Source organism: Massilia sp. SYSU DXS3249 (assembly GCF_053668055.1).
In genome coordinates this window covers 1-112,458 of the sequence record NZ_JBSIPX010000011.1, presented here as the reverse complement: position 1 = coordinate 112,458, position 112,458 = coordinate 1, and the positions used below count along the sequence as shown (strand labels likewise).

Genomic DNA, 112,458 nt, shown 5'->3' with positions numbered 1-112,458 from the left:
TCATGCGCGCCCTCGAAGGCTGCACCAAGCCGGTGGTGGCCGCAGTGGCCGGTGCCGCCGTCGGCATCGGCACCACGATGCTGATGCACTGCGACCTGGTCTATGCCGCCGACAACGCGAAATTCTCGATGCCCTTCACCCAGCTCGGCCTGTGCCCGGAATTCGCCTCCTCGCTGCTGGTGCAGCAGGCAGCCGGCTACACCCGCGCCGCCGAAAAGCTGATGCTGGGCGAAGCCTTCCTGGCCCAGGAAGCGCTGGAGATGGGGATCGTGGCGAAGGTGCTGCCGGCCGCCGAACTGCTGGCCTTCGCGCAAGGCCAGGCCGCCAAGCTGGTGGCGCTGCCGGCCGCCTCGGTGCGCGCCACCAAGGCCCTCATGAAGCGCCCGCGCGCCGCACTGGTGGCGGAGACCATCGCCGTCGAGAACAAACAGTTCAGCGCCATGCTGACCGGCCCCGAGGCGAAGGAAGCGTTTACGGCTTTCTTCCAGAAGAGGAAGCCGGACTTCTCGAAGTTCGACTGAGTCGTTCGCTTGAGCCGGGGTCAGTAGTCCTCGGCACGAGCAGCCAGGCGCTCCGCCACGACTGCGGTCACCACGGCCTGCAGCACGTGGATGGCCCAGCGCTCGCCGGCCTTGCGCGGGCCGGCCTGGATCTCGCCTTTCGTGATCCCGAGCACCGGTGCGATGGCGCCGATGTTGACGGCGTACAGCACCGTGCCGTACAGCGTGCCGAGTGCGGCGGGCGGCAGCGAAGGGGCGAGGTCCCTGATCTTGGCGTATCCCGCGCCGAAGGCTGCGGACGCGCCGAGGTGATTGACGAACTCGACGACGCTGGTGCCGGTGTCGCCGATGACCGCGCGCGAACCCGTCTTCTCGTCGATCCAGTCCACCGCATCCCGGTCCAGCGTCTTGGTCATGACGCCGCTCTTGCGGCCTGCAAACATGACTGCGCTCGTCACCACTCCCGCGATGACTCCGCCCACCATGGCGGCTGTCTGTCGTTCCATGAAAGCTCCCTTGAGAAAATGAATCGCCGGCGCAGCTATCTACTGCCGGGGTCGTCTTGCGACCTTACCCCTGCGGGAAGCGTGTTTCGGTTCGATATCGTACGGAGTGTGCGACAGGAGCGGGACAGACGCTGCCGTCCGCTGAGGAAACTGGTGCCGGTATGTTTCCCGACCGCCGGCGCCGGTAGGACAGCGAAGCTGCCGTGTTCTTGCGAACAGGCCTTATCTTCGCTCCCGAATGTGACAGGCGCTTGACCGCTGCGTGACAGCGGTTTGACCTTTACACGCGTTTTGGCGGCGCAGCGGCCGTATCCGCCGGCTTGTCGAGCAGGCTGTCGCACAGCGTCAGCACCGTGCGCACCAGTTCGCTCGGGGCGACGGGTTTCGCCAGGTATTCGTCGAAACCGGCTTCCAGCGAGCGCACCCGGTCCTCGCGGCGCGAGAAGGCGGTCAGGGCGAGGGCGCGCACGCCGGCTACTCTCGGGTTGCTCGAGGCCCGTATGCGGCGCATCAGTTCCAGGCCGTCCATTTTAGGCATGCCGATGTCGCTGATGATCAGGTCCGGCTTGAGCTGGTCGATCGTCTGCAGGGCCTCGTAGGCGGTGGATGCCGTGACGACGGTGGCGGCCATGTCAGCCAGCACGTAATGGACGATGTCGAGCGAATCGCGCTCGTCGTCCACCACCAGGATCGTCAGGCCGGCCAGCGCGCCGCTGCTGGCGCGCACCGCGTCCAGGTCGTGCGGCTTGAGCAGGCAATCCGGTGCCGGGACTGCATCGCCCTGCGCACCCTGCAAGGGCATGCTCAAGGTGAAAGTGGCGCCCTTGTCCTCGCCGGCGCTGGCGGCGCGCAATTGCCCGCCCTGCAGTTCGACCAGTTGCTGCGCGATCGACAGGCCCAGCCCGAGGCCGCCGTGCTGCCGGGTGGACGAGGCGTCGGCTTGGCGGAAACGGTCGAATACGTAGGGTAAAAATTCGGGCTTGATGCCGATGCCGGTGTCCGTCACCTCGATCACGATGGCATCCTTCTGCCGTTTCGAGCTGATCCGCACCAGGCCGCCGCCGGGCGTAAACTTGATGGCGTTCGAGAGCAGGTTGGTCATCACCTGCTGCAGGCGGCCGGCGTCGGCCGCGAGCGGGCCGGCATGGCTTTCGATCTGCGTTTCCAGGCGCACGCCCTTGGCAAGCGCGGTCGGGCGCACGGTCTCGACCGCGGCGGAAATGAAGTCCGAAGGCCAGGTGCGGTCGACTTCGATGCGGATTTTGCCGGCGATCAGGCGGCTCATGTCGAGCATGTCCTCGATCAGCTGGGCTTGCGCGCGCGCGTTGCGTTCGATCGTCTGCAGGCCGCGGCGCAGCATTTTTTCGTCCTTGCCGCCGTCCATCAGCAGCTGGGCCCAGCCGAGCATGGCGTTGAGCGGCGTCCTTAGCTCGTGCGACAGGGTAGAAAGGAATTCGTCCTTCATCTCGGACAGGCGCTCGGCTTCCACGCGCGCCTTTTGCTCGTGCAGGTAGAGAGTCTCGCGTTCGGCCGAGGTGGCCAGCGAGGCGGCCAGGATGCGCGAGCGGTCTTCCAGGCGCGAATCGTAGACGGCGACCAGGGTGGCGATCGTCAGCAGCAGCAGGGCGGTTACCGTCACCATGGCGGCCAGCAAATCCTGGCTGATGCCGACGTCGGCCTCGAGGCAGATGGCGCCCGCCTGGAAATGTGCCGCTTCCATGCCGGTGTAGTGCATGCCGACGATGGCGAAGCCCATGACCATGGCAGCCGCAAGCTGCGCGAGCCGGCCGCGGAGCAGCCGTTCGCGCAGGTGGAAGGCGATCCACAGCGCGCCGGCCGAGGCGCCGATGGCAATCGCGACCGAGGCGGCGAACAGCAGCGGGTCGTATTCGATGCCGGGGCGCATGCGCATGGCCGCCATCCCGGTGTAGTGCATGGCGTTGATGCCCATGCCCATCAGGACGGAACTGATCGCGAAATGGCTGGCGGTGGGCGCCGGGCGGCTGATCAGCGACATGGCGAGCAGCGAGGCCAGCACCGGCAGCAGCCAGGAAATGAAGGTGATGCCGCCGTCATAGCCGACCGCAAAGGGCAGGCGGAAGGCCTGCATGCCGATGAAGTGCATGGCCCAGATGCCGGTGCCCATGGCAAAGGCGCCGCCGCCCATCCACCAATAGGTTGCTTTGCCGTGCGAATGGCGCACGCGTTCAGCCAGGCTCAGCGCGGTATAGGATGCGTAGATCGCAACCAGGATCGACACCACGACGAGCGTTGGTTCGTAATGTCCAAGTGACATGGGTTCAAATACGCCGGGAACGCCGGCGGACGGAAGAAAGGGCAGGAGGCCCAGTCTACACGGGCCGGGGCTCGCTCGCAGTAAATTTCCCCTGCGCAACATCCGAGTGGCGCGCCCATGCAACAGACTGGTCAGACTGTTGAGCGCGATCAAGACAGGGGCGCCTAATTCGCGGCAGGGAACCGGCGAAAACCGCCGATGCGACGGATCAGCGCTTCAGGATCACTGCCGCCATTGCCGCGACGAATCCCGCCGCGGCCACTGCCCAGGGGCCGATGCGCAGCTCGCCCGATTGCCCAGGCTGCACCGCCATCGCTCCCGATACCGGACGCCAACTGCCGCGCTGCGCGGCGGCGGCGCGCACGGCGGCGGCTTCCGTCTCGTAAAAGCTCGAAAAACGTTCGAGGTCGACCGGGTTGAGGGTTGCCATGAAAGCCACGATCTGGTCGTGCTGGTCGAGCCGCACCTGGTAGTGGTTGCGTCCGGCCTCGACGGCGCTGCGCAGGTGCGCGGCTTCGTTCTCGACCAGTTCGCGTACGCTCTCCCGCGTAATGACGGGAAGAACGATCTTTGGTCGCTCGACACTGCGTCTGTCGGTTTGCACGTGCTGTCTCTCTTGGTAAGGCGATCTGAATGGGGAGTCTACGTCTTCGCCTGTATCGTTGCCAACACACTTGGCCGCAAATTGTGTCAGAACGCAGCCATAAAGGTGTCATCGTCCTGGAAATACGGCTAGAATTTCCTTCCGGGAACTAATATTGCGCAATGTTATTGCTTTGCCATGTAGTTCGCGGATAGGCAGCCGTCCTCCTTTTTTATCCTGACCCGTTCCCTCCGCAGGCGACGCACACACGAGCATTCCATTGAACGAGATCGCCAACGCGGCACGCCTGACCCAGCTTGCCGAAGAAAACACTGCCCTGATCGAGAATTCGCTCGACCTGATCGCCCTGATCGATGCCGAGGGCCGTTTCCTGCGCGTGAACAGCGCGGCGCTGGAAATCCTCGGCTATCGCCCGGAAGAACTGGTCGGACGCAATTATGTGGAGCTGCTGAGCAATGAAGCGCGGGAAGCCTTCCGGGTATTGCGCGGCGAACTGCGCTCGGGCGTGTCCACCCGGAGCGGCCTCGAGCATTGCTGGCTACGCAAGGACGGTAGCCCGGTCATCATGTCGGTCTCGGTGCGCTGGTGCACCCTCAACCAGGTCACCTATGCCACGGCGCGCGACGTCACCGCCGAGCACCAGGCCCGCGAACAGCTGCGCAAGTCGCAGCAGCAGCAGCACGTCATGCTCGAGAGCATAGGCGATGCCTTCTTCGCGGTGGACCGGGAGTGGCGCGTCACCTACGCCAACCGCAAGGCCGGCGCCTTCGTCAACCTGGATGTGGATCCCAGCATCGGCAAGAACCTGCTCGAGCTGGTGCCCGACCTGCACCATTCCGATTCGCTCGGTTTCTACATCCAGGCCATGGAAACCGGAGTCGCCTGCACCTTCGAAACGTTCTGGGAGCCGTCCGGCACCTGGATCGAGGTACGCGCCTATCCGAGCGAGGAGGGGCTGTCGGTCTACTTCCACGACATCACCTTCAAGTACCAGGCCGAGCAGGCGATGCGCAAGAGCGAGCAGCGTTTCCGCAACCTGTTCCAGCATGCCGCCGACAGCATCATCATTACCGACAGCGAACTGCGCATCATCGCCGCCAACAGCCGCGCCTGCAGCAACTTCGGCTATACCGAGGAAGAATTCCGCACGCTGCACGTGCGCGACATCGACAGCGGCTATGCCTACGACGCCGAGCTCGGGCTCGCCCTCGAGGAAGGCCATACCCAGCTGCTGCGGATCGAGAAACGGCGCCGCGACGGCAGCACCTTCCCGGCCGACGTCCACATCTCGCGCTTCGAGGACGGTGGCAAGGAATTTTTCCAGGCCATCATCCGCGACGTGACCGAGCGGGAAGAGGCGCAGGACCGGCTGCGCACGCTGGCCACGCACGATACGCTCACCGGCCTGCCGAACCGGGCGCTGCTCAACGAGCGCGTGCAGCACATGTTCGACGCCTGTCCGCGCAATGCCTCGGTGGCGGCCATCTTCCTCGACCTCGACCGATTCAAGGAAGTCAACGATTCCTTCGGCCACGAATTCGGCGACGTCCTGCTGTGCGAAGTGGCCGCGCGCCTGCGCCGCGTGATCCGCCCGACCGACGTCATTGCCCGCCTGGGCGGGGACGAATTCGTGATCGCCGCCCATTGCGCGAGCGGGCGCGACGCCGCCGCGCGCATCAGCGACAAGCTGCTCGACGTGCTCACCACGCCGATCAGCATTGCCGGCCAGGACGTGATCATCGGCGCCTCGATCGGCATCAGCCTGTTCCCCTGCGACGCGCCCACCAAGGAGCAATTGTTCCAGGCGGCCGATACCGCCATGTACCGGGCCAAGGCGGCCGGGCGCAACCGCTTCCGCTTCTTCGAGCCGGAAATGGCGGTCGCCACGCGCGAACGGATGGCGCTGGAAACCTCGCTGCGCCCGGCCCTGGCGCGCGGCGAATTCGAGCTGCACTACCAGCCGCGCATCGACCTGCGCGACATGTCGGTGCTGGGCATGGAGGCGCTGATCCGGTGGAACCACCCGGAGCGCGGCCGCGTGTCGCCGCAACAATTTATCCCGATCGCAGAGGAAACCGGCCTGATCGTCCAGATCGGGCGCTGGGTGTTGCAGGAAGCCTGCCTGCAGACGCGCCACCTGATGCTGGAGCTGGGGCGCCCGATCTGCGTCTCGGTGAACGTCTCGGCGCGCCAGCTGGCGCATCAGACATTTGTGGACGAGGTGCGGCAAGTGTTGCGCGAGACCGGCATCCCGCCCGCCTGCCTCGAGCTGGAACTGACGGAGAGCGCCCTGATCGACGACATCGGGCGCACCGCCGGCATGCTGCGCGAACTGCACGCGCTCGGCGTCAAGCTGGCGGTCGACGATTTCGGCACCGGCTATTCGGGCCTGGCCTACCTGCGCAGCTTCCCGATCGACGTGCTCAAGCTCGACCGTTCCTTCGTGCTGCAGCACGACGAGCGCATCAGCGCCTTCGACTTCGTCAAGGCCTTCGTCGACATGGCCCACGCGCTCAACATGTCGGTGGTGGCCGAAGGCGTGGAAACGCACGACGTGGTCGAGTTCCTGCGCTCGGCCGCCTGCGACGAGGCGCAAGGCTATTACTTTGCGCGGCCGATGCCGCTGGCCGAGCTGCGCGCGCTGCTGGCGGGCAGTACGGGAAGCCAGGGCGGGCAGGGCGGGCCGCTGACCACGATTGCTCCCGAAGAATGCTGAACCTGGCGCGGCCCTCCCTCATCGATATTGCTAAAAGGCTACCGCGCGCTAGCTTCCTGAACGCGGCGATAGACTCCGGCTTGGCTCGAGATTGCGTGGCCGGCGTGACCGCAAGGAAGTGGCGCCCCGCCGCGCAGAGATTGCCGATGTCAATTTGAACAGGAGCGGCGCATCGGAGACATGATGCCGGCTCCTTCCCCAACCCCAGGAGAGCATCATGCAAAAAAACAAAGCTTTGAAAGGACTGCTCGCCGTATCGGCAGCAGCCGCCATGTTCAGCGCCTTCGGCGTCCAGGCACAAACCACCACCTCCAGCCAGAGCGCGGCCGAGATGCAGAAGCAGACCGACCAGGGCACGGCCAACATGACCGGCAAGACCGCCCGTGACGGCACGGTCAACAACACCAGCAGCCAGGGCATGGAAGACCGCAGCGGCCAGGTCGGCTCCAGCACCGCCGGCCAGAGCACCGGCAGCTCCGCAGCTTCCGGCACCGCCGGCCACGCAGGCCATGGCGGCCAGAGCGGCAGCACTGCCGGCAGCGCCGGCATGAGCGGCAGCACCGGCACCGGCGCCACCGGCATGTCGAGCGAGACCTCGGGCCAGTCCGGCACCGCGGGCGCGACCGCCGCCGGCACCGCGAAAATGAGCAAGGCCGACAGCAAGGGCATCATGGACATGGCGATGGTGAACATGGCCGAGATCGAAATGGGCAAGCTGGCGCAGAGCAAGAGCCAGAATCCGGAGGTGAAAACCTACGCCCAGCAAATGATCGACGACCACACCAAGGGCCTGGCTGAAGTGCAGGCCGTGGCCCAGTCCAAGGGCGTGACCCTGCCGACCGAACTCGACACCAAGCACAAGGCGATGTCGGCCCGGCTGGCCAAGCTGAGCGGCGAGAAGTTCGACCGTGAATATATGAAGGTCGGCGGCGTGGCTTCGCACAAGGAAGCACACGCTTTGCTGAAAAAGAATGAAAAGGCCGCCAAGGATGCCGACGTCAAGGCGCTGACGACCAAGATGATGCCGGTCGTGGAACAGCACCTGAAGTCTGCCCAGCAGATGCCGATGGCCAAGTCGGGTACGACGTCGGGCAAGTAAGTTTAATAGGACAGGGGCGCTGCGGCGCCCTTGGGAGCAGTGGGACGCGGAACGTCCGGCGCGCTTTTGCTTTTTTGGCGAAAGGGGCGATTAGCGGAGGACGCTGACGCGTGGAGTCGGGACGCCGGTGAAGCCGTGGAGGAGGCCACTGGCCTCCACCACCCCTACGTCTTGCGCCTGATCGGACCCGCTCAACTCTGCTTGTTCTTGCCCTCTAACCGCTCGATCACGATCTCGATCCCGACGATCGCCTGCAGCAGCTTGCCGATGTAATCCGCCGGCGCGTCGTCGGGCGACCAGGGCTTCGCCTCAAGCGCTTCATGCACGGCGCTCTGGCGGCGCAGCAGCGCCATGATCCAGTCCGGGTCCTCGACCGTGCGCAGGCGCCCGTGGGCGTGCACGACGCTGTAGTTCCAGGTCGGCACCACGCGGGTGTCGCCGGGATGGCGCTGGCTGGCTGAGGGCGGCACATAGGCGTCCTCGCCGCGAAACACCACCATCACCGCACCGCCGTCGTTGCGCCACAGCGGATTGGCGCGCGCCACATGGGCCCGCAGCACCCCGAGAGAACCCTCATCCGGCACGATCTCGAACGGGATGTGGTCGGCGTCCAGGCCGTGCGCGCCGTGCGAGACGAGCATGCCCAGCGGGTGCGCCGCCATCAGCGCATGCAGCACGGCGGGCCGCGTCTCGCGGGTCGAAGCGGGGATGTACATCGGTGCGGTTCCTCGGGATGAAAGATGCGTTATCGTACGGCACAAATGCCCGGCTTGAAACCGCCATCATCCCGATGCGGCCCGGCAGGCGCTGGCTTATACTGTGCGCCCATGACGACCCCACGCTGCAGCTGGGCCAACCCGGCCAATCCCCGCTACCTCGACTACCACGACCACGAGTGGGGCGTGCCCTGCCACGACGAGAACCGCCTGTTCGAGATGCTCAACCTCGAGGGCGCGCAGGCCGGCCTGTCCTGGGAAACCATCCTCAACAAGCGCGACAACTACCGCGCCGCCTTCGACGGCTGGGATGCCGAGCGCATCGCCCGCTACGACGAGGCGAAAGTCGCCGAACTGCTGGCCAACCCCGGCATCGTGCGCAACCGTTTGAAGGTGGCGGCGGCGATCGCCAATGCGCGCGCCTACCTGGCGCTACGCGCCGAAGGGCTCACCCTCGACAGTTATCTGTGGGCGTTTGTGGACGGCAAGCCTGTCGTCATGGACTGGCCGGATGGCGCACGGCCGACCAAAACGGCGCTCTCCGACCGCATCTCGAAAGACTTGAGTCAACGCGGCTTCAAGTTCGTCGGCTCGACCATCGTCTATGCCTACATGCAAGGCATCGGCATGGTCGACGACCACGATCCCACGTGTTTCCGCCACGCGGGAGCGAAGTGAACCCCGCACGCTTCTGGCAGGGCCGCGAACGCTACACGGTGTTCGCCACGCAGGCCGGCGCCCACATCGACGCGCTGATCGACGCCTGGCGGCACGACCCGGCGCGGCCCGCGCGCCTGCACATCGTGGCCCTGACAGATGGCCTGCTGCCGGGCTTCCACCGCATTCCGCAGGAAGATAACAAGCTCACGCTCGACCTGCTGGCCGCGCCCCTCGACAGCGCGCTGGCCCAGCTCTCGGCGCGCATCGATTTCGCCTGCCTGCGCGGACTGCAGGGGCAGGGCGCCGGCTTTGCCCGCGGCCTCGCGCGCCTGGTTGCGAGCGACGCGCAGCTGGCCTACGACGCCCTCGACAATGAACAGCTGGCCGCACTGGCGTCGCAGGGCTTCGTGTTCGATGCGACCCAGCCGGCAGCGCGCTTCGCCAGCCGCAAGCCGCGCCTGCCGCAGGTCCCAGTCCCGCCGCGCCAGGCCGTCGTGATCGGCGCCGGCCTGGCCGGCTGCGCGGCCGCCGAGCGCCTGTGCGCGCGTGGCTGGCAGGTGACCCTGGTCGATCGCCACGAGGGGCCCGCGCGCGAAGCCTCGGGCAACCTGGCCGGCATCTTCATGCCGCTGCTCTCGCAGGACGACAACATCCCGACCCGCCTGACGCGCGCCGCCTACCTGTACGCGCTGCGCCACTGGGAAACCCTGGGCGGCATCGGGCAGAAGATCGAAGGCGCGGCCTGCGGCGTGATGCAGCTGGCGCGCGACGCCGGCCACGCGCAGGCTTCGCGCGCCATCGCAGCAAGCGGCCACTACCCGCCGGAATTCGCCGAATGGCTGGAGTCGCCCCAGGCCGAGCAGCTGCTCGGTCTGCCGGCGCCGGACGGTGCCTGGCTGTTCCGCCAGGGCGGCTGGGCCCGTCCCGGCAGCGTCTGCGAGGCGATGCTCGCGGCCTGCGGCGCGCGGCTGACGACCCGGTTCGGGGCCGGCAGCGTCAGCCTGGCGCGCGCCGGCGACGCATGGGAAGTGCTGGGGGAAGACGGTGCGGCGCTTGCCCGCGCGGCGACCGTGGTGCTGGCTGGCGGCGCCGGCTCGATCCAGCTGGCCCAGGCCGCGCGCCTGCCGCTGGCGGCGCTGCGCGGGCAGGTCACCCACCTCGACGCGGCCACGCTGCCGGCACTGCCGTTCGTGCTATGCCGCGAGGCTTACCTGACGCCGGCGGCGGGCGGCATCGCCTGCGCCGGCGCCACCTACGACCTCGATGCCGACCCGCTGTTGCGCCCGGCCAGCCAGCGGGAGAACATCGACAGGCTGCGCGCCCTGGTCTCCGACCCGGCGGCGGCAACCGATGCCCCTCTCGATGGGCGCGTCGGTTTTCGCAGCGTGGCGCCCGACCGGCTGCCGCTGGTGGGCGCGCTGCCCGATTTCGACGCCGCCGGCAGCACCGAGCGCCTGCGCGACGTGCCGCGCCATCCGGGTTTATATGGCCTGCTCGGCTACGCCTCGCGCGGCCTGATCTGGGCGCCGCTGTGCGCCGAACTGCTCGCCGCGCGCCTGGAAAACGAACCGCTGCCGTTGGAAGCGAACCTGATCGATGCCCTCGATCCGGCCCGCTTCGTGTTGCGCGCACGCCGCACGAATCGCGCCCCGGCACCCTTGGCGCATGAATAGCGCCGCCTGCGCCGGCGCGCAGCGTGCATCGTTCACGATCTGCGTATAATTAACGAGAGGAAACTTTTTGCGCCAGGGAGGGCGCGTCGCATGGACGACACCCGGCACGCGCCGCAACTGCTGATGTTCCTGGCCTCGACCGCCCACGACATGAAGAATTCGATCAGCGTCCTCTCCGGCACGCTGGAGCGCCTGCTGGGCGAGGACGCGGCGCAGGCCCGGCCCGAGCATGCGCACATGGCGCAGATGCTCTACCAGACGCGCCGCCTGAACGACAGCCTGATGCAGCTGCTGGCCCTGTACAAGCAGGTCGGCACGCCCGAGTATCCCTTCGACGTGCAGCCGATCGAGGCCGGCGAGCTTGCCGCCCAGGTCGTGGCCCTGGGCCGGGTGCTGGTCGAGGCGCGCGGCATCGCGCTCGAAGTCGATGTCGAACCTCGACTCGTCTGGCACCTCGACGAAGACCTGGTCGTCGGCGTCGTCTCGCATGCCCTCAACAACGCCGTCCACTACACGCGCGACCGCATTCGCCTGTCGCTGCGCAGGCAGGGCGAGCTGCTCGAAATCCGCGTCGAGGACAATGGAGAAGGCTACCCGCAGCCGCTGCTCGCGGCCGGCGCCGCCGCGCTCGACACGGCTTCCGGCAGCGTCGACTTCGCCACCAACAGCGCGGGCCTCGGCCTGTATTTTTCGCGCGAAGTGGCGCGCATGCACCGCCACCGCGGCCGCGAGGGCAGCGTGCGCCTGGAAAACGGCGGCCTGCTCGGCGGCGGCTGCTTCATCCTGGGCCTGCCATGAGCCTGCCCGATCCGCAATCTGCCAGCACCGGCGCCGGCGCCGGGCCGGTCGACTGGGCCGGCATGCACTACCTGGTCGTGGACGACTTCGTCGGCGTGCGCCAGCTGCTGCGCGAGAGCCTGCGCAGCCTGGGCGCGCGCAACATCGACCAGGCCGCGAGCGGCGGCGAAGCGATCGCCCTGCTGGCCAGGACGCGCTACGACGTGGTGCTGTGCGATTTCAATCTCGGTGAAGGCAAGAACGGCCAGCAGGTGCTGGAGGAAGCGCGCCTGCGCAACCTGCTGCTGCCCTCGAGCGTGTGGATGATGGTGTCGGCCGAAAAGAGCGTCGAATCGGTGATGGGCGCGGCCGAGCACCAGCCCGACGCCTACCTCGTGAAACCGATCACCGAAGGCGTGCTGCTCACGCGGCTGAACCGCGCCTGGCATCGCAAGCAGGTGTTCAGGCCGATCGACCAGGCCTACGCCGAGAAGGATTACCTGCGCGCGGCGCGCCTGTGCGACGAGCAGATCGCCGCCAGTGCCGTGCACGAGATCGAACTGCTGCGCATGAAGGCGCGCCTGATGGAAAAGAGCGGCGAGCCGGAGCGGGCGCGCGAGACCTACGAGCGCGTGCTGGCCCAGCGCGAATACCAGTGGGCGCGCGCCGGGCTGGCCAGGATCCGCCTGGCGAACGGCGACTTCGAAGGGGCGCGGCAGGTCTTCCAGGGCGTGATCGCCGAGAACCGCTACTACATCGACGCCTACGACGGCCTGGCGCTGGCCTGGCAGGGCATGGGCAAGCTGGACGAAGCCTGCTCCATCCTCGAGCGCGCCGCGAAACTGTCGCCGAACTCGGTGCCGCGCCAGAACAGCCTGGGGCAGGTCTGCCTCAAGCTGGGCAATGTGGGCATGGCCGAGAAGGCCTTCCGCAAGTGCATCGCCATCGGCGAGTACTCCGTGCGGCGCACGCCCGACGCCTATTTCGGGCTAGCGCGCGTATGCGGCATCAAGAACGACCCGAAGGAGGCGCAGGCGCTGCTGGCGGCGGCCCAGCGCACCTTTGGAGAGCTGGGCGAGGACGCGCATCCCGACATCGACCTGCGCGCGAAGATCACCGAAGGCCTGGTCTATCACGAGAGCGGCGACTACCGCCGCGCGCGCAAGGCCGGCGACGAGCTGGAAGCCTTATTGGCCACGCGTGCCGAGCGGCCCGACGTGCCGACCTGCCTCGAGATGGCGACATTGCTGTTCGCCGTCGGCGTCAAGGATGCGCCCGTGGACCTGCTGTGCTACGTCGCGCGCAACAACCACGACAACCCGGTGCTGCTCGATGAAGTCCAGGCGATCTTCGGGAAGGCGCGCATGCTGGAAGAGGGCGCGGACCTGATCCGCGCCTCGAAGAAGGAAGCCTCGGACCTGATGAACCAGGGCGTCTTGCTGTGGAAGACCGGCAAGCTGGTCGAAGCCGTCGACTGGATGCGCGGCGCCCGCGAGAAGCTGCCGAACAACCAGCGCATCCTGTTCAACGCGGCCCAGGTGCTGGTCTCGACCATGCGCGAGCAGGGCTACGACGCGGCGCTGGCCGCCGAGGCCCACGACGTGCTGGCCCACGTCGACCGCCTGCAGCCGGGGCAGCAGCGCTTTGCGCAGTTGATGGAGCAGCTGGCGGCGCTGGCCCCGAAGGAAGAAGCGGTGGTGGTGGATACGACGGCGTAAGTGGCTCCGGAAATAGGTAATACTCCGTGAGCCGACGTAGGGTGGGCGGGTTTCCCGCCCACGCGTTCAAATCTCGCGTCCCGGCCTGCTCCGTGGCTTGCAAATGTCGGTTGAACGCGTGGGCAAGAAACTTGCCCACCCTACGTCCCTCCGCTACACATTGCGGATATTTACCGGAACTGGTCGCGCACGTCTGCGCTCCTGCGCGATGGCCGCGCCGGCGCCAACCCATGCTGCCGCATCAAATGCGCGCACAAGCTGGCGATGTCATGCCCGCCCCCCGGCTTGGCGGACGCCGCCGCCGCCTCTCCCAGCGCCGCCTTCGTGATGTGGTAGCCGAGCGCCCGGTAGCTTTCGAACTGCGCCTCGTCGAACCACTGGTCGGCCGTGCTCTGGTGCGGGTAGGCGGGATTGGCCTTGCGGTAGTTGAGCACGTCCGCGTTTTCCGAGCCGACGATGGCCGGCTTGATATACAGGAGGGTGCCGTCCTGGCCGTCCGGGTCGACGTGGCTGTAGCGGATCGTGCCGACCGCGCAGCTGGCGCCGCACAGGCCGGTCTGCTTGACCAGGTCCATCTTCGACACGTCCACATCGATGCTCACGTGGAGGTCGGTGGCGCACTTGCGGATCGCGTTGCCCAGGTCTTCGAAGGCCATCTCCTTGTCGCTGGCGACGTCGACCGCGACGATCAGACGGCAGCGGCGCCGCACCAGCTCGTAGATGCCGAGGTTCTCGAAATGCCCGCCGTCGGACAGGTAGACGTAGTTGGCGTCGGCGTTGGTCATGCCGAACAGTTCGGCGATGAGGCTGAACAGGCCAATGCCGGGCGAGGAACGGGTCCAGCCGGCCTTGAGCGGATTCGGGCACCAGCGTCCCAGGCGCACGTTAAACATCGTCATCAGGAAGTTCAGCGGGGGTGACGAGTGGGTGCCCATGTTCGGGCTGGCGGCCGCGCCGGACAGGGCCACCGCCATCCCGAGTCCGACCCTGGCGTCGTCGTCGCCGGCGCCCGAGCGCGACGCGTAATCGCGGGTCGGCCGGTAGATGCCGCGCTGGGCGTCGCGCAGGCCTTCGTTGGCACCGTGCGCCGGCATCAGCGGCATCTCGAAGCCGCAGAAGCGCGGCGTGAAGGCGAAGGAAGCGGCCTTCCTGGTCTGCCAGGCCAGTTCCTCGCCGCTGACCAGGTTCAACGAGGTGTTGACGATGTGGTAGGGGCGCTGGTCGGCGAAGTCGGCCAGTTGCGGGTCGTCCTTGGGGTCGAAGCCGGTGAAGGGATGCGGTTCGCGCCGCGCGCTGCTGGCCCCGAAATAGGCGCGCACCAGGCGGTTCCGGTAGAGCATGTAGAGCGAGAACTTGTTGATGTCGACGCGCCAGCCGAGCAGCAGCGCCGCGCCCAGGAAGCAGCAGAAGGCGACGGCGAGCGTGTGGCCATCGGTGGCCAGCGTGGCATTGGCGTGCGCCGCGTAGACGCAGGGCAGCGACACCGGCTGCGGGCAGCGCACGCTGGGCGCCGCCACCACCGCCTGCACCAGGCTCGAGAGCATCGCGAAGATGCCGACCGTGAAGAAATAGGGCGCCAGGCGGGCCGCGAGCTCGCGCTTGGCGCAGTTCTTGTCGGGCTTGCCGGTGGCGCTGCCGCTGCCGGCTTTCAGGCCGATCCAGGTCATCACCAGCCAGCCGATCGCGGTGCCGGCGTTGGCGATCGGGTCGTAGGTCAGCCAGGCCCAGTGCAGCAGCGGCGCGAAGAAGAAGGCCACGCCGAACATGATCAGCCAGGCCAGCGAAAAGATCGACGACCAGGCGCCCTGCCGGCTCCACCATTCGCGGCTGGCGTCGCTGTACAGGGACCCGATCAGGCCGATCATCAGCGTCATCGTCACCGAAAACAGCGTCATCATCAGCGGCATGCCGAAGGTGCCGAGCGCGATGGCGTTGTTCAGGATCGGGTGTTCGCGCGGATCGGGCAGCAGCGCCAGGCCGACGAGCAGCAGCAGGGTGCCGGCGGCCAGCGCACCGATCGCGCACAGGAAGTGGCCGGCGCCCTCCATCAGTTCGGCGCGCGAGATGTCCGGCCGCGGCCGGTGGCGGCGCAGCCGCTGTTCCAGCGCCAGGCTGATGGCGTAGACGAGCAGCACGGCGAAGGCGGTCGGAACGATCCACAGGACGAGCAGCCGCGCGGCCTCGAGCGTCATGAAGTGGGCCAGCGCCCCCGGTGCGAATTCCAGCGCCGCCGCCAGCGACATCCCCGCCACTGCGACCCAGCCGGCCCCGCAAATGACGTAACCGGCGCCGCGGTAGGGACTGATGCGGTCGTGGGCGAGATACCAGCCGCTGGCCCAGACGATGAAATACACGAGGCCTGGCACCAGCAGCCAGCCCACGCCCCAGCCCTCGAAACGCGCCGGCAGCCCGACTTCCCAGATCGGCGGCACCGCGCCGCCATGGCGCCACAGGCCGATGCTGACCAGGAAACCGGCCAGCAGCAGGGGCAGGTTGACGCAGAGGATGACCGCGCCCTGCTGCAGCGGGAAGCGGCGCACCCCGCGCGAATGCTGCGGCTTGCTGGAGATGCTGAGCGCGATGCAGAACACGGCGAGCAGGAACAGGCCGGTGCCCGCGAGCCAGATGGCGTCCGCATAGCGCGCCCAGGCGCCGCCCGGCTGGACGACGCGGTTGACGGCCCAGACCGCGAAGCGCGGCAGCACCAGCAGGGCGCACAGCCAGGCCACCAGCATCGCCAGGTTGAGGCAGGTGTTGCGCACATAGGTGCCGATCAGGGTCCAGGTGTCGGCGCTGAAGGTGCCGCTTTTGGGCGACAGGTAGTTGCTGTACTGGCGCAGGAACTGGACTTCGACGGGTTCGGCGGCGACCGCCTGGCTGGCCGCGCCGGGTGTCAGCAGCGCCTCGACCGCGCGTACGTCGCCGCGGCGTTCGCGGATGCATTTCGACAGCCAGCCGCCGATGAAGCCGCCGCCCGAGACGGTGGACAGGTAATCGACGTCGCGCAGCAGGCGCGCTTCGGCCAGCGCCTGCAGGGCGCCGAGGTTGAAGGTGGCGCTGCGCACGCCGCCGCCGGACAGGGCCAGCCCGGCCAGTTGGGCTTCGTGGGCGCGCGAGAGCAGGGTGCAGGTGGAAGCAGGCCGGATGTCTTGCGGGGAAGGTGGGCCGCCGTCCAGCGCGCGCAGCAGGTCGAGTTCGTTCTGGAACACCTCGCCGAAGACGCTGCCGCTGTGCTCGTTGAGACGGTGCCAGGTGGTCGCGTCCAGCGGGCCCGTCGCCGGCAGCCCTTGCGCCTTGCGGAAGGCGGCGATCGCGCCGGCCAGTTCCTCGAGGCGGTGCGCGTGCGGCGGCACGACGCAGCCCGCGCTCTCGAGCTTGCGGCGCACGTCGGCGACCTGCTCGGCCGTGAGCGTGGAAAAATCGGTGCTGGAAAAATCGATGGTGGACATGCCGGCCTCCTACAGAAACACGGCAGCCGGGATGGCCCGGGCCGTGCTGTCGAGTTCAGCACGACCGGGGCAGATGTGATGCCCGTCAAATCAAATGACGGGCGGGACAGGCGCGAAATCCTGTCAAAAGATTACGCTTTGTCGGATTTCGAACGCACAGGTTTTGGCGAACTGGTGCCCGGCGTGCCGCCGACGTCGCCGCCGGTTGCTACACCGGCAGATGCGCTCGGGGCTTTCGCGGCGCCGTTGTCCGACGCAGCCGCCGGGGTATTTTTGGTGGCAGGCGCCGCGGCGGCGGTGGATGCACCCGCGCCATCAGCCGGCATCGCGCTCGCTACCGCCTGGCGAAACTGGTCCTGCAGCAAATTCCACCAAGCCACCGCCGGGGCCATGGTCGCATCGAGCGCCTTGCCGTCGGCGCCGGCCGCCCCGGTGCCGCCCGCTGCCGTCCCGGTGCCCCCCTGCGGCGTCCCGGCGGCGTTGAAGAAGGCGGCGAAGGGCGGAAGCGAGGCGGTCTGGTCGCCGGCCTTGCCCATCGCCTGCGCCATGCTGTCGGTCATCGATTTCAGGGCGGTCAGGGTGCCGCGCTGCACTTCGAGCGCCTGGATCGAGCTGCGCAGCATCGTCAGGTTCAGGTTGAGCCAGTTTTCGACGGTCTTCAGGTCGGTGATGCGCTTGTCGAGGTCTTCGATCGAGGTCTGGGGAGCGCCGAGTCCAGGCATGGCGACACCGGGCACGCCCATGCCGCCCCACAGGTTTTTTACGAACTCGAGTGTATCCGTCATGCCAGGGACATTCTGCGAGGGTGGTTTGAGCATGTTGGTCTCCGTAAGTTGGCGTCAGGTACTTGTTTGGAAAAAGGGCGCGATCGGCGTCCAAAAATGCATGTATGAATAAGCAAGCGTAGCAGATAAATAACAGGCGTACAAAAGCCGGGCGCAGACTGCCGGGCAGCAAGCGGCCACGTGGGAAGGTACACTAGGGGCATGGGTATTTTTTCCATCATTCGCCGACAGCGCCGCGCCGTGGTGCTGGGCGCACTGATCGTCCTGCTGCATGCCGCGCTGTTCTCCCTTATCGGAAGCAACATCGGACTGCCGCGCCTGCCTGGCGGACTGAGCACTCCCAGCTTCGTGCAGGCCGAGATCCTGCCCGATCCGCCGGCCGAACTGGCGCCGCCCGATCCGCCGCCCGCGCCCGTATTGCGTCCCCCTCCGCCGCCTCGGCTGCCGGAGCTGCCGCCGGACGCGTTCGAGCCGGCGCCGGTGCTGGCGCAGGACGCAGTCGGCCCCGAGATCGAGCCCGGCACCGGCGGCGTCGGCGAAGCACCTGCCTCCGCACCGGCGCCCGAGCTGGCCGCAGCCGCGCCCGCGCCCGAGCTGGCGGCGCCGGAACCCGTGCCGCCGCCCGTGCCGGAAGCACGCGCCTACAAAGCCAGCCTGCCGCCGCCCAGCGCCATGACGATGGACGTCGCCCGTGTCGACGCCGACGGCACGCGCTGGAGTGGAGAAGCGCAATTGTCCTGGCAGCAGGGCGGCGACAGCTACCGGATCGCCTTCGAGGCGGGCATCCGCATCGTGTTTACCCGCGTGAACCTGGCCGTGCTGACCAGCGAAGGATTGGTATCCGCCAGCGGTTTCGCGCCCGTCAAGATGACGGAAAAGCGCCGCGGCCGCGCGCTGACGGCGACCCACTTCGACTGGGAGAACAAAAAGATCAGTTTCTCCGCCTCGCAAAAGACGGCCGACCTGGCGGCGGGCGCGCAAGACAAGGCCAGCGTGCCGCTGCAACTGACGGCGATCGCGCGCGGCGACCCGGCCCAGCTCACCGGCGACATCGACATCCAGGTCGGGGAAGAACGCGACGCCACCGTCTACCGCTTCATCGTGGTGGGCCAGGAGGACATCGAGACGAAACTCGGCAAGCTGCAGACCGTGCACCTGTCGCGCCCGCCGAAAGCGGGCTCCTACCGCTCGCGCCTGGACATCTGGCTGGCGCCGTCACGCGGCTGGTACCCGGTGCAGATCCGCAGTACCGAAGCCAACGGTGCAGTCACCACCCAAACCGTGAATAATATAGCCCTTACCGCGACAGGAAAATGATATGCGAAGCACTTTACTGAAGACCGGTGTATTGGCGGCCCTGATGGCCATCAGCGTGGCCGCGCAGGCTGCCGCGCCGGCCAAACATGCGGTCGACCTGGCCCCATCGGCCGACCTGGCCTACGAGCTGGCCGCCCAGCAGCGCGGCTTCGGCCTGAAGGGCGAGGCCACCATGACCTGGCGCGCCGGCGACGGCAAATACGAGGTCGCCGTCGAAGCGCGCGTGCCCCTGATCGGCAAGCTTACCGAATACCGCAGCGAGGGAACGGTCGACAGCTACGGGCTGGCGCCGAACGAGTATTACGAAAAGCGCTACCGCAAGGACGCCACCACCACCGTCTTCGACCGCAAGGCGAAAACCATCACGCTGCCGGAAGCGAAGGAGCCGCTGGCCTTGAAGGGCGGGGAGCAGGACCGGGCCTCGGTGACCTGGCAGCTGGCCTCGATCGCGCGCGCGGCCGGAGAAGCGCGCTTCAAGCCGGGCAGCGAATGGACCTTCGTCGTCGCCGGCCGGCGCGACGCCGAGCCCTGGACCTTCAAGGTGGTCAAGCGCGAAAAGATCCAGACCGCCATGGGCGAACTCGACACCCTCCTGGTGACGCGCGAACCGCGTGCCGGCGGCAGGAGCGAGGGCGTCGACATCTGGCTGGCGCCGGGGCAGGAGTGGTATCCGGTCAAGCTGCGTTTCCGCGACGACGAGCGCGAGACGATTGAGCAGACGGTGACGAAGATTACGCGCAAGTGAGCATCGGCGCGTGGACGGGGAACCCGTCCACCCTACGGCGTAGGCTAACGTAGGGTGGACGGCTTCGCCGTCCACGCGTCGATACGCGCAACTCGCACGTCGAAACCGCATCGCCAGCAATTGCAAGCCCCGGCCGCGCACTGTGTCATTCCTGCCAAGCGCGGCCCTTTCCCCTCCTAGTTGCCGGTTCTTAACTGTTATACTGGCGCCCCCGCGGAACGAGCAGGCTGTAACAAGCCCTCACATTCCGCGCTCGCAAACTGGTATCCCACATGATCGACATACAGGCAGGCGCGGCCCTCGCCGCCGAACCCCATGGCATGGCGCTCGAGGACGATCCGCTCGCCGCGCATTTCCAGCAAGGCGTCGCACCGGACGAAATCGAGCAGGTCTTCCACCTCAAGCGCGCGCAGCCGATGCTGTCCGCTTTCACGGCCCTGTTCCACGGCAGCCAGGACGGCGTCCTCGTGCGCCTGCTGGTGCTGCGCGAGCTGGCGGCCGACACCGCCAGCTCGGCCTTCTCGCGCGCCGACATCAACACCAAACTCGCCTACCTGATCCCGGAGAGCCTGGAAACGGTGCTGAACCGCCTGCGTACCCACGGCCTGCTGGCCTGGGACGCGCCGGGCGCCGTCTACCGCATCACGCCGCTGGCGCGCAACGTGCTCTCGGCGCTGGAGGCGCTGCTGGTGCTCGGCAAGCCCGAGGAAGACGATGCCGAGATGGGCTACCTGCTGTCGCAGGTGGCGGGCGCCCAGGCGGTCGGCGGCGTCACCGTCGAGCAGCTGAAGCATCTGCTGGGCCGCCTGGTCGAACTGACCGAGGAGTTCCGCGACGCGATCGCTTCCGGTTCCGAATTCAGGCTGCGCACCTCGCAGGCGAAGTGGCACATGGCCTGCGACTGGGTCGAGAAGGGCTCCGTGATCCTGCGCGCGATCACCTCCGACGAGCGGGCCGACGCGGCCACCCACAAGGCGGCGCAGGCGATCGGCCGTGCGCAAAGCGCCTTGCTCAACATGCAGGGCATGTTCTCGCGCGCCCTGAATCAAATTGAACGCCAGCGCGTGCACCTGGGCCAGTCCGGCCTGTCGACGACCGACGTGAAGCGCTGGTTGCTGGCGCACGAGGACCTGGCCAGCCTGGCCGAAAACGCGATCGACCGCCCGGTGGTGCCGCTGTTCGGCACGCCGGCCGAGATGATCGACGTGGCCGAAACCGAACTCCTGGCCGAGCGCGTGACGACCGGCGGCCCGAAAGGCTTGCCGTCGGGCGAAGACGCGCCCCTGACCCTGAACGACAACCCGGCGATGCAGGCGGAGCTGAACGACTGGATCAACAAGCTGGCCGACTTCGCCAACCTCGGCAACTTCCCGGAGTTCTCGGACACGGGACCGAAGAAGGTGCAGCTGCACGAATCGCTGCTGCCCGCCGGCTTTGCCGTGGCCTCCTACCGCGCCTCGCTGCTGCCGCTGCTGGGCGACACCGCCGAGGCGAGCCTGCAGGGCGCGACCGCGGAACTGGCACGCCTGCCGATCCGCTTCGAGCCGACCGACGACATGGTCCAGCTGGACGACCCGGAAGTGGCGGCCATGTCGTTTGCCACTCTCTCACTGAATTTGGAAGCTGGACCGGAAGATGAATGACGATGCACAAATCCTGATTGCGCGCCTGCTGACGCACCAGACCCTGCGCCGCGACGACAAGATGGTCAAGCGCGCGCTGTCGGACGAGCAGTTCCGCATCGAAGTCGACAAGCGCCTGCTCGAGGCCGGCCTGAAACTGCTCGACAACGTGTATGCGGACCACGTGACGATCGCCCTGCACCGCAATGTCGAGCCGAAGATCTTCGGCGCCAAGGACATCTGGCAGAACAATAACTTCGGCCTCACGCGCGACGGCGTGGCGCTGCTGGTGGTGCTGTGGGCGCAGATCATCCTGCCCAAGCGCGAGCGCCAGGAGACCCACGTCACGGTGGCGGACGACCAGAACGACCTGTTCGACAAGGACAACCCGATTCCGCGCGCCGAAGACACCTCGATCGGCATCTCGTACACGGCGCTGCTGTCCGACTTCGGCGACAAGCTGGGCAAGAAGACGCGCATGGACATGAACCTCGGCGTCCTGTCGAAACTCGGCTTCATCGAACGGCGCGGCGACGTGATCCTGGAAGGCCCGCTGCTCGACCTGATGATGGACACCGACGTGCTCAAGGAACGCATCATCAACGGCGCATTGTCCGACGTGTTCAAGCGCGCGCCGCTGGCCGTCGTGCCGCGCCGCGCAGCCGTCGCCGGCGATGCCGCCAACGATGCAGACGCCGTCGACACCACCGAGCCATCGAACTAAGTATTGCGAACTGAGACAGCATGTTCCACATTAAATCACTCGAACTGGTCCACTGGGATTACTGGCAGCGGATCAAGAACATCCCGCTCGACGCCAAGATCATCACGATCGCCGGCCAGAACGGCTCCGGCAAGACGACCCTGCTCGACGCGCTGCGCACGCTGTTCGGCCTCGATTGCTCGATGGGCCGCACCTATAAACACTACGCACGCCACTCGGGCCAGCAAAGCGCCTGGATCCGCGCGGTGGTCGACAACAAGCCGGTCGGGCGCCAGCTCTCGAACCGGCCGTTCCGCCATTCCGGCTTCTTCAGCGACGACGAAGTGACGCTGTTCTGCCAGGTGCAGAAGAACGGCGGCGACTGGAAGCGCCAGTACCTGATGCGTCCGGGGAACGTCGACATCGAGGAAGTGACCGAGGCGACCGACTGGATGGGCGTCGAGAACTACAGAAAACGACTCGCTTCAGCAGGATTGTCGCCGGCGATGTCGAAGGTGCTGGCACTGGAGCAGGGCGAGACCGATAAACTGTGCGAATACGCGCCGCGCCAGTTGCTGGACCTGGTGTTCCAGGTCTTCGGCGACAAGGAAGTGCTGGACGCCTACGACGAAGCCAAGCGCCACCAGCGCGACACCGAAACGGAACTGAAACGCTTCGAGGCGGAGCTGGAGACCTCGCGCATCAACCTCGAGGGCCTGCGCCTGCGCGTGGCCAACTTCCACCAGTGGGAAGACCTGCACAAGGAACGGCGTACCTTGCGTGAAGAAGTGCTGCCCAGCCTCGAATACCATGAGGCGCGCGAAAAGGCGGCGGCCATCAGCCGCAACCTGCACGAGCAACGCAAACCGCTGGCGCAAGTCGACAGCATCCTCACCGAGAAGCGCCAGGCGCTCGCGGCCCAGCAGCGCGCGCTGACCGAAGCGCAGCAGCAGGAAACCCTGCTGGAGCAGGAAGGCACGGTCCTGGCCAGCCGCCTCACGCAGATCAACAGCCGCATCAAGCCGATCGAGAACCTGCTCGAGCAGAAGGAGCGCCTGCAGAAGCTGGCGGCGGAAGCGGGCGCCGACATGGCGGAAGTGGCGAACCAGTTAGAGGAGAAGGAAGCCGAGCTGGCGCGCCAGCGCGCCGCGCGCGAATCGATCGCCGCGAAAATCGCCGGCGAAATGGCGACCATCTCCGCGCTGCAGGGCAAGAGCGCGATGCCGGAACCGGAAGCCCAGCGCCAGATGCGCCGCGCGCTGCGCGACGAGGGTATTCCGCACGCGATGCTGTCGGATATCGTCGAAGTGACGGACCCGAAGTGGCAGGGGGCGGTCGAGGGTGTGCTCGGTGGTTACGCCTCGGTGGTGCTGCTCGAACGCGCCAAGGATGCGCCGGCCGCGTATCGCCTGGCTGAAAAAGAACGCTATCGCCACTTCATCGTCCCGGACTGCATCGAAGCCCCGAAGATGAAGGACGACAGCCTGCTGTCCGTGGTGCACTTCTCGGCGCCGGCGCCGGGCTGGCTGATCGACCAGCTGGCGCGCATCGACCGCGTCGACTCGGTCGATGCCGGTTTCAAGTCGGGCACCGAGGAATGGATCACGCCGGACGCCTACCACCGCGAACGCCGCGGCGGGCGCTCGCTGTATGTCGAACCTTCGCGCTACCGTTTCGGCGCCGCGGGCAAGACCCAGCGCCTGGAAGCGATCCAGAAGTCGCTCCCGGCACTCGAGGCCAAGGAAGACGCGCTCACGCTCACGATCAGCAAGCTCGCCGCCGAGGTGGGAGGCCTGAAGGCGCGCATCGCCGGCGTCGACGCGGCCAAGGAACTGGCCGCGCGCCAGGCCGAGTTCGAGGAAGCGGCGCGTTCGATCGCCCCGATCAAGGCCGAGCGCCTGGAAGTCGGCGCGCGCCTGGGCGAACTGCAAACGCTCACCAAGAACGCGACGGTGGCGCGCACCCGTGCCGACACCGTCTGGCAGAACGCGCGCATGGCGCTGTCGGAAGCGGAAGCGGGCCTGCGCCTGAACCACCGCCGCCAGATCGAGCAGCGCGCCGAACATGCCAAGGCATTGCTCGAACTGCGCCGCAGCTGGCGCGCGATTCCCGCGGCGTGGAAGCGTCCGGCGCGCCGCGCGGCCCTCGTGTCCCAGCACCAGAACGCGCACCAGGTGAACCTGCGCCTGTCCTCGCTGGAGCACGCGCTGGCACGCGACGACTGGGAACTCGACGCCACCGTGATCGACCAGTACGCGCGCCTGAACGACCAGCTGCAGGGCCGCCAGGTCGAGACCGAGGAGCGCCGCTACCAGAACAACCGCGCGATCGAAGCGACGGGGAATGCGCGCGGCGCCTACATCGAGCGCCTGCGCTACACGATCAAGGCCTACTCGAAGAACATCAAGGAGCTCGGCTCGCTGGCCGGCATCGACGTCCAGGCCGACCCGGTGCGCCTCGAAAACGACGACGTGCAACTGGCGCAGGCCGGCCTGCACGTGCGTTTCAAGTTCGACGGCAAGGACCAGATCGGGATGAACGACGGCGAGGCGTCCGGCGGCCAGCAGGTGATGAAGTCGCTGGTGCTCCTGATCGGTCTGCTGAAGTCGGAAGAGGGCTCCGGCGGCTTCGTCTTCATCGACGAACCCTTCGCCCACCTCGACATCCGCAACATCCAGCTGGTCGGCGAATTCCTCAAGAATACCGACGCCCAGTACCTGATGACGACCCCGCTGACGCACAACACCGACGTCTACGACCCTTCGGAACTGACGCTCATCACGAGCAAGAAGAAGAAGGACACCCAGTGGGCGCAGCCGATTTTCGTGCTGCAGCGACGCAAGGAAGAGGCGAAAGCCGCGTAAAAGCAGAAGGGGCCCGATGGGCCCCTTTTTTCAATGGTGCGGCTCGCGCCGCAAACGTAGGGTGGACGGGTTCCCCGTCCACGCGTTCAAATCACGTATGAAAAGCCTGCGCGGTTGAGCGTGCGCTGGTTGAACGCGTGGACGGGAGACCCGTCCACCCTACGAATCCACAGCTTACGCCTTCCCGATCGCCTGGCGCAGCTTGCGGCGCCACAGCAGCAGTCCGACCGAATAGGTGAGGAAGTAGCCGGCCGTCAGCCCCACGCACAGCATGGTCAGGGGGCTGTCGGTGAAGCGGGGCGCGCGCAGGCCGCTGCCCTGGTTGGCGTAGATCTCGATGCCGATGTAGAGGATGCGGGCGATGAGGATCATCGCGATCAGGATGCCGAGGCGCATCGGCGGGGTGAAGTAGTAGCCGGTCTCGTGGTCTTCGTACACGGTGCGGCGCAGGGCGAAAACGCCCCAGGACACGCCCAGCGCGGTGCCCACCGCCAGCGCGCCCAGTTCGTAGGGACGGGCCAGGACTTCCGACAGCGAGACCAGGATCATCGTGCCGAAGACCAGCACGCCCGTGTAGTGGCGCGAGGTGATCGAGCGCTGGCGCGCCATCTGCGTTTTCAGGCGCGAATAGATGCGCCAGACGAGGATCGGGGTCAGGAGGAGAAGGGCGACGGTGGTGATGTTCATTGCGGTTCTGGTACGTGGTTGAGCCGAAGCGGCAAGCCGGAGCCGGCATTGTAATCGACGGCCGGCATGCGGGCGTCGAGGCCGGGGCGGTCATGATAAGGTGTTAACTCATTCGAATCAGGAGAGCCAGAACATGATCCCAGCCATTCCCGTGCCGCTGCGCTTGCACCGCGCGCCGGACCCTGTCGTACCGGCCGAGGAGCCGATGCCGGAGCCCTTCGATGCCCCTCACCCGCACCACACGCCGGTGCACACTCCGCAGAACGAGGATCCGGTTCCGGATCCCAAACCTAGTCTGCACTAGGGGTATCGAGAAACCGTAGCGAGCGGAAGGAGTTTTGGTCGAGAAGCGCAGCTGTACGGTAGTACAGCGAGCATCGCAGGCCAAAACTCCGACGCGCAGTAGGTTTATCGATACTCCTAGTCGAACGCCCAGGCGTACAGCACATCCAAGGCCGTATTCGTCCCCGTCTGGAACTGCAGCGTAAACCGCGGCGTCAGTTTATAGCGCAGGCGCACCAGGCTCGACGCGGTCGTCGCGCCCTGCTCGAAGCTGATGTAGGCACGCGAGGAAATGCGCTTGCCGACTGTGACCACCGTGTTCGCCAGGCCCTCGGCGTCGCCGTTGCGTCCCTGGGCAATGCCGAACTCGTCCACGCCGAGCGCATTCGCCATCTTGCTCTGGAAGCCGCCGGTGCCGCCTTTGCCGCCCAACAGGGCAGCGGCGGCCGCGCTCAGGACATCCTTCTCGTTGCCGCTCGTGCCTTCCATGCCGTGCCCGAGCACCAGCCAGGACAGCTTCTCGCTGTCGGGCACGTTCGGCGTCGACACCAGCCGCGCCTGCGGCGAGCGCGCCGTGCCGCGCACCTGCACGCCGGCTTCGACGTTGGTCTCGCTGAGCTGCTCGCCTTCCGGACGCTTGCGCACCGCCAGCACGTCCAGCGCGGGGTTGTCCATCGCGCCGTTGAAGGTGATCACGCCGCGCTCGATGCTCAGCTTCTGGCCGTAGGCGGCGTAACGGCCGCTGGCCACGCGGATGGTGCCGTTCACGCGCGGCGGATTGTTGCCGACCATGCGCACGCGCGCGCTGCCTTCGAGCATGGCGTCCAGGCCCATGGCCCGCAGGTGGAAGTTGTCGCCCAGGTCCGCGACCAGGTTGACCGACAGCGGAACTTCGGCTTCCTTCTTCGGCGGCGGCACCGGCTTGCCGCGGCCGAGCACGATGACGTCGTCCGAGATGGTCGGGCGGCCCGCCGGCGCAAATTCGATCAGTGCGCGGTCGGCGCGGAAGCGGCCGTCGAGCGTGAAGCGGGTGGCGTCGCGCACCAGCGCGGCGTTGCCGGAGACGATCACCGTGCGGTCCGGGCGCGACAGGGCTTCGAGCTTGTTCGCCACCACGTTCAGCTGCATGGCCGGGTCGCCGGCGCCGAAGCGGATCGAGCCGTCGGCGGTGGCGTTGCCGGTCACGCCTTCCAGGTAGAGACGCTGCAGCACCAGGCGGTCGCCCGCCAGCTGCGCGCGCAGCTGGCCGTTACGCAGGCGCACGCCCTGTTCGGGCCAGCGCACCGCCATGGCGTCGCCATTGATATTGCCGTTGAGCGAAGGCGTGCCGATGGTGCCGCCGGCGGTGAGGGCCAGCTTCACGGCGCCGTCGAGTTCCAGGTCGCGCTGGCCGGCGAACGGGGCGATCCAGGCAATAGACGGCATGTCGGCATTGGCCGTCATGCGCAGCGGGCTGTCGCGGTCGATGCGCCCGCCGATCATCTGCACGGTGCCGTCGACGCGGGCGTTGCCGGTGCGCGCGCCGTCGAGCGTCAGTTGGGTGCGCAGCGAGCTGCCTTGCACGTCGGCGCGCATCTCGAAGGTGCGCAGGCCGAGTGCCACCGGCACGGCGCCGTCGATGATGACGTCGCCGCCCTCGCGGAACACGCGCACGTTGCCCGCCAGGGCAGGGGCGCCGCCGGTGGCGGTGGCCGTACGCAAGTCGAGCGCCCAGTTGGCGCCGAGGGTCAGGTTGCCGGTGATGTTTTCGCGCAGGGCCGGCGAGAACTGGGCCAGGTAGTTGAGCGGCACGCCGGCCGCGGCGCCGCTGCTGTTCCAGCGCGAGCCGGCCTTGGTCAGCGTGTCGACCCGCACGGTGCCGGCCGGCAGGCGGATCACGGCGCCGTTGAAGGCGAGCGACTGCGGCTTGGCGAGGCCCGCGACGCCGGCGCCGGGCGCCACGCCGATGCGCAGCGGGACCGGTTGTGCCAGCGTCATCGCGAAGCGGCCCTTGTTCTGCAGCGCGGCCAGGGTGCCGGCCCAGGCGTTGCCGCTCCAGCCGCCGCGCACCTCGGTGAGGGCGTCGAAGTCTTCGCCGCGGGCGGCGGCGCGCAGGGTGTGCGCGGCGCGGGTGCCGTTGGTCTGCAGGCTGGCGGCGGCGATGCGCGTTTCGCCGCTCACGTATTCCGTGATCTGGATGTCGCTCACCAGCGGGTCGGCGCCGCCGCGGCCGGAGCCGAGGTTGGCGCTCGCGCGCAGCGACTTGAGGTTGTGGGTGCCGAGCAGGCGCAGGTTCTGGCCTTCCAGGCTGGCGGTCAGCGAAGGCGTGTCCATGGTGCCGCTCACGCTGCCGGCGCCGCGCAGGACGCCGCCGAAATCGGGACCGAGGGCGGCCAGCTGGGGCGCATCGAGGCGCCAGTCGAGGCGGTCCCCGGCGGCGCCGAAGCTGCCCTTGGCCGCGAGGACGTTGGCGCCGACATGCAGGTCGACGTCGGCGCCCGACACGTGGCGCGCATCCGCCGCGAGGCGCGCATGGCCCCAGAGCGGCGACTTCGACAGGGTCGATTCTTCCAGTTTCAGGTTCAGCGCGCCGCGCCAGTCGGCGCCGGAACGGCCGCTGGCGTCAAAATTGCCGTTGATGCTGCCCGGGAGCGGGCTGCCAAAGGCGGCCGGATTGAAGCGCGCCATATTGCCGCTGGCCTTGCCCTCGACGAAACGCACGCCTTCCTTGCCGGCCAGCCAGGCCTCGCCGCTGACGTGCAAATTGCTGGTGTTGGCCTTGCGCTGGGCCGCGACCCAACCGAGGCCGTTCGCGTCGGCGACAAAGGTCGTGCGCGGGTTGGCCATGGTGCCGGTGACGACGCCGCTCGCGACTACCGCGCCGTACAGGTCGCTGCGTAGGGCGGCCAGCTGGCGGCCATCGACGCGCCAGTTCATGCGTTCGCCCGGCGCGCCGAAGCTGCCGTTCAGGTTGACCGTGTTCTGGCCGAGGGAGACGGTCGCATCCACGCCGCTCACGTGCCTGGCGTCGGCGGTGAGCTTGCCGCGGCCCGACAGGGGCTGGTCGAACAGGCGGCTTGGGCGCAGCGCGAAATCGGACGTGACTTTCCAGGCCGGCGCCATGACGCCGGAGGCATTGATGACGGCGTTGAGGTCGGCCTGCGGGTAGTCGCCGAGGTCCGCCGGGTTGAAGCGGCTGGCGTTTGCCGTGACCTTGAACGCTTTGTCCTCGAGCAGGTTGGCGCGGCCGCTCAGCGCGATGGTGCCCTTGCCGGCGCTCAGGCGTGCTTCCGGCACCTCGACCACGTTGTTCTCGAGTTTGGCGCGCGCGGCCAGGCGCAGGCCGCGTTCGGACAGGTTGATGTCGAGCGTCTGCACCTGGCCAACGTTTGCCACCGCGATGTCGCCGGCGATCCTGGTCGGCTTCATGCTGCCGTGGATGCCGCGCAGGTCGAAGCGGTCGGTGTGCAGCGCGAACTTGGCCGTGCCCAGGCCCTCTTCGTCTTCGCCGCGCTGGACGCTGCCGCTGCCGGTGAAGCGGCCGGCCGTGCCGAAGTCGATCAGCACGTCCTGGAGGCGCATGCTGGTGAGGTCGCCGCCCAGCTGGCCGCGGAAGGCGCGCAGGGGCAGCCGCTGCTGGTCGATGGTGCCGGCCGGGCCGTCGTTGACCAGGTTGACGCTGCCCGAAATGGCGCGCTTGTCGTCGAGTTTGGCGGCGATCGACAGCGTCAGGTCGGCGGTCGGCAGCGCCGGGTTGAAGAAGCCGGGGTCGATGTTGCGCGCGTTCAGGGTCATCGTGCGCAGCGGGATCTCGGCAAACGGCGAAATGCCCATGCGCGCTTCGCCGCCGGCGCGCCCGGCCTGGCCGGTGATGTCGACGGTGGTGAGGTTCAGGTCGCCGCCGGCGCGCACCTTCAGCTGGGCCGGGATTTGTTTGGAGCCTGCCGGCACCTGCGCCTGCGACAGGCTGGCATCGGCATCGAGCTTGAAGGGACGGGAGGCCCCGATGCTGCCGTTGGCCGCGAGCTGGCCCCAGGGCGTGCTGGCCTGGGCGTCGCGCAGCTGCCACCGCACCTTGTCGCCGGACAGGCGCGCGCGGATGTTGGTGATTTCGGTGCTGGCGCCCTTGCTCACGAAAGTGGCCTTCGCCAGGCGCGCGTCGTCGAGCGTGATGTTGAAGGGGGCGGCGAGCGAGGCCGGCATCTTCGCGGGTTCGTCGGTTTCCTTCAGGGTCTCCATGCGCAGGTCGGCCGCATGCAGCTTGTTGATCTCGATACCGCGCGAGAGCAGCTGGCGCGGCGACCATTGCAGGTCGATGTTGGTGGCGATCGCCAGCTGCTCGTCGGTACGCCAGACGATGCGGTCGATGTGCATCGCTCCGTAGAGTGAGCCGCGCACGCCGCTCAATGTGAGCTTGCCGCCGGTGGAACGGGCGACGCGCTCGGCGATCATCTGCAGCGTCGTCTCGCGCCCGAGGTACCAGACGGCGCCGCCGACGACGACGCCGGTTGCGACCAGGCCGATGGCGACGCGGCGCGGCCAGCGCCGCTGTTTTGCCGCCGCCTTCGGTTCGGAAGGCGAGGCAGGTGGGGTAGGGGTGTGGTCGTCCATCAGAACGTGAATCCGAGTGAGAAGTGCAGGCGGGCTTTTTTCACCGCCTCGCCATAGGCGAGATCGACATTGATCGGGCCGACCGGGCTGCGCCAGCGCGCACCGATGCCGACCCCGACTTCGGGCTTGAGGTCCTTGAACTTGTCGGCGGCGTTACCCGCATCGACGAAGAAGGCCACGCCCCATGGTGGACGGAACCAGTACTGGTATTCGGCGCCCGCGGTGAGCAGGTAGCGGCCGCCGACGATGGCGTCGCCTTCGCGCACGCCGAGTTCCTGGTAGCCGTAGCCGCGCACCGACTGGTCGCCGCCGGCGCGGAACAGCAGGGTGCTCGGCACGCCCAGTTTTTCTTTCGAGGCCACCGCACCGGCTTCGCCGCGCAGGATCAGGGTGCCGGAATCGCCCACCGGCTTGTAGTAGACGCCGCGCGTGTAGCCGCGCACGAATTTTTCGTCGGTGAACAGCGGCAGCGGCGCCACGCTGAGCTGCCAGTTGAGGGCGTAGCCGGTGGTCGGCGACAGCAGGTTGTCGAGCTTGCGGCGGGTGACGGCGTAGGTGAGAGGAATGCTCTTGCTGCGCGTCGTTTCCAGGCCCGCCACCTCGCGCTGTTCGAGCAGCGCCTCGAGGGTGATGCTGCGTTCGAGTTCGGGCGTGCCCCAGGCGCGGCGCCCGGCGACGGTGGCAACGGTCAGCAGTTCGCCGCGCACGTCGGTGCGTTCGATGCCGCCGCCGACGCTGTCGTTGTAGCCGTCGGCCGTGGTCGGCCAATAGAAGTCGACGCGCGCCGTCTGGCGCTTCTGTTCGTAGATCAGGTCGCTCTTCATGCGCTTGCCGAACACGTTCAGGTCGTCGTAGCTGACCTGGGCGCGGGCGCCGGTGTTGCTCGAGATACCGAGGCCGACTTCGATGTTCTTCTGCTTGTTTTCGGTCACGCGCACCACCACCGGCAGCATGGTCGGGCCCGTTGCCGGGGGCTTGACCCCGGTTGCGGCCTGGCCGGGCACGGCGGGCGCATCCTGCGCGGCCTGTGCCTGTGCCTGTGCTTGCGCCTGCGCCTGCGCCGCGGCGGCCTCGGGCGAGGCGCCGTCGAGGTCGCCGTCTTCTTTCAGGTCCTTGATCTCGGCGTTGAGCACGGCGCGCATGTCGACGCTGACCTCGACGGTCGAGAAATAACCGGTTTCCTGCAGGCGCGACTGCAGGGACTGCAGGGCCACTTCGCTGTACATGTCGCCCGGCTTGATCTTGTTGAGGTTGGTGATGACGGTTTCCGGATAGCGCTTCAGGCCGCGGATGCGCAGTTCGCCGAAGCGCATTTCGGGGCCGCTGTCGATGACGACGCGCAAGGATGCCTTGTAGGCGTCCGGATCGACGGTGGCGCTGGTTTCGACCAGCTGCGCGCGGGGAAAGCGCGAGCGCGTCACTTCGCGCAGCAGGTCGCGCTTGGCGCCTTCCCAGTCGGCCATGCGAAAGCGCGCGCCCACCGGCAGCGACCAGCGGTTGCGCAGCGCGCCCGCGTCGTAGGGGGCGCCGCCGCCTTCGAAGATCACGAAGCCCTGCAGCACCAGGTCGATGTCGCTCACCAGGGTCGGCTGGCCCGGATCGACGGCAATCCTTGCCACCGGCGTGCTTGCGCCCGTATCGAGGGTGGCGGTGACGGTCGGCGAGTAATAGCCTTCGGTGGCGATCAGGGTTTTCGCTTCGTCCGGCGTCGCCTTGACCATGCGCTGCAACTGGTCGAGGTCGACCCGCGGATTGCCGCGCCAGCGCAGCAGTTCGAGATTGTCTTCGAGCAGGTCGTCGAGGTTTCTCGGCGCGTCGATGCGCACGTTGTAGTTGACGGCCTGAGCCCGTGCCGCGGGCGCGATCGGCAGGGGCGCCGCCGGTGCCGTTTCGGCGGGCGTTTGCGTCGCCGGCGGCTGTTCGGCCGGCGCTTGTCCGCCCGGCGCCGGATCGCTTGCCTGCTGGGCCGAGGCGGCTTGCGCGCCCAGCACCGCATACACGGACAGCATGATTTGTGCCAAAATCCGTGATTGCCTTGCCGCCCCTGCGGTCCGGTGGGATGTTGCGAGAACCATGTCTCTCCGTCTCAGTGTAAATGCTGAGCGCATCTTAGCGGAATTGCAAAAACGATGGCGAACGATTAACTTTCAAGAAAACGACACATGCACGCTCCCGATACCGCCCTCGTCCTCTTCAGTGGCGGACAAGATTCGACCACTTGCCTGGCCTGGGCACTGGAGCGCTACGCGCGTGTGGAAACCATCGGTTTCGACTACGGCCAGCGCCATGCGATCGAGCTGGAAGTGCGCCCGACGGTGCTCGACAAGATGCGCGCGCTGTCGCCGCAGTGGGATGCGCGCCTGGGCGAAGACCACATGATCGACCTGTCGCTGATCGCGCGCATTTCCGACACGGCGCTGACCAGCAATGTCGCCATCGAGATGCAGGCCAACGGGCTGCCGAACACGTTTGTGCCGGGGCGTAACCTGCTGTTCATGACGGTGGCGGCAACGGTGGCCTACCGGCGCGGCCTGACGGTGCTGGTGGGCGGCATGTGCGAGACCGATTTCTCGGGCTATCCCGACTGCCGCGACGACACGATGAAGGCCTTGCAGGTCGCGCTCAACCTGGGCATGGCAACCCGCCTGAAGGTGGAAACGCCGCTGATGTGGATCGACAAGAAGCAGACCTGGGAACTGGCCGAACAGGCCGGCGGTGAGGCCCTGGTCGACCTGGTCCGCTTCGAAACCCACACCTGCTACCTGGGCGAGCGCGGCGCGCGCCACGACTGGGGCTATGGCTGCGGCACCTGCCCGGCCTGCGCACTGCGCGCGCGGGGATATGCGCAGTACGCGGAGGAAAAATCAGCCCCGGTCGCCTGACCTGGGCACGCGGCTGACCGGGTTCTTTACACGGCCGGTTGGCGCACCATGCGGTTCCTGCGCGAGCGGCTGACCAGGTACCAGACCAGCGCCAGCGGCAGCAGCAGGGGCAGCAGGAAGGGAACGACGGCGGCCGCCACCGCAATCCCGGCACAGGCCAGCGCGCCGATCACGACGATGCCGACGCCCGCGAACACCACCGCGAGAACCGCCCCGACCACGATCGTCACCAGCAGGCCGATCAGCATGCCGCCACCGCCCAGCAGGATGCCCAGCATGGCGCCGAAGGGACCGTCGAACTCCTCGCCGTCGATGTGGAAGCTGGCGTCGCCGAAGGTGAACAGCAGGTCCCACAGCAGCAGGGCGCAGAAGAGCAGGATAAGGTAGGGCGCAATCTTTTTCATGGCGAGTCCTCTAATGTGGGATGGGATGGCCAGACTGTAGACCGGAGCCGGTCCCCCGGGCCAGCCGCATGCGACGGGCGGCAGCTTTGGCGGGCCGGAGCGCAGCCGGAGCGGACGAATGCGGGCGGATGAGGATGTGTTTTCGACCTTGTAATGTGCAGGTCGCCGCCTATACTGACAGCCTGCTCTGTTATAGGGAGGGTTCCCATGCATCTCGTCAGCTCAACGATGAATATGCACCGGGCCGGGAGATGGCCGACCCGGGCTGGCGGTGGCCCGAAGGGTCCGCCATCGGCTCCGCCAACCATTCCGCCGATTATCATCAATCCGTTCAATCGCGAAGCGCCACGGCAGCCGAACATCGACCCGCTGCGCACGCCCCCGCCGCCACCGGTGCGCCCGCCGGGCCTGCCCAGCATGCGCATGTGAGCGTGCCGCGCCCGTACCTGGCCCAGCCTCGATACATTCCGATACCATTTAGTTATTCGTTTGCTATCGCGCTGACGGCGACACTTCACTATGATCTTGTCTTTGGGCGATAGCCCGGCAGATAGAGAAGCAAGCGATGAACGAAGAAGTATCTGACCTGGAACCGGGTGGCGAGGACGCGCCGATTCAGGAAGCACGCCTGTGGAAGGGCAACGGCTGGACCGCACGCGTGATCAAGAACGAGGACGACGAAGGCTGGGCGGTCGCCATGTACAAGGATGGCCAGCCGGAACCGGCGCTGGTCGGCCCGTGGACCATGGGGCGCGACAAGAAGAACCCGAAGCCGCTCGACGTGAACGCCTTCAATACGCTGATCAAGACGGCCTCGGAAGTGATCCGCCGCCACGAGCAGCACCTGCACGCGATGCTGCACAAGAGCACCGTGGTGTCGACCGAAGAGGGCGAACTGAAGGTGACGCTCGACATCGTGCCCGACGACGACGACCCGTATGCGCTGCTGACCGCCATCGACCAGATGGGCGAGCAGGTCGCGCAGGTGCGCGTGGCGCCGACGTTCAAACTGACCCCGGCCTCGGCCTACGGCTGGATCGAGAACGGCTTCAAGGCGCCGCGCTGAGCGGGCAATAGCAGCAACCGGCATGCCCCATCCCGCCAGGTGACGGGACAGGGCAGCCGCGCCACACTTCCCTCGAAGGCGCGTGCTTTCCAGCATGCCGCCTGTTAATATTTCCCCTCGGCATTTAATTATCAGGGGAAGCCATGGAACGTCTCGACCGGCTGGAAGCGGTCCAGTCGCTGCTGCTCGAAATCGGGCAGACGTCGACCAGCTGCAGCGACATCACCGAATTCATCCGCGCCGTGCACCGCGCGCTCGGCCGCATCATGTATGCGGCGAATTTCTATGTGGCGCTGTCGGACCGCGATGAAGGCACGGTGCGCTTCATGTACTTCGTCGACGAATCGGACGAGGGGCCGCCGCTGAACGTTCCTGTGCAGCTTGCCTCTCCCGACCAGTCGCCGACGGCCTGGGTCATCCTCAACGGCCAGTCGCTGGTCGTGACCGCGGCCGATTTCCGGGAGCGCGAAGCGCAGGGGTCAAATTTCGGCGCCGGCAGCGCGGCCGAGCACTGGATCGGCTGCCCGCTGCTCGACCAGCAGCACCTGCCGCTGGGCGCCATCGTCATCCAGAGCTACAGCCCCGAGCACACCTACAGCACTGAGGACCAGGCCCTGTTCGCGGTGATCGCGAACCACGTCTCGGTGGCCCTGCAAAGCCTGCAGAGCATGGACCGGCTCGAGCGCGCCGTGCAGGAGCGCACGGTGCGGCTGGAGGAAAAGAACGCTGCCCTGAACAGCGCGCTGACCCAGTTGCAGCAGGCCCAAGGCGAACTGGTGCGCCAGGAAAAGCTGGCCTCGCTCGGCCGCCTGGTGGCCGGCGTGGCGCACGAGATCAACACCCCGCTGGGCATCTGCGTCACCGCCACCAGCCACCTGGTCGAAGAGCTGCGCCTGACCCGCGCCGAGCTGGCGGCCGGCGAGATGACCCAGGACAGCCTGGACACTTTCCTCGACATCGTCGACCAGTCGCTGCGCATCATGACCACCAACACCCAGCGCGCGGCGGCCCTGGTGCGCAGCTTCAAGCAGGTAGCGGTGGACCAGTCCTCGGGCGACATCCGCCGCTTCAACCTGTGCAATTACCTGAACGAAGTGCTGCTGTCGCTGCAGCCAAAGCTGAAGGGGCGTCCTGTAAAAGTCGAGGTCGATTGTGCGGCGGACGTGCAGATGGAAAGCTACCCGGGCGCGCTGTCGCAGATCGTCACCAACATGGTGATGAATTCGCTGGTGCACGGCTTCGAGCACGAGCAGGCAGGCAAGATCACGCTCCGTGCCTCGGTCGCCGACGAGCAGGTGTCGCTGTCCTACGCCGACGACGGCGCCGGCATGGACCAGGACACGCTGGAAAAACTGTTCGACCCCTTCTTCACGACCAAGCGCGGCAACGGCGGCAGCGGACTGGGCGCGCATATCCTGTTCAACCTGGTGACGGGAGCGCTGGGCGGCACCGTGAAGGCCACGAGTGCGCCGGGGCAGGGCTTGCGGTATGAATTGACGTTCCCGCGCAGCCGGCGCGGCGAGGCGCTGGTGGCGTGAATGCTGGAATGAGTGGGACGCAGGGTGGACGGCTCCACCCGAGGCTGTGATGTACCCGCTGCTTCAATGCCGTCCACGCGTTCAACCAAGCTCTGGAAACCTCGCGTCAATGCTGACGGGAGTTGAACGCGTGGACGGCGCACACGTCGCGGCGACGCACGTTAAAGGGTAGAGCCGTCCACCCTACGGCGCAGAGGAATGACGAAGCCATCCGGTGGAGCCGCCCGGTGAACCCGTCATTGAAGCCACTGACCTCAATGACCCCTACGCGGTGATGCTCAATCCGGCCACTGCCGGTTGATCTCCAGCGCCTTGTCCATGTTCTTGATGAGCAGGTTGACGTAGTGCGGGTCGAGGTGGTGGCCGGCGATTTCGCGCAGGTAGTCGGTGACCTGCTCGACCGGCCAGGCTTTCTTGTAGCAGCGTTCGTGGCTGAGGGCGTCGAAGACGTCGGCCACGGCGACGATGCGCGCGTACGGGTGGATCGCTTCGCCCTTCAAACCCTGCGGATAGCCGGTGCCGTCGTACTTTTCGTGGTGCTGGTGCGCGATCACGGCGGCGGCCTTCAGGATCGGGCGATTCGACCCTTCCAGGATTTGCAGGCCCACCGTCGGGTGCTGCTTCATGACTTCCCATTCCTCGGGCGTCAGGCGGCCGGGTTTCAGGAGGACGGCGTCGGGAGTGGCGATCTTGCCGATGTCGTGCATCGGCGCGGCGTGCACCAGGGTGGCCGTCTCGTCTTCCGGCATACCCGAGGCTTCGGCCAGCAGGTGGCAGACCTGCGCCATGCGGCGCACGTGGTTGCCGGCTTCGTTCGAGCGCGACTCGACCACGTCGCCCAGGCGGAAGATGAGTTCGGCCTGGGTATCGGTAATTTCCTGGTTCAGCAGGATGTTGTCGAAGGCGATCGCAACGCCCGAGCAGAATACTTCCAGCAGCTGTGCGTCGACGTCGGAGATTTCCTCGACGCCCTGCAGCACTAGCAGCGAAGCCTTGCCGCTGCTGTTCGGGAAGTAGCCGACATAGGTGTCGCCGTGGAGCTTCGAGATCCGGTTGTGGCGCGCCTCGTCCAGTTGCGCGAGCAGGCCCGCGTCGATGCCGTGGCTGCCGAAGTCGCCGATCCTGGCCAGCACTTCGTACTGGCTCTCTCCGGTGATCATGCTCGCGCCCTTCAGGCGCAGCAGCATGCTTTGCTCGAGGCGCAGCAGGGCGACGACCTGTTGCAGCAGGCCGCTGGCGAAATCCTTCAGGTTGCGCTGCTTGAACAGGTGGGACGAGGCCGCCAGCACGCGCTCAAGACCCTCGCGGTAGTTCTGCTGCACCCGGCGCGCTTCCTCGACCTTCATGATGTCGCGGTAGGCGCGCAGCGCGGCAAACGTCGTGGTGAACAGTTTTGTCCGGTCGAGTTCCGTCTTTTCCTTGTAATCGTTGATGTCGTAGTCGACGATCACGCGCTCTTCCGGCGCCTGGCCCGGCTGGCCGGTGCGCAGCACGATGCGGGACAGGCTGTTGCCCAGATCCTGACGCATCCAGCGCGCCACTTCCAGGCCGCTGTCTTCGCGTTCCATCACCACGTCGAGGAAAACCAGCGCGATGTCGGTCTCGCGCGCCAGGATGTCCTTGGCCTCGGCGCCGCTGTAGGCGTGCAGGAAGGACAGTGCACGGCCTTCAAGGCGGAAGCGGTTCAGCGTCAGCTTGGTGATGTTGTGGATGTCCGGCTCGTCGTCGACAAGGAGGACTTTCCAGGGGGCGAGCTTGGGCGCGGCTGGGGACAGGAAGGACATGGCGTTTCCGTTACCGTAAGAAGTCGACGAGCAAAATAAGAATTTTCCTACGATGCCTGTAGGAAAATTCATTGTAGTACGGCTTCAAGAAATTAACAAAGGGCAATAGACCTAGACCTTTTGCAACTGTCAACGAAGTGTTGGCTAATTGAGTCAGTCGTAGCGTTTTTGGCAGCGTTCGCAGAAGAAGCTGCGCCGGTTGGTGCGCCCGAGGTGGGCTTTTTTGAAGGGAATGTTACAGCGCGGGCAGGTCGTCTTGGCATGGGCGAGCCAATGTTGCTTTAATACATACTGTTTTTTCCACTCCAGGAAATCGAAACTGTACTGGCGTGCCTCGGCAACGAGGGCGCACAGTTTGCGGGCCGGCAGCGCCCCGACCGTCGAGGAAGGATGGACGCGGATCCGGAACAGCACCTCGTTCTTGATGATGTTGCCGACTCCCGAGAAAATGTCCTGGTTGAGCAGGGCGTCGCAGGCCAGCATGTCGGGCTGGGCACGGAGCTTCTTGCGGGCGCGGGCCGGGTTCCAGGCCTCGTTCATGACGTCGGCGCTCCAGTCGTACTGGGCGTCGAGGTTGCGGTCGATTTCGCGCACCGAGCACGCATAAAAATTGATTTCGCCGCCGTCGGCCATACGTAGGAAGAGGCGCGGCGGTTTGTCGCGCCGCTCGTTGACGCGATAGGTGCCGAACAGCAGGAAATGGATGCGCACGGCCATGTCGGGCAATTCGATGAGGAAATGCTTGCCCCAAGTGCGCAGCGACAGGATGGTCTGGCCGACCAGGCGGGAGGTATCGATCGCGGTCGTATTGCCGCCGGCCTCGACGATTTCCTGGCCGACGTAGCGGGCCGTTTCTTCCTTCAGGATGAAAAGCGATGGACCTTCTGGCACGAGACACCTCCTTGCAGCGATTGTGTCGCGTTCGCCAGGACGCGGCTGTGCGAGGACTAACAAACCGATACAGGATTTACGCGGCGGAGACAGCAGCACGGGGTAAACGCGCGTATATTGAACGTATATTGAACGTGGACAAAGATACCGACAGAAAGGAATCGCCATGAAGAACGTGATTCAAAAATTGACCGCGAGCGCGCTGCTGGCGCTGGCAGCCGGCGCCGCCTCGGCCGACGTGACCGTGAACTACGTCCAGCCCGACCGTTTCTCGGACTTGCCGTTCGCGAGCTGGGAGCGGGACGCGGTGCTGAAGGACCTGACCGAGCACTTTGCCAAGCTGGGTGCGCAGTTGCCGCCGGGCCAGAACCTGCGCGTGGAGGTGCTGGACGTCGACCTGGCCGGCCGCGAGTATCCGAACCGCGGGCCGCGTGACCTGCGCATCGTCAAGCACATCGACTGGCCGCGCATCGACCTGCGCTACGTGGTCGAGCAGGATGGCCGGGTGCTGGGCAGCGGCGAAGCCCAGTTGCGCGACATGAGCTTCATGGACCGCATCACCCGCTACACGGACAGCGAGTCGCTGCGCTACGAGAAGCGCATGATCGACGACTGGTTCTATTCGACCATCGTCCCGCGCGAACGCTCGGCTCGGCGTTAAGCCCACCCCCATCGCAACGTAGGGTGGAGTCCCGACTCCACGCGTCTACAGCGCCGGCAGAATCCGGAACATCAAAAAACGCCGCTCGATACAAATCGAAGCGGCGTTTTTAATTTATACCGGGCTGTCGTTACTCTTCCTTCTTCCCCTGCAGCCGCAGCTCACGCGCCCGCATGCCGGGCGTCTCGCGCACCTTGTAATTCGACGGCACCGCGAACAGCGCCGCATCCGGCTCCCCACGCTTCACATTCTCGAGCCGGTACACGTAGTCGCCGCTGCGCGGATCGCTGTGCTTGGAATACATCGTCACCTGCAGTTCCGGCGAGGTCCAGGTCTCGTCGGCGACGACGATCGGGTTGCGGTTGCCGACTTCGCCGGCCGGGATTTCATAACTGCGCAGCTTGCCTTCGGCGCGCACGCCATCGAAGTCGCGCGTGCCGAGGTCGCGGCTGACCGCCTTGGCGGCCCATTTCATGTCCCCTGCCGCGTTGGCGACGAGGGTGCCGAGCTGGGGCCCGATCATGGAACCGAAATGGGGGCCGGGATGCATGCCGGGACCGGCGGCATCGGGGCCCGGGCCGCGCGGAATACGGATCACGCGCACGGTCTCGCGGGTGCCGTCGCTTTCCCGCTCGACATGGACGGCGGTGCGTTCCTCGATACGGCGCTCGACGCCGGCCTCGCGCTCGATCCGCGGCAGGCGGCCTTCCTTGCGCAGCTGTTCGATGCGGGCGCGGGCGCCGGCGGCGGCGTTGCGGGCGATGTCGACGGGCGAAGACAGTTTTTGCGCGGTACGCGAGCCGGGCGACAGGATCCAGACCGCGTTCGCCACCGGATCGTGGATCGTCACGCTGCGCACTTCGCCGTTGGCGCTGCGCACTTCGTGGCGGGTACGCCCCTGGCTGTCGCGGTAGGTGGCGGCGCTCGTGCGGCGCTCGATCTGGTTACCGTCGGGCAGTTGCTGCAGGCGCTCGGACACGGCCTGGGCGCTATACGGCGCATTTTTGACCGGCTGGGCGTGGCGGCGGTGAATGATGCGCAGTCCGTCTGCAGGATGCGGCGCGCCCGCTTCCAGGCCGGCCGGCACGGCCAGCTCTTCGGCCAGGACCGGCGGCAGGAAACAGGCGAGCAGGGCGGCGAGCAGAGGGCCGAGCAGCAATGGGGTCGTTTTCATGTTGTCCTCGTTGTGGTGGTGTGAAGTACTCGAAACCTAGTCAATCGAAGTCAGGCGCACGGCCAGCGGTTCGCCGCTCGCGCCGACCAGCATCTCGGCATACACGGCCTCCCCGGCGTTTTCGGGCGTCACCGGCAGGCCGAGCGCGGCCAGCATCGTGCGCGGCACCTCGGCTTCGACCAGGCGCGGCTCGGTTTCCTGGTCGATGCGTTCGAAGGCGTCGAGCGCGATGAAGGCGGCGCCGTCGTCGAAGCGCACCAGCGGCTGCGCTCCCGGCAAGTCGCTCCCCATGTTGTCGGCCAACTGCGGCGGCACCAGCAGCAGCGCCAGCACGGCGGCGGTGAGGACGGAACCGGCGCCGGCGGCAGCCCATTCCGGCAGGTTCAGGCGCCGGTGCCAGGGCTTGCGCGGCGCAAACGCGGCGCCGAAGGCCTGCATCAATTCCTTTTCGACGCAGCGCGGGGTGTCCAGCCCGGCCATGCCGGTGCGCAGCGTGGCGAGCCGGGCGTCGAGATCGAGGTTGTCGTTGGTATCCATGTCAGTCACTTTTACTCAGTTGGCCGCCAGGGCGTGGGCATGCAGGAGTTTTGCCAGTGCGGCGCGGCCGCGCGCCAGGCGCGAGCGCACGGTGCCGATGTCGACCGCGCAGATCGTCGCGATCTCGAGATAGGTCAAGCCATGCAGTTCGTAGAGGATGACGGCATCGCGGTAGTGCGGCGCCAGGCGCGCCAGCGCGCGGCGCACAGCTTCGGCGGACTCGTCGGCCAGCACGCGTGCCAGCGGACAGGCGTCAGGGCAGGGTTCCTCCGCTTCGCCGTCCTCGTCGGGCTCGGGCAGGGCGGTTTCGCGCAGGCGCGGCGCTTCGTGTTTGAGGATCAGGTTGCGCGCGACGCCGAACAGGAAGTTCGGCAGCGAGCCGCGCAGCGGGTCGAAGGCAAGGCGGCCGCTCAGCAGCCCCATGAACGCTTCCTGCACCGTATCGGCGGCCGTGTCGGCCGAACCGCAACGCAGCAGGGCGAAGCGGTAGAGCGGCCCCTGGTGGCGGCGGTAGAGGGCGGCGAAGGCGCGTGCGTCGCCGGCGCGCATGCCGCGCAGCAGCTCGTCGTCGGTGGTGGTGGGCGTGATGGTCATGGTTGTCATCTCACCCATATTCCGGCGAGATGACAATAAAGTTCCAACTATTTTTGTGGAACCGCGATAAACCTACTGCGCGTCGGATTGTTGGCCTGCGATACTCGCTGTACCGACGTACAGCTGCGTTTCTCGGCCAACACTCCTTCCGCTCGCTACGGTTTCTCGCGGCTCCACGTCGGGGTCAATCGACCCAGTTCACGCGTTCGAACTTGTTGCGGAAGTCCTCGGGCATGGCGACGACCTGGCTGGACTTGTAGTTGTAGAACACGAAGCCGGACTTGGCCATGGCGACCAGGGCCTTGTCGCGCGGGCGGGTGATGCGGAAGATGATGTCGCCGCCGTACTTGTTGAAGTCCATGACGCCGACTTCGAACAGCAGCTCGTCGCGTGCGTGGGCTTCGGCGCGGTAGGTGGTGGCGAGGTCGGTGACGATGATGCCGGTGCCGTCGCGCTCGGTTTCGGCGACGCCGAATTCGAACAGGAACAGGGCACGCGCCTCGGAGATCATCGAGATCATCGAGTCGTTGCCGAGGTGGTTCGCGGCATTGATGTCGGTCACGCGCACCGTCAGCGGCGTGGAGTAATAGAACTGGTCTTCAGGGAAGTCGAGATGTAAGCGAGCCATTCTTTCATTTTAACCCGACTAACCGGCAGTGCCCCGGACGATCCGGAAGATGCGTCCGCCGGCACTGATCACATACAGCTCGCCCGCCCCGTCGCGCCCGAAAGACACGACCTGGCCGGCTCCGTTCAGATTCCAGTCGCGCTGTTCGACGACGCCGGCGCCGGTAGCGAAGAAGCTCTTGACGTAGCCCCTGCAGAAGTCGGAATAGAAATAGCGCCCCGCCAGCTCGGGCAGTGCCGTTCCCCGGTACACGTAGCCGCCGGTGATCGAGCAACCGTTGACGTCGTTCGCACCATGCTCGTACTCGAACACGGGCAGGGTCAGGCCCGTGCGGTCGCAGCTCGCCGCGCCGAAGCAGGCCGTGCCTTCCATGATGTCCCAGCCGTAGTTCAGTCCGCCCTGCGCGGCGGTGGCGATGTTCACTTCCTCGCGCGCGGCCTGGCCGACGTCGGCCGTATAGAGCTGCTCGCCATCGAAGGCGAAACGCCACGGGTTGCGCAGGCCGGAGGCCCAGATTTCGGCGCGCCGGCCAGCCTGGTTGACGTAGGGATTGGTGGCGGGGATCGTGTAGGGCTGGGCCGTGGTGGTGCCGCGCACGTCCACCCGCAGCATCTTGCCGAGCAGCGAATTGAGGTTCTGGGCGTTGCCGAAGGGATCGCCAGCACCGCCGCCGTCGCCGGTCGCGGCGTACAGGAAGCCATCGGGCCCAAAGGCGACCAGGCCGCCGAAATGGTTCTGGAACTGCGGGTGCGCGATGCGCAGGATGATCAGCGCCGAAGTCGGGTCGGCCAGGTTCGGCGTCGGAGATGAGCCGTAACGCTCGACGACGATGTTCTGCGACAGGTCGGTGTAATACACATAGAAATAGCCGTTGCTGGCGAAATTCGGGTCGAAGGCCATCGACAGCAGGCCGCCTTCGCCGCCGGTGAAGACGTTGGCGCTGATGTCGAGCCAGGGCTGGGTGAGCGTGGCGCCGTTGCGTACTACCCGGATCACGCCGCGCCGCTCGACCACGAACAGGCGGTCGTCGCCCGGCGGGGCGGTGGCGAAAGTGGGGCTGGTGAAGGTCGGGCCGATATCGAGCAGGGACAAGGTCAGCGCCTGAGACGCGTAGGCGACGCTGGCCGTTGCCGTGGCGCCGGCGGTGACGACCACGCTCTGGGTGGTGGGCGAGGGGGTGTAGGTGGCGCCGCCGACCGAGACGTTCGAGGCCGCGACGCTGTACGAGCCGGGCGCCAGGCTGTTCAGGGTCTGCGTACTTGTCAGGTCCTGGGAAAAATTGTTCGGTCCCGTGACGCGGACCGCGCCGTTGGTGCCGCCGGGAAGCGAATTGATCACGACTTGCAGGGCGCCGGTGGTCGCTGCTGGCGGGGTAGGGGCCGGGGGCGCGGGAGGAGTGCCGGGATCGCCGCCTCCGCCGCCGCAACTGGCCAGGAGAAACAGCAAGGACAGCAGGAATAGCCGTGCGCGATCGACCAGCATGATAGGCCTCCACAGGAGTGACGACTCCGTTAGCCGATACTGCCAGCGATCTTGAACTGGCCGCGCACGCTTCGCTGTGGAAAGCGCACCGAAACAACAGCCAGTATCAGGGAGCGGACGGTGGACGCTGGCGGGTCTTGGCAACCACGCCTTGCGGATCGATCAGGACGACGTATTCGGCGTAGCGGCCGCCGCCCGCGGGAGACTGGTAGAGCCAGACTTCATAGCCGCTGTCGAAGACGATGGTTTTGGTGGCGCCGAAAGCGGCGAGCAGCTCGGCCTTGGTGGTGCGGCCCGGGACGACCGCCGAGGCGAGCCGTTCGGCCGCCGCCTGGGTGCCGATCGGGGCCGGACCGGTGGCGCAGCCGGCCAGAAGAAAGGCGCACAGGAGCAGGGCACGGGTCTTCATGGCGTCGCCTCCACTGCAGGTGGGGATGCGGCAGGCGCATCGCTCATGTACTCGAATTCGACGAGCGTATCGTCGGGCCAGCTCTTGTCCCAGATGGGCGCGAAATAGGTGCGGTCGAGCAGTACCTGGCAATCGCAGTAGGGCAGGTCCGCACGGGTTTTTTCGCCGCCGTGCCAGAGCATTTTGAAGGGCAGCTCCTCGACGCGCTCGCCGGCGCGCAGGCGCACCGAGAAGATCGGGCGCTCGGCGAAGAACAGGTAATTGCCATTCGGGCTGTTGCAGACCTGGTCGGGGCCGGTGAGGACATCCGAGATCCAGCCGAACAGGGGAGAGCTGTTCGACACCAGCCCGGCTTCGACGCCGACCCGGCATTCGAGGCGCAGGTCGCCCAGGCGCCGCGTACCGGGCGGTACCCCTGGCGACGCGATCATCGCGCGCCAGGTCATGCTGGTGGTCTTGCGGTTGGCCAGCACGGCCGCGTCTTCGCGCAGCGCCTGCTCGTTGCGGGGCAACACGAAACTGTTGTCGGGAGCGACCGGCACCGGCACCGAGACCGTGTCGCCGGCCACGCGCAGGGTGATGCCCTGCATGTTGACGTCCGGCGTGCGCGGCAGCAGGCGGAAGCGCAGGCTGGCGTTGGGGGCGAAGGCATGCTCGCGCTCGAAGCGTTCCATGCCTTTGATCATCTTGCGATAGGATTTGTCGACCGGATCGCGTGTGCTGGTCACGTTCACGGTGGCGACGGAAGACGAAGGGGACTGCTGTGCCATTGCCGCCGCCGGGACGGCCGCGATGGCGCAGGTAAAGCTCAGGATGATGCAGCGCGCGAGGTCGTACAAGACTGGCCGCATGGCGCTTACCAGTAGCGGACGCGGCCGGTGTCCATGTGCACGAACTGCGAGTCCGGGTAATACCCGACGCCGCCGCCGCGCAGGGACATGGCTGCCTTGTGCAGCTGGGCGAGGTTCTTGCCCGGCAGGCGGATGTCGATGGCCTTGCCGTCCATGTGCATGCTGCGCTTGGCCACGCCGCTGCTGTTGGCATGCAGCTTGGCGTTCGATTCCGGCGAGCGGTAGCCCGAAATGATGTGCAGTTGCTGGCCTGCGCCAAGCTTGTCGCCTACCTGGTTGACGAGCAGGAGCAGCTCCGGATCGATCGGCGCGATCTTGTTGTTGCGGTGGTCGCGCAGCAGTTTGTTGATGTCCTGCAGTGCGTCCGGAATGAACTGGCCCTCTGCCCAAAAGACGCTCTTCAGGCTTTCGCCCGTATGCGTGTTGTACAGGCGCAGAACACGTTCACCTTGCGCGGGCTGGGCAGCTTTTGCCAGCGCCGGCACGCCGATCATGGAAGCGAGTGCAACAGAGCCTTTGAGGAAAGAGCGTCGCTGGTTCATTAGTGAGCATCCTTTAAGCAGGTTCAGAATCGAAGATGATACCCCGATTTCGTTATCTTTGCAGTGAATGCGGGAGAAATGCGACAAGATGACGGAAGGTTAATAACTTTTAAAGGAGACTTGCATGCAATTCAGCCAACTTGCACGCCGAGCCGGCGCTGCTTTCGTTATCTCGTGCGCCGTCCAGCCCGTGCTGGCCCAGGTCGCGGCCACCGGGGCGCCGCAGGAGGTCAAGGGCTGGCGCGCCGAGACCGTCACCGACGCGCTGCCGCAGGCCTGGGGCATGGCCTGGCTGCCGGACGGCCGCATCCTCGTCACCGGCAAGGAAGGCACGCTGCACCTGGTCGCGGGCGGCAAGGTCCAGCCGGTGCCGCCCGCGCATCCTGCGCATCGTGCCGGACAAGTCCTGAGGCACTTGCGCGCCGGAGCCGGTGGCTTTCCCGGATACTCGGGCCAAAGGAGGAGGATGCGATGAGCGATTTCCCGATCGACCTGGCCGGCACCGCGCTGGTGCTGATCGACCTGCAAAACGGGAATGTGGCGCGCGAACTGGCGCCCCATTCCGCGGAGCAGGTGGTGGGCAACTGCGTGCTGCTGGCGCAGGAAATGCGCAACCGCGGCGCGATGGTGATCTATGTGCGGGTGCTGATGAACGAGCTGCAGATGCCCCCGAGCGACGCGCCGCTGCGCCCGCCCGGCGCGCCCCCGCCGCCGCCGGACGCCTCGCACCTGGCCGACAGCGCCGGGGTCGAGGCGACCGACATCGTGATCACCAAGCGCCAGTGGGGCGCCTTCTACGGCACCGAGCTCGACCAGTTACTGCGGCGGCGCGGCATCAGGACGCTGGTGCTGGGCGGCATCGTCACGAATTTCGGTGTCGAATCGACGGCGCGCGCTGCCCATGACCGGGGTTATGCGCTGGTGTTTGCCGAGGATGCGATGAGCGGTATCACGGCCGAGGCGCATGAGTTTGCGTGCCGTAATACTTTTAGGGTGATGGGACGGGTGCGCACGACGCGGGAGTTGATCGACGCCCTCCAGGCCGGAACCGGGGACGCCTGACGCGTAGGGTGGGCGGGTTTCCCGCTCACGCGTTCAAGCGGCAGGTGAACTTTCGTGGAGTTCCACCGTTCGTTGAACGCGTGGGCGGCGCATCCGGCGCGTGATCACTCACTCTTGGGTATAGCCGCCCACCCTACGAAACCCTTACGCCGCTTCGCGGATCTGCGCCGTGATCTCGTACGAGCGCAAGCGCGCGGCGTGGTCGAAGATCTGCGAGGTGATCATCAGCTCGTCGGGGCGGGTGTGGGCGATGAAGGCCTTCATCTGGGCCGCCACGGTCTCGGGCGAGCCGATGGCCGAGCACGACAGCACGCTGTCGAGCATCGCGCGTTCCGCCGGGGCGAGCGCTTCGAGGTAGCCGCGCACCGGGGGTTGCAGCCGCGTCGGGCGGCCGCTGCGCAGGTTCACGAAGGCCTGCTGCATCGAGGTGGCGCGGTAACGGGCTTCCTCGTCGGTGTCGGCCGCGAACACGTTAAAGCCGAGCATGACGTAGGGCTTGTCGAGCTGGCTCGAGGGCTTGAAGTTGGCGCGGTACATGTCGATGGCCTGCATCATCATCTGCGGCGCGAAATGCGAGGCAAAGGCGTAGGGCAGGCCGAGGTGGGCGGCGAGCTGGGCGCCGAACAGGCTGGAACCGAGGATCCACAGCGGCACGTCCAGGCCCGCGCCCGGGATGGCTTTCACCGAGCGACGCGGCGAATCGGCAAAATAATCCTGCAGTTCGAGGACGTCCTGCGGGAATTCGTCGGCGTCCGAGGCCAGATTGCGGCGCAGGGCGCGCGCGGTGATGTGGTCGGAACCGGGGGCGCGGCCCAGGCCCAGGTCGATGCGGCCCGGGAACAGCGACTCGAGCGTGCCGAACTGTTCGGCGATCACGAGCGGCGAGTGGTTCGGCAGCATGATGCCGCCGGCGCCGACGCGAATCGTCGAGGTGCCGGCCGCGACATAGCCGATCAGCACCGAGGTGGCGGCGCTGGCGATGCCCGGCATGCCATGGTGTTCGGCCAGCCAGAAACGGTTGTAGCCCCAGCGCTCGCCGTGCTGGGCGAGGTCGAGCGAATGGTGGAAAGAAGCGCGCGCATCGCTGCCTTCGGCGATGGGCGAGAGGTCGAGTATGGAAAAGGGAATCATGAGCCGCATGATACGCCGATGGGTTTTTTCCCGCTGTCCGGGTCGAAAAACGGGGCTGCGCGGCCCTGGCCGTGTAAAGATTGACCAGCAAAAATTGCTTACCTATCATGGCCGCGTTGACTTCCTGCGCCGGCCTTCCCGGGGCGCGCCTCATCTGCTCCTTCCAAGGTGTTTTTTTATGCGTCGTCCCTCCCTGCGGGCGCTGTCCAGGCGGCCGGCCGCCATCGCCACCGCCTGCCTCGCCATGCTCCTTGCCGGCTGCGCCGGCCTGCCCGGCACTGCCGGCATCCGGCCTCCGCTCGACAGCAGCCAGTTCGCGCGGATCGACGCCGCCATCGAGGCCGCCATCGCGCAGCGCCAGATCCCGGGCGCGGTCTTCCACCTGGAACGGCGCGGCGCGGTGCACCAGCGCGCCTACGGCCGCTTCGGCTACGAGCCCGGCGCAGCAGGCGTGACGCCGGACACCGTGTTCGACGCCGCCTCGCTCAGCAAGGTGCTGGCCACCGCGCCGGCGGTCCTGCTGCTGGCCGAGGACGGCAAGCTCGACCTGGAAGCGAAGCTCGTGACCTATTTCCCCGAGTGCGCCGGCCACGGCAAGGACGCCATCACGGTGCGCCAGCTGCTGACGCATACCTCGGGCCTGGCGGCCGGGCTGCGTTCCAAAACGCCCTGGAGCGGCGACGCCGCGGCCCTGGCGCTGGCCTGTGCCCAGCCCGCCAAAGGGGCGCCCGGCACGGACTTCATCTATTCGGACATCAATTACGTGCTGCTCGGCCAGCTCGTGCAGCGCGTGTCCGGCATTGCCCTCGACGAGTTCGCGCGCCAGCGCATCTACGCCCCGCTCGGGATGAAGGACACCGGTTATCTGCCACTGCGCCGCATGCCGGCGCACGGCATCGCGCCGACGTACCGGGCGCCGCTTGCCGGCCCGGTGGCGCCGCACGCCGACCTGCCCGCGGGCGCCGCCCTGCAAGGCGTGGTGCACGACCCGACCGTGCGCCGGATGGGCGGCGTGGCCGGTTCCGCCGGCGTCTTCAGCACGGCGCACGACCTGGCCCGCTACGCGCGCATGCTGCTGGGCGAGGGCGAGCTCGATGGCGTGCGGGTGCTGTCGCGCGAGAGCGTTCGCCTGCTGAGCACGGTGCAGACGCCGCCCGGCATCGCCGCCCTGCGCGGCATGGGGATGGACATCGACTCGCCCTTCGCCCAGCGCCCGCGCGGCACGCTGTTCCCGGTGGGCAGCTACGGCCACACGGGCTTCACCGGCTGCGTGCTCTGGATCGACCCCGGGTCCGGCACCTTTTATGTGTTCCTGTCGAACCGCGTCTACCCGGACGACAAGGGCAATGTGCTGCCGCTGTACACCGAGCTGGGCACCCTTTCCGCACTGGCCGCGCAACTGGCTCCGCAAGGGGCCGCGCCGGCGCTTGCCTCCCCCTGAACGGAGGCGATTTAATTTCCAGGAGGCTAACGCGCGCTGCCCTCATGTCGACCTCTCTACACTCGCCCCCTCAACTATGTCGTTGATATTGTTGAGATTTTAGCCCCCAGGATATTAGGAGATAGATATGAAAATGCATAAACTGTTGAAAGCACTGCTTGGCGCCTCGGTCGCGGCGGCGATGACGATGCCGTTCAACGCCAGCGCCCAGACGAGCGGTTCCGGTTCGCAGGCAAGCAGCCAGAGCTCCGATACCGACACCACCACCAAGAGCAAGAAGAAGCAGAAGAAACACAAGAGCAGCAAGTCCGACAGCGGCTCGAGCAGCAGCGGCACGAGCAGCAGCGGCACGACCGGCTCCAGCGCCAGCGGCGCGGCGGGCACCGGCACCACGGGTACCAGCGATAGCGGCACTACTGGCACGAGCGGCACCTCGGGTACGAGCGGCACCAGCGGTACCTCGGGTACGAGCGGCACCAGCGGCTCGATGGAGACGGGCACCAGCGGCACCAGCGGCACCAGCGGCACGACCGGTACGATGGACAGCGGCTCCATGGGCACCAGCAGCGCGACGGGCACGGCCGGCGGCGCGAAGGGCGTCGGCAGCGCCAGCGGCATGAGCGGCACCAGCGGCATGAGCGGCACGACGGGCACCAGCGGCACGACCGGCACCACGGGTACGAGCGGCACCACGGGTACGAGCGGGACGACCGGCACCTCGGGCACGAGCGGTACGTCGGGCACCAGCGGCACGAGCGGTACGTCGGGCACTACAGGCACCAGCGGCACGACCGGCACCGGCACCTCCGGCACCAGCACCGGTACCGGCGGCGGCACCAGCGGCCGCGGCTACTGACCCTGCGCGCCTGCCAGGCCCGCGTCCTGCGCGGGCAAAAAAAACACCAGCCGAGGGCTGGTGTTTGCGTTCATTGCATATGAACGAAGGGTGCGGCGGTCACACCTTGCGCACGAACTCCGTTTTCAGGCTCATCGCCCCGAAGCCGTCGATCTTGCAGTCGATATCGTGGTCGGCGTCGACCAGGCGGATGTTCTTGACCTTCGTTCCCTGCTTGATGACGCCGCCGGAGCCCTTTGGTTTCAGGTTCTTGATGACGGTCACCGTATCGCCGTCCTGCAGCAGGTTGCCGGACGCGTCGCGGTACACGCGCGCCGTCTCGGCAGCGGCGCCGGCTTGCGCCGTCCATTCATGCCCGCATTCGGGGCAGACCAGGTTGCTGCCGTCCTCGTAAGTATAGGTGGAGTGGCAGGCGGGGCAGGGCGGCAGGGCAGTCATGGGAAGGGGCAATCCAAAGCGGCGAGTATAACGCGCCGTCCCGCGCGGGGACAGGGCACGTGCATCAGCTCCCTGCCTCAGGCCGCGTGGCGCAGCACCAGCGCGGCCCTGGCCGGCGCAGGCGCCGGTACCTGCGCGGCGGCGCCGGCCGTCGCGGCTGCGTCCTCGTCGAAGCGGAAGGTCGACACCAGTTGCGACAGTGCATAAGCCTGCTCGCGCATCGCCTCCGACGCCGCGGCCGCCTCCTCGACCAGCGCCGCATTCTGCTGGGTGACCTGGTCCATCTGCGCGATCGCCCCGTTCACCTGTTCGATGCCGGCCGACTGTTCCTGGCTGGCCAGCGCGATGTCGGACATGATCGTGGTGACGCGGCCGATGCTCTCGACGATGTCCTGCATCGTCGCGCCGGCTTCCGACACCAGGCGGCTGCCTTCCCCGACCTTGTCCACGGAGTCGCCGATCAGGGCCTTGATCTCCTTCGCGGCGCCGGCCGAACGCCCGGCCAGGGTGCGCACCTCGGAGGCGACGACGGCAAAGCCGCGGCCCTGCTCGCCGGCGCGCGCCGCCTCGACCGCCGCGTTCAGCGCCAGGATATTCGTCTGGAAGGCGATGCCGTCGATGACGGCGATGATGTCGACGATCTTCTTCGAGGACGCGGTGATCGCATCCATCGTCTGCACCACGCGCTGGACGGTGTCGCCGCCGCGCCCGGCCACGCTGGCGGCCGATTGCGCCAGCGCGTTGGCGGCGCGGGCATTGTCGGCGTTCTGGCGCACGGTCGAGGTCAGTTCTTCCATCGAGGAAGCGGTTTCCTCGAGCGAGCTGGCCTGCTGCTCGGTGCGCGCCGACAGCTCGAGGTTGCCGGCCGAGATCTGGTCGGCGGCGCTGGCAATCGTGTCCGTGCCGCCGCGCACCTGGCTGACGATGCCTACCAGCTTGTCGTTCATGTCCTTGAGCGCGCCCATCAGCGCGCCCGTTTCGCTGGTGCCGCCGCCTTCGATACGGCTGCTCAGGTCGCCTTGCGCGACGGTTTGCGCCACCGCCAGCGCCTCGCGCACCGGCGCGGCGATCGCGCGGCCGATCAAGGCGGCAAAGCCGATCCCCGCCAGCAGCGCGATGCCTGACAGTGCCAGCTGCAGGTTGCGGCTGGCTGCAAAGGCTTCGCCGATGGCGGCGCTGTCGGCGGCCACGGCTTGCTTCTGGTACTCGACCATGTCGCGCAGGCTGCCGACGTAGGCGCCCACCTTCGGGACCATGTCGGTCTCGAAGAAGGCCGCCGCCGCCGCGGTGTCTCCGTCGGCCTTCTGCTTGAAGGCGCTCTTGCGCGCCGTGACATAGGCCTGGCGTGCCGCCTGCACCCGGGCGAACAGTGCGCCCGCCTGGGCATCGTCCTTCACGCTCTCGCCGACCGCCTTTTGCAGCACGTCCGCGCGTTTCGAGGACACCGCCATCGCATCGAGGAAGAATTTCTCGGCGGCCGCGTCGTTCAGCCGCGCCACCGCGAGCGTGCGCGCCGCGTTGACTTCGACAATGGTCAGCCATTCCTCGAGCCGGTCGGTATGCCGGGCGCTCTCACCCAGCAGGCGCGCACTGAGCGCATCGACCTTCTGGTTCTGCGCCAGGCTGACGCCGACCAGCACCAGCATCAATGCCAGCACGGTGCCGAAACCGGCGGCCAGGAGGGTACGGATCTTGTAGTTGTTCAGCTTCATGGACGACCTTGCACGCTTGAGAGGGAACGATGAATCGGTGGTATTTCCACGTGGAAAATGTCACCAATTCTTGCATTTCCTCTCCATTTCGTCGCCAAGATTTACATGTTGCCGGCGAATTGTGGCGGTAGGGCAACGGAACACCCAGAGCCCCGCTGGGGGAGCGCAAACGGGGTATTGCCTGTCCGGCAAGTCAGCGCAGCCAGGAGTTGACCGGTTTCAGTGGCGGCGGCAGGTCGGCCTCGCCCAGGGCGTGGCGCAGGTCGATCTCGATGGTGCGGCAGATGCTGTCGAGCGGCAGGTCGTTGGGCGCCACGCCGAATGGTTCCTCGATCTCGTCGCCGAGCGCGTCCAGGCCGAAGAAGGTATAGGCCACGATCGCCACCACGAACGGCGTCAGGTAGCCGATCGTGTCGACCAGGCCGAAGGGCAGCAGGAAGCAGTACAGGTAGGCGGTGCGGTGCAGCAGCAGGGTGTAGGAAAACGGAATCGGCGTGTTGCGGATGCGCTCGCAGCCGGCGCCGATGCCGACCATGGCCGAGACCGATGCGTCGAGCGAGGCCGCCAGCAGCGGGTCAACCCGGCCTTCGTGCAGGCAGCGCGCCAGGTCGGCGCCCATGGCATGGGTTAAAAACACCGGCAGGTTCGGCGCCTCGCGCGCGCGCAGCCATTCGTCGGCGCCCAGCAGCGGGGCGACGTCAAGCGCCGGGTCGCTGCCGCGCAGGTGGTGGCGCAGCGCGTGCGCGTAGGCGACTGCGCGGCGCACCATGCGCTCGCGGATGTCGCCTGCGCCGGGCACGAAGGCACGGCCGGGCTCGACCAGCGTCAGGCACTGGCGCGCGAGGTTGCGGCTCCTGAGCACGAGTTCGCCCCAGAGCTTGCGGCCTTCCCAGTAGCGGTCATAGGCGGAATTGTTGCGAAAGCCGAGGAAGATCGCCAGCGGCAGGCCCATCAGCGTGAAGGGCGTCGTGGTGAGCGTGATCTTCTCGTGCCAGACCTGGCCGTGGCTGAGGGTGACGACGATCGCCAGCGCGGTGGTGACGAGCAGGCTGTTGCGGATGCTGGGCAGGATCGAGCCGCGCATCGTCAGGAACAGGCCCAGGCCCGAAGGCCGCTCGCGCACGATCATGGCGGCGTCCCTTATTGCTGCGGCGTGGGTTCGAGCTTGCCGATGTCGAGTCCCTGGGCGGCGAGGCGCGCCAGCAGCGCGTCGTAGGCCGCCTTGTCGACGGTGGGCGTGCGCGACAGGATCCACAGGTAGTCGCGGCCCGGTTCGCTGACCGCGGCCAGCGTGTAGTCGCGGTCGAGGTCGACGACCCAGTAGTCGCCCCAGACCAGCGGGATGAAGGAGAAGATCGCCGGCGCGAAGCGCACCTTCAGTTGCGGCGAGGTGGCGCCGCCGACCTGGCGCGCCACCCCGGTCGCCACGTCCATGCCGCCGTCGGCCAGGCGGCAGCGGTTCTCGACCTGGACCCGGCCGTCGCTCATCGCCGTATAGGTGGCCGTGGTGAAGCCGGTGCACTTGCGCTGGAAACGGTTCGGGAACTTGGCGATTTCGTACCAGGTGCCCAGGTAGCGCGGCAGGTCGAGCGCGGGGATCGTTTGCAGTTCGCCGCGCGCGGCCGGGGCAGGGCTGGCGGCCCAGGCTTTCATTCCCAGCAGTACCAGGGAAACCAGCAGGGTGCCTTTCAACAGGGTGGCAGGTCGTGTCGTCATGAGGGCTCTTTCGTGTTTGTCGATATCGACATGGTAGGGCGCCGCGGCGGACATGGCCGCACGCGTCGCATCCTGCCGCCTGGCGGCAAAAAAAAACGCCAACCGGTCAGGGTTGGCGTTACGGGACATGCCTGGCCGGACCTACTCCGACTTGGCCTGTTGCGCCGCGAGGGTTTCACGCAACTGGCTGACCGCCACGTTGGTGTAATCCTTGTTGATTTCCATTTTGATCAACGGCTTCAGGTGCGGATCGAAGTTATTGCGCAGGCTGCCCAGGAATTGCGGGGAGGCGGACAATACGATCCGGTCATAGCGGCCTTCCTGGTGGGCTTTCATCAGGAATTGAGAGATATCTTTCGCAAACAATTCGGTTGCGTGCTCGGCTGGCGTCTGGTTCGGCTCGTACATCGAGGTCGGAGCGCCCGATCCGGCGGATGGGGCGTTGTTGTGGGCCGCGATACCGCTCTGGCCGGTGCCGATGCTGTGGCTGCTCTTCCCGGCCGCCTTCGGTCCCAGCCTGTCGGTCTCGGATTCCTGGGTGCGCAGGCGCGCGCCGTTGTTCACCATGTCTTCCAGTTCCTGCAGCGGTTCTGCCGGATCGTTCTCGCAGAAGAATCGCGCGCGGCCCGCGTTGGCCGTAATGATCCAGGTTGTTGGCATGCTACCCCCTGTTGGTTATTGGTCGTGAATGAGGTTCGGTCTCCAGCGCCCGGTACGGCGCAGCGGGCGTGGGAACGAGCGTAAAAGCGAGCAAGCGGCGACCGCATGCAGATGTGTCGGCCGCCCTTGCGTCGAGGCCAGTGTAGCACCGGGGTCTTGAAGGACGACGCACCGCTGCCGTGCCTGCGGCGCGCCGCAAGCGACACGACTTGGGCACAATCGCACGGCAGGTTTGTGGCGCATGGCGGAGGAGATGGCGTATGGAAAACAAGCAGGAAGACGGGCAACAGGCGAACCGCCGGCAGGCGTCTGTACGCTGTCCCATGTTCGCCCTTGCACAGGTTGCGCCATGCAGCGCACGCTGATCATCCTCGGCCTGGCGATCGCCGCGATCGGCGTCGCCTAGCCCTGGCTGCGCCGTCTGCCCTTCGGCCGCCTGCCTGGCGACATCCATGTCGTACGCGAAGGGTTCAGCTTCAGCTTTCCGATCGTTACCTGCATCGTCATCTCGATCGTGGTCAGCATCCTCCTCTGGCTGTTCCGGCGCTGAGCCGCCGTTGCGGCTGGCGTTTTCCGCCCCTGCCGTTTCCCGTCCCGAGCGCGCCCGCGCACCGGCCGATTTTGCATACGGCCCGTACATACAGGCGTTCTGCAAAACGACACACGTCCATGAATCGCGCCGCCGTCCCTTGGCAGGCTCTGCCTTTTGCATTAGCATCGGCCGGTTCGACCACACCACCCACAACAATTCCAATACGGAGATTCCATGAAGCGTACCTTGTGCAGCAGTCTGATCGCGGGGCTGTTTGCCGTCGCCTCCCACGCCGGCGCGCATGAAGCTGTCCCGGCCCCTGCCGCCACCGCCACCGCTGTCTCTTCCGCCTCCGGCGTCGACGTCGCGGCCATCGATACCGGCGTGCGCGCACAGGACGACTTCTTCCGTTACAGCCAGGGCAAATGGCTGAAAGACGTCGAGATCCCGTCGGACCGCTCGAGCTGGGGCGCCTTCAACGTCGCCCAGGACAAGGTCGAGGGCCAGATCCGCGCCATCATCGAGGGCGCCGCTGCCGAGAAAAGCGCGAAGGCGGGATCGCAGGTGCAGAAGATGGGCGACTACTACACCAGCTACGTCGACCAGGCGCGCCGCGATGCGCTCGGCCTGGCGCCGCTGAAGAAGGAACTGGTGCGCGTGCAGGCGCTGAAGGACACGCGCGGCATCGCCGCCCTGTCGGCACACTTCTCGCGCATCGGCGCCGGCGCACCGCTCGACATGTACGTCGGCCAGGACAACCGCGACTCGACCCGCCTCGTGGTCTCGGTCAGCCAGTCGGGCCTGGGCCTGCCGAACCGCGACTACTACCTGGCCGATGAAGCGCGCCTGAAGGAAATCCGCGGCAAGTACCAGGCGCACATCGAAAAGATGCTGGCGCTGGCCGGCCACGCGGACGCGGCCACCAAGGCGGCGCAGATCCTGGCGCTGGAAACCGAGATCGCGCGCGTGCAGTGGAGCGCGGTCGAGAACCGTGACCCGGTCAAGCGCTACAACAAGCTCTCGTTCGCCCAGCTGAAGGAACTGATGCCGGGCTTCGACTGGAATGCCTGGATGAAGGGCACCGGCGTCGCCGGCAAGGTCGACTCGCTCATCGTCAGCCAGCCGAGCTACCTGGCGGGCCTGGACAAGCTGATCGCCGGCACGCCGGTCGAGACCTGGCGCCCGTATTTCGAATTCCGCCTGCTCAGCAGCTATGCGCCTTACCTGTCGCAGCCTTTCGTGGACGAGAGCTTCGCCTTCCGCGGCGGCGTGCTGTCGGGCGCGAAGGAAAACCGCGCGATCGAGAAGCTGGCGATTGCCCAGGTCAACCGCGACCTGAGCGAAATCGTCGGCAAGGTCTATGTCGAGAAGCACTTCCCGGCCGAGCGCAAGCAGCAGGTCGAGGCGATGGTGAAGAATTTTGTCATCGCCTTCCGCGAAGGCATCGAGAAGCTCGACTGGATGAGCGAGGACACCAAGAAGCAGGCGCAACTGAAGCTGTCAAAGATGAACGCGAAGATCGGCTACCCGGAGAAGTGGCGCGATTACTCGACGCTGAAGATCGCCAAGGGCGACCTGGTCGGCAACGTGATGCGTTCGCGCGAGTTCGGCCACGCGTACGGCATCAATAAACTGGGCAAGCCGGTCGACCGCGCCGCCTGGAGCATGTCGCCGCAGACCGTCAACGCCTATTACAGCCCGACCCTGAACGAAGTCGTGTTCCCGGCCGCGCGCCTGCAGTACCCGCTGTACGACGCGGACGCCGAACCGGCCGTCAACTACGGCTCGGTCGGCATCTCGATCGGCCACGAGATCAGCCACGCGTTCGACGACAAGGGCTCGCAGTTCGACGGCGACGGCAACCTGCGCAACTGGTGGACGAAAGAGGACGCGGAGAAATTCGCGGCGCGCGGCAAGATGCTGGTGGCCCAGTACGGCGCCTACAGCCCGCTGCCGGGCTTTAACGTGAACGGCGAACTGACGCTGGGCGAGAACATCGCCGACGCCGCCGGCGCCATCATGGCCAGCCGCGCCTACCAGATCTCCCTGGCCGGCAAGCCGGCGCCGGTGATCGACGGCTTCAGCGCCGAGCAGCGCCTGTTCATGGGCCTGGCCCAGGCCCGGCGCGGCAAGGCGCGCGACGCCGCCCTGATCTCGCAGGTGAAATCCGACCCGCACTCGCCGTCGGAATTCCGCGTCAACGGCAGCTTGCGCAATCATCCGGGCTTCTACGATGCCTACCAGGTCAAGCCGAGCGACAAGATGTACCTGAAGCCGGAAGAGCGTGTGATTTTCTGGTAAGAGACGGGGGCTTTTGTGCCCCGTTCTCGTAACGCTCTGGGACGTAGGGTGGGCGGGTCTCCCGCCCACGCGTTCAACCAGCGTCTGAAACCTCGCGTCAATGCGTTAGCCGGTTGAACGCGTGGACGGCAAAGCCGTCCACCCTACGTGTCTTATCTCGGCACCCCGAACACCTGCGTCCAGTACGCAAAGCCCGGCATCCTCGCCCGGCTGATGTCGTAGCCCGCCCCCATCTCCGTAAACGCCGGGTTCATCAGGTTGGCGCAGTGGCCCGGGCTCTCGATCCATCCCGCCACCGCTTCCTGTGCCGAGGTGTGCCCGGCCGCGATGTTTTCCCCGATCATGCGATAGCGGTAGCCTTCGCGCGCGGCGCGTGCCGCCACCTCGCTGCCGTCGGTGCCCTTGTGCGCGAAGTGGCGGTGGGCCGCCATGTCGCGGCTGTGGGCCACGGCGGCGGCGGCCAGCGCGCCGTTCCAGGCCACCGGCGCGGCCGGCCCGAAGGCGCGCGTGCCGCAGCTGCGCGGCACGGCGCGCGCCGCGTTCACTGCGTCGAGGATCTGGCGTCCCACGACTTCCTGCGCCGGCAGCGCCAGCGGCGCCATCGGTTGCGCCAGCACGATCGTCCACTCCTCGCCGCGGCGGGTAACGCCGATGTCGGCGAAGTTCGCATTGCGCAGCGCGCGGCAGTAGGGCTGGCGGATCACGTCCATTGCGGCGGCGGCATCGGGCGCGCCGCCGACGAAAATGATGTCGGACTGGACGGCGTAATAGCCGGCCTGTTCGAGCGCCGATTCGGGAATGGTCCCGGGACCGATGCGCACGCGCGCCAGCGCGGCGTGGCGGCGCAGGGCCGGCGCCCGCGCCTGGCGTCCTTCGCAACTGGCCGGCGCGGCGCGGTAGTCGTTGATCAGGGCGACGAGGCGCGCGTCTTCCTGCGCATGGGCCGCGCCGGGCAGCAGGATGGCAAGGGAGGCCGCAGCGCAGGCGGAGAGGGAACGGAACATCGGCGTCAAGGTCGGGAAACGTCGGGCAAGGCGGGTTGGTCTGGCGAACAGCATACTCCAGCCCGGCGCCGGGCGGCGTGCCTGGCGATCGTCCGTAAGCCCGGCTTAAGAGCGCCTAACAAAACCTTCAGAGCAAGGGATGCGGCCACCCGACGCAGCGACGAAGACAGTACGACTGTACGGCGAGGAGCTGCAACGCAGCTATGGAGGTTTTGTTAGGCGCTCTAAGACTTGGCGGCGTATGTCCGGGCCGTGCCCAGGCTGCCCAGCGTCTCGCCTTCCTGGCCGGCCAGCATCGGCGAAATGTCCGGATCGCGCGCAAACTCCTCGGCGAAGAAGGAGACGAAGTGGCCGATCTTGAGCGAGGGGCGGCGCGCCGGCTGGAACACGACGTTCAGCGGCAGCGCCGGCAGCCTGAAGCGCGTGAGGATCGGTTTCACGCGGCCGGCGCGGATGTCGTCGCCGTACACCCACTGCGGCGTGTAGCAGATGCCGAGTCCCTCGACCACGGCCTGGCGGATCGCTTCCGAACTGTTCGACTGCAGGTGGCCGTTGACGTGCACCGCGTGCCCGGTTCCGTCCTCGTCCTGGAAATGCCACTCGTTGAGGTTGGCCAGGCCCGTGTAGACGATGCACTGGTGGTCGCGCAGCTCGTTCGGGTGCTGCGGTTCTCCATGCCGGGCCAGGTAATCGGGAGAGGCAAGGGCGGCGCGGTGCGCGGTGCCGATGCGGCGCGCGATCAGGCGGCTGTCCTTCAGTTCGCCCACGCGGAAGGCGACGTCGATGCCGCCCACCACCAGGTCGACGAAACTGTCGTCGAGTTGCAGGTCGATCTTCAGCTGCGGGTAGCGCGCGAAAAACGCGTTCAGGCGCGGCACGATGTGCAGGCGCCCGAACGAAACGGGCGCCGCCACCCGCAGCACGCCCGAGATCTCGTTTTCGGTGCGCTGGATCTCGACCCGGGCTTCCTCGAGCGTGTCGAGCACCTGGCGGCAGCGCTCGTAGTAACGCTTGCCCGCTTCGGTCAGCGCATGGCTGCGCGTGGAGCGCACCAGCAGCTTGGCGCCGAGCAGGGTTTCCAGCGCCTGCACCTGCTTGCTGATCGCCGACTGGGTGCTGCGCTCCTCGCGCGCGACGGCCGAGAAGTTGCCGGTCTCGACGACCCGGACAAAGGTTTCCATCAAACGCAGGCGATCCATCCTTGCTCCATTCATTCCTGTCAGGAATAGATCATATCATTCGTGCGGTCTACCCAGCGCCGCCAGGAATACTCATACTGCTAACTGTAGCGGCTGCCGGCAATTGCCTCGCAAGGGCACAGCGACCGGCGGCCCTGATACCAACTTATTTATATGGAAACGGACCGGACATGACCCAGAAACTGTTTCAACCTACCCGCATCGGCGACATCGAGGTCGCGAACCGTGTCGTGATGGCCCCGCTGACCCGCAGCCGCGCCGACGAGCCGGCCGGCGACGTGCCGGGCAGCGCCATGAACATCGAATACTACCGCCAGCGCAGCAACGCCGGCCTGATCATCAGCGAAGGCACGCAGGTGTCCCCGGTCGGCAAGGGCTACATGGCCACGCCCGGCATCTATTCGGACGCCCAGGTCGAAGGCTGGAAGCCGATCACGCAGGCCGTGCACGAGGCCGGCTCGAAGATCGTTGCCCAGATCTGGCACGTGGGCCGCGTGACCCACCCGAACCTGACCGGCGGCGTGCAGCCGATTGCCCCGTCCGCGGTGGCGCCGAAAGTGGTCGCCTACACCCGCGCCGGCAAGGTCGACGTGGTCGAGCCGCGCGCGCTGGCGCTCGATGAGATCAAGGACATCGTCGAGGAATTCCGCCGCGGCGCCGCCAACGCGATCCGCGCCGGATTCGACGGCATCGAACTGCATGGCGCCAACGGCTACCTGATCGACCAGTTCCTGCGCGACGGCGCCAACAAGCGCACCGACGAATACGGCGGCTCGATCGAGAACCGCTGCCGCTTTGCCCTCGAGGTGGTCGATGCGGTGGTGGCCGAAATCGGCGCCGGCCGCGTGGGCATCCGCCTGTCGCCGGTGACCCCGGCCAACGACCTGGCGGACAGCAACCCGCAAGCCCTGTTCGCCCACCTGATCGAAGAACTGAACAAGCGCGGCATCGCCTTCATCCACTTCATCGAAGGCGCGACCGGCGGTCCGCGCGACGTGCCGGGCTTCGATTTCGCCTGGGCGCGCCGGGCCTATCAAGGCACCTACATCGCCAACAACGGCTACACCCGCGAGATGGCGATCGATGCGGTGGAATCGGGCGCGGCCGATGCGGTGGCCTTCGGCCGCCTCTACATCGCCAATCCGGACCTGGTGCAGCGCCTGCAGCAGAATGCGCCGCTGAACGTGCCGAACCCGCAGACCTTCTACACGCACGGCGAAGTGGGGTATATCGATTATCCGACGCTGGACAAGGCGGCTTGATCGCAGCGTAAGCGAGACTGGAATACAAAACGCCAACCCTCGGGTTGGCGTTTTTTTTGCCGATGCGGCCTTCGCTCAGTTCGAGCCGCCCGCCACCGCCACCGGCGCTGTCGCGGCCGGCGCCGGCAGGGCGGTCGCCGTCGCGTCGGTGATCCCGTCCTTCATCATGATCTGCAGCAGGGCAGGATAGTCGTAGGCCGCGCCCGAGGCCATGTCGACGCCGGCGCCGATCGCCCCGCCAAAGATGATGTTACCGGCCAGCATCCCCTTGGTCGACGACTTGAAGGTCGCGACGCTGGTCGGCAGGCCCGACTTGTCGCAGGTGACGACCATGTCGCCGTAAGCGCGGTGGACCGTCACGGTGCCCGGCGTGGTGACGTAGTACACGCCCTTGTCGTTCTGCAGCTTGCAGCTGGCGCCCTGGACGCTGCCGGTCGCCGCACGGGTCTCGACCGATACGACCTGGTTGGTGCCGTTCACGATCGACGCGCAGCCGGTCAGGCCGGCCAATGCCAGCACGATGCCCACACCGCGACTTGCCCGAATCATTTTCTTTGTGCTCATTTCCCTCTCCCCAGTAATGCCGGACTACGCCAGCTAATTCTTATAGGAAAATTATTGCACAAATAGCTACTGAAAGTTGCAAATATTTACGCGAGGGAAAAGCGCCGTAGTCCTTACTTCTTGTTGCCCGGCATGCTCCACCATGGCGCCCAGCGCGAATCCTTCGTCGCATCGGTCTCGCCGCCCGTCATCGTCACCTGCATCACCTCGGGATAGCCGTAGCCGGCCCCCGTAACGTGGTCGACCAGCACGCCGATCGGCAGCAGGATGTTGCCGGCCACCAGCGGCTTGGGCCGCGGCTTGAAGGTTGCAACCGTTGTCGGCAGGCCCGGTTTCTCGCAGGTGACCCGCATTGGGCTGGCGTCGCGGTAGACCGACAGGCTGGCGGGCGTGGTGACGTAATGAATGCCCTTCTTGTTCATGACCTGGCAGTTCACGCCGCCGACGTCGCCGGCCGGGGTCAGGGTCTGCACGGCGACGACCTGGTACTCGCCCTGCACGACCGTCGCACAACCGCTCATGCCCGCCAGCGCAAGCAGGCTGCCCAGGACGAAGATGGCGCGAGGTATGTTCTTGGTGCTCATGATGGATCCTTGAGATGGTGCGATGCGATTGACTATTGCTGGAAATTTATTGCACAAAATATATCAGAAACTTGGCAAGGTGCCGCACGCGCTTGCGGCGTGCACGATTGCTTTTTCGGCCATTCACCCGCCCAGCATTACAATTGGTGCAACTCTTTTCCGGGAATTGCCATGCGACTTCGCGCCATCTTCCTTGCCTGCCTGCTCGCTTCCGGTCTTGCGCCGGCCGCCCAGGCGCAGACCGTCGTCAAGATCGGCACCGCATCCCCGCTCTCGGGGCCGGGCGCCCACCAGGGCAAGGACATCGAAAACGGCGCGCGCATGGCCATCGACGAGCTCAATGCCAAAGGCCTGACCATTGGCGGGCAGAAGATCAAATGGGTGCTGCAGCCGGAAGACGACGCCAGCGATCCGAAGACCGGCACGGCCGTCGCACAAAAGCTGGTCGATGCGCGCGTGGCCGCGGTGGTCGGGCACCTGAACTCGGGCCCGACGGTGCCGGCCTCGAAGATCTACGCGAACGCGGGCATTCCCCAGATCTCGCCGGCCGCCACCACGCCGCTCTACACGAACCAGGGCTTCAAGACCGCGTTCCGGGTCGTCGCCAATGACAACCTGGTCGGCAGCACGATGGCGAAGTACGCGATCGGCAACCTGAAGGCGAAGAAGATCGCCGTGATCGACGACCGCACCGCTTTCGGGCAGGGCCTGGCCGACGAGTTCATCAAGAACGTCAAGCGCGCCGGGCCTGCGGCCGCCATCGTCAGCCGCCAGTTCACCCACGACAAGGCGACCGATTTCAACGCCATCCTGACCCAGATCCGCGCGCGCGACCCGGACGTGATTTTCTACGGCGGCATGGATGCCGTGGCCGGCCCCATGCTCAAGCAGATGAAGGCGCTCGGCCTGCGCGCGAAACTCGTCTCCGGCGACGGCATCTGCTCGGAAAAGCTGCCCCTGCTGGCGGGCGATGCGCTGGGCGAGGACAAGGTATTTTGCGTGGTGGCGGGCGGCGTCGACGCTGCCCAGGAGGCCGGCCTGAATGCCTTCAACGAGCGCTACCGCCAGCGCTACAAGATGCCCGTGCAGACCTATGCGCCGTATGCCTACGATGCGGTGATGGTGTTCGCCGCCGCCATGCAGAAAGCCAATTCAGTCGCGCCCGCGACGTTCCTGCCGGCGCTGGCCAGCATCAGCCATCCAGGCATCACCGGCACCATCGCCTTCGACCGCAAGGGAGATTTGCGCAATGCGGCGCTGACCTTGTACACCTATCGCAAGGGCAAGAAGACGAAATTGCAGGTGCTGCGCTGACGGTGTTGTAGGGTGGGCGGCTATATCCGGGCCGTGGCGCTCACGCTGCCTGGATGCCGCGCACGCGTTCAACCGTCGTGTGATCTGTCGCGAGGTATTGAGCTGTGGTTGGACGCGTGGACGGCAAAGCCGTCCACCCTACGGTGGAGGCACCGATGAGGCGGGTATAATCGCTTTCCGCCAACCCATCCGTAGTTGCCCCTGCGGCGCCAGCGTGGCGCACTGCTTCCCCTCACGTTTTCCGATGACGATAGATTGGTTTTCCCCCGCGCAGTGCGTCGGCTACGCGGCCTTCGTGCTCGGCGTCAGCTCCTTTGCCCAAAAGAACGACCGCCGCTTCAAGCTCTTCATGGCGGCCGAATGCCTGGCCTACATCGTCCATTTCGCGCTGCTCGGCAAGCCGACCGCGGTCGCCAGCTCGACCATGTCGCTGCTGCGCTCGGTGCTCTCGCTCTATACCCGCTCGAAGTGGATCGCGGCCTTCGTCATCGCCGCCAACCTCGGGCTGGGCCTCGCGCTTGCCACCCGCTGGAGCGACTGGCTCCCGCTGGGCGCCTCCTGCATCGGGACGCTCGCCCTGTTCCTGATGGAGGGCGTCAGGATGCGCGTGGCGATGCTGTGCGGCACCGGGCTGTGGATCGCGAATAACGTAATCACCGGTTCGATCGGCGGCACGGCGCTCGAGCTGGTGATCGCCGTGGTGAACATCGTGACGATCCGGCGCATGGTGGACGAGGCGCGGGTGGCACAGGCTCGCCCTCAATAATCGCGGCTGCACGGCTGCAGCAAATCCAGCTTCGGGTTGTAGACGGCCGTGCTGACGTTGAGCATGCCGAGCACCGAGTGGAACACGTTATCGTGCGAGAACTGCTGGGCGGCGCGGGCTGCGAGGCAGTTGCGGTCGATGCGAAAGCGCGAGCGGAAGCCGTCGGACAGCCACAGCATCATCGGTACCTGGCGCTGCTCGGGAGGCGAGATGATCCAGGGCGCGCCGTGCAGGTACATGTTGTGCTCGCCCAGCGACTCGCCATGGTCGGAGACGTACAGCATGGCCGTGTCGACGTCTTCCCCGGCGGCGGCGCGCAGCAGGTCGATGGTCTTGCTTAAAAAATAATCGGTGTACAGGATCGTGTTGTCGTAGGCGGCCACGATGGACTCCTGCGAACACTGTTCGAGCTCGTTGGTCCGGCAGACGGGGCCGAACTTGCCGAACCCGGGCGGGTAGCGCTTCCAGTAGGCCGGCCCGTGGCTGCCTTTCTGGTGCAGGACGATCACCATGTCCTGCGAACTGGCGCGGATCTTCTGCGGCAGTTCGCGCAACAGGCGCTCGTCCACGCATTCCTCGCCGTCGCAGAGCGGATCGCCCGGGCTCGGTGCCGACCAGTCCTCGTGGCGCACCCGGTCGCACACGCCCTTGCAGCCCGAATTATTGTCGAGCCAGAGCACGTCGAAGCCGGCATGCTGCAGGACGTCCAGCAAGCCTTCCTGGTTGCGCGCCTTGTCGGCCGTGTAGTCGCTGCGGTTGAAATGGGAAAACAGGCAAGGGACCGAGACCGCGGTCGCCGTCCCGCAGGAACTCACGTTGCGAAAATTGATCAACCCCGCTTGCCGGGACAGCAGCGGATTGGTCTGGCGGGCGTAACCGTTGAGCGAAAAATTCATCGCGCGCGCCGTCTCTCCCACGACGATGACGGTCACCGTTTTCCGGTGTGCTCCGGCCGTCCACTTGACGCCCTTGGCCGCGTCGGTGCCGAGCGGCGCCATGACGGCGGGCGTGGCCCACTTGCGTTTCAGGTAGCCGTGGGTGGCCTGCACCATGTTGGTCGGCGTCAGCAGGAAGCGCAGCTCGCGGTGCTCGCGCACGGCCGGGGCCAGCGTCTTGAACAGCAACAGCAGCAGGCCGGCCACGGCCAGCAGCGACACGGTCACCGTGCCCAGCTTCAGCAGCAGGCTGCGCCGCGTGGAAGGAAAACGCAGCGGCAGCCGCCACACCAGCAGCGAGGGCAGGATGCCGAGCAGGGTCACGGTTTGCAGCATCTGCCAGTTCAGCAACTCATGGGCCTCGCCGGCATCGGTCTCGACGACGTTCTGCACCATCGAGGCGTCGATGACGACCCCGTAATGGTTCATGAAGTGCGAGGCGAAGGCCGCGCCCAGGAAGAGCACGACCAGCACCGGCTTGATGAGGAAGCGGAAGTTGACCAGGGTGAGCGCCGCATTGAAGAACAGCACCAGCGCCGCAAAGGCGCCCAGCCAGACGGGCAGGTTCGCAATGTGCGCGCCGCCGGTCGCAAGCAGGAAGGTCTTCCAGAAGCGCAGGTTATCGGCCAGCACCAGGAAGGCGGAGGCCAGCAGGGTAAGGAGGGGAGCACTGATGCTGGGGGCGGCGGGAAGTTTCACAGGCAGGCAAGTCGTGGCGAAGCCTCGACACTACCGGCCCAAGGGTAAAACCCGCGTCAGCGCCCCGTTAAGACCGGGTTAATTCCTTCGGAAAGCGCAGCTCGATGCAGCTGCCCAGCGCCCGCTCCCGTAGGATGAGCTCGGCGCCCAGGTGGGCGCAGATGCGCTGCACGAGGCCCAGGCCCAGCCCGGTGCCGGACGAGCCGCGCGCATCCGGCGGCATCGGCTCCTTGCGCAGGCGGGCGCGGGCGGCCGGCGGCAGTCCCGGCCCGGTATCCTCGACGATCACGCTGTTGCCTTCCAGCCGGACTTCCACCTGTCCTTGCTCGGTGTACTGGCAGGCGTTGCGAACCAGGTTGCCGATGGCGGCCAGCACCAGTTCGCGCGCGCCATGGACGATGAAATCCTCGCCGCCGGCATAGCGCAGCGCGACCGGCCGCTTCGCCACCAGGCCCTGGTAGCGGGCCACCTCGGCGCTGGCCAGCGCGGCGGCCGACATCGGGTCCCATTCGAGTTGCTCGGCCGAACGCGCCAGGCGCAGCAGCATCGACGTCACCTCGCTGGCGTCGCGTGCGGCGCGGTGAATCCGTTCGGCTGGCGCGTGCAGGGCCGGATCGTGTTCGGTCTGCGCCAGCAGCAGCTCGGCCGCGCCGGTGATGACCGTCAGGGGCGTGCGCAGCTCGTGGCTGACGTCGCCCGTAAAGAAGCGTTCGCGGTCGAGGAACTCGGTCAGCTCCGCCGTGTGGCCGCTGATCGTGCGCGACAGCAGCCCGAGCTCGTCCTGCCTTTCCTGCAGCGGTAATTGCGCCTTGCGCATTTCCACGGCCCCGGCCAGTTCCTCGATGGGGTTGACGATGCGGTTCCCGAGGAAGCGGCCCAGGGTCACGGCAAAGCCCATGAAGCCGAGGAAGGCCACCGCGAACATCGAGTACACGACCAGCTCGATCTTCTCGTAGGCGCTGGCGTGGTCGACGGCGGCGAACTCGCCGGCCGCGTCGCGCCCGCGCAGCACGTGCAGGTCGACGCCGTCGACCGTCACTTCGTGCACGCCCTCGGGCAGGCTGCGCAGGGACTGGGGAATGCCGGCGCCATGGTGGTAGCTGAGCCCGGCCGGCATGTCGACCGGCAGCCCGCCGGCGCGGCGCGGCCCGGCCCAGGCGGCCACCTCTTCGAGGCGTTCGTCGACCAGGCGCACTTCGATGCCTTCGACCGCCAGCGCGGCGATGATGGCGAAGAAGACGGAGGAGACGGCGGCAAAGGTGAGGTAGGCGAGCGTGATGCGGCGGCGCAGGGAGTCGGCTTTGTTCATCGGGATGTTCAGCGCATCTTTACTCGCCGGCCGCGACGAGCTTGTAGCCGATCTTGGCGATCGTCTGCAGCATCGGCTGCGGGAAGGGCTTGTCCAGCGCCTGGCGCAGGGCGTGGATGTGCACGCGCAGGGCATCGGTATCGGGCGGGTTGTCGCCCCACAGCTCGTGTTCGATGCGGTCGCGCGAGACTACCTTCGGGGTTTCGCGCATCAGCAGTTTGAGGATGGTGTACCCGGTGCGGGTGAGCGCCAGCGGCACGCCCGCGCGCCGGACCTGGAAGGTTTCGGTGTCGAACGTCAGGTCGCCCACCGTCAGCACCGCGCTGGCGGCGCCGGCGCCGCGCGCACGGCGCACCAGCGCCTTCAGGCGCACCTCGAGTTCGACCAGCGAAAAGGGTTTGACGAGATAGTCGTCGGCGCCGCTGTCGAAGCCGGCGACCTTGTCTTCGAGCGTATCGCGCGCGGTCAGCATCATCACCGGCGTGTTCTTGCGCAGCTCGCCGCGCAGTTTCTGGCACATTTCGAGGCCGTTCAGACCCGGCAGCATCACGTCGAGCACGATCACGTCGTAGTCGTGCTCGCTGGCGAGCGCCAGCCCGCCGTAGCCGTTGGGCGCCGAGTCGAGCACATGGCCCTTCGGTTCGAGGAAGCCGTACAGGTTGGCGACGATGTCGGCGTTGTCTTCGATGATGAGTATGCGCATTGGATCATTATAGAGCGTGGTGCCGGGCTTATTTCGGCAGCCTGTAGCGCTGCTCGCGGTAGAGCAGCGAGGGCAGCATCACATGCGCCATCGCACGCTCGACGCTGCCCTGGTCGGGCGCGGCGCCATCGAGGGCCAGCTCGCCGCTTGCCGCATCGTAGCGGCCGTGCAGGGGAGCCTGCTGGGGCCGCAGGATGGTGGCGCTCGTGCCTTCCAGCCAGGCGAAATAATCATTGAACTGCAGCATCGCGCGGCCCGGCGCCGAGCTGTCGCGCGCCAGATCCCGCCCGATCATCGGGTGCGTGCTGGAGACGCCGAGCAGCGACAGCAGCGTCGGCCCGAGGTCGATCTGGCTGGCGATGGTCTGGATGCGGCGCGGTTCGATATCGGCGCCGAGGATCAGCCCGGGGATATGGAATTTCTTGATCGGCACCAGGCTGTCCCCGTAGACCCGGTTATCGTGGTCGGCCACGATGAGGAAGACGGTATCGCGCCAGTAGTCCTGCTGTTTCGCGGCCCGGATGAATTTGCCCAGCGCAAAATCGGCATACTTGACGGCGTTGTTGACGCTCTGCTTGGCGGGATCGTGCAAGGCGATTTTGTTGTCCGGGAATTCGAAGGGTTCGTGGTTCGAGGACGTGAAGATCAGGCTGAAGAAGGGTTTATCCTGCGCATGCAGGTGCTTCAGGCGTTCCAGCGCCGTATCGAACAGGTCTTCGTCGGAGGCCCCCCAGCTACCCTCGAAGCGCGGATGCATGCTGCCGCGGTCGACCACGTTCCGGAAGCCGTTGCCGGTGAAAAAAGACCGCATGTTGTCGAAGTGCGCCTCGCCGCCGTAGACGAACTCGGTCTGGTAGCCCTGCCGGTCGAGGCCGAGCGCCAAGGTATAAAAATTGTGCTGGGCCAGCGACAGTTTGACGACGCTGCGCGCCGGGGTCGGCGCATAGCCGGCGACGACCGCCTCGATGCCGCGCACGGAACGGGTGCCGGTCGCGTACAGCTGCTCGAACCACCAGCCCTCGTTTTTCAGCTTTTCCAGCTCCGGCGTGACGGGCAGTCCGCCCAGCGATTGCACGAAGGTGGCGCCCAGGCTTTCTTCCAGCACGATGACCAGGTTCAGGGGCTTCTTGCGCGGGAGCGCCGCCTGCTGGTAGTGCAGGGTGGGGAGCTCGCCCGAATCGAAGCGGTAGCCGCTGAGCCAGGGCGCCGATGTCACCTGCGCCAGGATCTGCTCGCGCGGCATGCTGCCGTAGATTTCCGAGGACTTGGCTTCCTTGCGCAGCGAGGCCACCGCATCGAGCACCGACCAGGCCGAATTGATGACCAGGGAATTGACCAGGGCATCGCCGCTCAGCGCGAACAGGGCCGGGTTGGCCGGCCGGTGCGCCGTGGTGGAGCGGATCTGCATCACCACCACCAGCATCAGGAGGGGCCAGGTCAGCAGCAGCTTTTTGGCCGGCCACATCGTCATCCGGCTTGATGCGCGCCGGAGCAGGGCATGCAGGGCCAGGGCCAGCGCGATGGTGGCGACGATGGTCCCGACCAGGGCGTAGCGGTAGCCGTTCCAGAGCGTGCCGAACACTTCGGCCGGATACGCCAGGTATTCGATGAACAGGCGGTTCGGCCGGACGTCGTATTGCAGGATGAACTGGGGCGAAGCCAGTTCCATGAACGCAATGAACACCAGCGCCAGCGTGGCCCACCCCGCGCTCAGCCTCGCCCACAGGCGCGCGCTCCCGCGGTGGGCGAGCAAGGGCGCCAGCACCAGTGGAATCACGAGGAAATAGCCGATCAAAATCAGGTCGGCACGCAGGCCCTGCAAGAACAGTTCGCCCAGGACGCCGGCCGCCTGCACCCGCTCGCGTTGCCAGGCAACCAGCAGCAGGCGCGATACCGACAGCATCGCCAGCCCGGCCGCGACCAGGTAAACCAGGTGGAGATAGGGGCCGGCGTGGTGCCACCAGCGCACCGGGCGGTGAGGGAACGACAGGTCTCGTGCTTGACAGGCGGTTGCGTGATTCATGTGCTCGATATGGTCGGTGGCGCGGCCAGGTGGCGCGCGCCGAACCGGCGCATGTTAGCGAAGCACATCTCTCGGGACGGTTAAGTCCGGGTTAAATTTTCGTTAAATGGGGGGGCGTCAGGCCGGCCTGGCTTCGATCAGTTCGATGCGGTTGCCGAACGGATCCTCGATGCCGGCGCGGCGGCGCCCGGCCACCGGCACCTCCTCGCGCACGAGCACCTGGCGCGTGCGCAGCAGCGCGCAATAGCCGTCGAAGTCCTCGACGAGAAAGGCCGGGTGCGCCTTTTTCGCGGGTACGAAACCCGCCTGGCCGCCGATGTGCAATTGCGTCGCACCGGTCGCGAACCACACGCCGCCGGACGCGTTCAGGGGCGCCGGCTTGGGGATTTCCGCCAGGCCGAGCACGCCGCCGTAGAAGGCGCGTGCTTCGTCGTCGGCGCCGGAAGGCGTAGCGACCTGGACATGGTCGATACCGGCAATATGGGGCATGGCGTTCTCCGCAGTCGTTGGACGCGCATTATCGCACCGCCTGTTCCAAGGCCCTCTCCGGAACCAACACCTCACGCCGCATGTCTCAGTCTGGATAGGCTTGATGCGGCAGCGCGCAGGGACCGGCGCAGGGACCGACGCAGGGACCGATCGTGTGGGCGCGGTCGACGCTGTGAAAAAGGAGCGAGGAGCATGAGCCCGGGTGCGCATGAGGACACCATTCCGGCGGAGCTGGAGAAGACCTGTGCACAGGAGCCGCTGCACCTGCTGGGCACCGTGCAGTCCTATGGCTTTTTGATGGTGGTGGACCTGGCGAGCCGGTGCATCGTCCAGGTTTCCGCGGGCATCGTGCGCCATTGGCCGGGTTTGCAGGATGCCGCTGCGCTGTTCTCGAGGCCGCTGTCGGACTGGGTGGAGGGGGCGGGAACGCTCGACATCGCATCGCTGTCGCCATCCCATCTGACTGCCTTGCCCTGGCGCCCCCGCTTCGAGCAGACCGGCGGCGCGCAGGCACAGCCTGCCGCCCTCGAGTGGGAGTGCCTCGGTCACCGCTCCGGCAAGGTAGCGGTGCTCGAATGGCTGCCCATCAACGCCAACGCCGATGAGGTGCGGCGGCAGAACGAGATCTTCGCCGCCTTCGCCGAAGTGATTGCCCGTTTGCGCCGCGCCGAGGGCGCCGAGGCCTTCCTGCGCGAGTGCGTGAAGGTCGTGCAGGAAGTCAGCAGGTTCGACCGTGTGATGATCTACCGCTTCCTGCCCGACGGCTGCGGCGAGGTCGTGGCCGAGCACACTTCCAGGGATTACCAGCAAAAATACCTGGGGCTGCGCTTTCCCGCTTCCGACATTCCCAGCCAGGCGCGCCTGCTGTACCTCACCAACACCTTGCGCGTGCTGGCCGATGTCGAGGCAGCTACCGACCCGCTGGTGCCTGTTCACCTGCCGGACGGAGAACCGCTCGACCAGAGCCACTGCATCCTGCGCGGCCTGTCCGAGGTGCACCTGTCCTATCTGCGCAACATGGGCGTGCGCGCGACGATGACCTTGTCCATCGTGTGCGAGGGCAAGCTGTGGGGCCTGATCGCCTGCCATCATCACCGTCCCCGGACGCCCCCCTACCAGGTGCGTGAAGGCATGCGCCAGATCGCGGAACTGCTGGCCGAAATCGCCAACATGCGCATCGAAGCCTTGTCCCACCTGGAGGCGGTACGGCACCGCCTGGTGCTCGATGGGCTGCTGAACCAGTTCCACCAGGCGCTGATCCACGATGGCGACATTCCTACCGTGCTGGAGTTATGGATACCGAGGTTGCTGCCGGCCTTCAATGCCAGCGGCCTGGGCGTGCAGATCGGTACGCTCGCCTGCGTCGGCGGGCCGGCGCGACGCGCGGGCTCGACGCACCAGATCCTCGACGAGGTCGGGTCGCGGCTCGACATCCAGAACCGCAGCCCGCACGTCTCCATGTGGGACGACCTGCTGACTGCGAAAAAAAACGCGCTGCTGTTCCTGCCGGACGCGGCCGGCCTGTTGCTGGCGCAGCGTTATGACGAGGACGTGATTTTCTGTTTCCTGACCCGGCAGGAAGTGGTGCAGCAGGTGCGCTGGGGCGGCGAGCCGGTCAAGGACGTGGTCGCCCTCCCGAATGGCCGCGTCCGCCTCGAGCCGCGGCGCTCGTTTGCCGTCTGGCAGCAATCGGTGCGGGGCCATTCGGATGCCTGGCAGCAGGCCGATGCCGATGCCCTGCAAAACCTGCTGCGCATCCTGAGCGAGGTGAACAAGCTGCAAGTGAACCGCAAGATGCAGGAAACCCTGCACTGGCGCGCCCACCACGACCATCTCACCGGGCTGTACAACCGGCGCGCGATGGAGGACGAGGTCTCGCGCCGCCTCGAGGACGGTCACTACAACACGGCGCTGATGCTGCTCGACCTCGACCATTTCAAAAAGATCAACGACACCTATGGACACGAAACGGGCGACCAGGTGCTGCAGCAGCTGAGCCTGAGGCTGAAGGCGGTGATGCGCGAGTTCGACCTGCTGGCACGCCTGGGCGGGGACGAATTCATGCTGCTGCTGCAGCTCCCGCACCCGAATGCGGCCACGGCCCTGACCTTCGCCGAGCGCCTGCACCAGGCGGTGTCGCACCCCTTCGACATCAAGGGCCAGCAGTTCCGGCTCGGCATTTCGGTCGGCATCGCGATCCCGCCCGCCCACGGCCGCACGGTGAGCGAATTGCTGCGCCACGCCGACCTGGCGCTGTACCAGGCGAAGTCGCTGGGCCGCGGGCGCAGCGTGGTGTTCGAGCTGGCGATGGCGGACAACCAGCGCGACTATTACTTGCTCGAGCGCGACCTCGACGAAGCGGTGGAGCGCAACCAGCTGTCGCTGGTGTTCCAGCCGAAGGTGGACCTCATCAGCCGCAAGGTGGTGGGCCTGGAGGCGCTGGTGCGCTGGAACCATCCGACCCGCGGCGAAAACAGCCCCGGCGCCTTCATCCCGATCGCCGAGAACAGCGACCAGATCATCCGCATCGACCGCTGGGTCATGCGCAGCGCCATCGCCGAACAGGCCCGCTGGCGCAGCCATGGCCTGGGCAAACTGCCGATCGCGATCAACCTGTCGATCGCGGACATCCTGTCGCCCAACCTGGTCGCCTACCTGACCGAGCTGCTCGACGAATTCCAGGTGCCGCCGGGCGCCATCGAAATCGAAGTCACCGAGTCGTGCTTCATGCGCGAGCTCGGCGAAACGCAGAACGTGCTCCGGGCGCTGAACGACACCGGCATCGCCACCGCCCTCGACGATTTCGGCACCGGCTTTTCCTCGCTGAGCTACCTGCGCCAGCTGCCGCTGCAATGCCTCAAGATCGACCAGTCCTTCACCCGCAGCATGCTGCAGGACCCGAACGCGGAGAAGCTGACGCAAGCCATCGTCGCCATGGGCAACGCCCTGAAAATGACCATCGTGGCCGAAGGGGTGGAAACCCGCGAGCAGATGAACTGGCTGCTCGCGCACGGCTGCCACATCGGCCAGGGGTATTACTTCAGTCCGCCGGTGCCGCCCGAGGATGTGCACCAGGTGATCGAGCGGATCGAGGTGCGCCTGACGTCCTGATGTGCGCGTGGACTCAGGAACCCAGCCTGCGCATCTGCCGGGCAAAGGCGGCGTCGGCGCCGACATACATCGCCCTGAAATCGTTCACGTTGGTCAGGGTCGGACCGGACACCACCGAATCGCCGAGTGCCCCGAAGAACCCGTGGCCGTCGTTGTCGGCCAGGCTTGCGCGGGCGCGGATGCCCAGCGCATCGGCGCGCTCCAGGCTGTCGGGGGCGAGCAGGGCGCCGGCGATCTCCTCCTGGCCGTCGACGCCATCGGTGTCGCAGGCGATCGCATGCACGCCCGGCAAGCCGCCGAGCGCGACGCCGAGGGCCAGCAGGAATTCGACATTGCGCCCGCCGCGGCCCTTGCCGCGCACCGTGACCGTGGTCTCGCCGCCGGACAGCAGGATGCAGGGCGGCGCGAACGGCTGGCCGCGCGTGGCCACCTGCCGTGCGATCCCGGCCATGACGATCCCGGCGTCGCGCGCTTCGCCTTCGATGCTGTCGCCCAGGATATGCGCCGGCACCCCGGCGGCGGCGGCCACCGCGGCAGCCGCTTCGAGCGCCATCTGCGGTGCGGTGATGAGCCGGATCTCGTGGCCGGCCAGGCGCGGGTCGCCCGGCTTGACCGATTCGCCGCGGCCGCTTTCGAGCACCTCGCGCACATGCGGCGGCACCTCGATGCGGTGGCGCTGCAGGATGGCCAGCGCGTCGGCGCAGGTGCTCGGGTCGGCGCAGGTCGGTCCGCTGGCGATATCGACCGGGTCGTCGCCCGGCACGTCCGAGATCAGCAGGGTGACCACCCGCGCCGGATGACAGGCCGCCGCCAGCCGTCCGCCCTTGATGCTCGAGAGGTGCCGCCGCACGCAGTTCATCTCGCCGATGGTGGCGCCGCTGGCCAGCAGCGCGGCATTCAGCCGCTGCTTGTCGGCCAGGTCCAGCCCCGGCGCCGGGAGCGGCAGCAGGGAAGAGCCGCCGCCGGAGACCAGGCAGATCACCAGGTCGTCGGCCGTCAGGCCGCCGACCATGGCCAACATGCGCCGCGCGGCCTCCATGCCCGCCGCGTCCGGCACCGGATGGGCCGCTTCGACGATCTCGATGCGCTCGCACGGCACCGCATAGCCGTAGCGCGTGACGACCAGCCCGCTCAACTCGCCCGGCCAGTGCTGCTCGAGCACGCGCGCCATCTCGGCGGACGCCTTGCCGGCGCCGACGACCAGCGTGCGGCCGCGCGGTGGCTGGGGCAAATGCGGCGGCAGGCAGAGCGCCGGCTGGGCGGCGGCGACGGCGGCGTCGAACATGGCGCGCAGCAGCGCGCGCGGGGCAGGGCCTGGTGGAGTGAGTGCGGACGTCATTGCGTCACCGTGCCGCCGATCTCGACATTGGCCATGATTTCCAGTGCGCGCACCAGGGCCGAGTGGTCCCAGGCCTTGCCGCCGTGCGCGGCGCAGGTGGAAAAGAGCTGCTGGGTGGTGGCCGTGTTGGGCAGGCTCAGGCCCATCTCGCGTGCGCTGGCCAGCGCCAGGTTCAGGTCCTTCTGGTGCAGCTCGATGCGGAAGCCCGGATCGAAGCTGCGCTTGACCATGCGCTCGCCGTGCACTTCCAGCACGCGCGAGGCGGCGAAGCCGCCCATCAGCGCCTGGCGCACCTTGCCGGCGTCGGCCCCCATGCGCGACGCGAACAGCAGCGCTTCGCCGACCGCTTCGATGTTCAGGGCCACGATGATCTGGTTGGCGACCTTGGTCGTCTGGCCGTCGCCGTTGCCGCCGACCAGGGTGATGTTCTTGCCCATCAGGTCGAACAGCGGCTTGACGCGGTCGAAGGCTTCCTGCGAGCCGCCCACCATGATGGTGAGACTGGCTGCGCGGGCGCCGACTTCGCCGCCCGAGACGGGTGCATCGAGGTAGTCGCAATCGAGGGCATTGATGCGCGCGGCGAACCGTTTGGTCTCGATCGGCGAAATCGAACTCATGTCGACCACGATCTTGCCCGCCGAAAGTCCTTCGGCAACGCCGCCCTCGTCGAACAGGACGGCGGCCACGTGCGGCGTGTCCGGCACCATGACGATGACGATGTCCGCCTGCTGCGCCACTTCGCGGCCCGAAGCGCAAGCATGCGCACCGCGGCTTGCGAGTTCGGCCGGCAGCGGCTTCACGTCATGCAGGAACAGCTCGTGGCCGCCTGCCAGCAGGTGTCCTGCCATGGGCGTGCCCATGATGCCCAGGCCAATGAATCCGATTTTGCTCATGTTGTCTCCTTCGCTGATGATAATGGAATACGGGTGGGTAGTTCAGGCGGCGTTCCTGAATTTCGCGGCGAGCTGCTCGGCGCCGCGCGCAAGCAGGCCGGTATCGCTGCCGACGGCGACGAAGTTGGCGCCGGCCTCGATCCAGTGCCGGGCGAGGCGCTCGTCGCCGGCCAGGATGCCGGCCGGCTTGCCGCAGGCGCGGATGCGCCGGATCGCGTCGTCGATGGCGGCTACCACCTCGGGGTGGCCGACCTGGCCGATGAAGCCCATCGATGCGGCAAGGTCTCCCGGGCCGACGAAGATGCCGTCCACGCCATCGACCGCCGCGATGGCTTCGATATTGGCCAGTGCCGCCGGGGTCTCGACCTGCACCAGCAGGCACAGTTGTTCCTCGCACGTGCCAGGGTAGTCCTTGATCCTGCCGAAGTCGGAGGCGCGGGCGGCCGCGGCGTAGCCGCGCACGCCGAGCGGGGGATAGCGGGTGGCTGCGACCGCCTGGCGGGCTTCGTCGGCATTCTCGACATACGGAATCAGGAGGGTCTGCACCCCGATGTCGAGGTAGCGCTTGATCGTGACGGTATCGTTCCAGGGCGGACGCACGATCGGGTGTGTCGTGCCGCGGGCGATGGCCTGCAGCTGGCAGTGCACCATCGGCAGCTCGTTCGGCGAGTGCTCCGTGTCCAGCAGCAGCCAGTCGAAGCCGGCATTGGCCAGCAGTTCGACCGTGACATGGCTGGACAGGCCGGACCACAGGCCCAGTTGCATCTCGCCCTTGCGCAGCGCGTTTTTGAAATGGTTGCTTGGGACCTGCATGTCTTCCTCCTGGTGTGGCCTTCGGGGCCGGTTGGTGGTGCGACAAACAACGAATATAGTGTATGTGATATGACGTCGTACAACTAAAGCCGCTAAATTCTCACGAATTGGAGCGTCATGTGACTTGCATGGACTGCTCGCGAGCTGCCCAGGCGGTGCGGAAAAAGGCAACTGAGCTGAAAACATAGCATGTTTTCGGAAGTTGTCATACAACTTGTCGTAAATACTCTGTGTGCATGCGGCTGATTGTCAACAGCGGGGGAAGCGCGGCAATGCAGGTTCGCCAGCGCTGACACGCGGGCGGATGCTGGGCGCCTTGATTGAAAAGTTAAACCTCCGGCATACGGATGCTCTCTTTCCGCTCTCCTGTCGCACACCGATACCTAGAGCGACGACAGCGCCGGCCCGTCCGGCTTGCCCAGCCAGGTGCTGGCAAAGCGCTGCCGGGTCGCGGCCAGCGCGGCGGTATCGCCCCGCACCCGGTACACCTCCATCAGCCCGCGCAGTGCCCAGCCGTTGCTCGGGGTGCGCGCCAGCGAGGCGCGGAAGACCTGTTCGGCGTTGTCGAGCTGGCCGGCGCGCAGCAGCGCGACGCCGAGCGACTGGCGCACCGGGTAGTACCAGTAGGGCGGTTCCATGTAGGGCAGAGCGTCCTGGATCGCCACGGCTTCGCGGTAGGCGGCGATGGCCTCCGGCAGCTTGCCCTGCAGGTCGGCGACGCGGCCGCGCGCCACCGCCCTCGCGGTCTGGACGATTTCGCGCCCCGGGATGGCCCAGTCGGTGAGCGGCTTGAAATCGGCGGTGCGCTCGATGCGGTCGATGGCCGCCACCTCGCGGTTCGCGCCATCGAGGTCGCCCTTGCGGACGTGGCCGATGGCGCGCGCGTAATGCCACATCGCCCTGACCAGCACGAAGTCGGGCCCGGGGTCGGGCAGGGACGTCAGGACGTCCGGATTGCTGAACTGGACGTGGGCGAAGTAGGGCGCCGATTTGACCGGCTGCAGCGCGCCGATGGCCTTGACCGCGTCGGCGCCCAACGCCTTGTCGAGCTTGCCCGCGGCATCGAGGGTCGTCTTGCCGTCTCCCCCCATCAGTGCGGACACCATCACGAAGTGGATGTTGTGCGGGTAGTAGGCGCCGCGGTAGACGGGATCGCTGGGGGACGCGGCGAAATATTTTTCGTCGACGGCGACCGCCTCCACGTTCGACTGCAGCGCTTCCCGGTACATGCCGAGCCGGTAATAGATGTGGGACGGCATGTGCACGACATGCCCGGCCCCGGGGATCTGGCGCGCCAGCACGCGTGCAGCGGGCAGGGCCTTGTCGGGCTGGGCCGAGGCTTCCATCGTGTGGATGTAATAGTGCGCGGCGCCGGGATGGCTGGGGTTGCGCTCGAGGACGCGCTCGAGCGCATCGACCGTCTCGGCCGTGCGGTGCTTGGGCTGGGTGCCGGCGGCGGCCCAGTAATCCCAGGGCGCCAGGTCCATCAGCGATTCCGCGAACAGCACCTGGATGGTGTCGTTGTTCGGATGGGCGCGCGCGGCCTCGGTCATCGCGTCGGCATAGGCCTTGTCCAGCGTGGCCCGCTCCACCTGCGGATCGGCGCTGTAGCGGCGCGAGACGGCCCGGATCAGGGCCTGCTCGGCGGGCGTGGCGCCTTTCGCCAGGCGCATCGCGCTGGCGGCGGCCTGGACGGCCGGGGCGACCGCCTCGGGGAACATCGGCGCATTGATGTTCGGGCCCAGTACCAGGGCCTCGCCCCAGTAGCACATCGCGCATTTCGGATCGAGTGCCTGGGCGGCGCGGAAGGCGCGCGCCGCTTCGGCATGGTTGAAGGCAAAGGTCAGGCGCATGCCCTGGTCGAAGTAGGCTTGCGCCTTGCGGTTGCCGGTCGTGACCGGCACGTGCAGGCTGCCGAGGTCGGCATATAGCGGAGGCGGCCCGGCCTGGGCTGGCGGCGCCTTGGCGGGCGGCTGCTGGCCCGGCTGGAATGGCCGGGTTTCGGCCTGCGCCAGCACCAGCTGGTCGAGCAGGGGAGGCCGCCCCGGCCGCGCCGGCGTGCATGCGGCGCCGCGGGCGAACAGCGGGTCGAAGGCAATGGGTTCGGCCCTGGTCTCGCGCTGCGCCGATGTGGACGGCAAGCCGACAAGGACGGATGCTGCGGCGGTGGCAGCGAACAGCACTACGAATCGCGGTTTCATGATGCTCCCCTCCCGCATCGTTCGTGAGATGTGGAATATCGTCATTCGAGCATAGGTCAGGATCCCAGGTTCCGTAAGTGCATTTTGGATTTGTGCGGGATCAAGCACATGAAATGGCGATGTGCGGATTGGTTATACTGGGTGAACGACCGTAGCGGCAAGGCGATGCTCGCGCAGTCGGATTGTCCGGTGGTAAGCTATTCATATTGTCACTTCACACCTGAAGGAATGTTATGAAACCGCTGTTCTCCTCCGACGAAGAAGCGAACGCAGCATCCACGGCGCCGGTGACGCCCGCGCCCGCGCCCATGCCTTCCTTCCCGCCCTTGTCGACTTCCGCTGGCACGCAGGACATGCTGCCGGCAGCGCGTCCGGAGGCGAATCCTGCCCCGCTGGTCCGTGTCGACATCTCCGGTATCGACGACAGGGCCATCGAGGCCCTGGGCGGCTCCACCGGTTCGGGCGTGGCGAAGATCTCGGCCAAGCTGCTCGGCACCGTGCGCGCCTCGGATGCGGACGTGTTCGGCACGCAGCTGAACGAACTGATTGCGACTTCCAAGGGCCTGGATCCGGCCAAGCTGCGCTCCGGCGGCCTGCTGTCGCGCGTCACGAACATGTTCGGCTCGGTCAAGGAAAAGATGCTGTCGCAGTACCAGGTGGTCGAAGCGCGCATGGACACGCTGGTCGGGGAGATGACGCGCCATGCCAACGTGCACCGGTCGCGCATCCAGGATTTCGACGAGATGTACAAGGGCCTGGAAATGTACTACCAGGGCCTGGATGCGGACGTGAAGAAGGGCGAGGCCTGGGCGGAGAAGCTGCGCCAGGCGGTCGCGCAGCAGGCCGCGCCGACCAACGCCTTCGAGGCCCAGCAGGCGACCGAACTCAAGCGCCGTCTCGAGCGTCTCGAAAAACGCATCGACGACCTGCGCCGCGCCATGCTGATGGCCTCGCAAATGGTGCCGCAGATCCGCCTGTCGCAGGACAATGCGCGGGCGCTCACCGACACCTTCACGGACATCGTCAACGTGTCGATCCCGGCCTGGCGCAACGTGTTCTCGCTCTACCTGCTGCAACTCGAGGCCAAGCAGAGCGCGGCGGTCGCCAACGCCGCCTACGACGCCACCGACGCGGCCTTCCGCGCCCAGGCCGACATGCTGCTGGAAAATACGGAGACGGTCGCCCGCGCCAAGCAGCGTTCGCTGGTCAGCCTGGAAACCGCCCAGCACGTGCAGGCGCAGCTGGTGTCCGCTTTCGACAAGCTCGAGCAGATCTCGAACGAAGGCCAGCAGCGCCGCAAGGACGAGCTTCCGAAACTGCAGGAACTCGAGCGCGAGCTGATTGCACGGTTCTCCTCGTCCGCGACCTGATTCAACCATTCTCACCATATAGTAAGGAAAGTTCATGTCGACGACGCTGCAAACCGGCCACCGCATCAACCTCGAAAAAACCGCTCCTGGCTTGAAGCGCGTGCGTATCGGCCTCGGCTGGAAGGTCAACCCGGTCGAAGGCCAGCCCTTCGACCTCGACTCGTCGGTATTCCTGTGCAGGAAAAACGCGGACGACCACCCGGTCATGATCAGCAACGCCCACTTCGTCTACTACAACCACACCACCTCCCCGGACGGCGCCGTCGTGCACTCCGGCGACAACCGCACCGGCGACAGGGATGGCGACGATGAGGTCATCACCGTCGACCTGGGCAAGGTCGAAGCGGAAGTCGTGGAAATGCCGATCGTCGTGACCATCCACGAAGCCGAGGCGCGCAAGCAGACCTTCGGCCGTGTCACGGACGCCTACGTCAAGGTGTACAACGACGAGACCGGCGAAACGATCGCGGAATACGACCTCGACGAAGACTACTCGGACAAGACCGCACTGCAGTTCGGCTCGCTGTACCGCAAGGATGGCGAATGGCGCTTCCAGGCCGTCGGCGCCGGCTTCAAGCTCAACCTCGCGACCTTCATCCGCAAGCTCGGCGGCACCGTCTGAGGAGCACACGCTCTCTTTACTTGCTGCCGACGCCACCCAGCCGATGACACACCAGACGCCCAGGGCATTCGACTTCGGCGAGGAGCAGGAGCCGTCCCGTGAACCCGTCGAGCGTCCGGCTGTGCCGCGGGCGTTCGACTTCGCTGACGTGCAGCCTCCTGAGCCGGCTCCTGGCGGCAGCCCGCCCAAACCGCTTTCCTTCGACGACCTTCCCGCAGCGCCTGCCTCGTCGGCCTTGACGCGGAAAGCCGTGCCCGGGGCGCTGTTCGACAGCGACGACCATCCGGCGGTGCGCGACGCCCTCGCGATGGCCGGGGCCGAATTCCCGGACCTGTTCCCGCACGCGGAGCAGCGCTTGGCGGCCCTGTTCCGCCGCATCCTGCCGCTCAGGCTGTCGCTGGTCACGGAGTGGGCGGAAGAACCCTTGATGGAGCAGGCCGCGCTGCTCCAGCCGGTTACCGAGCTGGTGCTGAAGTTCACCCAGATGGGCGTGCCGGCGCTGCTCGACGCCGCGCTCGAGAGCACGAAGGCGCCGACCGGCATGTTCGGCAAGCTGTTCCGCCGCCCGGCATCGCCTGCCGAGTACAAGCCGGCGCTGACGTCATCCCGTGCCCAGCTCCTGCAGCTCATGGCCGACAGCGAAGTCGCCACGCGCAACCTGGAAGAGTCGGCGAAAAACCTGAGCCTGCATGGGGCGGTGCTGGCCGTGGTGGCGAACATCGCCGGCGATGCGGCGGATGCGGCCTTGCTGGATGCTCTCACGCAGCGGCGCACGCTGATCCAGCAGGCAGTGCGCCAGGCGGAGCTGTCGATCTTGCAGATGGGGCAGGTGCGCCAGCAGGCCGCCGACCTGATCGGCCAGGTGTCGTCCTTCCTGACGGTGACCTTGCCGGCGCTCGGAATGGCGCAGGCGCAGGGCGGGAATTGACGCCGGCATTGTCGGGAAATGCCTGGAAAAACCCCGATACGGAAGTGCTGTTAGAATTTCCGATAGCCTTCCGTTACCCATTTGCAGGAGTACACAAATCCTACGGTTTTTAATGACAGCAGCAATCGCCAAGCCCAAGCTGGCGCTCGCGCTCGCCTTCTTCGTGCTGGTCATGTTGGCCAGCACCATGACCTACACCGGTTTCCTTGTCATCGGGGAGTTGGCCCATCATCTCGGCACAGGCCGGTTCACGGCAGGTCTGCTGCTTGGCATTCTGTTCGCACGGTTTCCCTGGTACAGCAAGGGCAAGCTGCGCATCGTCGGCCTCTTGCCCAAGCCTGTCCGCCGGCCACTCATCGTCAGCCTGCTCACACTCTGCCTGGTGAGCTTCCTGTTACGAGGCGAATACGTGCCCGCAGGGTTCACAGGTTTCACGACGGCTTTTCTCCTGACCTACCCCTGGTTGAGGAAAACCCTGTTCGATCGAATGGTATCGTCTGTCTTCCAATTCGTGCCCGGCCGGCGCCGGCCCGGCGACGAGACGGTGATCGAGGGTGAGTTCAGGGAAAAGAAAGACGAGACACGGCTCACGAAGCGGCCATAGGTGCGTCGCTGCACGAGGTGCGCTCGGAACGGGCGATGGCATCGCTCCATGCGCAATTGCCGGTGGCCCGTTCGGAATCGAACCACCGGCACGAGGATGTTCAATCCCCGGCTTGCGCCGGGTCTCGGCGGACGGGCAACTTCCAGCCCGGCCGGATGAAATGGCAGGTGTAGCCGTTCGGATTGCGTTCCAGATAGTCCTGGTGTTCCGGCTCGGCCTCCCAGAAAGGCCCCGCCGCGACGATCTCCGTGACGACCTTGCCGGGCCAGAGGCCGGACGCATCGACATCGGCGATGGTCTGCTCCGCCATGCGCTTTTGCGCGTCGTCGAGATAATAGATGCCGGAGCGATAACTCATCCCCCGATCATTGCCCTGACGGTTCGCCGTGGTCGGATCGTGGATCTGGAAGAAAAATTCGAGGATCTGGCGATAGCTGATCTTGTCCGGATCGAACACCAGTTCGAGCGCTTCCGCGTGCGTGCCGTGGTTGCGGTATGTGGCGTTGGGCACGTCGCCGCCGGTGTAGCCGACGCGCGTCGACAGCACACCGGGAATGCGCCGTAGCAATTCCTCCATGCCCCAGAAGCAGCCGCCGGCGAGGATGGCGGTTTCAGTTTGAGATGTCATTGATTCCCTTTGCTTGGATGAGTGGTGGGCCGGAACGCATATCTTGCCACGTTGGCCGCGGTCGATGCCGCGCCGGTCGCCTGCACTCGGCAACAATGTCGGCAATGCTGCCTGGCGCATCGATGCCGGCTGCCGTGGCCATCAGCCGGCGCACTGGGGCAGCTGCAGGCTCGGGGATCGTTCAGGGCGGTCTCCGTGGGGATCGTGCGAAAGCCCGACGGCGGCATCGGCGCGCGCACCGGCAAGTGCGCTCAAGATCAGCTGTGCGGTCTCGGCCGGAGCATCCCAGTGCGGAAAATGGCCGCAACGATCGAACCAATGCAGTCGGGCATCCGGGAACAAGGCGAGCGCGCGCTGGGCCTGGCGCGGGAAGCAGACCCGGTCGCGCCGTCCCCAGCCAATGACGAGCGGATGCGCGATGCTGTTGCGCGGCGCCCCGCGTTGCTCCTCGCCGTAGGCGAGCTGGGCCAACAGTTCATCGAACGCCGGCGAGGCCACATAGCTGCACAATTCATCGCTCACGGTGTCCGGCGCCAGCTTGGTCGGCCGGGCGGAAAATTGTGCCAGCAACAAGGCGCGACCAAGCGGGTTGGCGCAGATCGCCGGCAATGCCGGGCGCAACAGGCGCAGCAGCCGGATCGACAGGTAGATCGAGCTGAAGAATGCGTGACGCTCCCATCCCCGCCAGAAACCGCCTGGATTGAGCGCGACCACGCCGCCCACGATCCCGCCGCGTCGCGCCAGTTCCAGCACCAGCCGCGCACCCATCGAACTGCCGACCGCATCGATGCCGCTCAAGCCATGCGCATGGAGGAAGGCGGCGGTCTCATCGGCCAGGGTGCGGATCGAGGTTTCGCCGGCCAGCCGCGGCGTCTGGCCAAAGCCGGGCAGGTCCACCGCGATGACTTCGCGCCTGGCCGCGAGATCGGCCAGGATGGGATTCCAACTTTGCCAATGGCCGCCCAGGCCATGAATCAGTAGCAAAGGCTTGCCGGTGCCGCAACGAATGTGATGCATGATCGACCCTCCCCATCGCACGAGCGTGCATATGCTGCAAGCGTACCGTAGGGGGCGCAAGGACTGCGTTCGTTAGGGATGCCGGCGAGGGGAGAGGTCCGGAAGTGGACCGGATACAAGGAGTGCGACAGCCAACAACAAAAAACGCCAACCCGCGAAGGTTGGCGTTGTTGGTGCTGCCGAATTCTTGGTGGCCCGGGGCGGAATCGAACCACCGACACAAGGATTTTCAATCCTCTGCTCTACCAACTGAGCTACCAGGCCAAGGCGGAGAATTCTATCACGAAGTGCCGGCTCGTCCATAATTTTTGAAGCGAAACTCAGCTGGCGTGTTGCATGCGCCGCCAGCGCGCGGGCGAGGTGCCGACTTCGCGCTTGAAGGCGCGCGCGAAGGCCGCTTCCGATTCGTAGCCCACGTCCAGCGCCACCGAGGCGACCGGCGCCCGGCTGCCGCGCAGCAGGCCGGCGGCCGCTTCCATGCGCCAGCGCGCCAGGTATTGCATCGGCGGCTGGCCCAGCAGGCGCAGGAAGCGGGAGCAGAACACCGAGCGCGACAGGCTTGCCGCGCGCGCCAGGTCGTCGATGGTCCAGGGGCGCGCCGGCGAGCGGTGGATCAGCGAGAGGGCGCGTCCCACCTGCGGGTCGCGCAGGCCGGCCAGCCAGCCGGTGCTGCCGGCGGGAAGGCGCTCGAGATAGCGCCGCAGCGCGTCGATGAACATGGTTTCGCTGGCGCGTTCGAGCAGGGCGGCGGCGCCCGGCAAGCCGCGGTCGGCGCGCAGCGCCAGCGTGCCGATGTCCGTGTGCGCGGCGCTGCCGTCGGCGGCCGGCAGGTGCAGCAGGCGGGGCAGGGCATCGAGCAGGGGATGGAAGGGATGGCGGTCGCAGCTGAGGAAGCCGCAGACGAGCTCGTTGTCGGCCGGCGCGGCGTGCTCGCCCCAGGTGAATTCGTATTGCGAGTGGAACACGACCGGGATCGGCTTGGGGGCGTCGCGGGTCGCCTTCACCCAGTCGGGATCGATGCGCGCCGGCTGCTGCTCCGGGTCGCTCGAGAGCACGTGGCCATCGCCGTGCGGCAGGATGACAACGTCGCCGGCGCGCAGCGGCACCGGCGCCAGTCCCGCCACCGTCGCCCAGCCGGCGCCCTTGGCCAGCACGTGGTATTCCATCACGTGTTCGGCGTCGGGAAACAGCAGGCGGCCGAGCTCATGCATCGGCGGCGCCTCGACGGCCCAGACCGCCGGGAAGCCGATCTGGTAGAAGACGGCGCCGCGCAGGCGTACCGAGCGCAGCACATCGGACAGGGTATCGGTCTGCATGGTCAGGACGCGCGGGCAAACGGGGCCGACGCGCGGTCAAGTCGCCGGCACCTCCACGCGCGATACTGGAATTTTGGAGTGCGAGAATGGAGGATGCCACCATGGACAAATCAACGCAATCGACCCCTTCCGTGTCGGCGCGTCCCCCGGCCGCGCCGGACTTCGCCGCCATCAAGGGGCGCCAGCAGGCGGCCTGGGCCAGCGGCGACTTCGCCGTCATCGGCGTGACCTTGCAGATCGTCGGCGAAACGCTGGCCGAGGCGGCCGACATCCGTGCCGGGGAAACCGTGCTTGACGTTGCCGCAGGCAATGGCAATGCGACGCTGGCGGCCGCACGCCGTTTCGCCCACGTCACCTCGACCGACTATGTACCGGTCCTGCTCGACAAGGGCCGGGCGCGCGCCGCCGCCGAAGGGCTGGAGGTGGAGTTCCGCGTGGCGGACGCCGAAGACCTGCCTTTCGATGCGGGCGCCTTCGACGTCGCGCTGTCGACGTTTGGCGTGATGTTTGCGCCGGACCATTCCCGTTCGTCCAGCGAATTACTGCGCGTGGTACGCGACGGCGGACGCATCGGCCTGGCGAGCTGGACGCCCGACAGTTTTATCGGCCAGCTGTTCAAGACGATCGGCAAGTACGTGCCGCCGCCGGCCGGGGTGATGTCGCCGCTGCTGTGGGGAACGGAAGCCTATCTGGGCGAACTGTTCGGCGACGCCGCCGCCGACATCCGCACCACGCGCCGCAACTTCCTGATGCGCTACGCTTCTCCCGCGCACTGGGTGCAGATCTTCCGCGACTTCTACGGGCCCGTCCATAAAGCCTTCGGCGCGCTCGACATCCAGGGCCAGGCCGCGCTCGAACACGACATCATTACGCTGCTCGAGCATTTCAACACGGCGGGCAGCGCATCGCTGATCGTGCCGTCCGAATACCTGGAGGCCGTGATCGTCAAGCGCAGCGCTTCGTGAACGGAAGCGAATAGAGGCGGGCGGTGCGGATGCTCAAGCCCGCCCGATGGGAAGCAGGCAGCGGTCAATGGTCGCTGCCTGCGCCATTTTTGTGCATGATTCAGCCGGCAGTTGGCTCGACGGTCGCCAGCCAGGGCCGCAGTCCCTGGATCGCCTCTTCCTTCAATTTCGCCTCGATCTCGATCCAGGGCGCGCGCGCATACGAAGCCGGCATGGTGTCGATCAGGTCGGCATGCTGGCGGTCGTTGAAGCCGGCGCGGCCGTTCGAGATGTGCACCAGCTGGTGCTCGGGCACGGCCCAGGTTTCGCGTGCCTTGAGCAGCATCCCGGCCACGCTCGGATGGTCGTAGCTGTCGAGCTTTTCATGGACGATGTGATGGTGCGCGTCGAACACCATCGGCACGCCGCTGCGCATGCAGATCGCATGAATTTCTTCCGCGCTGTAGGCGTATTCGTCGTTTTCCAGCCCGAGGCGGCAGCGAATCGCGTCGGGCAGCGCGGCAATGGCCGCCACCAGCGCGTCGTCCCGGTTCGCCTTGCCGCCGTGGATTTCCAGCAGTGCCCACGGCGAGCGCGGCTGCTCCAACAAATCCATGATGTCGGCGTGCATCTGCAGGATCTTGACGCTGTTGGCGACCACGTCCGGCGAATCGGAGCTGAGCACGACGAACTGGTCCGGATGCATCACCAGGCGGATGCCGGCATCGCTGGCACGCTTGCCCGAGCGCGCCAGGGCCGGTGCCAGGGTCTGCAGCACCGCCAGGCCTTCGGGGGTATCCGCGAAGGGGAAGATCGAGGAGGGCAGGCGGTACAGGCTGATGCCGGCATCCGCGCAATAGCGCATGGCGGCGTCGAAGGTCTGGAGGTTGTCACGGAAAATGTCTTCCAAGATCGTGCGCTGGGCCTCGGGCGAGTGCGTCTGCAGGCGCGTGCGCGTGACCGTGCGGTAGCGGATGTCTTTGGAAGCGGTAATGCAAACCAGCCCAAGATGCGGCATGCGAACCTCGCGAAACAGGATGTGGGGAAAAGTATAGGCCGAAGCGTTTGATGCGCAGGTTCAGTTGGCGCGCGGAACTAAACTCGCGTGTTGCAGCAGAAATGCCACCGCCCGCCGAACGGCGGGCGGTGGCGTCTCCAGGTCTTATGCGCCGTGTTTGCCCAGACGCGCGACCCAACAGGCACTTACTGCGGCATGATCACCGAATCGATGACGTGGATGACGCCGTTGTCGGCCTTGATGTCGGTCTTCACGACATTGGCTTTGTCGACCATGACTTGGCTGCCCTTCATGCCGACCATCAGCGAGCTGCCTTCGACGGTTTTCACGTTGCCCGGCTTGACGTCCGAGGCCATCACACTGCCCGGCACCACGTGATAGGTTAGCACCTTGGTCAGGGCCGCCTTGTCTTTCAGGAGCGCGTCGAGCTTGGCCTTCGGAATCTTGGCGAAGGCGGCGTCGGTCGGTGCGAACACGGTGAACGGACCCGGGCCTTTCAGGGTATCGACCAGCCCTGCCGCCTGCACTGCGGCAACCAGGGTGTTAAAGCTGCCGGCGGACTTGGCGGTGTCGACGATGTCGGCAGCCTGGACGGAACCGATCGACAGGGCGAGTGGAAGGGCAAGCAAGAATTTCTTCATGGGAGGCTCCTTGTGGTTGATTCCAGTTCGTTGTGAACTGGCATGTCCGAAATTTATGTCGATTCGTTTGAATTGTCCAAGCTTTGTCGCTATATAATGAAACATTAATGGGACAACATCGGGACGCATCATGACGACTCTTTCTGCAAACGATACCGACCGCATCATGTACCGCAGCGGCGCTGCAGCCCGCCTGGCCGGCCTGCCGGTGGAAACGCTGCGTATCTGGGAGCGCCGCTACAGCCTGTCGGACGCCGAGCGTTCCGAGCGTGGGCAGCGCCTGTACTCGGCCGAGCAGGTGGCGCGGCTGGGGCTGTTGAAGCAGCTGGTCGACCAGGGCCATGCGATCGGCGTGCTGGCCGGCTTGGGGCGCGACCAGCTGCAGGCCATGCTGGCCGCTGGCGCGGGCGGCGACAAGGGCGCGGCGCGGCCGGTGCCGGTGCTGCTGGCCGGGGCGCTGCTGGCGCGGCGGGTAGCGGCCGAGCGTGGTCTGCCAGGACTCGACGTGCGCGCCAGCTGCGCCCGGCTGGAAGAGGTGGCCGAATGCGGAGCCGGCAGCGGCGCCCAGGTGCTGGTCATCGAGCTGTCCGAGCTCGACGACAGCGCCTTGCCGCGCATCGCGGCGGCGCGCGCCGCGGCCGGCGTCGCGGCGACGGTCGTGCTGTACCGTTTCTGTCCCAGCGCTACCATCCGGGCGCTGCGCGCCCAAGGCTGCCTGGTCGCCCGCGTGCCGGCCGACCTCGGCGAACTGGCCCTGCTGTGCCGCGCGGCCCTGGGCGGGCAACGCCTGCAGGACGTGCCCGCCCCATCGAAGGTCGCGCCGCCCCGTTTCGACGATGAAGCGCTCGCAGCCATGGCCGCGGCCAGCAACCGCCTGACCTGCGAATGCCCGCGCCACCTGTCGGATCTCTTGATGATGCTCTTCAGCTTCGAGCGCTACAGCGCCAGTTGCGCCCACCGCAATCCCGAAGATGCGCGCCTGCACGCCCAGCTCGAACAGGCGGCGGGGGAGGCGCGCATGGTGCTGGAGGGGGCGCTGGAGGCGCTGGCGATTGCCGAAGGGCTGCCATTGCCGTGGCAGCGCAATTAGCGCGCTGTCAACCGCTCCCAACGCTGGCCGCGCGGCCCCGTCCTTGATATGCTACTGGATGATCCGCGCCGGCCCTGTCCGGCGATCTTTAATATTGGAGCGCCGACATGGCATCGTTGCAAGATCAGTTTTTGAAGGCCGGCCTGGTCAACAAGAACAAGGCAAAACAACTACAGCAGGACAAGAGCAAACAGCAAAAGATCGAGCGCCGCACCGGCACGCAATCGGTCGACGAGGCCAAGCTGGCCGCGGCCGAACTGCAGCGCAAGAACGCCGAGCGCGCGCGCGAACTGAACGCCCAGCGCGACGCAGCCGCGCAGCAGAAGGCCATCATGGCGCAGATCGTGCAGATGGTGCAGAAGAACCGGCAGGCGAAGGGCAATGGCGACGTCGCCTACAACTTCACCCACGGCTCGAAGATCGAGCGCATCTACGTGTCGAACGCGGTGCAGGAGCACCTGATGGCCGGGCGCCTGGTCATCGTGCGCCTGGGCGACAGCACCGAGCTGGTGCCGCGCGTCATCGCCGACAAGATCGCCGAGCGCGACGCTTCGCTCGTGGTACGCGTGAAAAAGGTCGAGACCGCGGTCGAGGAAGACGATCCGTACGCGGCCTTCAAGATTCCCGACGACTTGATGTGGTAAGCCGCAAGCACCCGAAGTCGTAAAACAAACGCCACCGCAAGGTGGCGTTTTTGTTGCCGGCCGGCCTCAATGATGCAGCGGCGCTCCGGTGCTCGTTCCCTGTCCGGCCTGGTCCGGCCTGAACGCCCGCTCGCCCGCGGCGGTGTCGTGATAACTCTCGAAGCGTGCCACCTTGCCGTCGCGCAGCGTGAACACGTGGACCCAGGGGCTGTCGTAGCTGCGCCCCGTGCTCCTGGCCAGCCAGGTCGCTTCGCCGGTGACGACCACCTTGTCGCCTTCCGCGATGAATTCCTCCGGCTCGAAGCGCAGCGCCTCCGCGTGCTCGTTGAGTTGCTGGAAAAACCGGCCGATGGCGGCCTTGCCGTTGTGTTTGCCGGCAAAAGGTACATGCTCCGCATCGGGCTCGATCCAGAGCGCGTCGTCGTGATAGCGCGTGAGCAGCTGCGAAATGTCACCGTTCCGGAACATCTGGTAGCCTTCCATGACCAGCCGCTTGTTTTCCTGTGCGTCCATGATCGCTCCTCCCGGATGGCGGCCGCCCACCGGCAATCGCGGATGCGCATGCCGCGAATGGCCGCTCCATCCAGCCTAGGGCGCCATCCGCGGGAATGCAAGCTGGGCCGCAGTGCCGGGCGAAGCTTTTTTCAACTTCAGGGAACCCATCATGACGGACACATTGAAGGTTGGCGACAAGGTGCAATGGCATTCGTCGCAGGGAACGGTTACGGGGACGATCAAGAAGAAACTGACGGCGCCCACCGACATCAAAGGCCACCACGTGGCCGCCTCCAAAGAGCATCCGGAATACCTGGTCGTCAGCGACAAGACCGGGGCGGAGGCGGCGCACAAGGCGTCGGCGCTCGAAAAAGTATGACGAACCGGGTATGCAACCCGGCGCTGATTGCAGATTTATCCACCAGCAAGAGAAAGGAACGGCCATGAAACGCATTCTTCACGTATCGCTGATGGGCGCCGCGCTCGCCGCATCGGCGCTTGCCCTTGCCCAGCCGAGCGGCTACACGGGACCGTCGAGCAAGGCGACGGCGAAAGCCTATAAAGCCCCGGCGAATATTCCCCTCATGAAGGCGAAAGAGCTGCTGGACAAGGGCAAGGATGACCAGATGGCCAGGTTGCAGGGCAAGATCGTCAATCACAAGGGCGGGGAAGACTATGAATTCGCCGATGCCAGCGGCAAGATCACCGTGGAGATCGAGGACGAGGCGTTCATGCAAGGCATGAAAATCGATCAGAACACCATGGTGGAACTGGTGGGCGAGTTCGACAAGAACCTCATCGGGGACTCGACCTTCGAGGTCAAGCAGATGAAGGTGATGGGTAAGTAAGCGGGCCGGGCTCCCCGCCTGCGAGGAAAGGACGCATCGCCTCGGCCACCTCGGCCGCGGCGCCGTAATGCACGGCGTGGCTCCAGCGCGGGATCACGTGCGCCGGAGCCGCGCCCAGCAGCCTGGCGGCTTCGTCGACCCAGGCTTGCGGGGCGACGGCGTCGTGTTCTCCGCGCATCAACATGGCCGGCACCCGGACCTGCAGCAGCTTCGCTTCGATCGGATAGGCCAGCATGCTGCGCAGTTCTGGAACGATCCGGTTGCCGATGCACAGGTAGTCTTCGATCACCTGTGGGATCAGGGAAGGATGTTCGAAGACGCTGCTCCTGATGAGGTGCCCGAGTTGTTGTAGAGCACTTCGCGCCGCCGGATCGACGACCGGGGCGATCAGCACCAGCCGGTCTATGCGCTCGGGATGCCGCAGTGCCGCCTCGACGACGACCTGGCAACCCATCGAGTGGCCGACCAGCGCCGCCCTGGCGATGCCCGCGCAATCCATCCACGCAATCAATGCCCGGGCGAGGCCGGCGATATCGGGCGGGGTGTCAGGCGTGGCGCTCGGGCCATGTCCCGGAAGGTCGGGGACGTAGACAGCGAACTCCGTGGCCAGGCGTTCCGCCGCCGGAACGAAGTAGGCGCCGGAGACGCCCAGGCCGTGGACCAGCACCACCGGCAGCGTCCCTGGCCGGGCGGCGCCGGCCGCGACGCGGGCATGCATAGGCAGGCCTTCGACTTCCCGCCACATGCTGTGCAGTTCGCGGATCTCGCCGGCCTGCAGGCGGCTGCGGCGCCGATGCCGGGCATACGCCCGGTGCAGCGCCAGCGCGGCGCCTGCGCCGAGCAGGGCATAGACGGGCCATCGTCCGTGCGTTGCTGTCGTCGTGCCTCGTTCCTGTCCGCTCATCCGCCACATCATAGCAAGGCGGGCGCCGGGCGACTGCACGGAAGGGCCATGCCCGGTAGCCTTCGGCTAGCCGCCGGCGATCGCGCGCAGGGTGATGCCGGTGATGTAGGCGCCGTAGGTGCCCAGCGCATAGCCCAGCACGGCGAGCAGCACCCCGACCGGGGCCAGTGCCGGATGGAAGGCGCTGGCGACGACCGGGGCCGACGCCGCGGCGCCGATGTTCGCCTGCGAGCCGACCGCCATCATGAACAGCGGCGCGCGGATCAGCTTGGCCATCAGGATCATCAGGCCGCCGTGGAAGGCGATCCAGATCAGGCCCAGCAGGAACAGCCACGGACGGTCGAGCAGGGCGCTCAGGTCCATCTGCATGCCGATCGTGGCGACCAGCACGTACAGCATGGCCGTCCCGATGCGCGACGCGCCCGCGCCTTCATAGGTGCGCGCCTTCGTGAAGCTGAGCAGCAGGCCGATGGTCGTGGCGATCACGACGATCCAGAAAAAGCCGGAGTTCAGGCTGTAGTCCTGCAGGCGCCACTCGGCAGGCAGGGAATTGACCCAGGCCACCAGCAACTGCGCCAGGAAATGCGCCAGCCCGGTCGCGCCCAGGCCGATGGCGAGGATCACCATGAAGTCGGTCAGTGTCGGGATGCGTGCGTGCTGTGCCTGGTATTGCTCGATGCTGTCGCGCAGCCGGTTGAGGGCCGTCAGGTCGGCGCCGGTCCAGCGGTCGAACACCTGGGCGCGGCTGGCGAGGAAGAGCAGCACCGCCATCCAGAGGTTGCCGATCAACACATCGACGGCGACGAACTGGCCGAACATGGTCGCGTCGACCGCGAACACCTCGCGCATGGCGGCCTGGTTGGCGCCGCCGCCGATCCAGGCGCCCGCCACCGTCGTCATGCCGCGCCAGGTATCGCCGGCCACGGTCTCGGGATGGATGACGCGCATCGCCTCGAACGCGACCAGGGCGCCGAGCATGACGCCGGCGGTGCCGGTCAGGAACATGATCACCGCTTTCGGCCCGAGCCGGACGATGGCCTTGAAGTCGATCGCCACGCACAGCAGCACCAGGGAGCTCGGCAGCAAGTAGTCGCGCGCCACCGGATACAGCTTCGAGGCCGAGCCGTCGATGACACCGAGGGTATTGAGCAGCGAAGGCAGCAGGTAGCACAGCAGCAGGGCGGGAACGTAGTTGTAGAACTTTTTCCAGAACCCGTCCTCGCGCGAGGCCGTCCACAGGACGCCGCCGAGGATGGTGGCGAGCATGCCGAGGATGACGGCGTCGTTGGTGATCATGGGGGTAGGCGACATGCGGACTCCAGGGTGGCGCGTCAGGGCGAATGCCGGCGTGCAGCTTGCAGCTCAGCAATAGAGAAGCCGCGAGTATGGCCGGGCTCACCTGCAGCGTCAATGAAGACCGTGAAAACAAAAACGCCACCCGAAGGTGGCGTTTTCTTGAATTCTTGGTGGCCCGGGGCGGAATCGAACCACCGACACAAGGATTTTCAATCCTCTGCTCTACCAACTGAGCTACCAGGCCAAGAGAGGCATGATTATAGCCAGCCCCTGTCGGCTCTGCAAGTCCCTCGCTGCAACTTTCTTCAGAAACCGCTGGGCACCGCCCCTCCGCCTGGCCGAGCGCCCTCTGCGCATCCCGCTATAATGCTTGACATGACGACACCCACTTCTTCCACTGCTTCCCATCGTAGCGCCGCCGGCAGCGGCGCAGGCCTGCACAGCGAGGTCTGCATCGTCGGCAATGGCGCCATCGCCAAAACGGCTGCGCTCGGTTTCGCGCAGGCCGGGCACAGCGTGACGGTCTTGATGCCGGCCGCCAGCCCGCAGCAAGGGGAAGCAAGCGCTTCCGGTTCCGGCGAGCGCCCGTGGGACGTGCGCGTGTACGCGCTGAACCATACCGCGCACGACCTGCTCGCCTCGCTCAAGGTGTGGGGCGCGCTCGACCTGGCCCGGGTGGCCCCGGTCGATGCGATGGCGGTCAACGGCGACGGCAAGAATGGCGGCAACCTCGGCTTCGACGCCTTTGGCGCCCATACCGGGGCGCTGGCCTGGATCGTCGAGGACAGCAACCTGAACGGTGCGCTGGACGCCGCCCTGAAATTCGCGCACAACGTGCAGGTCGTGCACGGCTGCGCGGTGCGCCTGAGCTGCGGCCCGGACGGCGCCGCCGTCGAACTCGAAGACGGGCGCCGGATCGACGCCAGACTGGTCGTCGGCGCCGACGGGCGCGACTCCTGGGTGCGCGGCCAGTGCGACATCGGCATCGATTACCGTACTTACCACCAGCGCGCCATCGTCACCAATTTCGCCTGCGAAAAGCCGCACCACGGCGTGGCCCACCAGTGGTTCACCTGCGCCGACGGCATCATCGCGCTGCTGCCGCTGCCGGGCAACCGCGTCTCGCTGGTCTGGTCGGCGCCGGAAACCCTGGCCGCCCAGCTGATGGACGAGTCGATGGGCGAGCTGGCGATCCGCCTGTGCGAATACGCCGACGAGCCGCTCGGCGCGTTGAAACCCCTGCAGCCGGAGTCGGTAAAGGCCGTGCCGCTGGCGCTGGTGCGTCCGCACGCGCTGACGGCGCCGCACGTGGCCCTGATCGGCGACGCCGCCCACGCCGTGCACCCGCTGGCCGGGCATGGCATGAACCTCGGTTTCGGCGACATCGTCGACCTGCTGCGCGTGGTCGCCCAGCGCGAAGAGCACCGCGCGGTCGGCGACGAGCGGGTGCTGGCGCGCTATGCGCGGGCACGGAAGGAAGATGTCCTTTTAATGCAACTCGCCACCGACGGGCTCGAACGCCTGTTCAGCACCAACCTCGAACCCGTGCGCATCGTGCGGAATTTGGGGTTAAACTTGCTCGATAAATTGCCCTTCGTAAAGCGGCAGCTGATGGCGCATGCCATCGGCAAGTGAGCACGCGGGACATTCTGCAGGTAATTCCATAAGGATCAGATTGTGATGAAAACCAAAATCGCCGCGCTGCTGGCGCTGGGGATGATGGCGGGGTGCGTCGATGCGCAAAACACCGTCGAAGCGAATATCCGCAAGAACATCGAGCCCCGCCTGGGCGGCGCCAAGATCGACTCGGTCACCGAAACGCCGTACAGCGGCCTGTACGAGCTGCGCGTCGGCAGCGACATCCTGTACACGGACAAGAAGGCCGAGTACTTGTTCATCGGCCAGGTGTACGAGGCCAAGACCTCGAAGAATCTGACGCGCGCGCGCATCGACGACCTGAACAAGATCAAGTTCGCCGACCTGCCCCTGAACCTGGCGCTCAAGCAGGTCAAGGGCAACGGCAAGCGCGTGATCGCCGTCTTCGAAGACCCGAACTGCGGCTACTGCAAGCGCCTGCGCCAGACCACGCTCAAGGACTTGAACGACGTCACGATCTACACCTTCATGTACAACATCCTGTCCGAGGATTCGTTCACGAAGTCGAAGAACATCTGGTGCGCGCCGAACCGCATCAAGGCCTGGGACGACTGGATGATCAACGGCAAGGTGCCGGCCGCCACCCCGGCCAGCTGCGAGTCGCCGAACGCCAAGGTCCTCGAACTCGGCCAGACGCTGAACATCACAGGCACGCCGGCGATCTTCTTCACCGACGGCACCCGTATCCCGGGCGCGGTCGACCTGCAGACGCTCGAGACGAAGCTGCAGTCCATTAAGTAAGCAGTCCATGGTCCAGCTCAACGTCAACGGCCGGGAAGTCGGGATCGAGGTCGATCCCGCGACGCCCATCCTGTGGGCCTTGCGCGACAACTTGAACATGACCGGCACCAAGTTCGGCTGCGGCGCGGCCCTGTGCGGCGCCTGCACCGTCCACCTCGACGGCGCCCCGGTGCGCGCCTGCGTCACGCCAGTCGCCGGCGCCGCCGGCAAGAAGATCACGACGATCGAGGCCATCGGCCAGGACCCCGTCGGCAAAGCCGTGCAGGACGCCTGGATCCGCCACGACGTGCCCCAGTGCGGCTACTGCCAGAGCGGGCAGGTGATGAGCGCCACGGCGCTGCTGCGCAGCAACCGCAGCCCGAACGATGCCGACATCGACAGCGCCATGAGCGGCAACATCTGCCGCTGCGGCACCTACCAGCGCATCCGCGCGGCGATCAAGGATGCCGCCACCAGCCTCGCCTGAGGCAGGCGTTCCGATGAACAGCGTCGGCATCCTGCTTGCAGCCGGGCGCGGGCGCCGCTTCGATCCCGAAGGCCGGCGCAACAAGCTGCTCCAACTCCTTCCCGCTGGCGATCCGGTCGTGGTCGCCAGCGCGCGCCATCTGCTGGCCGTACTTCCCCGCGTGATTGCCGTCGTGCCTGCCGCCGATGGCGGCGTGGCCGCCGCATTGCGCGCGCTCGGCTGCGAAGTCACGGTCTGCGAGCAGGCCGATACCGGCATGGCCGCCTCGCTGGTGCACGCCATCCGCCATTCGCTACCCGAGGCCGATGCCTGGCTGGTGGCGCTGGGCGACATGCCTCATGTTGCGCCCGCCACGATGAAGGCGCTGCTCGCTGCACTCGAGGGCGGGGCGGAGATCGCGGCGCCCATTACGCAGGGACGGCGCGGCAATCCGGTCGCCTTCGGCGCCGCGCACCTGCCGGCGCTGCTGGCGCTGCAGGGCGACGCGGGGGCGCGGGGGCTGCTGCGGTCCGCGGCGGTCGCCGAGGTCGAGGTGGGCGATCCGGGTATTTTCCGCGACATCGACACGCCCGCCGACCTGTAAGCGGCCGGGCGGCATGTTGCCGCGCGAACTGAATCCGTTACACTACGGGAACCAAGCCGATTCCTTTTCGCCATCATGAAAAAAACAGCCTCGACCAAGCAGCCAGCGATCCACTACACCATCGTCCCGAAAGACCTCGCCGGGCACCTGTTCAACGTCACCGTCACCGTCCCGGCGCCGCATCCGGACGGCCAGGTGTTCGCGCTGCCGGCCTGGATCCCGGGCAGCTACATGATCCGCGAGTTCGCGCGCAACATCGTGCGCATCCGCGCCGAATCGAACGGCGCCCCCGTGGCGCTGGCCAAGGTGGACAAGGACACCTGGCGCGCGGCGCCGGCGGCCGGCCCGCTGACCCTACACTACGAAGTCTATGCCTGGGACCTGTCGGTGCGCGCCGCGCACCTGGACCAGACCCACGGCTTCTTCAACGGCACCAGCGTGTTCCTGCGCGTCGTCGGCCACGAAGAGGGCGCGCATGAAGTCGACATCCAGCGCCCGGCCGACCCGGTGGCGAAAACCTGGCGCGTGGCCACCTCCATGAAGGAATTGCGCGCCAAGCGCTACGGTTTCGGCACCTATGTCGCGGCCGACTACGACGAGCTGGTCGACCATCCGGTGGAGATGGGCGACTTCGCGCTGGCCACCTTCAAGGCCAACGGCATCCCGCACGACATCGTCATCACCGGCATGGTGCCGAACCTGGACATGGCGCGCCTGCAGGCCGACCTGAAGGCGATCTGCGAAGCGCAAATCGCGTTCTTCGATCCCGCGACCGGCCGCGCGCCGGTGGACCGCTATGTGTTCATGACGATGGCGGTCGGCGACGGCTACGGCGGCCTCGAGCACCGCGCCTCGACCGCGCTGATCTGCGCGCGTGCCGACCTGCCGAGCACCGCGATGCCGAAATCGGGCGAGCCAAACGAGGGCTACCTGAAATTCCTGGGCCTGTGCAGCCACGAGTACTTCCACACCTGGAACGTCAAGCGCATCAAGCCGGCCGTGTTCGCCCCCTACAACCTGCAGGTCGAAAACTACACGCCGCTGCTGTGGCTGTTCGAAGGTTTTACCAGCTATTACGACGACCTGATGCTGGTGCGCGCCGGGATCATCAGGGAGCCGACCTATTTCAAGCTGCTCGGGAAAACCATCGGCAGCGTGCTGCGCGGCAGCGGGCGCCTGAAGCAGAGCGTGGCCGACTCCAGTTTCGATGCCTGGGGCAAGTACTACCGCCAGGACGAGAATTCGCCGAACGCGATCATCAGCTACTACAGCAAGGGCTCGCTGATCGCGCTGGCCTTCGACCTGACGATCCGCGCCAAGACCGGCGGCGCCAAAACGCTCGACGACGTGATGCGCGCGCTGTGGGAACGCTACGGCCGCGATTTCTATGCCGGTGCCGGGCGCGGCGTGACCGAGCAGGAGGTCGAAGCCCTGTTCGACGAAGTCAGCGGCCTGAAACTGCGCAACCTGTTCGATAAATTCGTGCGCGGCACCGAAGACCTGCCGCTGGCCAAGCTGTTCGCCCCCTTCGGCGTCAAGCTGCTGGACGAGCGCAAGAGCGGCAAGCCCTCGTTCGACGCCGGCATCGGCCGCGACCCGCTCGGCGCCAAGCTGACCCAGGTGCACGAGGGCGGCGCCGCGCACCAGGCCGGCCTGTCGGCGCTGGACATCGTGATCGCCGTCGACGGCCTGCGCGTGAACGGCAACCCGTGCAACCTCGACGCGCTGCTGTCGCGCTACCGCGTGGGCGACAAGGTGGTGGTGCACGCCTTCCGCCGCGACGAGCTGATCGCCTTCGACCTGACCCTGCAGGGCGACCGGGTGCCGGGGATTACCCTGTCGCTCGCCGCGCCGGGCAAGAAGTCCGCTGCGATCGTCCGCCCGAGCGCGGCCTGATCCTTGTTCATCAGCCCGGCCAGTGCCGGGTTTTTTTTATTTCCCATTCGAAGAGGTTGATGTGAAAAAGCTTGCCGCCGCTGTCCTTGCCCTTGCCGCGCTCCCGGCCCTGGCCCAGCTTCCCGCACCGCTCAAGCAGGACGTGACCAAGCGCGTCGACGGCATGTACCCCTGGCTCGACGGCGTCTACAAGGACTTGCACGCCCATCCGGAGATCGCCTTCCAGGAAGTGCGCACCGCCGGCAAGCTGGCCGCCGAAATGCGCAAGCTCGGCTTCACCGTCACCGAAAAGGTCGGCAAGACCGGCATCGTCGCCGTGCTGAAAAACGGCGCCGGGCCGACGGTGCTGGTCCGCACCGAACTCGACGGCCTGCCGATGGAAGAGAAGACCGGCCTGCCCTACGCGAGCCGCGCGAAAGCCGTCAGCGACGGGCGCGAGAGTTTCGTCACCCACAGCTGCGGCCACGACATCCACATGGCGAGCTGGCTGGGTGCGGCGAGGACGCTGGCGGAGATGAAATCGCAGTGGAAGGGGACCCTCGTCTTCGTCGGCCAGCCGGCCGAGGAAACCGTCTCGGGCGCCAAGGCGATGCTGGCCGATGGCCTGTTCACGCGCTTCCCGAAACCCGACTACGCGTTTGCCCTGCATTCCTGGCCGCTGGCGCATGGCACGGTGGGTTACAACACGGGCGCGGTGTCGTCGAATTCGGATGCGATCGAGATCGTCTTCAAGGGGCGCGGCGGGCACGGCTCGGCGCCCGATAAATCGCTCGACCCGATCACGATCGCCGCGCGTTTCGTGGTCGACGTGCAGACCGTGGTCAGCCGCGAAAAGGACCCGAAGGAATTCGGCGTGGTGACCATCGGCGCGATCCAGGGCGGCACGGTCGGCAACATCATTCCCGACAGCGTGCAGGTGCGCGGCACCATCCGCTCGTACAGCCCGGCCGTGCGCGCCAAGCTGCTCGACGGCGTGCGCCGCGTGGCGAACGCCTCGGCCGCCATGGCCGGCGCACCGGCGCCGGACGTGCAGCTGATCAGCGGCGGCGCGGCCATTGTCAACAGCGATGCGCTGGTGGCGAAGACCGAAGCCGTGTTCAAGGACGCCTTCGGCGATGCCAACGCCCAGCGCATGCCGGCCATGACGGCCAGCGAAGATTTTTCCCAGTTCGTCAACGAAGGCGTGCCTTCGATGTTCTTCTTTACCGGCGTGTACGATCCGAAGGTCGTGCTTGATGCCGAGCGGGAGGGCGGCAAGCCGATCGCCTTCAATCACTCGCCGTTCTACGCGCCGGTGCCGGAACCGTCGATCAAGACCGCGGCGCAGGCGATGAGCATGGCGGTGCTGAACGTGCTGGGACGCTGATTTGGTAGGGTGGACGGCTCGACCCGGCGGCCTGCATTAACGCTGCACATGCGCCGTCCACGCGTTCAACGCACGTGTGCGGCGGCGCGAGCTTGCCCGAGCTGGTTGAACTTCGTCTGACGCGATTTTCGTAGGGTGGGCATTCATGACCACGCGGTAGGGCAGGTGCAAGTCGAGACGCACGGTAAACGCCGCAATGCAGGCATGTCGCCGCGATGACCTGTGCGGTATCTTGCGGTACGACCGCGTGGGGTCATTGAAGCCGGGGGCTTCAATGACGGTGCCCACCCTACTGGGGGCCGGCTAAACTGCGCAACTGAAACCGGTACCGGTGATCGAACAAAAACGTCTCCGAAAACGTCAGCTTGCGCATATTCCCCGCCAGCAGGGCGGCCGGCTTGGGCAGCGGTCCGCTGCGCCGCATCGAGGCCACTGCCACCGCGGAGGCGTCGTCGTCGCGCGAGCGCTGCACCTCGACGTCGCTGAGCTCCCCATCCTCGTCCACCGTGATGTTCAGCACGACGATCGCCGGCAGCATGGGCGGCAGCCGCCCGCTGAAGGTCTGCTCGCTGTTGCGCCGCATGACGTGCTGGGCCACCTCGGCCTTGTAGGCGTCGAGCGTGCGCGACGGAGGGGGCACCGGAGCTTCGGTGCGGGGAGCGGGAAGGATGGCCGCGACGATGCGCTTGGCCGTGGAAGCGACGGGCTGGACCGTGCTGCATCCGCCCAGGGCTGCTAGTAGAAAGAGGAAAGCGGCCCGGGTGCGGATGGAAGTGTTCATCTTAGTTGAATAATCGTCGCAGTTCGTCACCAGGGCTGGCCGCACGCATGAAGGCTTCGCCCACCAGGAAGGCATGCACGTTCGCTTCGCGCATGCGCGCTACGTCCTGCGGCACCATGATTCCCGACTCGGTCACGACCAGGCGTTCGGCCGGGATACGCGGCAGCAGGCCAAGCGTGGTGTCGAGCGATACCTCGAAGGTGCGCAGGTTGCGGTTGTTGATGCCGAGCAGGCGCGTCTTCAAGCGCAACGCGGCGGTCAACTCATCACCGTCATGTACTTCGACCAGCACGTCCATGCCGAGTTCCTGGGCACAGGCTTCGAGTTCCGCCATCAGGCCATGGTCGAGGGCCGCCACGATCAGCAGGATCGCGTCGGCGCCCATCGCGCGTGCTTCGTACACCTGGTACATGTCGACAATAAAATCCTTGCGGATCACCGGCAGCTCGCAGGCGGCGCGCGCCTGGCGCAGGTAGTCGGTCGACCCCTGGAAGAAGTTCACGTCGGTCAGCACCGACAGGCAGGCGGCGCCGCCTTCGGCATAGCTTTGGGCGATGTCGGCCGGGCGAAAGTCGGCCCGCAGCACGCCTTTCGAGGGCGAGGCCTTTTTCACTTCGGCGATCACGCCGGCGCGGCCCGCGGCGATGGTCTTGCGCAGGTTCGCTTCGAAGCCGCGGATGTCGGCGCGCAGGGCGCTGTCGCCTTCGACCTCGCGGCGCAGGCTGGCCAGGTCGCGGTATTTTTTGGCAGCGGCGACTTCGTCGGCCTTCACGGCCAGGATCTTGTTGAGGATATCGGACATTCGTATCAAACCTTTCGTGTTGCTGCGAGAGCGCCTGCGTGGCGCCGACGGGGGCTCAAGCCTGGGCGCCCAGCTGGCGCGTGACGTTCACGAACTGCTCGAGCTTGGCCATGGCCGCGCCGGAGGCGATGGTGGCGCGGGCTTTTGCCAGGCCTTCCTCGATCGAGGCCGCGACGCCCGCCGCATACAGGGCGGTGCCGGCGTTCAGGGCTACGATGTCGGTGGCAGGTCCCGGCTCGCCGCGCAGCGCTTCCAGCACGCGCAGCTTCGATTCGGCGGTATCGGCCACCTTCAGGTTGCGGCTGGCGATCATCGACATGCCGAAATCTTCGGGGTGGATCTCGTATTCGCGGATCTCGCCGTTCACCAGTTCGCCGACCAGGGTGCCGGCGCCGAGCGAGACTTCATCCATGTTGTCGCGGCCCCAGACGACCATCGCATGCTGGGCGCCGAGGCGCTGCAGCACGCGTACCTGGATGCCGACCAGGTCGGGGTGGAACACGCCCATCAGGATGTTCGGCGCGCCGGCCGGGTTGGTCAGCGGCCCGAGGATATTGAAGATGCTGCGCACGCCCAGCTCGCGGCGCACCGGCGCCACGTGCTTCATGGCCGCATGGTGGTTCGGGGCGAACATGAAGCCGATGCCGGTCCGCGCGATCGATTGCGCGATCTGTTCGGGTTTCAGGTCGATGTGGGCGCCGAGCGCTTCGATCAGGTCGGCGCTGCCCGAGGACGAGGAGACGCTGCGTCCGCCGTGCTTGGCCACGCGCGCGCCGGCGGCGGCGGCCACGAACATCGAGGCGCTGGAAATGTTGAAGGTGTGAGCGCCGTCGCCGCCGGTGCCGACGATGTCGACCAGGTGGGTGGTGTCGGCCATCGGCACCTTGGTCGAGAATTCGCGCATGACCTGGGCGGCGGCGGTGATCTCGCCGATGGTTTCCTTCTTCACGCGCAGGCCCATGGTCAGGGCCGCGACCATGGTCGGCGACATCTCGCCCGCCATGATCTGGCGGAACAGGTGCAGCATCTCGTCGTGGAAGATCTCGCGGTGTTCGATACAGCGCAGCAGCGCCTCTTGTGGGGTGATCGGCATGGACGTTCCAGTTAGCAGTGATGGTGCGCCGCGCCGCAATCAGCTGCGGCGCGAACGATGAGCGGTTCAGCGCTGAAGGAAATTCTTCAGCAGCGCGTGGCCATGTTCGGACAGGATCGACTCGGGGTGGAACTGCACGCCCTCGATGTCATATTCCTTGTGGCGCACGCCCATGATTTCGCCGTCGTCGGTCCAGGCGGTCACCTCCAGGCAGCTCGGCAGCGAAGCGCGCTCGATCGCCAGCGAGTGGTAGCGGATCACGGTGAAGGGGCTCGGCAGCCCCTTGAAGACGCCGACGCCCGTATGCGCGATGAGCGAGGTCTTGCCGTGCATGACTTCCTTGGCGCGCACGATCTTGCCGCCAAAAGCTTCGCCGATGGCCTGGTGGCCGAGGCAAACGCCGAGGATCGGAATCTTGCCCTTGAATTCCTTGATCACGTCGACCGACACGCCGGCATCCACCGGAGCCTTGGGGCCGGGCGAAATGCAGATGCGGTCCGGCTTCATCTCGGCGATGGCCTCGAGCGTGATTTCGTCGTTGCGCACGGTGCGCACCTCTTCACCCAGCTCGCCGAAATACTGGACGATGTTGTAGGTGAAGGAATCGTAGTTGTCGATCATGAGTAGCATGCTAGAACTCCCCATCCAGTCCGTCTTGCACCTGTTCGGCCGCGCGCAGCACGGCGCGCGCCTTGTTTTCGGTTTCCTGCCATTCCATTTCCGGAATCGAGTCGGCCACGATGCCGGCCGCGGCCTGCACATACAGGTTGCCGTCCTTGATCACGCCGGTGCGGATCGCGATCGCCACGTCCATTTCGCCGCCAAAGGAGAGGTAGCCGCAGGCGCCGCCGTAGATGCCGCGCTTCACCGGCTCGAGTTCGTCGATGACTTCCATCGCCCGCACCTTCGGCGCACCGGTCAGGGTGCCGGCCGGGAAGGTGGCACGCAGCACGTCCAGGTTCGACATGCCTTCCTTCAGCGCGCCTTCGACGTTCGAGACGATGTGCTGCACGTGCGAGTATTTTTCGATGACCATGCGGTCGGTGACCTTCACGCTGCCGGTGTCCGCGATGCGGCCGATGTCGTTGCGCGCCAGGTCGATCAGCATCACGTGCTCGGCGATTTCCTTCGGGTCGGCCAGCAGCTCGGCCGCCAGCTCGGTGTCGCGTTCCGGCGTCGCGCCGCGCGGGCGGGTGCCGGCGATCGGGCGCAGTGTGACCTTGCGTTCGCCGATGGCGGAAGTCTCGTTGCGCACCAGGATCTCGGGCGAGGCGCCGACGATCTGCATGTCGCCGAAATTGTAGTAATACATGTACGGCGACGGATTCAGCGAACGCAGCGAGCGGTACAGCGACAGCGGCGAATCCACATACGGCTTGCGGATGCGCTGGCCGATCTGCACCTGCATCAGGTCGCCGGCCATCACGTATTCGTGGGCCTTGGCCACCGCCGCCAGGTAGTCTTCCTTGGAGAAATCGCGCACGGCTTCGGTCCGCACCGAGGCGGTGGTCACCGGCGCATCGACGCTACGGCGCAGCATGACGCGCAGGTCTTTCAGGCGCTGGCGGGCTTTCGAGTAGGCCTCCGGCTGCGCGGTATCGGCATACACGATCAGGTACAGCTTGCCCGACAGGTTGTCGATCACGGCCAGCTCTTCGGTGACCATCAGCTGGATGTCGGGCAGGCCGAGTTCGTCCTTCGGCGCCTGGCCGGCGAGTTTACGCTCGATGTGGCGCACCGTGTCGTAGCCGAAGTAGCCGGCCAGGCCGCCGCAAAAGCGCGGCATGCCCGGACGCAGCGCGACCTTGAAGCGCGACTGGAAGCGTTCGATGAAGTCGAGCGGGTTGCCTTCGTGGGTTTCGACGACGGCGCCGTTGGTGACGATTTCGGTGAGCTCGCCGCTGCTGCGCAGCAGGGTTTTTGCCGGCAGGCCGATGAAGGAGTAGCGGCCGAAGCGCTCGCCGCCGACGACCGATTCGAGCAGGAAGGTGTTCTTGCCCGTGTTCTGCGACTGCGCCAGTTTCAAGTACAGGGTCAACGGCGTTTCGAGGTCGGCGAAGGCTTCGGCGATCAGCGGAATACGGTTATAGCCCTGGTTGGCCAGCGATTTGAATTCGAGTTCGGTCATGTTCTTCTCCGGGCCGCCAGTGTCGAGGGAGGAGGGGCGGCGTTGTTCAAAAAAACCTGCCGGGTGCGCGCAGCCGGCAGCAATCAATCGGGTTCAGTTAGCCCAGGATTGCCAGCGTCGCCACAGCCAGGCCTCAAGGGCGCCGGTCTGGTTGACAGTGTGTTTTTTCGTGAAGAACATGTATAGATGAGTTAGTTTTGGGTGCTGTTGTGCGCACGAACGCGCTCGGCGGCGTCTAGTAGCGAATTCACTATACCATCGGAATCGATGGTTTGAACAGGCCTTCCGTGGTTATAACCATATGGCACGGTGAGCACAAAGCAACCGGCGCCGCGCGCCGCTTCGGCGTCGTTCGACGAGTCGCCGATGGCCACCACCTGGCTCGGCGCCAGGTCGAAGTCTTTGCAGACCTGCAACAGCGGCAGCGGATCGGGCTTCTTTTTCGGCAGCGAGTCGCCGCCGTAGACGAGCTCGAAGAAGGGCGCCAGGCCCTTTTGCGCCAGCAGGGGCGTGGTGAAGGCGATCGGCTTGTTGGTCACGCAGGCGAGACGCAGGCCCAGGCCTTGCAGGGCCTGCAAGCCTTCGAGCACGCCGTCGAACAGCCGGCTGCGCTCGCCGTTGATGGCGAGGTAATGGCGCTGGTAGGCGGCCATGGCCTGCTCGAACACGGCGTCGATGCGCGCCGCGTCGTAGTCCAGCGCCAGCACGTCGCGGATCAGCTTTTCGGAGCCCTTGCCGACCATCGGGTGGATGGTGTCCTGGCCGATGGGCGCCAGGTCGAACTCGGCGCGCATGCCGTTCAGGGCCAGTTCGAAATCGGGCACGGTGTCGAGCATCGTGCCATCCAGATCGATGATGGCAGCCCGGATGGCTGCAGCGCCGGTACGCATTACTTGCCGACCGTGGCCAGTTCGGCGCGCATGGCGTCGATCACGGCCTTGTAGTCGGGCTTGCCGAAGATGGCGGAGCCGGCAACGAAGGTATCGGCGCCGGCGGCCGCGGCGGCGGCGATGTTGTCGGCCTTGATGCCGCCATCGACCTCGAGCAGGATGTCGCGGCCCGATTCGTCGATCATGCGGCGCGCGATCGCGATCTTCTTGAGCGCTTCAGGGATGAAGGACTGGCCGCCGAAGCCCGGATTCACAGACATAATCAGGATCATGTCGATCTTGTCCATCACGTGTTCCAGGTAGTGCATCGGCGTGCCCGGGTTGAACACCAGGCCGGCCTTGCAGCCGTGGTCGCGGATCAGCTGCAGGGTGCGGTCGATGTGCTCGGACGCTTCCGGGTGGAAGGTGATGATGTTGGCGCCGGCTTTCGCGAAGTCGGGGATGATGCGGTCGACCGGTTTCACCATCAGGTGCACGTCGATCGGCACCTGCACGTGCGGGCGGATCGCCTGGCAGACCAGCGGGCCGATGGTCAGGTTCGGCACGTAATGGTTGTCCATCACGTCGAAGTGGATGATGTCGGCGCCTGCCTCGACGACGTTGCGGACTTCCTCGCCCAGGCGGGCGAAATCGGCGGACAGGATGCTGGGAGCGATGCGGTAGGTGGTCATGGGATGACGGTGCGGTTATGAACAGCCGCTATTTTACGCCGAGCTGGCGTGGAGGCGCGCAGCCTCAATTGGCGGCACGCGGTATCATGGGCCTTTGCGCAGATGCGCCTCCACCAATAATAAAGAGGGAAGCCGATGGCTGCCTATGATTTCACCGTGTCCGTCCGGACCAAATACCTGCCCGAGCAGTCCAAGCCGGACCGCGACGAATATGTGTTTTCCTATACGATCACGATCCGCAATACCGGGGACGTGCCGGCCCAGCTGATTTCGCGCCACTGGGTGATCACCGACGCCAGCAACCGCGTGCAGGAAGTGGCGGGGCTGGGCGTGGTCGGCCACCAGCCTCTGCTGAAACCGGGCGAGCAGTTCGAATACACGAGCGGCACGCCGCTGGCCACGCCGCAGGGCTCGATGCACGGCGAATATTTCTGCGTGGCCGAGGATGGGCACCGTTTCGAGGTCAAGATCCCGGAGTTCGTGCTGACCCTGCCGAGCATGCTGCATTGAGATGCTGCATTGAGCGCGCAGGCGCTCTGAGTCAGGGTTCGCGCGGCGGCTCTGCCGGCTGTTCGCGCTGAGGTTCCCGCTCCTCGCGCAGGGGTCGCTTGCGGGTTTCCGGCCGGCCCGAGAACATCGTCCACCAGACGATAAACACCAGCAGGAACAGCGCCACGCCTGCTTCCAACATCAAGATCCACATAGACGGTCCTTATGCAATCGATACGCCGCAGTGTACCAAGCTCGTTCGCCCTTGTGGCCCTTCTGTTGGCAGCCTGCGGGACGCCGCCGCAGGCGCCCGCGCCCGTGCAGCCTCAGCCCGCACCGGTGCAGCCGACGCCGCCGAAGCAGCCGGACATCGTGATGCCGCCCCCGGTCGGCCCGGTCGGCATCCCCGCGCCGGCGCCGGTGCCGGTGCCGCCGATGACGCCGGTCTCCTTCGACGCGCTGCCGGGCTGGCAGCAGGACGACCTGCGCCAGGCCTGGCCGGCGTTCACGCAGTCCTGCCGCGTGCTGGTGAGGAAGCCCGAGTGGAAGACGCCCTGCACGGTGGCAAGCACGGTCGATGCCGGCGACGGCAATGCGATCCGCAGCTATTTCGAGACCTACTTCGTGCCGAACCAGATGCGCATGCCCGACGGCCTCGATACCGGTCTCATCACCGGCTACTACGAACCGATGCTGAACGGTTCGCGCAAGCGCGGCGGCGCCTTCCAGACCCCGCTCTACCGTGTGCCGGACGACCTGCTGACGGTCGACCTGGCCTCGGCCTACCCGAGCCTGAAGAACATGCGCCTGCGCGGCCGCCTGGTCGGCAAGAAGGTGGTGCCCTACAGCACTCGCGCCGAAATCGAGCGTGCGCCGCTGTCGGGCAAGGAGCTGGTCTGGGTCGACGATCCGGTCGAAGCCTTCTTCCTCGAGGTGCAGGGCTCGGGCCGGGTGCGCATCGACGAAACCGGCGAAACCGTGCGTATCGCCTTCGCCGACCAGAACGGCCATCCCTATAAAGTGATCGGGCGCTGGCTGGTGGAGCAGGGAGAATTGCCGGCCGACGGCGTCTCGGCGCAGAGCATCAAGGCCTGGATCGCAGCCAACCCGGCACGCCGCCAGGAACTGCTGAACGTGAACCCGAGCTACATCTTCTTCCGCGAAGAGCGCCTGCCCGACCCGAGCGTCGGCCCGAAAGGCGCGCTCGGCGTGCCGCTCACGCCCGAGCGCTCGGTGGCGGTCGACCCGCAGCACGTGCCGCTGGGCGCGCCGCTGTTCCTGGCGACCTCGCACCCGGCCGACGGCGCACCGCTGCAGCGCCTGATGATGGCGCAGGACACCGGCGGCGCGATCCGCGGCCAGGTGCGTGCGGATTTCTTCTTCGGCTTCGGCGGCAATGCTGCGGAATATGCGGGGCGCATGAAGCAGCGCGGGTCGGTGTGGGTGCTGTTGCCTAAATAATGCCTAAATAAGTCTCAACCCTGGGCGCCGCGCAGCCTGGTGCCGAATACGGTGGCGAGCGCCAGCAGGATGGCGCCGCCGCCCACCCAGCCCAAGCCCGCGCGCACGCTGGTCTGCTCGGCCAGCGCCCCCGCCGCCAGCGCACCTACGGGCGCCATCGCCACAGTCAGGCAACGCATGGTCGCCACCATCCGGCCCAGCATGGCGTCGGGCGTAATGCGCTGGCGCAGGGCGATATAGGGCATGAAGAACAGCATGGCGCCGCAGTCGAGCCAGAAGACGACGACGGCGTAGGCCGCCATGGTGACGGTCGTGCTGATGTCGGCGCCGGCGGGAATCAGGGGCAGCAGCACGAAGCCGAGCGCCGAGCCGCACAGGCCGATGACGATGGTGGCGCCGGTGCCGAAGCGCTCCGACATCGGTTTCACCATCAGCGAACTGGCCAGCACGCCCAGGCCCCCCACCATATGCGCCGCGCCCATCATGCCCGGCGACAGGCCCAGCACGCGCGAGGCGAACAGCACGTGCAGGGCGGTGAACGCATAAAACAATAAATGCCAGGCCGAGGCGATCCAGGCCAGGGTGCGCAGCAGGGGCATGTTCCAGACGAAGAGCAGGCCTTCGCGGATTTCATGGAGCGGATGGGTCTGCGGCGGCTTCGGTTCCGGCTCGCGCGCCTTGATGCGTTTCAGGTTGGCGATCGAGACGGCGAACGCGGCGACGTTGCACAGCACCGCCAGCGGCGCGCCCAGCAACTGCACCAGGCCGCCGGCGATGCCCGGTCCCAGCAGGCGCGAGGCCGATTCGGTAGCGGCGAACTTGGCGTGGGCGGCGATCAGGTTGTCGCGCCCGACGAGGAAGGTCAGGTAGACCTGTTCGGCGCCGCCCCCGACGACATAACCCGTGCCGATCGCAAAGGCGACGGCATAGATCCAGGGCACCGACAGCACGCCCAGCCACCAGGCGAGCGGCACGCTGGCCAGGGCGAGCGCGACCATCGTGTCGCTGAGCAGCATGACCGGCAGGCGCCGCTTGCGGTCGAGCAGCACGCCGGTCGGCAGGCCGAACAGCAGGAAGGGCAGGGACTGGATGGCGGCGAGCATGCCCATCTCGGCCGGCGTTGCGTGCAGCAGGAGCACTGCGCACAGCGGCAGCGCGAGCATCGTCACCTGGGCGCCGAAATTGGTGAGGATGCTGCTCAGCCAGAAACGGCGGAAGTCGGTATTGCGCAGCATCGGGTCGCTGCGGAGTCTGGCGATCAAACCTGTTATGGGTTGCGGGGCGATGTCGAGGTCTCCGGATTGTTTATCCGGCAATGATACCTGTCGTTCGCGGCCCGGGAGACGCTACAATCGCGGCAGTGTCCTCTAACTCAGTCTCGTAACTTATAAGGGTGTCCCATGGAATATGCTGACCTGCTGATCGAAAACCACGGCAAGGTAGTCGTGATCCGCCTGAACCGTCCGAAGGCGATGAACGCGCTCAACGACAACATGATGAACGAGCTCGGCCATGCGCTGCACCAGTACGACGCCGACCCGGCCGTCAACGTGATCGTTCTTACCGGCAGCGAAAAAGTGTTTGCGGCAGGGGCGGACATCGCCGCCATGGCAAATTACACCTATGCGGTGGATACCTATCCGGGTAACTATATCGGCCGCAACTGGGAACACATCCTGAATATCCGCAAGCCGGTGGTCGGCGTCGTGTCCGGCTACTGCCTGGGCGGCGGCTGCGAACTGGCCATGATGTGCGACTTCCTGATCGCCGCGGAGAGCGCCAAGTTCGGCCAGCCGGAAATCAAGGTGGGCGTAACCCCGGGCGCCGGCGGCACCCAGCGGCTGCCGCGCGCCATCTCGAAATCGAAGGCGATGGACATGTTGCTGACCACGCGCATGATCGATGCGGCGGAAGCCGAGCGCACCGGCCTGGTATCGCGCGTCTATCCGGTCGAGAGCGTGATGGAAGAAGCGCTCAAGGTTGCGGCGAGCATCGCCGAGATGCCGGTGTCGGTCGCCATGCAGATCAAGGATTGCGTCAACCAGGCTTACCAGATGCCGCTGACCGAAGGCGTGCGCTATGAGCGCCGCTATTTCCACGCCGGTTTTGGTACGCCCGCACAGAAGGAAGGCATGTCGGCCTTCCTCGAAAAACGCAAGCCGAACTTCGAAGGCATGTAAGCGATGCGGGCGCCGCTGTTCCTGAAAGGAGCCGCGGCGCTCGTCCTCGTCGCGGCGGCCACCTGCGCCTGCACGCCGCTGCCGCCGCTGGAACCGCGGCCGGCCAGTGTGGCGCTATCTGACACCGGTTCCACCCGGCTCGGCCGTGCGCTGGCGCCGCTGGCCGAGCGGCATCCCGGCCTGTCCGGCATCCATCCGCTGGCGGACGGTCGCGACGCCTTTGCCGCCCGCGTGCTCCTTGCGCGCGCCGCCGAGCGTAGTCTCGACGTCCAGTACTACATCTGGCGCGACGACCTGACCGGCGTGCTCCTGTTCGACGAGCTGCGCAGTGCCGCGACACGCGGCGTGCGGGTCCGGCTCCTCATCGACGACAACAATACCGCCGGCCTCGACCCCGTTCTCTCCGCCCTTGGCCGGGAACCGAACATCGAAGTGCGCCTGTTCAATCCGTTCGCCATGCGCGGGTGGCGCAGCCTGGGGTATCTCACCGACTTCCGCCGGCTGAACCGGCGCATGCACAACAAATCCTTCACGGTCGACAGCCAGGCGACGATCGTCGGCGGGCGCAACATCGGCGACGAATACTTCGGCGCGGCGGGCGACATGCTGTTCGTCGACCTCGACGTACTGGCGGTGGGGACAGTGGTGGATGAGGTGTCGCAGGACTTCGACCGCTACTGGAACAGCGCTTCGGCGTATCCGATTGCGGCGCTGGTCGCGCCAGGCGACGTTTCCCCGGTCGACCTGGGTCGGCGTGCGGCCGATCTGCGCGGCCGGCCCGATGCGCAGCGTTACCTCGAGGCGGTCAGGACGCTGCCCTTCGTCGAACAGCTGAAGCAGGGAGGACTGCCGCTGGAGTGGAGCCTGACCCGCCTGGTCAGCGACAATCCCGCGAAAGTGCTCGGCAAGGCGGCTCCGGGCGAGCGCATGGCCGTCCAGCTCTCCCAGCTGTGGGGCAAGCCGGAGCGCCGGCTCGACATCGTCTCTCCTTACTTCGTTCCCGGACAGCAGGGCGCGAATGCGCTGGCTGCCGCCGCACGCGGCGGCGCGCAGATCCGCGTGCTCACCAATTCGCTCGAAGCGACCGACGTCGCGGCGGTGCACGCCGGCTATGCGAAGTGGCGGCACGAGCTCCTCAAGGCCGGCGTGTCGCTGTTCGAGCTGCGCCGCAGCTGGGGGGCGGACTTGCCGGAGAGGGGGCGAGGGCGCTTCGGCAGCTCCGCCAGCAGCCTGCATGCGAAAACCTTCGGTGTCGACGAACGCAGCATCTTTATCGGTTCCTTCAACCTGGACCGACGTTCGATCGACCTGAATACCGAGATGGGCTTCGTGATCGACAGTCCCGTACTGGCCGGGCAACTCCACCAGCGGCTAGGCGAGAGCATGCCGGGCCGCGCCTATGAGGTGAGGTTGGATGGGGACGGAAAGCTGTACTGGCTGGAGCGCTCGGGGGACAGGATGATGCGCCATGAGCGTGAACCCGGTGTCGGCGTATGGAAGCGGGCCTGGGTCGGCCTGCTGTCTTTCCTGCCGATCGACTGGCTGTTGTAAGGCCGCCTCGAAAGGGCTTGCGCATCAGGGCGGCGGTTTGCTATAGTTCGCCTCCTTCGCGAAACGCCAACGAAATCAAGTAGTTGAGCTGACAACGAAGCCGCAGGATTCTGCGGTGTAGCAAAAAAGAGGTTGACGAGAATCACGAAACACTGCATACTCTCGTTCCTCTGCTGCTGACGAACAAAACGATTCGCAGAACGCAGCAAGGCAGTACGGAATAAGTTCTTTAACAATTAACAGTCGATAAGTGTGGGCGTTTGATGAAGGTGCCGCTGACTTCGGTCAGTGATTACTTAAATTATCAAATGTTCACAAAAAAGAAATACGTTATCTCAGCAATGAGGTGACGGTCAGTATTTTGAGTGAGCGACACCTCGCAAGAGGTTGCCAGAAATGGCGAAAACAGAGATTGAACTGAAGAGTTTGATCCTGGCTCAGATTGAACGCTGGCGGCATGCTTTACACATGCAAGTCGAACGGCAGCACGGGCTTCGGCCTGGTGGCGAGTGGCGAACGGGTGAGTAATA

The 112,458-nt window shown here is 66.5% G+C and carries 101 protein-coding genes, 2 tRNA genes and 1 rRNA gene (1 of these 104 only partly in view); 46 read left to right on the top strand and 58 right to left on the bottom strand.

Annotated features, from left to right (window positions below; genetic code table 11):
* Positions 1–521: the 3' portion of an enoyl-CoA hydratase gene (locus tag ACWCIA_RS14385; protein ID WP_454164318.1), read on the top strand. Its footprint begins 253 nt before the window's first position; 521 of the gene's 774 nt are visible here — the last part of the coding sequence; its start codon lies off the left edge, out of view; it ends in the stop codon at positions 519–521.
* 20 nt (positions 522–541) lie between these two features.
* Here ACWCIA_RS14385 and ACWCIA_RS14380 read toward each other — a convergent pair whose 3' ends face one another.
* The 3 genes from ACWCIA_RS14380 to ACWCIA_RS14370 all read right to left on the bottom strand — a co-directional run bounded on the left by ACWCIA_RS14380 (position 542) and on the right by ACWCIA_RS14370 (position 3,906).
* On the bottom strand, positions 542–1,006 hold the full coding sequence (locus tag ACWCIA_RS14380) for a hypothetical protein (protein WP_454164316.1): 465 nt from the start codon (positions 1,004–1,006) through the stop codon (positions 542–544).
* Between the two features lie 280 nt (positions 1,007–1,286).
* Positions 1,287–3,302: an MHYT domain-containing protein gene (locus ACWCIA_RS14375; protein ID WP_454164314.1), complete on the bottom strand. Its 2,016-nt coding sequence runs from the start codon at positions 3,300–3,302 to the stop codon at positions 1,287–1,289.
* A gap of 208 nt (positions 3,303–3,510) precedes the next feature.
* Positions 3,511–3,906, bottom strand: a complete 396-nt coding sequence (locus ACWCIA_RS14370; protein ID WP_454164312.1) for a hypothetical protein — start codon at positions 3,904–3,906, stop codon at positions 3,511–3,513.
* 259 nt (positions 3,907–4,165) lie between these two features.
* Between ACWCIA_RS14370 and ACWCIA_RS14365 the strand changes: the two genes are divergently transcribed.
* The gene (locus tag ACWCIA_RS14365; RefSeq protein ID WP_454164310.1) at positions 4,166–6,622 is read left to right on the top strand and encodes a sensor domain-containing protein; all 2,457 of its coding nucleotides are present in this window, start codon (positions 4,166–4,168) and stop codon (positions 6,620–6,622) included.
* Positions 6,623–6,839: 217 nt separating this feature from the next.
* Positions 6,840–7,721, top strand: a complete 882-nt coding sequence (locus ACWCIA_RS14360) for a DUF4142 domain-containing protein (protein ID WP_454164308.1) — start codon at positions 6,840–6,842, stop codon at positions 7,719–7,721.
* A 191-nt stretch (positions 7,722–7,912) separates the two neighbouring features.
* On the opposite strand, the gene ACWCIA_RS14355 is transcribed toward ACWCIA_RS14360, so the two are convergent.
* A complete protein-coding gene (locus tag ACWCIA_RS14355) occupies positions 7,913–8,437 on the bottom strand; it encodes an FMN-binding negative transcriptional regulator (RefSeq protein WP_454164306.1) in 525 nt (174 codons plus the stop codon).
* Positions 8,438–8,548: 111 nt separating this feature from the next.
* Here ACWCIA_RS14355 and ACWCIA_RS14350 point away from each other — a divergent pair, with 111 nt between their 5' ends.
* The 4 genes from ACWCIA_RS14350 (at position 8,549) to ACWCIA_RS14335 (ending at position 13,265) form a co-directional block, all read left to right on the top strand.
* Positions 8,549–9,115 carry a DNA-3-methyladenine glycosylase I gene (locus ACWCIA_RS14350; RefSeq protein ID WP_454164304.1) on the top strand — a complete coding sequence of 189 codons (567 nt, stop codon included), beginning with the start codon at positions 8,549–8,551 and terminating at the stop codon, positions 9,113–9,115.
* On the top strand, positions 9,112–10,770 hold the full coding sequence (gene mnmC, locus ACWCIA_RS14345) for an FAD-dependent 5-carboxymethylaminomethyl-2-thiouridine(34) oxidoreductase MnmC (RefSeq protein ID WP_454164302.1): 1,659 nt from the start codon (positions 9,112–9,114) through the stop codon (positions 10,768–10,770). The genes ACWCIA_RS14350 and mnmC overlap by 4 nt, the downstream gene beginning before the upstream one ends.
* A gap of 90 nt (positions 10,771–10,860) precedes the next feature.
* Positions 10,861–11,568, top strand: a complete 708-nt coding sequence (locus ACWCIA_RS14340; protein ID WP_454164300.1) for a sensor histidine kinase — start codon at positions 10,861–10,863, stop codon at positions 11,566–11,568.
* On the top strand, positions 11,565–13,265 hold the full coding sequence (locus ACWCIA_RS14335; protein WP_454164298.1) for a response regulator: 1,701 nt from the start codon (positions 11,565–11,567) through the stop codon (positions 13,263–13,265). Before ACWCIA_RS14340 ends, ACWCIA_RS14335 begins: the two co-directional genes overlap by 4 nt.
* A 170-nt stretch (positions 13,266–13,435) precedes the next feature.
* Here ACWCIA_RS14335 and ACWCIA_RS14330 read toward each other — a convergent pair whose 3' ends face one another.
* Entirely contained in the window at positions 13,436–16,714 is a 3,279-nt protein-coding gene (locus tag ACWCIA_RS14330) for a patatin-like phospholipase family protein (protein WP_454164296.1), read from the bottom strand.
* A 131-nt stretch (positions 16,715–16,845) separates the two neighbouring features.
* The gene (locus ACWCIA_RS14325) at positions 16,846–17,499 is read right to left on the bottom strand and encodes a PhaM family polyhydroxyalkanoate granule multifunctional regulatory protein (protein WP_454164294.1); all 654 of its coding nucleotides are present in this window, start codon (positions 17,497–17,499) and stop codon (positions 16,846–16,848) included.
* Between the two features lie 201 nt (positions 17,500–17,700).
* On the opposite strand from ACWCIA_RS14325, the gene ACWCIA_RS14320 reads away from it, so the two are divergent.
* The 5 genes from ACWCIA_RS14320 (at position 17,701) to ACWCIA_RS14300 (ending at position 24,750) form a co-directional block, all read left to right on the top strand.
* A complete protein-coding gene (locus ACWCIA_RS14320; protein ID WP_454164292.1) occupies positions 17,701–18,816 on the top strand; it encodes a DUF3108 domain-containing protein in 1,116 nt (371 codons plus the stop codon).
* A 1-nt stretch (position 18,817) separates the two neighbouring features.
* Positions 18,818–19,561: a DUF3108 domain-containing protein gene (locus ACWCIA_RS14315; protein ID WP_454164290.1), complete on the top strand. Its 744-nt coding sequence runs from the start codon at positions 18,818–18,820 to the stop codon at positions 19,559–19,561.
* A gap of 272 nt (positions 19,562–19,833) precedes the next feature.
* A complete protein-coding gene (locus ACWCIA_RS14310; RefSeq protein WP_454164288.1) occupies positions 19,834–21,204 on the top strand; it encodes a hypothetical protein in 1,371 nt (456 codons plus the stop codon).
* Complete coding sequence (locus ACWCIA_RS14305; protein WP_454164286.1) at positions 21,197–21,907, top strand: hypothetical protein; 711 nt, start codon at positions 21,197–21,199, stop codon at positions 21,905–21,907. The genes ACWCIA_RS14310 and ACWCIA_RS14305 overlap by 8 nt, the downstream gene beginning before the upstream one ends.
* Before the next feature lie 20 nt (positions 21,908–21,927).
* The gene (locus ACWCIA_RS14300) at positions 21,928–24,750 is read left to right on the top strand and encodes an ATP-binding protein (RefSeq protein ID WP_454164284.1); all 2,823 of its coding nucleotides are present in this window, start codon (positions 21,928–21,930) and stop codon (positions 24,748–24,750) included.
* A 174-nt stretch (positions 24,751–24,924) separates the two neighbouring features.
* On the opposite strand, the gene ACWCIA_RS14295 is transcribed toward ACWCIA_RS14300, so the two are convergent.
* The 3 genes from ACWCIA_RS14295 to ACWCIA_RS14285 form a co-directional block, all read right to left on the bottom strand.
* Positions 24,925–25,437: a hypothetical protein gene (locus ACWCIA_RS14295; RefSeq protein ID WP_454164282.1), complete on the bottom strand. Its 513-nt coding sequence runs from the start codon at positions 25,435–25,437 to the stop codon at positions 24,925–24,927.
* A gap of 420 nt (positions 25,438–25,857) precedes the next feature.
* Entirely contained in the window at positions 25,858–30,309 is a 4,452-nt protein-coding gene (locus ACWCIA_RS14290) for a translocation/assembly module TamB domain-containing protein (protein WP_454164280.1), read from the bottom strand.
* On the bottom strand, positions 30,309–32,318 hold the full coding sequence (locus ACWCIA_RS14285) for an autotransporter assembly complex protein TamA (RefSeq protein ID WP_454164278.1): 2,010 nt from the start codon (positions 32,316–32,318) through the stop codon (positions 30,309–30,311). Before ACWCIA_RS14285 ends, ACWCIA_RS14290 begins: the two co-directional genes overlap by 1 nt.
* Positions 32,319–32,471: 153 nt before the next feature.
* Here ACWCIA_RS14285 and queC point away from each other — a divergent pair, with 153 nt between their 5' ends.
* Positions 32,472–33,191 (top strand): 7-cyano-7-deazaguanine synthase QueC, encoded by a 720-nt coding sequence (gene queC / locus ACWCIA_RS14280; protein ID WP_454164276.1) that lies wholly within the window; start codon positions 32,472–32,474, stop codon positions 33,189–33,191.
* 26 nt (positions 33,192–33,217) lie between these two features.
* Here queC and ACWCIA_RS14275 read toward each other — a convergent pair whose 3' ends face one another.
* The gene (locus ACWCIA_RS14275; protein ID WP_454164274.1) at positions 33,218–33,595 is read right to left on the bottom strand and encodes a hypothetical protein; all 378 of its coding nucleotides are present in this window, start codon (positions 33,593–33,595) and stop codon (positions 33,218–33,220) included.
* A 565-nt stretch (positions 33,596–34,160) separates the two neighbouring features.
* On the opposite strand from ACWCIA_RS14275, the gene ACWCIA_RS14270 reads away from it, so the two are divergent.
* Positions 34,161–34,661, top strand: a complete 501-nt coding sequence (locus tag ACWCIA_RS14270) for a hypothetical protein (protein ID WP_454164272.1) — start codon at positions 34,161–34,163, stop codon at positions 34,659–34,661.
* 143 nt (positions 34,662–34,804) lie between these two features.
* The gene (locus ACWCIA_RS14265) at positions 34,805–36,199 is read left to right on the top strand and encodes a GAF domain-containing sensor histidine kinase (RefSeq protein ID WP_454164271.1); all 1,395 of its coding nucleotides are present in this window, start codon (positions 34,805–34,807) and stop codon (positions 36,197–36,199) included.
* Between the two features lie 278 nt (positions 36,200–36,477).
* Here the strand turns inward: ACWCIA_RS14265 and ACWCIA_RS14260 are convergent, their stop codons facing one another.
* Together ACWCIA_RS14260 and ACWCIA_RS14255 are read right to left on the bottom strand one after the other, a co-directional pair.
* Positions 36,478–37,983: an HD domain-containing phosphohydrolase gene (locus tag ACWCIA_RS14260; protein ID WP_454164269.1), complete on the bottom strand. Its 1,506-nt coding sequence runs from the start codon at positions 37,981–37,983 to the stop codon at positions 36,478–36,480.
* Positions 37,984–38,136: 153 nt separating this feature from the next.
* The gene (locus ACWCIA_RS14255) at positions 38,137–38,874 is read right to left on the bottom strand and encodes a DNA-formamidopyrimidine glycosylase family protein (protein ID WP_454164268.1); all 738 of its coding nucleotides are present in this window, start codon (positions 38,872–38,874) and stop codon (positions 38,137–38,139) included.
* A gap of 166 nt (positions 38,875–39,040) precedes the next feature.
* Between ACWCIA_RS14255 and ACWCIA_RS14250 the strand changes: the two genes are divergently transcribed.
* A complete protein-coding gene (locus ACWCIA_RS14250) occupies positions 39,041–39,535 on the top strand; it encodes a DUF3016 domain-containing protein (protein ID WP_454164267.1) in 495 nt (164 codons plus the stop codon).
* A gap of 130 nt (positions 39,536–39,665) precedes the next feature.
* Here the strand turns inward: ACWCIA_RS14250 and ACWCIA_RS14245 are convergent, their stop codons facing one another.
* From ACWCIA_RS14245 to ACWCIA_RS14210, 8 genes are all read right to left on the bottom strand, one after another.
* Complete coding sequence (locus ACWCIA_RS14245) at positions 39,666–40,709, bottom strand: hypothetical protein (protein WP_454164266.1); 1,044 nt, start codon at positions 40,707–40,709, stop codon at positions 39,666–39,668.
* 36 nt (positions 40,710–40,745) lie between these two features.
* On the bottom strand, positions 40,746–41,246 hold the full coding sequence (locus ACWCIA_RS14240) for a hypothetical protein (protein WP_454164264.1): 501 nt from the start codon (positions 41,244–41,246) through the stop codon (positions 40,746–40,748).
* A 15-nt stretch (positions 41,247–41,261) separates the two neighbouring features.
* Entirely contained in the window at positions 41,262–41,840 is a 579-nt protein-coding gene (locus ACWCIA_RS14235; RefSeq protein ID WP_454164263.1) for an RNA polymerase sigma factor, read from the bottom strand.
* 184 nt (positions 41,841–42,024) lie between these two features.
* Entirely contained in the window at positions 42,025–42,468 is a 444-nt protein-coding gene (locus ACWCIA_RS14230) for a thioesterase family protein (RefSeq protein WP_454164261.1), read from the bottom strand.
* A gap of 18 nt (positions 42,469–42,486) precedes the next feature.
* Entirely contained in the window at positions 42,487–43,950 is a 1,464-nt protein-coding gene (locus tag ACWCIA_RS14225) for a PQQ-dependent sugar dehydrogenase (RefSeq protein WP_454164259.1), read from the bottom strand.
* A gap of 106 nt (positions 43,951–44,056) precedes the next feature.
* On the bottom strand, positions 44,057–44,359 hold the full coding sequence (locus ACWCIA_RS14220) for a hypothetical protein (protein ID WP_454164257.1): 303 nt from the start codon (positions 44,357–44,359) through the stop codon (positions 44,057–44,059).
* A complete protein-coding gene (locus ACWCIA_RS14215) occupies positions 44,356–45,210 on the bottom strand; it encodes a hypothetical protein (RefSeq protein ID WP_454164256.1) in 855 nt (284 codons plus the stop codon). The genes ACWCIA_RS14220 and ACWCIA_RS14215 overlap by 4 nt, the downstream gene beginning before the upstream one ends.
* 5 nt (positions 45,211–45,215) lie before the next feature.
* Entirely contained in the window at positions 45,216–45,752 is a 537-nt protein-coding gene (locus ACWCIA_RS14210; protein ID WP_454164255.1) for a DUF882 domain-containing protein, read from the bottom strand.
* A gap of 124 nt (positions 45,753–45,876) precedes the next feature.
* Between ACWCIA_RS14210 and ACWCIA_RS14205 the strand changes: the two genes are divergently transcribed.
* Positions 45,877–46,227, top strand: coding sequence for a hypothetical protein (locus ACWCIA_RS14205; protein WP_454164253.1), 351 nt, complete (start codon positions 45,877–45,879; stop codon positions 46,225–46,227).
* Positions 46,224–46,814: an isochorismatase family protein gene (locus ACWCIA_RS14200; RefSeq protein WP_454164251.1), complete on the top strand. Its 591-nt coding sequence runs from the start codon at positions 46,224–46,226 to the stop codon at positions 46,812–46,814. Before ACWCIA_RS14205 ends, ACWCIA_RS14200 begins: the two co-directional genes overlap by 4 nt.
* Before the next feature lie 144 nt (positions 46,815–46,958).
* On the opposite strand, the gene ACWCIA_RS14195 is transcribed toward ACWCIA_RS14200, so the two are convergent.
* Positions 46,959–47,954: an LLM class flavin-dependent oxidoreductase gene (locus ACWCIA_RS14195; protein ID WP_454164249.1), complete on the bottom strand. Its 996-nt coding sequence runs from the start codon at positions 47,952–47,954 to the stop codon at positions 46,959–46,961.
* Between the two features lie 169 nt (positions 47,955–48,123).
* Between ACWCIA_RS14195 and ACWCIA_RS14190 the strand changes: the two genes are divergently transcribed.
* A complete protein-coding gene (locus tag ACWCIA_RS14190; protein WP_454164247.1) occupies positions 48,124–49,386 on the top strand; it encodes a serine hydrolase domain-containing protein in 1,263 nt (420 codons plus the stop codon).
* 127 nt (positions 49,387–49,513) lie between these two features.
* On the top strand, positions 49,514–50,242 hold the full coding sequence (locus tag ACWCIA_RS14185) for a hypothetical protein (protein ID WP_454164245.1): 729 nt from the start codon (positions 49,514–49,516) through the stop codon (positions 50,240–50,242).
* A 99-nt stretch (positions 50,243–50,341) separates the two neighbouring features.
* On the opposite strand, the gene ACWCIA_RS14180 is transcribed toward ACWCIA_RS14185, so the two are convergent.
* The 5 genes from ACWCIA_RS14180 to ACWCIA_RS14160 all read right to left on the bottom strand — a co-directional run bounded on the left by ACWCIA_RS14180 (position 50,342) and on the right by ACWCIA_RS14160 (position 54,768).
* A complete protein-coding gene (locus tag ACWCIA_RS14180; protein WP_454164244.1) occupies positions 50,342–50,680 on the bottom strand; it encodes a zinc ribbon domain-containing protein YjdM in 339 nt (112 codons plus the stop codon).
* A gap of 77 nt (positions 50,681–50,757) precedes the next feature.
* Positions 50,758–52,392 (bottom strand): methyl-accepting chemotaxis protein, encoded by a 1,635-nt coding sequence (locus tag ACWCIA_RS14175; RefSeq protein ID WP_454164243.1) that lies wholly within the window; start codon positions 52,390–52,392, stop codon positions 50,758–50,760.
* A gap of 193 nt (positions 52,393–52,585) precedes the next feature.
* Positions 52,586–53,521 (bottom strand): bestrophin family protein, encoded by a 936-nt coding sequence (locus tag ACWCIA_RS14170; RefSeq protein ID WP_454164241.1) that lies wholly within the window; start codon positions 53,519–53,521, stop codon positions 52,586–52,588.
* Positions 53,522–53,532: 11 nt separating this feature from the next.
* Complete coding sequence (locus tag ACWCIA_RS14165; RefSeq protein WP_454164240.1) at positions 53,533–54,108, bottom strand: lipocalin family protein; 576 nt, start codon at positions 54,106–54,108, stop codon at positions 53,533–53,535.
* Between the two features lie 141 nt (positions 54,109–54,249).
* Positions 54,250–54,768 (bottom strand): host attachment protein, encoded by a 519-nt coding sequence (locus ACWCIA_RS14160; RefSeq protein ID WP_454164239.1) that lies wholly within the window; start codon positions 54,766–54,768, stop codon positions 54,250–54,252.
* Between the two features lie 412 nt (positions 54,769–55,180).
* Here ACWCIA_RS14160 and ACWCIA_RS14155 point away from each other — a divergent pair, with 412 nt between their 5' ends.
* Both ACWCIA_RS14155 and ACWCIA_RS14150 read left to right on the top strand, forming a co-directional pair.
* Entirely contained in the window at positions 55,181–55,318 is a 138-nt protein-coding gene (locus tag ACWCIA_RS14155; RefSeq protein WP_454164414.1) for a DUF2905 domain-containing protein, read from the top strand.
* Between the two features lie 216 nt (positions 55,319–55,534).
* Positions 55,535–57,601 (top strand): M13 family metallopeptidase, encoded by a 2,067-nt coding sequence (locus tag ACWCIA_RS14150; RefSeq protein WP_454164238.1) that lies wholly within the window; start codon positions 55,535–55,537, stop codon positions 57,599–57,601.
* A gap of 152 nt (positions 57,602–57,753) precedes the next feature.
* Here ACWCIA_RS14150 and ACWCIA_RS14145 read toward each other — a convergent pair whose 3' ends face one another.
* Positions 57,754–58,605 (bottom strand): CAP domain-containing protein, encoded by an 852-nt coding sequence (locus tag ACWCIA_RS14145; protein WP_454164237.1) that lies wholly within the window; start codon positions 58,603–58,605, stop codon positions 57,754–57,756.
* A gap of 224 nt (positions 58,606–58,829) precedes the next feature.
* Entirely contained in the window at positions 58,830–59,804 is a 975-nt protein-coding gene (locus tag ACWCIA_RS14140; protein WP_454164236.1) for a LysR family transcriptional regulator, read from the bottom strand.
* Positions 59,805–59,974: 170 nt separating this feature from the next.
* Between ACWCIA_RS14140 and ACWCIA_RS14135 the strand changes: the two genes are divergently transcribed.
* Positions 59,975–61,066 (top strand): alkene reductase, encoded by a 1,092-nt coding sequence (locus tag ACWCIA_RS14135; protein WP_454164234.1) that lies wholly within the window; start codon positions 59,975–59,977, stop codon positions 61,064–61,066.
* A 75-nt stretch (positions 61,067–61,141) separates the two neighbouring features.
* Here ACWCIA_RS14135 and ACWCIA_RS14130 read toward each other — a convergent pair whose 3' ends face one another.
* Positions 61,142–61,630, bottom strand: coding sequence for a hypothetical protein (locus ACWCIA_RS14130; RefSeq protein ID WP_454164232.1), 489 nt, complete (start codon positions 61,628–61,630; stop codon positions 61,142–61,144).
* Positions 61,631–61,743: 113 nt separating this feature from the next.
* Entirely contained in the window at positions 61,744–62,214 is a 471-nt protein-coding gene (locus ACWCIA_RS14125; RefSeq protein ID WP_454164230.1) for a hypothetical protein, read from the bottom strand.
* A gap of 171 nt (positions 62,215–62,385) precedes the next feature.
* On the opposite strand from ACWCIA_RS14125, the gene ACWCIA_RS14120 reads away from it, so the two are divergent.
* Both ACWCIA_RS14120 and ACWCIA_RS14115 read left to right on the top strand, forming a co-directional pair.
* Positions 62,386–63,528 carry a branched-chain amino acid ABC transporter substrate-binding protein gene (locus ACWCIA_RS14120; RefSeq protein ID WP_454164229.1) on the top strand — a complete coding sequence of 381 codons (1,143 nt, stop codon included), beginning with the start codon at positions 62,386–62,388 and terminating at the stop codon, positions 63,526–63,528.
* Positions 63,529–63,772: 244 nt separating this feature from the next.
* On the top strand, positions 63,773–64,294 hold the full coding sequence (locus ACWCIA_RS14115; RefSeq protein WP_454164227.1) for a YgjV family protein: 522 nt from the start codon (positions 63,773–63,775) through the stop codon (positions 64,292–64,294).
* On the opposite strand, the gene ACWCIA_RS14110 is transcribed toward ACWCIA_RS14115, so the two are convergent.
* The 5 genes from ACWCIA_RS14110 to ACWCIA_RS14090 form a co-directional block, all read right to left on the bottom strand.
* A complete protein-coding gene (locus tag ACWCIA_RS14110) occupies positions 64,288–65,928 on the bottom strand; it encodes a phosphoethanolamine transferase (RefSeq protein ID WP_454164226.1) in 1,641 nt (546 codons plus the stop codon). The genes ACWCIA_RS14115 and ACWCIA_RS14110 overlap by 7 nt on opposite strands.
* A gap of 67 nt (positions 65,929–65,995) precedes the next feature.
* Positions 65,996–67,237 carry an ATP-binding protein gene (locus tag ACWCIA_RS14105; protein ID WP_454164224.1) on the bottom strand — a complete coding sequence of 414 codons (1,242 nt, stop codon included), beginning with the start codon at positions 67,235–67,237 and terminating at the stop codon, positions 65,996–65,998.
* A 19-nt stretch (positions 67,238–67,256) separates the two neighbouring features.
* Positions 67,257–67,940: a response regulator transcription factor gene (locus ACWCIA_RS14100; protein ID WP_454164222.1), complete on the bottom strand. Its 684-nt coding sequence runs from the start codon at positions 67,938–67,940 to the stop codon at positions 67,257–67,259.
* Between the two features lie 28 nt (positions 67,941–67,968).
* Complete coding sequence (locus tag ACWCIA_RS14095; RefSeq protein WP_454164220.1) at positions 67,969–69,963, bottom strand: LTA synthase family protein; 1,995 nt, start codon at positions 69,961–69,963, stop codon at positions 67,969–67,971.
* Positions 69,964–70,080: 117 nt separating this feature from the next.
* Positions 70,081–70,452, bottom strand: coding sequence for a VOC family protein (locus tag ACWCIA_RS14090; RefSeq protein ID WP_454164218.1), 372 nt, complete (start codon positions 70,450–70,452; stop codon positions 70,081–70,083).
* Between the two features lie 192 nt (positions 70,453–70,644).
* Here ACWCIA_RS14090 and ACWCIA_RS14085 point away from each other — a divergent pair, with 192 nt between their 5' ends.
* Positions 70,645–73,563: an EAL domain-containing protein gene (locus ACWCIA_RS14085; protein WP_454164216.1), complete on the top strand. Its 2,919-nt coding sequence runs from the start codon at positions 70,645–70,647 to the stop codon at positions 73,561–73,563.
* Between the two features lie 13 nt (positions 73,564–73,576).
* Here the strand turns inward: ACWCIA_RS14085 and ACWCIA_RS14080 are convergent, their stop codons facing one another.
* The 4 genes from ACWCIA_RS14080 to ACWCIA_RS14065 form a co-directional block, all read right to left on the bottom strand.
* Positions 73,577–74,902 carry a glycerate kinase type-2 family protein gene (locus ACWCIA_RS14080; protein WP_454164215.1) on the bottom strand — a complete coding sequence of 442 codons (1,326 nt, stop codon included), beginning with the start codon at positions 74,900–74,902 and terminating at the stop codon, positions 73,577–73,579.
* Positions 74,899–75,795, bottom strand: coding sequence for a 2-hydroxy-3-oxopropionate reductase (glxR, locus tag ACWCIA_RS14075; protein ID WP_454164213.1), 897 nt, complete (start codon positions 75,793–75,795; stop codon positions 74,899–74,901). The genes ACWCIA_RS14080 and glxR overlap by 4 nt, the downstream gene beginning before the upstream one ends.
* A 42-nt stretch (positions 75,796–75,837) precedes the next feature.
* Positions 75,838–76,608, bottom strand: a complete 771-nt coding sequence (locus tag ACWCIA_RS14070) for an aldolase/citrate lyase family protein (RefSeq protein WP_454164211.1) — start codon at positions 76,606–76,608, stop codon at positions 75,838–75,840.
* 383 nt (positions 76,609–76,991) lie between these two features.
* Positions 76,992–78,809, bottom strand: a complete 1,818-nt coding sequence (locus ACWCIA_RS14065; protein WP_454164209.1) for a tetratricopeptide repeat protein — start codon at positions 78,807–78,809, stop codon at positions 76,992–76,994.
* Between the two features lie 233 nt (positions 78,810–79,042).
* Here ACWCIA_RS14065 and ACWCIA_RS14060 point away from each other — a divergent pair, with 233 nt between their 5' ends.
* The 4 genes from ACWCIA_RS14060 (at position 79,043) to ACWCIA_RS14045 (ending at position 82,333) form a co-directional block, all read left to right on the top strand.
* The gene (locus ACWCIA_RS14060; RefSeq protein ID WP_454164207.1) at positions 79,043–80,179 is read left to right on the top strand and encodes a toxic anion resistance protein; all 1,137 of its coding nucleotides are present in this window, start codon (positions 79,043–79,045) and stop codon (positions 80,177–80,179) included.
* 34 nt (positions 80,180–80,213) lie between these two features.
* A complete protein-coding gene (locus tag ACWCIA_RS14055) occupies positions 80,214–80,801 on the top strand; it encodes a TerD family protein (RefSeq protein WP_454164205.1) in 588 nt (195 codons plus the stop codon).
* Positions 80,802–80,844: 43 nt separating this feature from the next.
* Positions 80,845–81,729, top strand: coding sequence for a hypothetical protein (locus ACWCIA_RS14050; protein ID WP_454164203.1), 885 nt, complete (start codon positions 80,845–80,847; stop codon positions 81,727–81,729).
* A 112-nt stretch (positions 81,730–81,841) separates the two neighbouring features.
* Positions 81,842–82,333: a hypothetical protein gene (locus tag ACWCIA_RS14045; protein WP_454164202.1), complete on the top strand. Its 492-nt coding sequence runs from the start codon at positions 81,842–81,844 to the stop codon at positions 82,331–82,333.
* Positions 82,334–82,433: 100 nt separating this feature from the next.
* Here the strand turns inward: ACWCIA_RS14045 and msrA are convergent, their stop codons facing one another.
* The 4 genes from msrA to ACWCIA_RS14025 form a co-directional block, all read right to left on the bottom strand.
* On the bottom strand, positions 82,434–82,961 hold the full coding sequence (gene msrA / locus ACWCIA_RS14040) for a peptide-methionine (S)-S-oxide reductase MsrA (RefSeq protein ID WP_454164413.1): 528 nt from the start codon (positions 82,959–82,961) through the stop codon (positions 82,434–82,436).
* Between the two features lie 141 nt (positions 82,962–83,102).
* The gene (locus ACWCIA_RS14035; RefSeq protein ID WP_454164200.1) at positions 83,103–83,978 is read right to left on the bottom strand and encodes an alpha/beta fold hydrolase; all 876 of its coding nucleotides are present in this window, start codon (positions 83,976–83,978) and stop codon (positions 83,103–83,105) included.
* Positions 83,979–84,166: 188 nt separating this feature from the next.
* Positions 84,167–84,242 (bottom strand) — tRNA-Phe (locus ACWCIA_RS14030).
* 56 nt (positions 84,243–84,298) lie between these two features.
* Positions 84,299–85,294, bottom strand: coding sequence for an AraC family transcriptional regulator (locus ACWCIA_RS14025; protein WP_454164198.1), 996 nt, complete (start codon positions 85,292–85,294; stop codon positions 84,299–84,301).
* Positions 85,295–85,395: 101 nt separating this feature from the next.
* On the opposite strand from ACWCIA_RS14025, the gene ACWCIA_RS14020 reads away from it, so the two are divergent.
* Positions 85,396–86,259, top strand: coding sequence for a class I SAM-dependent methyltransferase (locus tag ACWCIA_RS14020; protein ID WP_454164196.1), 864 nt, complete (start codon positions 85,396–85,398; stop codon positions 86,257–86,259).
* A gap of 100 nt (positions 86,260–86,359) precedes the next feature.
* On the opposite strand, the gene ACWCIA_RS14015 is transcribed toward ACWCIA_RS14020, so the two are convergent.
* Together ACWCIA_RS14015 and ACWCIA_RS14010 are read right to left on the bottom strand one after the other, a co-directional pair.
* A complete protein-coding gene (locus ACWCIA_RS14015) occupies positions 86,360–87,256 on the bottom strand; it encodes a UV damage endonuclease UvsE (RefSeq protein ID WP_454164194.1) in 897 nt (298 codons plus the stop codon).
* A 185-nt stretch (positions 87,257–87,441) separates the two neighbouring features.
* Positions 87,442–87,897 carry a fasciclin domain-containing protein gene (locus tag ACWCIA_RS14010; protein ID WP_454164192.1) on the bottom strand — a complete coding sequence of 152 codons (456 nt, stop codon included), beginning with the start codon at positions 87,895–87,897 and terminating at the stop codon, positions 87,442–87,444.
* A 130-nt stretch (positions 87,898–88,027) separates the two neighbouring features.
* Here ACWCIA_RS14010 and ACWCIA_RS14005 point away from each other — a divergent pair, with 130 nt between their 5' ends.
* Entirely contained in the window at positions 88,028–88,987 is a 960-nt protein-coding gene (locus tag ACWCIA_RS14005; protein WP_454164191.1) for a MerR family transcriptional regulator, read from the top strand.
* A gap of 107 nt (positions 88,988–89,094) precedes the next feature.
* Positions 89,095–89,631 (top strand): DUF2058 domain-containing protein, encoded by a 537-nt coding sequence (locus ACWCIA_RS14000; RefSeq protein WP_454164189.1) that lies wholly within the window; start codon positions 89,095–89,097, stop codon positions 89,629–89,631.
* Positions 89,632–89,697: 66 nt separating this feature from the next.
* On the opposite strand, the gene ACWCIA_RS13995 is transcribed toward ACWCIA_RS14000, so the two are convergent.
* On the bottom strand, positions 89,698–90,144 hold the full coding sequence (locus tag ACWCIA_RS13995; RefSeq protein WP_454164188.1) for a nuclear transport factor 2 family protein: 447 nt from the start codon (positions 90,142–90,144) through the stop codon (positions 89,698–89,700).
* Positions 90,145–90,295: 151 nt separating this feature from the next.
* Here ACWCIA_RS13995 and ACWCIA_RS13990 point away from each other — a divergent pair, with 151 nt between their 5' ends.
* Positions 90,296–90,505, top strand: a complete 210-nt coding sequence (locus tag ACWCIA_RS13990; RefSeq protein ID WP_454164186.1) for a DUF2945 domain-containing protein — start codon at positions 90,296–90,298, stop codon at positions 90,503–90,505.
* 64 nt (positions 90,506–90,569) lie between these two features.
* Positions 90,570–90,974 carry a YgiW/YdeI family stress tolerance OB fold protein gene (locus ACWCIA_RS13985; RefSeq protein WP_454164185.1) on the top strand — a complete coding sequence of 135 codons (405 nt, stop codon included), beginning with the start codon at positions 90,570–90,572 and terminating at the stop codon, positions 90,972–90,974.
* On the opposite strand, the gene ACWCIA_RS13980 is transcribed toward ACWCIA_RS13985, so the two are convergent.
* From ACWCIA_RS13980 to ACWCIA_RS13970, 3 genes are all read right to left on the bottom strand, one after another.
* The gene (locus ACWCIA_RS13980; protein ID WP_454164184.1) at positions 90,946–91,878 is read right to left on the bottom strand and encodes an alpha/beta fold hydrolase; all 933 of its coding nucleotides are present in this window, start codon (positions 91,876–91,878) and stop codon (positions 90,946–90,948) included. The two genes, ACWCIA_RS13985 and ACWCIA_RS13980, sit on opposite strands and share 29 nt — an antisense overlap.
* A gap of 66 nt (positions 91,879–91,944) precedes the next feature.
* Positions 91,945–93,189 carry a DUF819 family protein gene (locus tag ACWCIA_RS13975; protein ID WP_454164183.1) on the bottom strand — a complete coding sequence of 415 codons (1,245 nt, stop codon included), beginning with the start codon at positions 93,187–93,189 and terminating at the stop codon, positions 91,945–91,947.
* Between the two features lie 153 nt (positions 93,190–93,342).
* Positions 93,343–93,418, bottom strand: a tRNA-Phe gene (locus ACWCIA_RS13970).
* Positions 93,419–93,549: 131 nt separating this feature from the next.
* Here ACWCIA_RS13970 and ACWCIA_RS13965 point away from each other — a divergent pair.
* The 6 genes from ACWCIA_RS13965 (at position 93,550) to ACWCIA_RS13940 (ending at position 99,882) form a co-directional block, all read left to right on the top strand.
* Positions 93,550–94,809 carry an FAD-dependent monooxygenase gene (locus tag ACWCIA_RS13965; protein ID WP_454164182.1) on the top strand — a complete coding sequence of 420 codons (1,260 nt, stop codon included), beginning with the start codon at positions 93,550–93,552 and terminating at the stop codon, positions 94,807–94,809.
* Positions 94,810–94,854: 45 nt separating this feature from the next.
* Positions 94,855–95,571: a DsbC family protein gene (locus ACWCIA_RS13960; protein ID WP_454164180.1), complete on the top strand. Its 717-nt coding sequence runs from the start codon at positions 94,855–94,857 to the stop codon at positions 95,569–95,571.
* A 7-nt stretch (positions 95,572–95,578) separates the two neighbouring features.
* The gene (locus ACWCIA_RS13955) at positions 95,579–96,037 is read left to right on the top strand and encodes a (2Fe-2S)-binding protein (protein WP_454164178.1); all 459 of its coding nucleotides are present in this window, start codon (positions 95,579–95,581) and stop codon (positions 96,035–96,037) included.
* 13 nt (positions 96,038–96,050) lie between these two features.
* Positions 96,051–96,620: a nucleotidyltransferase family protein gene (locus ACWCIA_RS13950; protein WP_454164176.1), complete on the top strand. Its 570-nt coding sequence runs from the start codon at positions 96,051–96,053 to the stop codon at positions 96,618–96,620.
* Positions 96,621–96,695: 75 nt separating this feature from the next.
* Entirely contained in the window at positions 96,696–98,516 is a 1,821-nt protein-coding gene (locus ACWCIA_RS13945) for a M61 family metallopeptidase (protein WP_454164174.1), read from the top strand.
* Between the two features lie 61 nt (positions 98,517–98,577).
* Positions 98,578–99,882, top strand: coding sequence for an amidohydrolase (locus tag ACWCIA_RS13940; protein ID WP_454164172.1), 1,305 nt, complete (start codon positions 98,578–98,580; stop codon positions 99,880–99,882).
* 289 nt (positions 99,883–100,171) lie between these two features.
* On the opposite strand, the gene ACWCIA_RS13935 is transcribed toward ACWCIA_RS13940, so the two are convergent.
* The 7 genes from ACWCIA_RS13935 to rpe all read right to left on the bottom strand — a co-directional run bounded on the left by ACWCIA_RS13935 (position 100,172) and on the right by rpe (position 106,247).
* Positions 100,172–100,663, bottom strand: coding sequence for an energy transducer TonB (locus ACWCIA_RS13935; protein WP_454164170.1), 492 nt, complete (start codon positions 100,661–100,663; stop codon positions 100,172–100,174).
* Position 100,664: 1 nt separating this feature from the next.
* Complete coding sequence (gene trpC / locus ACWCIA_RS13930) at positions 100,665–101,465, bottom strand: indole-3-glycerol phosphate synthase TrpC (protein ID WP_454164169.1); 801 nt, start codon at positions 101,463–101,465, stop codon at positions 100,665–100,667.
* Positions 101,466–101,520: 55 nt separating this feature from the next.
* Complete coding sequence (gene trpD, locus ACWCIA_RS13925) at positions 101,521–102,558, bottom strand: anthranilate phosphoribosyltransferase (protein WP_454164167.1); 1,038 nt, start codon at positions 102,556–102,558, stop codon at positions 101,521–101,523.
* 66 nt (positions 102,559–102,624) lie between these two features.
* Positions 102,625–103,188, bottom strand: a complete 564-nt coding sequence (locus ACWCIA_RS13920; protein ID WP_454164165.1) for an anthranilate synthase component II — start codon at positions 103,186–103,188, stop codon at positions 102,625–102,627.
* A gap of 1 nt (position 103,189) precedes the next feature.
* Entirely contained in the window at positions 103,190–104,686 is a 1,497-nt protein-coding gene (gene trpE / locus ACWCIA_RS13915; RefSeq protein WP_454164163.1) for an anthranilate synthase component I, read from the bottom strand.
* Positions 104,687–104,877: 191 nt separating this feature from the next.
* Positions 104,878–105,576, bottom strand: coding sequence for a phosphoglycolate phosphatase (locus tag ACWCIA_RS13910; RefSeq protein ID WP_454164161.1), 699 nt, complete (start codon positions 105,574–105,576; stop codon positions 104,878–104,880).
* A complete protein-coding gene (rpe, locus tag ACWCIA_RS13905; RefSeq protein WP_454164159.1) occupies positions 105,576–106,247 on the bottom strand; it encodes a ribulose-phosphate 3-epimerase in 672 nt (223 codons plus the stop codon). The genes ACWCIA_RS13910 and rpe overlap by 1 nt, the downstream gene beginning before the upstream one ends.
* Positions 106,248–106,382: 135 nt before the next feature.
* On the opposite strand from rpe, the gene apaG reads away from it, so the two are divergent.
* Positions 106,383–106,757: a Co2+/Mg2+ efflux protein ApaG gene (gene apaG / locus ACWCIA_RS13900; RefSeq protein ID WP_454164157.1), complete on the top strand. Its 375-nt coding sequence runs from the start codon at positions 106,383–106,385 to the stop codon at positions 106,755–106,757.
* A gap of 31 nt (positions 106,758–106,788) precedes the next feature.
* Here the strand turns inward: apaG and ACWCIA_RS13895 are convergent, their stop codons facing one another.
* Entirely contained in the window at positions 106,789–106,950 is a 162-nt protein-coding gene (locus tag ACWCIA_RS13895) for a hypothetical protein (protein ID WP_454164155.1), read from the bottom strand.
* Positions 106,951–106,961: 11 nt separating this feature from the next.
* On the opposite strand from ACWCIA_RS13895, the gene mltA reads away from it, so the two are divergent.
* Entirely contained in the window at positions 106,962–108,197 is a 1,236-nt protein-coding gene (gene mltA / locus ACWCIA_RS13890) for a murein transglycosylase A (protein WP_454164153.1), read from the top strand.
* Positions 108,198–108,211: 14 nt separating this feature from the next.
* Here mltA and ACWCIA_RS13885 read toward each other — a convergent pair whose 3' ends face one another.
* A complete protein-coding gene (locus ACWCIA_RS13885; RefSeq protein WP_454164151.1) occupies positions 108,212–109,459 on the bottom strand; it encodes an MFS transporter in 1,248 nt (415 codons plus the stop codon).
* A gap of 138 nt (positions 109,460–109,597) precedes the next feature.
* Between ACWCIA_RS13885 and ACWCIA_RS13880 the strand changes: the two genes are divergently transcribed.
* The 3 genes from ACWCIA_RS13880 to ACWCIA_RS13870 form a co-directional block, all read left to right on the top strand.
* Positions 109,598–110,377: an enoyl-CoA hydratase-related protein gene (locus ACWCIA_RS13880; protein ID WP_454164149.1), complete on the top strand. Its 780-nt coding sequence runs from the start codon at positions 109,598–109,600 to the stop codon at positions 110,375–110,377.
* 3 nt (positions 110,378–110,380) lie between these two features.
* Complete coding sequence (locus ACWCIA_RS13875) at positions 110,381–111,928, top strand: phospholipase D family protein (RefSeq protein WP_454164147.1); 1,548 nt, start codon at positions 110,381–110,383, stop codon at positions 111,926–111,928.
* Positions 111,929–112,342: 414 nt separating this feature from the next.
* A 16S ribosomal RNA gene (locus ACWCIA_RS13870) occupies positions 112,343–112,458 on the top strand; the annotation flags it as partial.

Bases quoted from the DNA above. Each gene is read 5' to 3' on its own strand.
- ACWCIA_RS14160 (WP_454164239.1), bottom strand. From the start codon at position 54,768: ATGCCAACAACCTGGATCATTACGGCCAACGCGGGCCGCGCGCGATTC.
- msrA (WP_454164413.1), bottom strand. From the start codon at position 82,961: ATGACATCTCAAACTGAAACCGCCATCCTCGCCGGCGGCTGCTTCTGG.
- ACWCIA_RS14080 (WP_454164215.1), bottom strand. From the start codon at position 74,902: ATGACGTCCGCACTCACTCCACCAGGCCCTGCCCCGCGCGCGCTGCTG.
- ACWCIA_RS14165 (WP_454164240.1), bottom strand. From the start codon at position 54,108: ATGACGACACGACCTGCCACCCTGTTGAAAGGCACCCTGCTGGTTTCC.
- ACWCIA_RS14220 (WP_454164257.1), bottom strand. From the start codon at position 44,359: ATGAAGACCCGTGCCCTGCTCCTGTGCGCCTTTCTTCTGGCCGGCTGC.
- ACWCIA_RS14350 (WP_454164304.1), top strand. From the start codon at position 8,549: ATGACGACCCCACGCTGCAGCTGGGCCAACCCGGCCAATCCCCGCTAC.
- ACWCIA_RS13945 (WP_454164174.1), top strand. From the start codon at position 96,696: ATGAAAAAAACAGCCTCGACCAAGCAGCCAGCGATCCACTACACCATC.
- ACWCIA_RS14245 (WP_454164266.1), bottom strand. From the start codon at position 40,709: ATGAAAACGACCCCATTGCTGCTCGGCCCTCTGCTCGCCGCCCTGCTC.
- ACWCIA_RS14380 (WP_454164316.1), bottom strand. From the start codon at position 1,006: ATGGAACGACAGACAGCCGCCATGGTGGGCGGAGTCATCGCGGGAGTG.
- ACWCIA_RS14175 (WP_454164243.1), bottom strand. From the start codon at position 52,392: ATGAAGCTGAACAACTACAAGATCCGTACCCTCCTGGCCGCCGGTTTC.
- ACWCIA_RS14135 (WP_454164234.1), top strand. From the start codon at position 59,975: ATGACCCAGAAACTGTTTCAACCTACCCGCATCGGCGACATCGAGGTC.
- ACWCIA_RS14025 (WP_454164198.1), bottom strand. From the start codon at position 85,294: ATGCAGACCGATACCCTGTCCGATGTGCTGCGCTCGGTACGCCTGCGC.
- ACWCIA_RS14185 (WP_454164245.1), top strand. From the start codon at position 49,514: ATGAAAATGCATAAACTGTTGAAAGCACTGCTTGGCGCCTCGGTCGCG.
- ACWCIA_RS13980 (WP_454164184.1), bottom strand. From the start codon at position 91,878: ATGAGCGGACAGGAACGAGGCACGACGACAGCAACGCACGGACGATGG.
- ACWCIA_RS14325 (WP_454164294.1), bottom strand. From the start codon at position 17,499: ATGACGGATACACTCGAGTTCGTAAAAAACCTGTGGGGCGGCATGGGC.
- ACWCIA_RS13985 (WP_454164185.1), top strand. From the start codon at position 90,570: ATGAAACGCATTCTTCACGTATCGCTGATGGGCGCCGCGCTCGCCGCA.
- ACWCIA_RS14195 (WP_454164249.1), bottom strand. From the start codon at position 47,954: ATGCGGCTCATGATTCCCTTTTCCATACTCGACCTCTCGCCCATCGCC.
- ACWCIA_RS14140 (WP_454164236.1), bottom strand. From the start codon at position 59,804: ATGGATCGCCTGCGTTTGATGGAAACCTTTGTCCGGGTCGTCGAGACC.
- ACWCIA_RS14045 (WP_454164202.1), top strand. From the start codon at position 81,842: ATGACAGCAGCAATCGCCAAGCCCAAGCTGGCGCTCGCGCTCGCCTTC.
- ACWCIA_RS14260 (WP_454164269.1), bottom strand. From the start codon at position 37,983: ATGTCCTTCCTGTCCCCAGCCGCGCCCAAGCTCGCCCCCTGGAAAGTC.
- ACWCIA_RS14020 (WP_454164196.1), top strand. From the start codon at position 85,396: ATGGACAAATCAACGCAATCGACCCCTTCCGTGTCGGCGCGTCCCCCG.
- ACWCIA_RS13955 (WP_454164178.1), top strand. From the start codon at position 95,579: ATGGTCCAGCTCAACGTCAACGGCCGGGAAGTCGGGATCGAGGTCGAT.
- ACWCIA_RS14050 (WP_454164203.1), top strand. From the start codon at position 80,845: ATGACACACCAGACGCCCAGGGCATTCGACTTCGGCGAGGAGCAGGAG.
- ACWCIA_RS14205 (WP_454164253.1), top strand. From the start codon at position 45,877: ATGCAATTCAGCCAACTTGCACGCCGAGCCGGCGCTGCTTTCGTTATC.
- ACWCIA_RS14305 (WP_454164286.1), top strand. From the start codon at position 21,197: ATGAATGACGATGCACAAATCCTGATTGCGCGCCTGCTGACGCACCAG.
- ACWCIA_RS14210 (WP_454164255.1), bottom strand. From the start codon at position 45,752: ATGAACCAGCGACGCTCTTTCCTCAAAGGCTCTGTTGCACTCGCTTCC.
- ACWCIA_RS14335 (WP_454164298.1), top strand. From the start codon at position 11,565: ATGAGCCTGCCCGATCCGCAATCTGCCAGCACCGGCGCCGGCGCCGGG.
- ACWCIA_RS14065 (WP_454164209.1), bottom strand. From the start codon at position 78,809: ATGAAACCGCGATTCGTAGTGCTGTTCGCTGCCACCGCCGCAGCATCC.
- ACWCIA_RS14070 (WP_454164211.1), bottom strand. From the start codon at position 76,608: ATGCAGGTCCCAAGCAACCATTTCAAAAACGCGCTGCGCAAGGGCGAG.
- ACWCIA_RS14215 (WP_454164256.1), bottom strand. From the start codon at position 45,210: ATGCGGCCAGTCTTGTACGACCTCGCGCGCTGCATCATCCTGAGCTTT.
- ACWCIA_RS14130 (WP_454164232.1), bottom strand. From the start codon at position 61,630: ATGAGCACAAAGAAAATGATTCGGGCAAGTCGCGGTGTGGGCATCGTG.
- ACWCIA_RS14055 (WP_454164205.1), top strand. From the start codon at position 80,214: ATGTCGACGACGCTGCAAACCGGCCACCGCATCAACCTCGAAAAAACC.
- ACWCIA_RS14005 (WP_454164191.1), top strand. From the start codon at position 88,028: ATGACGACTCTTTCTGCAAACGATACCGACCGCATCATGTACCGCAGC.
- ACWCIA_RS14265 (WP_454164271.1), top strand. From the start codon at position 34,805: ATGGAACGTCTCGACCGGCTGGAAGCGGTCCAGTCGCTGCTGCTCGAA.
- ACWCIA_RS14355 (WP_454164306.1), bottom strand. From the start codon at position 8,437: ATGTACATCCCCGCTTCGACCCGCGAGACGCGGCCCGCCGTGCTGCAT.
- ACWCIA_RS14035 (WP_454164200.1), bottom strand. From the start codon at position 83,978: ATGCATCACATTCGTTGCGGCACCGGCAAGCCTTTGCTACTGATTCAT.
- ACWCIA_RS13975 (WP_454164183.1), bottom strand. From the start codon at position 93,189: ATGTCGCCTACCCCCATGATCACCAACGACGCCGTCATCCTCGGCATG.
- ACWCIA_RS14170 (WP_454164241.1), bottom strand. From the start codon at position 53,521: ATGATCGTGCGCGAGCGGCCTTCGGGCCTGGGCCTGTTCCTGACGATG.
- glxR (WP_454164213.1), bottom strand. From the start codon at position 75,795: ATGAGCAAAATCGGATTCATTGGCCTGGGCATCATGGGCACGCCCATG.
- ACWCIA_RS13910 (WP_454164161.1), bottom strand. From the start codon at position 105,576: ATGCGTACCGGCGCTGCAGCCATCCGGGCTGCCATCATCGATCTGGAT.
- ACWCIA_RS14375 (WP_454164314.1), bottom strand. From the start codon at position 3,302: ATGTCACTTGGACATTACGAACCAACGCTCGTCGTGGTGTCGATCCTG.
- ACWCIA_RS13920 (WP_454164165.1), bottom strand. From the start codon at position 103,188: ATGCTACTCATGATCGACAACTACGATTCCTTCACCTACAACATCGTC.
- ACWCIA_RS14060 (WP_454164207.1), top strand. From the start codon at position 79,043: ATGAAACCGCTGTTCTCCTCCGACGAAGAAGCGAACGCAGCATCCACG.
- ACWCIA_RS14270 (WP_454164272.1), top strand. From the start codon at position 34,161: ATGAACGAAGAAGTATCTGACCTGGAACCGGGTGGCGAGGACGCGCCG.
- ACWCIA_RS14320 (WP_454164292.1), top strand. From the start codon at position 17,701: ATGGGTATTTTTTCCATCATTCGCCGACAGCGCCGCGCCGTGGTGCTG.
- ACWCIA_RS14015 (WP_454164194.1), bottom strand. From the start codon at position 87,256: ATGCCGCATCTTGGGCTGGTTTGCATTACCGCTTCCAAAGACATCCGC.
- trpC (WP_454164169.1), bottom strand. From the start codon at position 101,465: ATGTCCGATATCCTCAACAAGATCCTGGCCGTGAAGGCCGACGAAGTC.
- ACWCIA_RS14150 (WP_454164238.1), top strand. From the start codon at position 55,535: ATGAAGCGTACCTTGTGCAGCAGTCTGATCGCGGGGCTGTTTGCCGTC.
- ACWCIA_RS14315 (WP_454164290.1), top strand. From the start codon at position 18,818: ATGCGAAGCACTTTACTGAAGACCGGTGTATTGGCGGCCCTGATGGCC.
- ACWCIA_RS14090 (WP_454164218.1), bottom strand. From the start codon at position 70,452: ATGCCCCATATTGCCGGTATCGACCATGTCCAGGTCGCTACGCCTTCC.
- ACWCIA_RS14290 (WP_454164280.1), bottom strand. From the start codon at position 30,309: ATGGACGACCACACCCCTACCCCACCTGCCTCGCCTTCCGAACCGAAG.
- trpE (WP_454164163.1), bottom strand. From the start codon at position 104,686: ATGACCGAACTCGAATTCAAATCGCTGGCCAACCAGGGCTATAACCGT.
- ACWCIA_RS14115 (WP_454164227.1), top strand. From the start codon at position 63,773: ATGACGATAGATTGGTTTTCCCCCGCGCAGTGCGTCGGCTACGCGGCC.
- ACWCIA_RS13875 (WP_454164147.1), top strand. From the start codon at position 110,381: ATGCGGGCGCCGCTGTTCCTGAAAGGAGCCGCGGCGCTCGTCCTCGTC.
- ACWCIA_RS14310 (WP_454164288.1), top strand. From the start codon at position 19,834: ATGATCGACATACAGGCAGGCGCGGCCCTCGCCGCCGAACCCCATGGC.
- ACWCIA_RS14235 (WP_454164263.1), bottom strand. From the start codon at position 41,840: ATGACCATCACGCCCACCACCACCGACGACGAGCTGCTGCGCGGCATG.
- ACWCIA_RS14240 (WP_454164264.1), bottom strand. From the start codon at position 41,246: ATGGATACCAACGACAACCTCGATCTCGACGCCCGGCTCGCCACGCTG.
- ACWCIA_RS13895 (WP_454164155.1), bottom strand. From the start codon at position 106,950: ATGTGGATCTTGATGTTGGAAGCAGGCGTGGCGCTGTTCCTGCTGGTG.
- apaG (WP_454164157.1), top strand. From the start codon at position 106,383: ATGGCTGCCTATGATTTCACCGTGTCCGTCCGGACCAAATACCTGCCC.
- ACWCIA_RS14275 (WP_454164274.1), bottom strand. From the start codon at position 33,595: ATGAAAAAGATTGCGCCCTACCTTATCCTGCTCTTCTGCGCCCTGCTG.
- ACWCIA_RS13960 (WP_454164180.1), top strand. From the start codon at position 94,855: ATGAAAACCAAAATCGCCGCGCTGCTGGCGCTGGGGATGATGGCGGGG.
- ACWCIA_RS14100 (WP_454164222.1), bottom strand. From the start codon at position 67,940: ATGCGCATACTCATCATCGAAGACAACGCCGACATCGTCGCCAACCTG.
- ACWCIA_RS14120 (WP_454164229.1), top strand. From the start codon at position 62,386: ATGCGACTTCGCGCCATCTTCCTTGCCTGCCTGCTCGCTTCCGGTCTT.
- ACWCIA_RS14330 (WP_454164296.1), bottom strand. From the start codon at position 16,714: ATGTCCACCATCGATTTTTCCAGCACCGATTTTTCCACGCTCACGGCC.
- ACWCIA_RS14225 (WP_454164259.1), bottom strand. From the start codon at position 43,950: ATGCTGGTCGATCGCGCACGGCTATTCCTGCTGTCCTTGCTGTTTCTC.
- ACWCIA_RS13990 (WP_454164186.1), top strand. From the start codon at position 90,296: ATGACGGACACATTGAAGGTTGGCGACAAGGTGCAATGGCATTCGTCG.
- ACWCIA_RS14295 (WP_454164282.1), bottom strand. From the start codon at position 25,437: ATGAACATCACCACCGTCGCCCTTCTCCTCCTGACCCCGATCCTCGTC.
- ACWCIA_RS13995 (WP_454164188.1), bottom strand. From the start codon at position 90,144: ATGGACGCACAGGAAAACAAGCGGCTGGTCATGGAAGGCTACCAGATG.
- ACWCIA_RS14095 (WP_454164220.1), bottom strand. From the start codon at position 69,963: ATGAATCACGCAACCGCCTGTCAAGCACGAGACCTGTCGTTCCCTCAC.
- ACWCIA_RS14085 (WP_454164216.1), top strand. From the start codon at position 70,645: ATGAGCCCGGGTGCGCATGAGGACACCATTCCGGCGGAGCTGGAGAAG.
- ACWCIA_RS14200 (WP_454164251.1), top strand. From the start codon at position 46,224: ATGAGCGATTTCCCGATCGACCTGGCCGGCACCGCGCTGGTGCTGATC.
- ACWCIA_RS14190 (WP_454164247.1), top strand. From the start codon at position 48,124: ATGCGTCGTCCCTCCCTGCGGGCGCTGTCCAGGCGGCCGGCCGCCATC.
- ACWCIA_RS14340 (WP_454164300.1), top strand. From the start codon at position 10,861: ATGGACGACACCCGGCACGCGCCGCAACTGCTGATGTTCCTGGCCTCG.
- ACWCIA_RS14010 (WP_454164192.1), bottom strand. From the start codon at position 87,897: ATGAAGAAATTCTTGCTTGCCCTTCCACTCGCCCTGTCGATCGGTTCC.
- ACWCIA_RS14360 (WP_454164308.1), top strand. From the start codon at position 6,840: ATGCAAAAAAACAAAGCTTTGAAAGGACTGCTCGCCGTATCGGCAGCA.
- trpD (WP_454164167.1), bottom strand. From the start codon at position 102,558: ATGCCGATCACCCCACAAGAGGCGCTGCTGCGCTGTATCGAACACCGC.
- ACWCIA_RS14105 (WP_454164224.1), bottom strand. From the start codon at position 67,237: ATGAACAAAGCCGACTCCCTGCGCCGCCGCATCACGCTCGCCTACCTC.
- ACWCIA_RS13950 (WP_454164176.1), top strand. From the start codon at position 96,051: ATGAACAGCGTCGGCATCCTGCTTGCAGCCGGGCGCGGGCGCCGCTTC.
- mltA (WP_454164153.1), top strand. From the start codon at position 106,962: ATGCAATCGATACGCCGCAGTGTACCAAGCTCGTTCGCCCTTGTGGCC.
- queC (WP_454164276.1), top strand. From the start codon at position 32,472: ATGCACGCTCCCGATACCGCCCTCGTCCTCTTCAGTGGCGGACAAGAT.
- rpe (WP_454164159.1), bottom strand. From the start codon at position 106,247: ATGACCACCTACCGCATCGCTCCCAGCATCCTGTCCGCCGATTTCGCC.
- ACWCIA_RS14000 (WP_454164189.1), top strand. From the start codon at position 89,095: ATGGCATCGTTGCAAGATCAGTTTTTGAAGGCCGGCCTGGTCAACAAG.
- ACWCIA_RS14180 (WP_454164244.1), bottom strand. From the start codon at position 50,680: ATGACTGCCCTGCCGCCCTGCCCCGCCTGCCACTCCACCTATACTTAC.
- ACWCIA_RS14285 (WP_454164278.1), bottom strand. From the start codon at position 32,318: ATGCTGTCCGTGTATGCGGTGCTGGGCGCGCAAGCCGCCTCGGCCCAG.
- ACWCIA_RS13935 (WP_454164170.1), bottom strand. From the start codon at position 100,663: ATGAACACTTCCATCCGCACCCGGGCCGCTTTCCTCTTTCTACTAGCA.
- ACWCIA_RS14300 (WP_454164284.1), top strand. From the start codon at position 21,928: ATGTTCCACATTAAATCACTCGAACTGGTCCACTGGGATTACTGGCAG.
- ACWCIA_RS14230 (WP_454164261.1), bottom strand. From the start codon at position 42,468: ATGGCTCGCTTACATCTCGACTTCCCTGAAGACCAGTTCTATTACTCC.
- ACWCIA_RS13965 (WP_454164182.1), top strand. From the start codon at position 93,550: ATGACGACACCCACTTCTTCCACTGCTTCCCATCGTAGCGCCGCCGGC.
- ACWCIA_RS14145 (WP_454164237.1), bottom strand. From the start codon at position 58,605: ATGTTCCGTTCCCTCTCCGCCTGCGCTGCGGCCTCCCTTGCCATCCTG.
- ACWCIA_RS14250 (WP_454164267.1), top strand. From the start codon at position 39,041: ATGAAGAACGTGATTCAAAAATTGACCGCGAGCGCGCTGCTGGCGCTG.
- ACWCIA_RS14125 (WP_454164230.1), bottom strand. From the start codon at position 62,214: ATGAGCACCAAGAACATACCTCGCGCCATCTTCGTCCTGGGCAGCCTG.
- ACWCIA_RS13880 (WP_454164149.1), top strand. From the start codon at position 109,598: ATGGAATATGCTGACCTGCTGATCGAAAACCACGGCAAGGTAGTCGTG.